We start from the raw sequence: 114,522 nt of genomic DNA, 5'->3' as shown, positions 1-114,522 counted from the left end.
GGACGCTTTCCGCGAAAGCGGCAGCGAGCTGGCGCTCAACGTCGACCGCGTCAGTGAAAATAACGCCAGCGGTATTGCCAATGTGAGTATCGCATTTCATTCGCAAAACGGCGGCGGCTGGCGCTTCACGCCGGCGATAAATATCGGCTATGAACACAGTTTCAGCGGCCCTTCGGTACGCACTCAGGGACAGGTTTATCACTATGAGGTCGTACAGAACGCGGCCTTCGATAGCCGTGACATGGTCAACGCTGGCGCCAGTTTGAGCATCACGCGCGGTGCGCTGAGCCTGAACCTTGGCGGCCAGGCTGACGTCGCCAGCGGCGGCGACAGCCACGGCTACAGCGGCAGCCTTAGCGTGGGCTACGCCTTTTAAACATCCCCAGCAGGCCGCCGCCGCGGGCGGCTTGCTCTTAGCCACGAAAATGCAAAGCGGTTAAACATACACCGCCGAGGATCGGCGCATTTTTCGCCGCCATGGGCAAAACGAAACGCTGGCAGGAAAGGTAAAACAGAAATTATGTTTCAATCCGCTACTGGCAGCGGCAATCATCAATCTGACGCATGATTGTCCTTACCATAAAAAGTAGTTGATCTGGTATCGACAAGCTCTTATTTTGCTTCTCAGTTTTTAAACGAGATGAAACTGATGCCTACTATTACAGCCAGTAGTATGAAAGAAGCAAAAGAGTTAATGAATTGTGGGAAGTACAAAGAAATCGTTCTCAATTTCGATATTGATGCTGACGATTTTTTCACCCTCGCAACATCCCAGTCAGGAACAAAAGTCACCATCACAGACAGAAATAATCGCTCATCGGTCAAAGCAGAAAAATAATAAAAACCCCTGAGGCTCTTCTTATGCTGTTAGCTATTGGTACCGTCGCTGTTGCTTTTCTTTCCACGTTGATGCTGATCTGGCTTGACGATCGCATTACCGACCAGGATTAACGACCGGGGCCGGCGATAAGCCGCAAAACCGCCCGCCTCTGTGTTTCTCTCGCCCGTAGCCATCGGCTGCGGGCGATTCAAAAAACCCGCCAATCCCGTTTTCACATTACGCACTGATGATTTTCGCCCGCCGGCAGATCATGCATTCGCATAAAAACAGGGGCTTAAAGAAGAAAACGAGAAGGGAGCCCCGCGCCGCCGACGGCGCGGAGCACGGCGATTACAGCGACTTCGCCAGGCGCTCGACGGCGGTCATCAGACCCTCTGTCGACACCGTCGAGTAGGACAGGCGCAGCGTGCGGGTATCCGGGTTATCGTTATAGAACGCTTCTCCTGGTACGTAGACCACGCCATTTTCCAGCGTTTTCTTCATCCATTCCATGGTATCGAACGGATAACGGAAGCGAGCCCACAGGAACATACCGCCTTTAGGACGGCTGAACGCCAGATGCTCGCCAAGCTGCGATTCCAGCGCGTCGGCCAGCGCCACGCACTTCTTGCGGTAATCTTCGCGGATCAGGGCAATCTGGCTTTCCAGACGGTTCATGCTCAGGTATTCCGCGGTGATGACCTGCGAGAGCATATTAGTGTGCAGATCCGCCGCCTGTTTAACGATCACCGTCTGCTGCGCCAGCCAGTCCGGCATCACGATCCAGCCAATACGCATCCCCGGCGCGAGGATTTTGGAGAAGGTGGAGGTATAAACCACCTGATCTTCACAGCCCAGCTCAACCGCATACTGATACAGCGGGCGGCGTACTTCATCAGTGAAGCTGATTTCACCGTACGGATCGTCTTCGATAATGACGAAGTCGTGCTTTTTCGCCAGCTCAACCAGGCGGCGACGACGAGCTTCGCTCAGGGTTTTCCCGCCAGGGTTGCCAAACGTCGGCACCAGGTAAACGGCTTTCACACGCGTGGTTTCCAGCAGATCGGCCAGCTGTTCCACCAGCATGCCGTCATCGTCGGTATCCACGCTGAGAATATTGGCCTGCGCCAGCTGGAAGACCTGCAGCGCCGCCAGATAGGTCGGACGCTCAACGACAATCGCATCACCCGGATCGAGCAGGGTGCGGGCGACGATATCCAGCGACTGCTGCGAACCGGAAGTGATATAGACATGACTTGCCGAACAGGCCACGCCGCGCGCCTGACACAGTTCGCTAACGGCCTGACGCAGCGGCGGATAACCTTCGGTCAAACCGTACTGGAACGCATCGTTAAAGCGCCCGTTCATCACCTGTTGCACCGCCAGGTTCAGGCCTTCGGTATCAAAAAGCTCCGGGGCCGGAATACCGCCGCCCAGAGAGATAACGCCGGGCAGCTTACTGTGCTTGAGGAGTTCGCGGACGGCGGAGGGCTTAAGTTCACCCGCGCGGGCGGCGAGTCGCCGATCGTGCATACTATTTTCCTTTTCTGTCTTGTTGTTGTGATGTTTTATCTATTTTTACCGTTCATTCCCCCGGCCGAACTATGCTCACTGGGGCTACGGGTTCGTATGTTCGGTAGCCCGGACAGATGCGCAGCATCGCCTCCGGGTTATTCTTCAGCAACCTGCGGCCTTCCCCCGGGGGCGGCGCGATGCGCCTTGCCCGGGCTACAAATGCCGCAGGTGACGAGAACCGCAGCCCGGATAAGGCGCTCACCGCCGCAATCCGGGGCCAAACTTAACGGCTATCTGTGTCTTTTAGCACGATTAACGGCTCAATATCGCTCTCTTTTTTAACTACCAGAGAATCATCTCCGCGCAGGCAGGTCCCGCCGTAGTTACCGCCGACGGTGAAGGTGCAAACCTGGATGTATTTGCCATCCACTTTTGGCAGGCACCACAGCTGCTGGTAGATATTTTTGCGGTCGAAAAACTGGCCGCTGGTTTTATCCAGCACTTCGTCCTGCGGGCCTATCAGGTCGATATTGTTGCCGCAGCGGCCCGAGATAGGCTTAACCGCATAGCCGCTTTCCGCCAGCTGCTCGTTGACCACAAAATCGGTATCCAGAAGATAGCGATGATTGGGGAACAGCGACCAAAGCACCGGCAAAATCGCCTTGTTGCCGGGGATAACCGTCCACAGCGGCTCGAAGACTAACACTTCCGGGCGCAGCAGGACGTCAATCAGGCGCACTTCATTATTCGGGTGTCCGGTACGTATCGGCACCGCCGCGTACTCATCGGCGCTGACTTCCCGCACCTGCTCAATGGCGGTCTCCCATGCCCAGGTTTTCCAGACGCAGTTGACCAGACGACCGTCGGCATCAATCAGCTGCCCGGCGGCATCCCAGCGCAGTTCATCCAGGCCAAACAGAATTTTGCTCTCGAAGCCGGCCTGGGTCAGCGAACGCTGGATAAACTGCGCGTGGTAGTTCTCCTCCAGATCCTTATCCTGCATGATGTGCACGAAAGGACGCGCCCGGCTGTGCTTCCACGCTCCGGCCAGCTCATCCAGCAGATTTTCCGCCGGGTTGTGACCGGTGCCGTAGTAGCCCTGCTTCAGCCACTGCTCGAGGATCAGCCCGCCTTCGGTATGGCAGGACGCGGAATCGGCGTTGTACTCATACACCTTGAGCCCGCGCTCATCCATACAGAAATCCATGCGGCCGGTAATCATATGATGGCGACGGCGCTGCCACGAGAGGCGCAGACGCGGCCAGAGAATTTTCGGAATATCGAACAGCGCCAGCAGGCTGTCATCCTTCATCACCTTGTCGGTGGCGTGCAGGTACATCAGATGCAGCTCATTGGTGGCTTTGATAAGCTCCTGCTCGGCGCTTTCGGTGATGGTGAAATACTGGTAAGGGTCTTTATTGATGACGTGGCCGTTGGCTTCCACGTAGGCTTTTTGCAGTGAATCTTTCTCGTTGAGCCAGTTGCCGCGGTATTGGCCTTTATTCGGCAGACGCGCGCCTTTGATGGCCATCGCCTCACCCGGCAGCACCGGCTGCGGCAGGCTGTGCTCGGTATCGGCGGTTTGGATCATCCAGCCGAGGATTTCGGTATCGGCAAAGGTGTCTTTAATCGTGTAGAGGCCGTTTTTCACTTCCAGCGTCAGCTCGCGGGTCCACTGCTGGCCCTGCGGCAGCGGCGAGTGAATGACGTTCTGTTCGGCGATCCTGACCTTATTCCCTATCAGTTGCGTAATCACCGCCACGTGGCCCGTGTGCTTAAACTCGCCGCCTTTCTGCCAGATCAGCAGTGAGCCGGCGAGAGGCGGACGGCGGGAGCCGTTGGCGAACGCCTGCAGCGGCAGAATATTGTCGTTGACCACCTCGCGGAGAAAACGCAGGGAGAAGATTTCGTAGGCCATGCCGACATCGGTGAAAACAAAACCGTAGGTGAGGAACAGAAAGCGGCGCGCGAACTCCACGCACTGCCATTTGTGCCCCATATACTCATTACCGATATAGCTGCGGAACGTGGCGTCATCCGGATAATCTTGCGGATTTAAGCTACTGTAATTAGAAGAATAAATCGCCACGCCGCCCGGTGCGTAGCCTAATAGTGTACCAAACGGGGCGTCACTGCTTGTGGAACCTTTGCTCATTTAGCCTGACCTCAAATTAATGCAGCCCGGGCAGTTGGCGAAACAAAACTCCCTCTTCTTATCCTGCCGCAGGCACTTACCAGACAGAGGTGGAATGATGATACCACTCATTCGATTCGCTAATCGTGCCCTTAAGGAAAATAAGCCTGCGCCCCCGGGCAAAAGTGATATCGTTATTTGAGATAAAAAAACAATCAGGAGTCGACAATGAGCACACCATCGCATCTGACCGCCCAACCGCTGGTCTGGGGGCATGGCCCCCGCACCTTTGAGGTGTTCCTCGAACCCACCTGTCCTTTCTCCGTGCGGGCATTTAATAAGCTTGATGACCTGCTGGATGAAGTTGGCGCGGATAACGTGACGATCAAAATTCGTCTGCAGTCTCAACCGTGGCATCTGTTTTCCGGCGTCATCGTCCGCTGCATTCTCGCAGCCTCCACCCTGCCGCACGGCCGCGAGCAGGCGCATAAGGTGCTTAAAGCCGTCGCCGACCACCGCGAAGAGTTTGAGTTTACCGACCACTGCAGCGGGCCGAACATGAACGCCACGCCGCAGCAGATTATTGAGCGTATCGAACGCTATAGCCACGTCTCGCTGGCCGCGGCGTTTGCCCGCCCGGAGCTGCAAAACGAGATCAAATGGCATAGCAAGTACGCGCGCCAGAACGGCATCCACGTGTCGCCGACCTTTATGGTTAACGGCCTGGTGCAGGCGGATCTCGGCAGCGGCGACGACGTCAGCGTATGGGCCGCGCGGATTCTGGCTTAGTACGACTCTCCCGCGCCGGCGCGGTAGCGCCAGCGACACGACATCAACACCTCACTAAAAAGGCAGATCAGCATGTCAGAGAATAACTACCAGCCACCTAAAGTGTGGGAATGGAAGCAAAACAACGGCGGCGCATTCGCCAATATCAACCGTCCCGTCTCCGGCGCAACGCACGATCGGGAGCTGCCGGTGGGCGCGCATCCGCTTCAGCTCTATTCGCTGGGGACGCCCAACGGCCAGAAAGTGACCATTATGCTGGAAGAGCTGCTGGCGTTAGGCGTCAGCGGCGCGGAGTACGACGCCTGGCTGATTCGCATCGGCGAAGGCGATCAGTTCTCCAGCGGCTTTGTCGAGGTTAATCCGAACTCAAAAATCCCCGCGCTCCGCGACCACTCCACCACTCCGCCGACCCGCGTTTTTGAATCCGGCAGCATCCTGCTCTATCTGGCGGAAAAGTTCGGCTTCTTCCTGCCCAAAGATCCGGCAGGCCGCGCCGAAACCCTCAACTGGCTGTTCTGGCTGCAGGGCTCGGCTCCGTTCCTCGGCGGCGGCTTTGGCCACTTCTTCAGCTATGCGCCGGTGAAAATCGAATACGCGATCGACCGCTTTACGATGGAAGCCAAGCGCCAGCTTGACGTGCTGGACAAGCAGCTTGCCCGCGGCCGTTTTGTGGCAGGAGAGGAGTACACCATCGCCGACATGGCCATCTGGCCGTGGTACGGCAACGTGGTGCTGGGGAATGTTTACAACGCCGCCGAGTTCCTGGATGCCGGTAGCTATAAAAACGTGCTGCGCTGGGCGCAGGATGTGGGTAAGCGCCCCGCCGTTCAGCGCGGGAGGATGGTTAACCGCACCTCAGGCCCGCTCAACGAGCAGCTTCACGAGCGCCATGACGCCAGCGACTTCGACACGCAAACCGAAGATAAACGCCAGGCGTAGCGCCCATGCCCGCCGGAGGCTTCCGCCTCCGGTTTTTAGCGCAAATACCTCTCAAACCACGCCAGCGTGCGTTGCCAGGCCAGGTCAGCCGCGGCCCGGTCGTAGCGCGGCGTGGAGTCATTATGAAAGCCGTGGTTAACACCCTGATAAATATAGGCCTCGTAGACTTTATTATGCGCCTTCAGCGCCTTTTCATAGGCGGGCCAGCCTTCATTAATGCCGCTATCGAGTCCGGCATAATGCAGCAGCAGCGGCGCTTTAATTTTATCGACCTCATTCAGCGGCGGCTGGCGGCCGTAAAACGGCACCGCGCAGGCCAGCTCAGGGATCGCCACCGCCGCCGCGTTGCTGACGCCGCCGCCGTAGCAGAACCCGGTGATACCGACCTTCCCCGTCGCCTGCGGATGCTTCGCCATAAACGCGACCGCCGCAAAGAAATCATTCATCAGCTTCACGGGATCGACTTTCTGCTGTAGCGCGCGGCCTTCATCATCATTACCGGGATAGCCGCCGACGGAGCTCAGGCCATCCGGAGCCAGCGCGATATAGCCCGCTTTCGCCACCCGCCGGGCAACGTCTTCAATATAGGGATTCAGGCCGCGATTCTCATGAACCACCACCACGGCGGGCGCTTTGTCGGCTATTTTCACCGGCGTCACCTGATAAGCCCGCACTTCGCCGTGGCCGTCAGGAGAAGGGTAATGAATATACTCCGGACGGATATCCGGGTCGGTAAACGCCACCTGCTCCGCCAGAGCATAGTCGGGCTTCAGCAGGTTAAACAGCGCCAGCGCGGTCATCCCGCCGACGGTATACTTCCCCGCCAGTTGGAGAAACTCGCGTTTGCTGATTTTGCCGTGGGCGTAGTAGTCATAGTATTCGAGCAGCTGCTGCGGAAAATCTTTGGCCGTTAGTCGCGTCATCACCCTGCCTCCGTTATTAAGCGCCCTTTAAGCAAAGCAGAAGCCCGGACATACGCCAGCGGAGAAAAGCAGAAACGGGGAGTAAAAAGCCCAGCGGCCAACACCGCCGGGAGAGGAGGGATCAGTGTTTCACTTTGGTCAGACGATCGAGGTAGCCCATCACAAAGGCCGACAGCACAAAGGTCAGGTGGATGATGACGTACCACATCAGCTTATTGTCCGGGACGTTTTTCGCATCCATAAACACCCGCAGCAGATGAATGGAAGAGATCGCCACGATGGAGGCGGCAACCTTATTTTTCAGCGAAGTGGCGTCCATTTTGCCCAGCCAGCTGAGCTTCTCCTTGCCCTCGTTGATATCCAGCTGGGAAACAAAATTTTCATAGCCGGAGAACATCACCATCACCAGCAGACCGCCCACCAGGGTCATATCCACCAGCGACAGCAGGGTCAGAATCATATCCGACTCACTGACGCTGAAAATATGCGGCAGTATGTGGAAGATCTCCTGAAAAAATTTGATCGTCAGCGCAATCAAACCGAGCGAAAGGCCAAAATAAACCGGCGCCAGCAGCCAGCGCGAGGCGTACATAGCATTTTCCAGAAAGCGTTCCATAAGATCCTGTCAGTTAACATAAACGGCCGCCATTATACCGCAACAGGGCAACGTTATAGCAACAGGCGTCCAACAAGAGAGCGATTCGAGGAGATAAAAAAGGCTGGCGCAAGGCCAGCCTGAGAAGATGGGTGGAGAGAGGTTACTTCGCTTTGACGGTTTCTTCGCCCACCAGGCCAATCTTCAGATAGCCCGCCTGGTGCAGGGTATCCATAACCTTCATCATCGTCTCGTAGTCCACGGTTTTATCCGCGCGGAAGAAGACGGTGGTGTCTTTCTTGCCTTCGGTCAGCGCATCCAGCGAGGCGATCATGCTCTCGTCGGTAATGGGGTCATTGCCGAGGAACATGGTTTTATCCGCCTTCACCGACAGATAGATCGGCTTTTCCGGACGCGGCTGCGGCTGGCTGGAGGAAGCAGGCAGATTCACCTTCACGTCGACGGTAGCCAGCGGCGCCGCCACCATAAAGATGATTAACAGCACCAGCATGACGTCGATAAACGGCGTCACGTTGATGTCGTGCATTTCGCCGTTATCATCGAGGTTTTCGTTAAAATGCATCGCCATAAAGCATTAACCTACGCGTAGTTTCTGGGCAGTACGTACCGGCTTAACGCCGCTGGCGCTCAGGTCCAGGTCGCGGCTTTGCAGCAGCAGAACCTGGGCGGCGACATCGCCAAGGGACGCTTTATAGCTGGCGATCATGCGGGCAAAAATGTTGTAGATGACCACCGCCGGAATCGCAGCGAACAGGCCAATTGCCGTGGCCAGCAGCGCTTCCGCGATACCCGGAGCAACCACCGCCAGGTTAGTGGTCTGGGTCTGGGCAATCCCGATAAAGCTGTTCATGATGCCCCAGACGGTACCAAACAGGCCGACGAACGGGGAAATCGCGCCGATGGTCGCCAGATAACCGTTGCCGCGTCCCATGTAACGACCTACCGCCGCCACACGACGCTCCAGTCGGAAACCGGTACGCTCTTTAATGCCTTCGTTATCTTCAGAACCCGCGGAAAGCTCAAGCTCATTTTGCGCTTCGTTGATCAGCTGCGAGGTCAGGCTTTTCGCATCGAAACCGTTAGCGATATCGCTGGCCTGGTCGAGAGAGCGTGCTTCAGCAACCAGCTGCTGTTCGCGCTTGAGGCGGCGCTTGCTGGCCAGGATCTCTGCGCCTTTGCCGAAAAAGATAGCCCATGTGACTACCGACGCCAGAATCAGGCCGATCATCACTACCTTAACGACAATATCGGCATGATGATACATACCCCAAACGGAGAGATCCGCCTGCATCAAATTATTACCCACACTGTATCTCCAGGACGTAAATCACAAAATCTGCGCACAATAATATCAAAACGACATCGAATTGATAGTGGTTCTCATTAGTATTTACACTGTGCAGCAAATCACGTTTATTTTCCTTGCGCTTACGCAGTAAAAAAGTTGCTGACCCCGCCGTTGATAAAATTTTTACCTGTATCCGCCGCGACCCGGTACATCAACGGGCATTCATGTTAGTTTAGACGTCCAGACGTATAAAAACAGGTTATCTGAACATGGCTGATAAACATCTTGATACTGCGCTGGTTCACGCCGGGCGCAGCAAAAAATACACCCTGGGCTCGGTAAACAGCGTCATTCAGCGCGCCTCATCGCTGGTTTTCGACACCGTCGAAGCGAAAAAGCACGCGACGCGCAACCGCGCCAAAGGCGAGCTGTTCTACGGGCGTCGCGGGACGCTGACCCATTTCTCCCTGCAGGAAGCGATGTGCGAGCTGGAAGGCGGCGCCGGCTGCGCCCTCTTCCCCTGCGGCGCGGCGGCGGTCGCGAATACCATTCTGGCGTTCGTCGAGCAGGGCGACCATATTCTGGTGACCAACACCGCCTATGAGCCTACCCAGGATTTCTGTACGAAAATTCTCGCCAAACTCGGCGTCACCACCGGCTGGTTCGACCCGCTCATCGGCGGCGATATCGCCCGTCTGGTGCAGCCGAACACCCGCGTGGTGTTCCTCGAATCCCCCGGCTCCATCACCATGGAAGTCCATGATGTTCCGGCGATCGTCGCGGCGGTACGTCGCGTCGCTCCCGAAGCCATCATTATGATCGACAACACCTGGGCGGCGGGCGTGCTGTTTAAAGCGCTGGAGTTTGGTATCGATATCTCCATTCAGGCCGGCACCAAATATCTGATCGGCCATTCCGACGCGATGGTGGGTACCGCCGTGTCCAATGAGCGCTGCTGGGCGCAGCTGCGCGAAAACGCCTATCTGATGGGGCAAATGGTGGATGCCGATACCGCCTATATGACCAGCCGCGGCCTGCGCACCTTAGCGGTACGCCTGCGTCAGCACCATGAAAGCAGCCTGCAGATTGCCGAATGGCTGGCGCAGCATCCGCAGGTGGCGCGCGTGAATCATCCCGCCCTGCCCGGCAGCAAAGGCCATGAGTACTGGAAGCGCGACTTCACCGGCAGCAGCGGTCTGTTCTCTTTCGTGCTCAATAAACGCCTGACCGACGCCGAACTCTCCGCTTATCTGGACCACTTCAGCTTGTTCAGCATGGCCTACTCCTGGGGCGGCTTTGAATCGCTGATTTTAGCCAACCAGCCGGAACACATTGCCGCAATCCGTCCTGATGCTGAAGTTGATTTCAGCGGCACGCTGATTCGCCTTCATATCGGGTTAGAAAATGTTACCGATCTGCTGGATGATTTAGCGGCGGGCTTCGCGCGTATCGTGTAAAGTGACGGTCAGTGGCAACAATAGCGGACGTTTTTTAGAAAAACGGCCGCTTTAGTTGCGCCCGGGATCAAGGTGCCCGAGCCTCTTCAGGAGTACACTAGACAAAAAACACGGTACCACTTAGGAAAGTCCATGGTTGTCATTCAAGAAATTGTCGCCGCGCTGTGGCAGCATGATTTTGCCGCGTTGGCAAACCCCCACGTTGTGGGCGTTGTATATCTGGTCATGTTCGCAACCCTGTTTCTGGAAAACGGTCTGCTGCCCGCCTCATTTTTACCGGGCGATAGCCTGCTGCTGCTCGCCGGGGCGCTCATCGCCAAAGGCGTAATGGACTTTGTACCTACGGTCGCCATTTTAACCGCCGCGGCCAGCCTCGGCTGCTGGCTGAGCTATATCCAGGGGCGCTGGCTGGGTAACACCGTTACGGTTAAGCGCTGGCTTGGGCATCTGCCGCATAAGTACCATCAGCGGGCAACCTGCATGTTTGACAAACACGGCCTGCTGGCGCTGCTGGCCGGGCGTTTCCTGGCGTTTGTTCGCACCCTGCTGCCCACCATGGCGGGCATTTCCGGGCTGCCAAACCGCCGCTTCCAGTTCTTCAACTGGCTGAGCGCGCTGCTGTGGGTTGGCGTAGTCACCGGTCTGGGCTATGCGCTGAGCATGATTCCCTTCGTTAAGCGCCATGAAGATCAGGTTATGACCTGCCTGATGATTCTGCCTATCGCGCTGCTGATCGCCGGGCTGCTCGGTACGGTTATCGTGGTGATTAAAAAGAAATACTGTAACGCCTGATCGTTTACCGGGGCGGCGCGAATTCGCCGCCCTTACATCGTTCGTCACATCCCCTGAATCGTTCTGATACGCGCCGCATCCTCCCCCGGCGTCATGCCGAAATAACGCTTAAACTCGCGGCTGAACTGCGACGCGCTTTCATACCCCACCCGCATCGCCGCCGCGCTGGCCTTCATACCATCGTGGATCATCAGCATGCGCGCTTTATGCAGGCGATAGGTTTTCAGGTACTGCAGCGGGGAGGTGCTGGTGACTGATTTAAAGTTATGGTGGAACGCCGAGACGCTCATATTCGCTTCCGCCGCCAGCTGATCGACGCTGAGGTTCTCTGTGTACTGGCTTTCAATGCGCTTCAATACGCGGCTAATCAGGCTGAAGTGGGTCTGACGACTGACCAGCGCCAGCAGCGCCCCCCCGCACGGCCCGGTCAGCACGTGATAGAGAATTTCGCGGATAATCTGTTTGCCAAGAATGCGCGCGTCCAGCGGGCGCTCCATGACATCCAGCAGGCGCTCCGCCGCGCACAATATCTCTTCGGACAGTACCGCAGAGTTGATCCCGCTCGACGCCATGGACGGCTGAAACTGCTCATCTTCCCCGATATCCATCAGCAGTTCTTGCAGTTGAAGAATATCGACGTTCAGCCGTATTCCCGCCAGCGGGACTTCCGGAGTGGCGAAGGTTTCGCATTCAAACGGCAGCGGTACCGTCAGCAACAGATACTCATTGGTGTCATAGCGAAAGGTACGCTCGTTAATGTAGCCAATTTTATGCCCGGAAAAGAGAAAAACGATCCCCGGCTGATACATAACCGGCGTGCGCGTCCCCGGCTGGGTACCGTACAGCAGGCGAATATCCGGCAGCAGAGCATTAAGCATTTCTTCTTTATCTTTCAGCTGATTAACCTTATGCGTTAATAGCTGGCATATCTCAGCGCGGTTCATTTATCGTGCTTCTCCGAACGTTTTTATACCTTCGCATTGTGCGCACTTCCGGCGAATTTCTCCAGCCCCAAGGAGAAATGGGCAAGACAACGGCAGGAATGTGCATTGAGGGGAACGGCCCGCGGGAACACAATGTCCGTCATCTGGCAGAGGTATTGTCTCTGTTGGCGGTTTTATCTATTTGAGGGCACCAGCCATGAATAATTTCGACCTACATACCCCAACCCGCATTCTGTTCGGTAAAGGCGCGATTGAAAATCTGCGCGATCAAATCCCGGCGGATGCACGCGTGCTTGTCACCTACGGCGGCGGTAGCGTGAAGAAAACCGGCGTGCTTGATCAGGTTCTGAGCGCGCTGAACGGCATTGACGTTCGGGAATTTGGCGGCATCGAGCCAAACCCGTCCTACGAAACGCTGATGAACGCGGTGAAAATCGCGCGTGATGAAAAGATCACTTTCCTGTTGGCGGTGGGCGGCGGCTCCGTTCTCGACGGCACCAAATTCATCGCCGCGGCGGCCCACTATGCGGCCGATAGCGATCCGTGGGAAATCCTCGAAACCTACGGCAGCAAAGTGGCCAGCGCTATCCCGATGGGCTCCGTGCTGACGCTGCCGGCGACCGGTTCCGAATCCAATAAAGGCGCGGTGATCTCGCGTAAAACCACCGGCGACAAACGCGCGTTTATGTCCACCCACGTCCAGCCGGTGTTCGCTATTCTGGATCCGGTTTACACTTACACCCTGCCGCCGCGCCAGGTGGCTAACGGCGTCGTTGACGCATTTGTCCATACCGTTGAGCAGTACGTCACCTATCCGGTCGACGGCAAAATCCAGGACCGCTTTGCCGAAGGTATTCTGCTGACCCTGGTGGAAGACGGCCCGAAAGCGCTGAAAGAGCCGGAAAACTACGACGTTCGCGCCAATATTATGTGGGCGGCCACCCAGGCGCTGAACGGCCTGATTGGCGCAGGCGTGCCGCAGGACTGGGCGACCCATATGCTCGGCCACGAGCTGACCGCCATGCACGGTCTCGATCACGCCCAGACGCTGGCTATCGTTCTGCCGGCCCTGTGGAATGAAAAACGCGATGCTAAACGCGCCAAGCTGCTGCAGTACGGCGCCCGCGTCTGGAACATCACCGAAGGTTCCGAGGAAGAGCGCATTGACGCCGCCATCGCCGCAACGCGTGATTTCTTCGAACAGATGGGCGTCCCGACGCGCCTTTCCGCCTACGGTCTGGATGGCAGCTCCATCCCGGCGCTGCTGGCGAAACTGGAAGAGCACGGCATGACCCAGCTCGGTGAAAATCAGGATATTACGCTGGACGTCAGCCGCCGTATTTACGAGGCTGCGCGCTAATCAACGCCCTCTCCGACGCGTAAACTCGCGCAAAGGAGAGGAGTTTAACTACCGTTTTTAGCTATTTCGTCCAGACTTAATGCTACCCCTCGGCGGAATTTATTCCGCTGAGTTCATTAACAGGAGGAAGGCATGACACATCCAACCGTTATAAAACTACACGACGGCAACCTGATGCCGCAGCTGGGGCTCGGCGTGTGGAAAGCAGGCAACGAGGAAGTCGTCTCCGCCATTCATAAGGCGCTGGAAGTCGGTTATCGCTCGTTTGACACCGCCGCCGTGTACCAGAATGAAACCGGCGTCGGCAATGCGTTAAGCAGCGCAGGCGTCGCCCGCGATGAGCTGTTCGTCACCACGAAACTGTGGAATGACGATCAAAAGCAGCCCAAAGAAGCGCTGCAGGAAAGCCTTAAAAAACTGAAGCTCGACTACGTCGACTTATACCTCATTCACTGGCCGGTTCCGGCAACTAACCATTACGTCGACGCCTGGAAAAGCTTAATTGAGCTACAGCGGCAGGGGCTGGCAAAAAGCATCGGCGTCTGTAATTTCCAGGTTCATCATCTGCAAAAAATCATCGATGAAACCGGCGTCGCTCCGGTGATAAACCAGATTGAACTTCACCCGCTGATGCAGCAGCGCCAGCTTCACGCCTGGAATGCGACGCATAAGATCCAGACCGAGTCCTGGAGCCCGCTTGCGCAGGGCGGCGAAGGGGTATTCGATCAGAAAATTATTCGTCAACTGGCGGATAAATACGGTAAAACCCCGGCGCAGATCGTTATCCGCTGGCATCTCGACAGCGGCCTGGTGGTGATCCCGAAATCGGTGACGCCATCGCGCATTGCCGAGAATTTTAACGTCTGGGACTTCCGTCTTGATAAAGATGAATTGAGTGAAATCACTAAACTGGACCAGAACAAACGCCTGGGGCCAGACCCGGATCAGTTCGGCGGTTAACCTTTCCCGCTCCGTCGGCTTCCGGCGGAGCATCGCTTTGCTATCCGGCTAAAACCACGTACATTCAGGGTTTATTGCAATCAAATGGATGCGTGCTGATGAGCTGTATTTTCTGCCAAATTGTTGAGGGGAAAGCCCCCTGCCATAAGGTGTGGGAAGATGAACACCACCTCGCCTTTCTCTCTATTTTCCCTAATACCGACGGTTTTACGGTCGTGATCCCGAAGAAGCACTACCCCAGCTATGCGTTTGATATGCCGCCGCAGGCATTGGCCGATCTGGTGCTGGCGACGCAGAAGGTGGCGAAGCTTCTGGATAAAGCCTTTGATGACGTGGGCCGTACGGGGATGTTTTTTGAAGGCTATGGCGTTGATCATGTCCACAGCAAACTCAGCCCGATGCACGGCACCGGGGATATGACCCAATGGCGGCCTATCGAGTCGCGTCAGACTAAGTTTTTTGCGCAATATGAAGGCTATCTCTCCTCCCACGATCATGAGCGGGCGGATGATGAAAAGCTGGCGGCGCTGGCGGCCAGAATCAGAGAAGCCTAGCCATAGAATTTGCTTTGCCGTTTGGCAAGCGGCTGCCCGGGCCCGGAATTATCAGGCCCGGTCAGCGAAGCGCCAGCGGGCAATGCAGCCGAATTAACGACCGGCGACCTTACCGCGTTTTACGGGCTTCTTCGCCGTCGCCCCGCCGTTCGAGCGCTGGTGCACAATCGGCGTATGCTTGGTCAGCGCCGGACGGGTATGGCGGTTCTGGCGACGCGCTTCGCGCATTTCGTCGATCGTCGGCGCCGGTACCAGGCAATCGCGACGGCTGCCGATCAGGTGCTTTTTACCCATGGTTTCCAGCGCCTGGCGGATCAGCGGCCAGTTGGCCGGATCGTGATAGCGCAGCAGCGCCTTGTGCAGGCGGCGCTGTTTGTCACCCTTCGGCACCACCACATCCTCACTCTTATAGCCAATCTTACCCAGCGGGTTCTTGCCGGTGTAATACATGGTGGTCGAGTTCGCCAGCGGCGACGGATAGAAGTTCTGCACCTGATCCAGGCGGAAACGATGCTGTTTGAGCCACAGCGCCAGATTCACCATATCTTCATCCCGCGTGCCGGGGTGGGCGGAAATAAAGTATGGGATCAGATACTGCTCTTTACCGGCCTGCTTCGAATAGGTATCAAACAGCTGCTTAAAGCGATCGTAGCTGCCCATACCCGGCTTCATCATTTTCGACAGCGGTCCCTCTTCCGTATGCTCCGGGGCAATCTTCAGATAGCCGCCAACGTGGTGGGTAGCCAGCTCTTTGATATAGCGCGGGTCTTCAACGGCGATGTCGTAACGTACGCCGGAAGCGATGAGGATCTTTTTGATGCCTTTCAGGTCACGGGCGCGGCGATAGAGATTAATCGTCGGCTCATGGTTAGTGTCCATATGCGGGCAGATATCCGGATAAACGCATGACAGGCGGCGGCAGGTCTGCTCGGCGCGCGGCGACTTGCAGCGCAGCATATACATGTTGGCCGTTGGGCCGCCAAGATCGGAAATAATGCCGGTAAAACCGGGAACCGTGTCGCGAATCGCTTCGATTTCATTGATGATCGAATCTTCGGAACGGCTCTGAATAATACGCCCCTCATGCTCGGTAATTGAGCAGAAGGAACAGCCGCCAAAACAGCCGCGCATAATGTTAATCGAGAAGCGGATCATCTCGTAGGCCGGAATGCGGGCATCGCCGTATGAGGGATGCGGAACGCGCTTATACGGCAGGGCAAACACGCTATCCATCTCTTCGGTGGAGAGCGGGATTGCGGGCGGATTAACCCAGATATAGCGCTCGCCGTGCTTCTGCATCAGCGCGCGGGCGCAGCCGGGGTTGGTTTCATGGTGCAGAATACGCGACGCGTGCGCGTAGAGAACCTTGTCGCCTTTCACCTTCTCAAAGGAAGGCAGCAGGACGTAGGTCTTCTCCCACGGCTTCGGACGCGGGGGCTGCACGGTAACGCGCTTCGCTTCCTGTTTTGGCGGCGCGACGGTTTTGTTATCCGCGCACGGCAAATCTTCACCGTACGGATGCGGAATCGGGTCGATTTTCCCCGGCGTATCCAGACGCGTGGAATCCACTCCGCTCCAGCCCGGCAGCGCCTCTTTCACCATGATGGCGGTGTTGCGTACGTCACGAATTTGCCCGATGGGCTCACCGGCGGCCAGACGGTGCGCCACTTCCACCAGCGGACGCTCGCCGTTGCCGAACATCAGCATATCGGCTTTGGAGTCCACCAGAACCGAGCGACGCACGGTATCAGACCAGTAGTCATAGTGCGCGGTACGGCGCAGGCTGGCTTCGATACCGCCGAGGATCACCGGGACATCTTTCCAGGCTTCTTTACAGCGCTGGGTATAGACCAGCGTGGCGCGATCCGGGCGTTTACCGGCAACGTTACCCGCCGTGTAGGCATCGTCATGACGCAGCTTGCGGTCGGCGGTGTAGCGGTTGATCATCGAATCCATGTTGCCGGCGGTGACGCCGAAGAACAGATTCGGTTTACCCAGGCGCATAAAATCGTTTTTATTATTCCAGTCCGGCTGGGAAATAATCCCCACGCGAAACCCCTGCGCTTCCAGCATGCGTCCGCAAATCGCCATGCCGAAGCTCGGGTGATCGACATAGGCATCGCCGGTAACCAGAATGATGTCGCAGCTATCCCAGCCAAGTTGATCCATCTCTTCTCGCGACATCGGCAAGAACGGCGCGGGGCCAAAGCAGGCGGCCCAGTACTGCGGCCAGGAGAAAAGGTCACGATCCGGTTGGATCAGGGATATTGCGCTCATATTGCTTCCGGGGAAATGATAAAAAAATAATCAAAAAGGGCGGCGATTATAAGCCGGAACGATGGAAGAAATGAAGGAGGTTTTTCCAATCCCGGCCGCATGGAACCGGGACAGAATAAATTACGGCGCCGGATTCACCAGAATCTGGCCAATGGAACCCCGGTCGGCAAGCTCCAGCGTCTGGCTTAAATACTGGAACGGGAAGTGCGGCCAGGAGGGCTGATTGTAATAGACCAACAGTTCAACCTGGCCGTCGATCCAGACGGTATCCTTCCAGCCGCGATCTTCCGGGAACGGCGCGGAGCCGTTGACGTTACGCACCTGGAACATGACGCCTTCAATATGGAACGACTGCGGCCGGTCGGCGCGCACAATCCAGCGCTCCCAGGTGCCCTGCTGCGCCGTAATATCGATACGCTGCGGATCCCACAGCTGACCGTTGATCCCCGGATCGTCGCCAAGGGTGATCTCACGGCTGCGAATCGCCGCGCCGGCCAGAATTTCCGTCGGCAGCAAACGCACGGGCAGACTATCGGTCACCAGCGGCAGCAGGCCCGTCGGGCGCAATGTCAGAATCAGCGTGGAGATCAGAATGCTCGACGGCTCGAAGAAGCCGCGAATACGATCGACGATGCTTGCCGCTTCCCCGCAGGTGATCGACACTTCATCGCCGTTGGTCATATCGACCAGAATTTCTCGACGCTCGCCCGGCGCCAGCGACAGCTGCTTCAGCGAAACCGGCGCGGGCAGGAGCCCCTGGTCACCGGAAATCACGTGCAGCAATCGGCCATCGCTCATCTGCAGCTGATAGCGACGGGAGTTGGACGCATTCAGCAGGCGCAGGCGCACCCAGCCGCGCGACACCTCAACGAAAGGCCCCTGTACGCCGTTCACCAGCAGCGTATCGCCCACGAAACCACCGCTACCGGGCTCGCTGTATTCAGGCGTACCGAAGTTATCCAGACGCTTGTCCTGAATAATCACCGGAAAATCATCCACGCCGTAGTGATTGGGGATCGGCAGATTCTTACTGACATCATCTTCCACCAGCCACATGCCGGCCAGGCCGTTATAGACCTGTTTTGCCATATGGTTTGGGGTGTTGGCCTGATACCACAGGGTCGCCGCGCTTTGGCGGATTGGCAATACCGGCGCCCAGTCGGCGTTAGCGGACATCATGCGCGCGGCGCCGCCGATCAGCGGACCGGGGACCTGCAGACCACGGATGGTCATCGCCACGTTTTCCGTCAGGCGGTTGCTGTAGATCAGCTTGACATCGTCGCCGTTCCAGACGCGAATGGTTGGCCCCATATAGCGACCGTTAATCCCCCACACCGAGGCGCGGGTACCGGGCGTAAACGACCAGTGCGCGCGCTGTAGCGTCAAGAATAGCGGCTGCCCGCGGCGGGACTCCAGCAGAGGGGGGATCGGCAGCGCAGGCTGCTGGCCAGCGGCCTGTGCCTTCAGCGGCGCGGCGCCCGCGCACAGCGCTACGCCTGAAGCCTTAATGAACTGACGCCGACTGAGTGACATATTAACTCCATGAAATACTGACTAATTAATAAGGGAATTCGTTTCCCGCCAGCAATCCGCGCGCTGTTTGCGGCGTTTCCTGTGTTATTTCTTTGCGGCCGCTTCGCGTTCGGCAACTTCTTTATCCAGCTCAGCGATTTTCGCGGACATCAGCTCGCGGCAGTGCGTGGCCAGCGCGCGAACGCCCTCTTTTCCATACTGGCTGGTATCTACCGGCGGCAGCATTTCTACAATCACCAGACCGTTATTCAGGCGATTGAGATTAATTTTATTCGATGTATTAGACACGCACACCGGAATAATGGGCACGCCAGCCGCGACAGCAGCATGAAAAGCGCCGGTTTTAAAAGGCAGCAAACCGCGGCCGCGGCTGCGGGTCCCTTCCGGAAACATCCAAAAAGAGATATTGCGCTTTTTAAATGCGTTCACGACTTCGGCAATAGTGCCATGCGCCTTTGCCCGGTTATTGCGATCGATCAGCAGGTTCCCCGTCAGCCAGTAGAGCTGGCCGAAAAAGGGGATCCACGCCAGGCTCTTTTTACCCACGGTCACGGTCGGCGGCTGCACGATATTTGATGCCGTCACCATATCATAGTTATTCTGGTGGTTAGCGATATAGATAGCGTTGCCGTAGCTTTCCGCGTCGGCTGGCTTGCGCAGCTCGACTTTCAGGCCGAAGACCGGCGACAGTTTGCCAAACAGGTGGCCGAAGGTGGCGACGTGCTTAGGGTTACGCGGGCTGAACAGACAATAAATACAGCCGAAGATGCAGACCAGAATACAATAGATGACAACGATAATTAGTCGAAAAATAAATAGCATAGCTACCTCTGAAACCCAAACCGCTTAGAATTATACTCGCTGTTTCGCAGATTGCAGGCATCGGGCATCATTGCAAAGCGCGTTGCGCATCTCGAATGACGCTGGCGGATATTGTTCATCGCAATGCCTGAATAAACAACGATTTTGCGGTAAATATTAACCTCCCCCGCCGAACCGAGGGGGAGGATGCTCCTACTCTTCGCTATCGCCCGCGGAGGCGCGACGCGGTGAATCAATCTCCACCCGGTCAATTTTCTGTAATCCGCGCATCAGAGAGCCGCGGCGGCCGCGCTCGCCGGTGACTTTTTGCAGCTCTTCCGGGCGTAGTTTGATTTTCCGTTTGCCGACGTGAATCGTCAGCGTACTTTGCGGCGGCAGAACGAACAGGTGCGCCAGGCCATCCTGGCCCGCAGCCGCTTCCGCCGACGGAATACTGATGATCTTGTTACCTTTGCCTTTCGACAGCTGCGGCAGGTCGCTCACCGGGAACATCAGCATGCGGCCGGCTGCGGTAATGGCCAGCAGCATATCGGACTCATCCTCAATCACCAGCGGCGGCATTACGTGCGCGTTATCCGGAAGGCTAATCAACGTCTTACCGGCACGATTGCGCGCGACCAGATCGTTGAAAGTACAAATAAACCCGTATCCTGCGTCGGAAGCCAGCAGCAGTTTTTGGTCATCGGCCTCCATCAGCATATGTTCTACCGTCGCCCCCGGCGGCAAGGTCAGCTTACCGGTGAGCGGCTCGCCCTGTCCGCGTGCGGACGGCAGGGTGATCGGGTCAATCGCGTAGCTACGCCCGGTGGTGTCAATAAAGACCACCGGCTGATTGCTCTTCCCTTTCACTGCGGCTTTAAAACTGTCGCCCGCTTTATAGTTCAGCCCCGGCGCGTCGATATCGTGGCCTTTGGCGCTGCGCACCCAGCCGCTCTGCGACAGAACGATGGTGACCGGCTCGGACGGCAGCATATCGTGCTCGCTCATCGCCTTCGCTTCTTCACGCTCGCGCAGCGGCGAACGGCGATCGTCGCCAAAGGCGTCGGCGTCGGCCTGCAGCTCTTTCTTCAGCAGGTTATTCATTTTGCGTTCAGAAGCCAGAATGGCCTGCAGATGGTCGCGCTCTTTTTCCAGCTCGTTCTGCTCACCGCGAATCTTCATCTCTTCCAGCCGGGCGAGATGGCGCAGTTTTAACTCCAGAATCGCTTCCGCCTGAGTTTCGCTGATGCCAAAGCGCGACATCAGGGCCGGCTTCGGCTCATCTTCGTGACGGATAATTTCGATAACTTCATCGATATTCAGAAACGCCACCAGCAAACCTTCCAGGATATGCAGGCGCTTGAGGACTTTTTCCAGACGGTAGCTGAGACGACGGCGCACGGTATCGCGGCGGAAAGTCAGCCATTCCGAGAGGATTTCCAGCAGATTTTTTACCGCCGGACGGTTATCGAGCCCGATCATATTCAGGTTGATACGATAGCTCTTTTCCAGATCGGTCGTCGCGAACAGGTGGTTCATCACCTGCTCCATATCCACGCGGTTAGAGCGCGGGACGATCACCAGGCGAGTCGGGTTTTCGTGATCCGATTCGTCGCGCAGGTCATCCACCATCGGCAGTTTTTTGTTGCGCATCTGGGCGGCGATCTGCTCGAGCACGCGGGCGCCGGAAACCTGATGCGGCAGCGCGCTGATCACCACCGCGCCGTCTTCTTTCGCCCACACCGCGCGCATCCGCACCGAACCGCGGCCATTCTGGTAGATTTTGCGGATCTCGGCGCGGGGGGTGATGATTTCCGCTTCGGTCGGGTAATCCGGCCCCTGTACGATATCCAGCAGATCGTCCAGCGAGGTCTGCGGTTTTTCAATCAGGGTAATGGCCGCCTGAGCGACTTCACGCAGGTTGTGCGGCGGAATATCCGTCGCCATGCCGACGGCAATGCCGGTAGTGCCGTTGAGCAGAATATTAGGCAAGCGCGCAGGCAGCATCTTCGGCTCCTGCAAAGTGCCGTCGAAGTTCGGTACCCAGTCAACGGTGCCCTGCCCCAGTTCACTCAGCAGCAGTTCAGCATACTTCGACAAACGGGATTCGGTATAACGCATCGCGGCGAAGGATTTAGGATCGTCCGGTGCCCCCCAGTTCCCCTGACCGTCAACCAGCGGATAGCGGTAAGAGAAGGGTTGCGCCATCAGCACCATGGCTTCATAGCAGGCGCTATCGCCGTGCGGATGGTATTTACCCAGCACGTCGCCGACGGTGCGGGCGGACTTTTTGAACTTGGCGCTGGCGTTGAGACCCAGCTCAGACATCGCATAGACGATGCGACGCTGGACCGGCTTCAGGCCATCGCCAATAAACGGCAGCGCCCTGTCCATGATGACGTACATGGAGTAGTTCAGGTAGGCGTTTTCCGTAAATTCATGCAGCGCAAGGCGCTCTGCCATATCGCTCATTAATCGTGAATCCTCAATCTGCGTACCGGCCGTTCGGACGGCAAAACTACCGGCGATAATACCCTATCTGACGCCCTGAGTCACAGGGCGTTAGGCTGGTTGAGGAATTCAGTGGACATCCTTCATTTCAGCGGAAGATAAACGTCCGTCTGCAGCTCATGCTCACCGACTTCATGCACGAAAGTGAGGTAGCGAAAGAAAACAGGGAAATCGCGCAGCGACTCTCCCGATGCGGGCAGCCAGTCGCGATAAAGAAACCAGATGCTCTGCGCGAGCGTGTCCAGAGAGCCGTGATGACGCACCACTGCGCAACGTCCGCCGGGGATCTCGCCATTCACCACGCCGAAGCTGTTTTCCGGCACCGGCTGGCTGACCGTACCGCCAATATCGAAACGAAAATCGTCAGCCGGGGTGGCCGCGGGGTCGTCCCAGGAGATTCCCCAGGTTGCGCAGCTGGCGACCGGGGACAGACCGCTCACCTTGCGCCAGGCGATAAACTTCGCGGCGGTCTCATTGACTAAATCAGGGTTGCCGCGATGCCGCAGCCTCGCGATCTGAGTGGTAGGTAGCTGGATTATTTTAACATCCATCGGGTGTTGCTCCTGTAGCGTATGTTTCGGCACACGTCGATGCCATTCCAGCCAGTCCGGCTGTTGACGGAACTGGCTGGGGCTTTGCGCGAAAGCGCTGCGGAAGGCACGGCTGAACGACTCAGGATTCTGGAACCCCGCATCAAGGGCAATATCGATAATCTTTTCCTGTGGATTAAACGCCAGTCGCCAACAGGCGCGACGCAGACGTAGCCACTGGATATAGCGATAGAGCGGTACCCCGCTATAGGCGCTGAATTGCCGGTGAAAATGATACGGCGAGCTGTGGGCTATCGCACTAAGCGTCTCCAGCGACAGCGGCGTGTCCAGATGGCGTTCAATGTACAAGCACACTTGCTGAAAACGCCCGGCAAAGGCCGGGCTTACCTGAGTATCGTTCATCGCATCCTCCCGGAAACATACTCTGACAGAGCGAGGAGTGCGGTTCCTGACCGATCTTGCTTAAGATGATAAGAAAATTATGGCGTGATTTTACGAATCTGCTTTACGTCGATTTCCACTGAGTTCCAGTCTTTATCCACTTCACCCTGAATCTCTACCGTATCCTGCGGGGTCACGGTCACGCCGTTCCAGCGCTTGTGATCGATATCGACGTTCACGGTGCCGGAGCTGTCCTGGAATTTATACAGGTCGTCGGAAATACGCTCCACGATTTTACCGCGCAGGGTCACCCAGGTATCGTCACGCAGGCTTTTCGCATTCGCAACCGTCGTTACGCTCCCGTTCGGGCCAATGAACCCGCCGTTTTGCGTGGTCGTCTGGCTGGTTTGCGTCGAGCCGGGTCCGGAAAATCCGCCCTGCCCGGCGGCCAGTACCTGCATGGAAACTAAGGCGATGATAGCGGTCATTGCGGCGATTTTCTTCATGATGTGTTCTCCCTTTGTGTTTATATCGTCACCATTACACCGGGCAAAACTTAACGACTTCTTAAGCGGAAAAAATAAATTTTATTCCTGTACAGCGCGCGCCGCAACGCGCTTTACTGCGGGAATATCCGAGGGACACAGGAGCAGAAAATGCGCATTTTACTGGTGGAAGACGACAAACTGATCGGTGACGGCCTCAAAACCGGACTGACCAAGCTGGGCTTCAGCGTCGACTGGTTTACCCGCGGCGAAGAGGGCAAAGCTGCGCTGTACCACGCCCCTTACGACGCCATTATTCTGGACCTGACCCTGCCCGGCATCGATGGGCTGGATATTCTGCGCGAATGGCGCGACAAAGGCCGCCACGAACCGGTACTGATCCTCACCGCCCGCGACGCGCTCAGCCAGCGCGTTGAAGGGTTACGTCTTGGCGCCGATGACTACCTCTGCAAACCTTTCGCACTGGTTGAAGTCGCCGCGCGTCTGGAGGCGCTGATGCGTCGCGCCCACGGCCACAGCAGCAGCGAGCTGCGGCACGGCAATGTTGTTCTCGATCCAGGCCGACTCACGACCACGCTAAACGGCGAGAGCCTGCCGCTCAAGCCAAAGGAGTTTGCTCTGCTGGAACTCCTGATGCGCAACGCCGGACGCGTGCTGCCGCGTAAGCTGATTGAGGAAAAGCTCTATAGCTGGGATGACGATGTCTCCAGTAACGCGGTAGAAGTGCACGTCCATCATCTGCGCCGTAAGCTCGGCAGCGGCTTCATTCGCACCGTGCACGGCATCGGCTATACCCTGGGGGATGCATGAAACGACTGGGTAGACTGAGCCTGCGCGTCCGCCTGACGCTGCTTTTTCTGCTGCTGACCAGCGCCGCCTGGGGCATTGCCAGCCTTGTGGCCTGGCAACAAACCGCCGACAAACTGGATAAACTGTTCGATACCCAGCAGCTGCTGTTCGCCCGCCGCCTGAGCGCGATGAATGTTGACGAACTCCATACCCTCGCTCCGCAGGTACGGGAGCAGAAAAAGGTCAAACATGGCCATCTCGATGACGATGCGCTGGCTTTCGCTATCTTTACCGCCGATGGCAAAATGGTGCTTAACGATGGCGAAAATGGCCAGGATATCCAGTGGGGTAACCATCGGGAGGGGTTCAGCGATGGCTACCTGCGCGGCGACGATGACGAGTGGCGCTTCCTGTGGCTTACCACCCGCGACGGTCGCCATCGTATCGCCGTCGGTCAGGAGTGGGATTACCGCCGCGAGATGGCGCTGGATATCGTCACCTCCCAGCTTACGCCCTGGCTGGTTGCGCTGCCGCTGATGTTTTTGCTGCTCATCGTGCTGTTGAGCCGGGAGCTGGCGCCGCTGAAAAAGCTGGCCACCACGCTGCGCGCCCGGGCGCCGGACTCCGCCGAAACGCTAAATAGCGAGAACGTGCCCAGCGAAGTTCGCCCGCTGGTCGACGCGCTAAATCAGCTCTTTACCCGGACGCATGACACCATGATCCGCGAGCGTCGCTTCACGTCCGATGCCGCCCACGAGCTGCGCAGCCCGCTGGCGGCGCTGAAGGTGCAGACCGAAGTGGCTCAGCTCTCAACGGACGATCCGCAAGGGCTGGATAAAGCGCTGGCGCAGCTTCACCAGGGGATCGATCGCGCCACTCGCCTGGTCGACCAGCTGCTCACCCTGTCGCGTCTGGATTCGCTGGCGCAGCTGGACGATCTCCAGACTATCGCCCTTGATGAACTGCTGCAGTCGGCGGTCATGGAGATGTACCACCCTGCGCAGCAGGCCGGCGTTGAGCTACGCCTGCACCTGAACGCGAAAAACATCACGCGCACCGGCCAGCCGCTGCTGCTGAGCCTGCTGGTGCGCAATCTTCTGGATAACGCCGTGCGCTATAGCGCCGCCGGACGCCAGGTCGACATCATCCTTGATGCGGGTGAATTTCGCGTACGCGATAACGGCCCGGGCATCAGCGCCGAGGCCCTGACGCGCATCGGCGAGCGCTTTTATCGCCCTCCCGGCCAGGAACAACCCGGCAGCGGCCTTGGGCTCTCCATCGTCAAACGCATCGCCGCGCTGCACGGGATGACGGCCAGCTTCGACAACGCCCGGGACGGCGGATTCGAGGCGCGCATTCGCTGGTAGCGGCATTATTGCTAAAAAAGCAAAAGACTTTGCACATTTTGCTCATTTTACCGCTTTGCCCTGCGGGGTAAAATTAGCCTCAAAATTGAAAAGTTGAGGATAAAAAATGAGCAACATCCTGATTATTAACGGTGCGAAAAAATTCGCCCACTCTAACGGCCAGCTGAACGACACCCTGACCGAGGTCGCGGATGGTTATCTGCGCGACGCCGGGCATGATGTTAAGGTCGTCCGCGCCGAGAGCGACTACGACATCAAAGAAGAAGTGCAGAATTTTCTCTGGGCAGACGTGGTTATCTGGCAGATGCCGGGCTGGTGGATGGGCGCACCGTGGACGGTGAAAAAGTACATTGATGATGTCTTTACCGAAGGTCACGGCGCGCTGTATGCCAGCGATGGCCGCACCCGCTCCGACGCCAGTAAGAAATATGGTTCCGGCGGCCTGATTCAGGGGAAAAAATATATGCTGTCCCTGACCTGGAACGCGCCGATGGAAGCGTTCACCGAGAAAGATCAGTTCTTCCACGGCGTTGGCGTCGACGGGGTGTACCTGCCATTCCATAAGGCCAACCAGTTCCTTGGGATGAGCGCCCTGCCCACCTTCATCGCCAACGATGTGATCAAAATGCCCGATGTTCCGCGTTATACGGCAGAATATCGCAAGCATCTGGCGGAAATTTTTGGTTAACTGTAGTGAGTTATGAAAAGACGACAAGCGCGGCTCATTTTAGCGGCGGCTTGAAGTATGATGAGAATATACAGAAGGAGTTGAGTTAACCATGTTGACAGTGATCGCTGAAATTCGCACTCGTCCGGGCCAACACCATCGTCAGGCGGTGCTGGATCAGTTCGCAAAAATTACCCCGACCGTTCTCCAGGAAGAAGGCTGCCACGGCTATGCGCCGCTGGTGGATCACGCCGCTGGCGTCAGTTTTCAGACTACTTCACCGGATTCCATCGTGATGGTCGAGCAGTGGGAAAGCGTCGCGCATCTTGAAGCGCACCTGCAGACGCCGCACATGAAAGCCTACGGCGAAGCCGTGAAAGGCGACGTACTGGAAATGAATATTCGTATTCTTGAAGCGGGTATTTAAGCAAGCAAACGACATCGGCCGGTTTCCCGGCCGATTTTTTATTATCCGTCCAGCTCCGCCAGATCGCCCTTCTCCTGCAGCCAGTTACGCCGATCTTCAGAACGCTTCTTCGCTAACAGCATATCCATCATGGCGGTCGTCTGCTGCTCGTCTTCATCGTTGATAATCAGCTGTACCAGACGGCGGGTATTCGGATCCAGCGTGGTCTCGCGCAGCTGCATCGGGTTCATCTCACCCAGCCCTTTAAAGCGCTGCACGTTCGGCTTGCCTTTCTTGCGCTTAAGCTGCTCCAGCACGCCGGTTTTCTCTTCTTCTGTAAGCGCGTAATACACCTCTTTGCCGAGGTCGATACGGTACAGGGGCGGCAGCGCCACGTAGACGTGACCCTGCTTAACCAGCGTGCGGAAGTGCCTGACAAACAGCGCGCACAGCAGCGTCGCGATGTGCAGGCCGTCGGAGTCGGCATCCGCCAGAATACAAATCTTGCCGTAGCGCAGCTGGCTCAGGTCGTCGCTATCCGGATCGATACCGATGGCGACGGAAATATCATGCACTTCCTGGGAAGCCAGCACCTCATCGGAAGAGACTTCCCAGGTGTTCAGGATTTTACCTTTCAGCGGCATGATCGCCTGATACTCGCGATCGCGCGCCTGCTTGGCCGATCCGCCCGCCGAATCCCCTTCCACAAGGAACAGTTCGGTTCGGTTCAAATCCTGGGCGGTACAGTCCGCCAGCTTGCCGGGCAGCGCCGGACCGCTGGTCAGCTTTTTACGCACCACTTTCTTCGCCGCGCGCAGGCGACGCTGGGCGCTGGAGATCGCCATTTCCGCCAGCAGCTCTGCCGACTGAACGTTCTGGTTCAGCCACAGGCTGAAGGCATCTTTGACCACCCCGGAAACAAACGCGGCGCACTGACGTGAAGAGAGGCGCTCTTTCGTTTGCCCGGCAAACTGCGGGTCCTGCATCTTCACGGACAGGACGTAGGCGCAGCGCTCCCAGATATCTTCCGCCGACAGCTTCACGCCGCGCGGCAGAATATTGCGGTATTCGCAGAACTCGCGCATGGCGTCCAGCAGCCCCTGGCGCAGGCCGTTAACGTGGGTACCGCCCTGCATCGTCGGGATCAGGTTGACGTAGCTTTCGGTCAGCAGTTCACCGCCTTCCGGCAGCCACAGCAGCGCCCAGTCAACCGCTTCGGTATCGCCGGAGAAGGTGCCGACGAACGGTTTTTCCGGCAGCAGCGGCAGGCCGTTAACCGCTTCGCTAAGATAGTCGGTCAGACCATCGGCGTAGCACCAGCGCTGTTCGCTGTCGTTAACCAGATCGCGGAAAACAATCTCTACGCCCGGGCAGAGAACGGCCTTGGCCTTTAATAAATGAGAAAGGCGCGAGACGGAAAAACGCGGGCTATCGAAAAAGCTTTCGTCCGGCCAGAAGTGCACGCTGGTACCGGTATTGCGCTTACCGCAGGTACCGGTCACGTGCAGATCTTCTACTTTATCGCCGTTTTCAAACGCGATGCTGTAGACCTGGCCGTCGCGGCGCACGTTCACCTCAACGCGTTTCGATAAGGCGTTGACCACCGAAATCCCTACGCCGTGCAGGCCGCCGGAGAACTGGTAGTTCTTATTGGAGAACTTCCCCCCGGCGTGCAGGCGGCAAAGAATCAGTTCAACTGCCGGAACCCCCTCTTCAGGGTGGATATCCACCGGCATTCCGCGTCCATCGTCGATGACTTCCAGCGACTGATCGGCGTGGAGAATCACCTCCACGCGTTTCGCGTGACCGGCCAGGGCCTCATCCACGCTGTTATCAATAACTTCCTGACCAAGATGGTTTGGACGTGTGGTATCAGTGTACATTCCCGGACGGCGGCGAACCGGCTCTAGCCCGGTGAGTACCTCAATGGCATCAGCGTTATATGAAGATTGCGTCATGGTGTGTATTCGTAGGTCGTTCCGAACCGCTCAGCGCAGGCCCAGAAAATCGATAATCTGAGTGAAATGATCTTCAAAGCCAACAAATGCGTGATTACCGCCCTCCTCTACCGTTTGTCGGCAGGAGGCGAAATAATCCACGGCCTGGCGGTAATCAAGCACTTCATCACCCGTTTGCTGCAATAACCAGATTAAATCCGGCGCTTCCAGCGGGTCAATTTGCATGACCTTGAGATCGTAAATATGGCGAGACTCTAGCACATATTGCTGCCCCGTGTATGGATTCTCATTGGGGCCAAGGAAATTGTTCAACAGCTCAAACGGGCGCACCGCGGGGTTCACTACCACGGCGGGCAGCATAAAGCACTGCGATAGCCAGGTCGCGTAATATCCCCCCAGCGACGACCCGACAACGCCCAGCGGTTCACCGCCATGCTCCAGCACGATAGACTCCAGATGCTCAGCCGCCTGCGCGGGATAAACCGGGAGCTCCGGTATCACCATCGAGATGTCAGGATAGGTCTGCGCCAGCCACGCTTTCAGCGCAGTCGCTTTTGCCGACCGAGGCGAGCTGTTAAAACCATGCAGATAGAGAAGCGTAGACATCAGTATCCTTCTGAAGCGATATCCGGGTGAAATTTCACGCCTTCGAGGCGGCAAACTTCAGTGGTCAATGTGCCGTCAGGATGCAGTTCCAGCCAGCGCCAGCCTGGGGAGACGGTATCGAGCGTGAAGTTCGCGCAGTGCGGTTTAAACTGCACGCAGGTAGATGGCGTGGCCATCATGCGCCGTCCGTTCCAGTCAAGATCCAGCTCCTGGTGAATATGGCCGCAGAGCAGATGCTTAACGCGAGGAAAAGCGGCCAGCGCGCAATCAAGCGCCCCGGCATTGCGCAGGCTATGCTGATCCAGCCAGCTACAGCCTGACGGCATGGGATGATGGTGCAACAGCAGCAGCGTATACCGCTGCGGAACTTCGGTCAGCTTCTGCTCAAGCCATTCCAGCTGGAAATCGCTCAGCTCGCCGTGCGGCACGCCGAACACCTGGCTATCCATCAGCAATACTTGCCAGTGGTCGCCCAGCAATACGCGTTTAGCGGGAGAGATGCCGGATTCCTGCAGCGTGCTGTACATTGCCGGTTGAAAATCATGATTACCCGGTAGCCAGACGCAGGGTGCAGTAAAACTCGCGATGCCTTCAGCAAAATGCTGGTAGGCCGCGGCAGAGTGATCTTGCGCCAAATCGCCTGTAGCAACGATCAAGTCGCACTCTCGCTGTGAGGCGTGGATCGCATCCAGTACGGCCTGATAGCTTTCCCAGGTATTGATACCTAACAGCGTTTCATGTTTTTCAGCAAACAGGTGAGTATCGGTAATTTGTAATATCCTGACTCTGGCCTCACCAGCCAAAGGTAGGTTTAACAGGCTTTCCAAATGGTGTCCTTAGGTTTCACGACGCTAACAAACCGGAATCGCCATCGCTCCATGTGCAAAACAGTATCGCAGCCAATCGGCCAGAAACTGATTAATTTGATGCTTTTCGTCGCGTTGATGCAACTTTTTATTAGGATAATCATACCGCGCTTTAAAGCGAAAGATCTGCTGACTTGAACACACTTCAGCGACCATTGCATCGTGATAGAGCCGTACCGTCATTGACGGCAGACTCCAGTAGCTCACCGACGGCGCCGTCTGTTCAATCGCCACTAACGTAGTGTAGCGGGTCGATTCGACGATGGTTAATCGGTATTGCGCGTTGCCCACCTGGTAACTCACCTTTTCTCCCGCTGCATCCGTTCGCGGCAACAGGCGGCGCAGCTGGGCAAAGTTGGTTTCACACAGGCGCATCATTTCAGGAAAGTCAGGCGTATAACGCTTCATTTTGTCCACTCGTTTCGTAAATTGTGATAATGCAGTTGCAGCCATTGCAGCGCGATGACAGAGGCTGCGTTGTCGATTTTCCCCTCTTCCACCCATCTGTAAGCCTGTTCCCGGCTCACCACATGAACGCGAATATCCTCGTTTTCGTCGGCCAGTCCATGAATTCCTTTTGCCGTCGTTGCATCGACTTCACCCACCATAATAGACAGCCTTTCGCTGGTGCCGCCGGGGCTGGCCAGGTAGCTCAGGACCGGTTTAACCCGGCCAACAATAAGCCCGGCCTCTTCCACCGCTTCACGACGGGCGACATCTTCAGGAGATTCGCCTTCTTCTATCATACCGGCGACCATTTCGAGCAGCCACGGGCTCGCGCTGGTATCATACGCCGCAATACGGATCTGCTCGACGAGCACAACTTCATCGCGTACCGGGTCAAAGGGTAGCAAGACTGCGGCGTGGCCGCGCTCAAAAATTTCGCGGGTCACTTCGCCGCTCATCCCGCCGTTAAACAGGCGATGGCGAAAACGATATAAATCGAGCGAAAAAAAACCGCGATAAAGCGTTTCGCGTGCAATAATTTCTACATCGTTTTTAGAGAAGGTAATCCCCTGCTGATTGACGTCGCTCATTTCGATATCCTGTAGAACATGAAGTTATGAATTTATAGGCGGTGTGGCTACCGTTTTACGGCTCGTATGCTAGATTGGTGCAAATTACCGCCCCATGGCACATAACGCCAACTTTTTACGGTAACAGACTCTATACAATCAGTGATTATTTTTAGAATTTGAGTAGCGCTAAATGCTTCACAACAAGGAATGCAAATGAAGAAACTCTTTCCCATCCTTATCGGCCTGGGCCTGACTGGCTTCAGCGCCATGAGCCAGGCTGAAAACCTGCTGCAGGTTTATCAGCAGGCGCGTGTCAGCAACCCTGATCTGCGTAAATCAGCAGCCGATCGTGATGCCGCATTCGAGAAGATCAACGAAGCGCGTAGCCCGTTATTGCCACAGCTCGGTCTGGGTGCAGATTATACCTATACCAGCGGCTTCCGTGATGCTAAAGACCAGAATTCCGACGTCACCAGCGGATCGCTGCAGCTCACGCAGGTTCTGTTTGATATGTCGAAATGGCGTGCGCTGACGCTGCAGGAAAAGAACGCCGGCATTCAGGACGTCACCTATCAGACGGATCAGCAAACGCTGATTCTGAACACCGCGACGGCCTATTTTAAAGTGCTGGCCGCGATCGATACGCTCTCCTATACCGAAGCGCAGAAACAGGCTATTTACCGCCAGTTAGATCAGACCACCCAGCGCTTTAACGTTGGCCTGGTGGCGATTACTGACGTACAGAACGCCCGTTCGCAGTACGATGCCGTGCTGGCGAATGAAGTCACCGCGCGCAACGACCTCGATAACGCCGTAGAAGGGCTGCGTCAGGTGACCGGCAACTACTATCCGGAGCTGGCCTCGCTGAACGTTGATGGTTTTAAAACCACTAAACCATCGGCGGTGAACGCGCTGTTGAAAGAAGCGGAAAACCGCAACCTGTCGCTGCTGCAGGCCCGACTCAGCCAGGACCTGGCGCGCGAGCAAATTCGCCAGGCGCAGGATGGGCATCTGCCGACCCTGAATTTAAACGCGTCCAGTAGCGTATCTAATAACAGCTACAGTGGTTCTAAAAACACCACGCAGGACAGAGATATCGGGCAGAACCAAATCGGCCTGAACTTCTCCCTGCCGCTGTATCAGGGCGGGATGGTGAACTCCCAGGTTAAACAGGCGCAGTACAACTTTGTCGGCGCCAGCGAGCAGCTGGAAAGCGCGCATCGTAGCGTGGTGCAGACCGTTCGTTCCTCTTTTAACAACGTGAACGCGTCCATCAGCAGCATCAATGCCTACAAACAGGCCGTGGTGTCTGCCCAAAGTTCACTGGATGCCATGGAAGCCGGTTATTCAGTGGGTACGCGTACCATCGTCGATGTCCTGGACGCGACCACCACGCTGTATAACGCAAAACAGCAGCTGTCCAACGCGCGTTATAACTACCTGATTAACGAGCTGAACATCAAGTCCGCGCTCGGTACGCTGAACGAGCAGGACCTGGTTGCGCTGAACAACACGCTGGGTAAAGCGATTCCGACCTCGCCGGACAGCGTGGCGCCGGAAAATCCGCAGCAGGATGCCAGCGCTGACGGCTACAGCAACACCGTCGCGGCAAAACCGGCGTCCGCACGCAGCACCAGCGGCAGCAATCCGTTCCGCCAGTAATTAAGCTTGCGCACTCCACGCTTCGCTTACCCCGCAGGTAAGCGAAGCGTTAAACGTAAGGCAACGTAAAGATCCCCCGCTTTCCGCCCCTATTCGCTTCATTTTCCACCACTCATCCTCTATCCTGAGCGTTAACAAAACGCATACCACTGGGTCCAGGAAGACAAACATGAAACGGACAAAAAATATTAAACACGCCTCCTTCCGCAAAAGCTGGAGCGCTCGTCATTTAACTCCCGTTGCGCTCGCCGTGACGGCGGTATTTATGCTCGCCGGCTGTGAACAAAGCGATGAAACGGTTTCTCTGTATCAAAACGCCGATGACTGCTCTGCCGCTAACCCGAGCAAATCCGCAGAGTGCACCACCGCTTACAACAACGCACTCAAAGAAGCAGAACGTACCGCGCCGAAATACGCCTCTCGTGAAGATTGCGTCGCCGAGTTCGGTGAAGGTCAGTGCCAGCAGGCGCCGGCTCAGGCAGGCATGGCTCCGGAAAACCAGGCCCAGGCGCAAAGCAGCGGCAGCTTCTGGATGCCGCTGATGGCGGGCTACATGATGGGCCGGATGATGGGCGGCGGAATGGGCGCTCAGCAGCCGCTGTTCAGCTCAAAAAACCCGGCCAGCCCGGCCTATGGTAAATACACCGACGCGGGCGGTAAGAGCTACGGCGCAGCGCAGCCGGGCCGTACCATGACCGTGCCGAAAACCGCGATGGCGCCAAAACCAGCCACCACCAGCACCGTAACGCGCGGCGGGTTTGGCGACTCGGTCGCTAAGCAATCAACCATGCAGCGTAGTTCAGCAAGCTCCTCTTCTTCACGCTCGATGGGCGGCTAAGCGACATGGAAAGAATCAGCATTACCGAGCGCCCGGACTGGCGCGAAAAGGCGACAGAATATGGCTTTAACTTTCACACCATGTACGGCGAGCCGTACTGGAGCGAAGAAGCCTATTACAAACTGACGCTGGCGCAGGTTGAGAAGCTTGAAGAGGTCACCGCTGAGCTGCATCAGATGTGTCTGCAGGCGGTGGAAAAAGTCATCGCCAGCGATGAGTTAATGGCCAAATTTCGCATCCCCAAACACACCTGGGGCTTCGTACGCCAGTCGTGGAAAACCCATCAGCCCTCGCTGTATTCGCGTCTCGATCTCGTGTGGGACGGCGTGGGTGAGCCGAAGCTGCTGGAGAACAACGCCGATACGCCGACGTCTCTCTATGAAGCGGCATTCTTCCAGTGGATCTGGATGGAAGATCAGCTGAACGCCGGTCAGCTGCCGGCAGGCAGCGATCAGTTCAACAGCCTGCAGGAGAAGCTGATCGATCGCTTTGGCGAGCTGCGCGAGCAGTTCGGCTTCCAGCTGCTGCATATGGCCTGCTGTCGCGATACCGTTGAAGACCGCGGTACCGTGCAATATTTACAGGACTGCGCCGCAGAAGCGGGCGTGGCGACCGAGTTCCTCTACATCGAAGATATTGGTCTCGGCGAAAAAGGCCAGTTTACCGACCTGCAGGATCAGGTGATTGGTAATCTGTTCAAGCTCTATCCATGGGAGTACATGCTGCGCGAGGTGTTCTCCACCAAGCTGGAAGATGCCGGCGTGCGCTGGCTGGAGCCGGCGTGGAAGAGCATTATCTCCAACAAAGCGCTGCTGCCGCTGCTGTGGGAGATGTTCCCCAACCATCCGAACCTGCTGGCCGCTTATTTCAGCGAAGATGCGCATCCGGAGCTGGAGAAGTACGTTATCAAACCGATCTTCTCCCGCGAAGGCGCTAACGTCTCTATCGTGGAGAATGGCAAAGTGCTGGAGGCGGTAGAAGGGCCGTACGGTGAAGAGGGCACCATCGTCCAGGCGTTCTATCCGTTGCCGAAGTTTGGCGACAGCTACACGCTCATCGGCAGCTGGCTGATTAACGACCAGCCTGCCGGAATTGGCATTCGCGAAGACCGGGCGCTGATCACTCAGGATCTGTCGCGCTTTTATCCGCACATTTTCGTCGAGTAACAGCAAACCCCGGCGGCATTGTTTACTGCCGGGGTTTATCTATTTTCAGGCGCCAATGACTACCGACAGCATGCTCAGGGAGCCCATTTCCATTCCTTCAACCGGGATCGTAATCGGCTCTTCACCGTCCCAGGCGCCCAGCACATACAACAGCGGCAGAAAGTGATCGGCCGTCGGGTTCGATAACGATCCGCCTTCATGCGCCAGGTAATTCACCAGCGGATGTTCCGCTACGGGACCTTTCCAGTCCAGGTTCGCCTTCACGTAGTCATTAAACGACGCCGCCCAGGGATAAGGTGTATTTTCGCCGTGCCAGCGTGCGGTACGCAGGTTATGCACCACGTTGCCGCTTGCCACCAGCATAATGCCCTCATCGCGCAGCTGAGCCAGCTTACGCCCCATTTCGAAATGCCATGCCGCGGGCTTCGTACTATCAATACTCAGCTGTACCATCGGAATATCGGCATCGGGATACATTTTAATCAACACGCCCCAGGAACCATGGTCAAAGCCCCAGGCTTCTTTATCCAGCGTCACCGGCACCGGCGCCAGCAGCTCGACCAGACGCTGGGCCAGCTCAGGCGAACCCGGCGCCGGATAATGCGTATCGTAGAGCGCCTGGGGAAAACCGCCAAAATCATGAATCGTTTTCGGCGCCTCCATCGCGGTCACTCCTGTACCGCGAGTGAACCAGTGCGCGGAGATCACCACAATGGCTTTAGGCCGCGCCAGCGTCTCGCCCAGATGCCGCCAGGCGCGAGTATAGATGTTATCTTCCAGCACGTTCATCGGGCTACCGTGACCTAAAAACAGCGCGGGCATGCGGGTACGGGACATAGTGATATCCTTTATTAAGAAAGTTGATGTATTTACATTACGCTCTTTCTATGGAGGATAAACTCAGATAAGCATGATGATGATCGTCAGAAAATTTGAATGTAAGCGGCGGTAAAGAGTGAATCCGCGCGCTCGCGATCGTCAATGGATCACGATACTCTTAATAAGAATCATTTTCATAAGGAGGTGAATGTTGTCCTCACCCGTCATTTTGACCCTGCTGGCAGGGAGCGCTACCTTTATTGGCGCCATTTTCGGCGTTATCGGGCAGAAACCCTCGAATCGCTTACTGGGGTTCTCGCTGGGATTCGCCGCCGGGATCATGCTGCTGATTTCGTTGATGGAGATGCTGCCCGCCGCGCTGGCTACCGAAGGCATGTCCCCCCTGCTCGGCTACGGCATGTTTATTATCGGCCTTCTGGGCTACTTTGCGCTTGACCGCATGCTGCCTCACGCCCACCCGCAGGATCTGATGTCTCCCGGCATTTCCCGCCCGCGCAACCTGCGCCGTACGGCGATTTTGCTGACCTTAGGCATCAGCCTGCATAACTTCCCCGAGGGCATTGCGACCTTCGTGACGGCCAGCAATAATCTCGAGCTGGGCATGGGGGTCGCGTTAGCCGTTGCACTACACAACATCCCGGAAGGACTGGCGGTAGCCGGACCGGTATATGCCGCCACGGGCTCCAGAAGTAAAGCGGTGTTCTGGGCGGGTCTTTCCGGCATGGCGGAAATCTTCGGCGGCGTGCTGGCCTGGCTGGTGCTGGGCAGCGCGATATCCCCGGTGATGATGGGCGCCGTTATGGCCGCGGTTGCCGGTATCATGATTGCGCTGTCGGTTGATGAGCTTATGCCGCTGGCGAAAGAGCTCGATCCACAAAGCAACCCGAGCTATGGCGTGCTGTGCGGGATGTCAGTGATGGGATTAAGCCTGGTGGTTTTGCAAACGGTGGGCATTGGCTGAGTCAATGCCCCATTATTTCACTTGTCAATTCATTACATGAATTCATCATTAATGATGAATTGAGAACAGGTATTAAATTTAACCTTTAGTCAATTAAGACCATGCGTAAATAGCCTTTTCACAGCATTCGCCCTCATTGCTTTGGCATTAATTTGACGTTAATTCTGCGGGTATCAAACGAAATTTATTCACATCAACAATAAATACACATAAAACCACCATCAAAAGAGATATTACATTGCGAAAAATCCTAAAAAAAGCACATTAAAATACATACATTAAGGAAAACCGTGAATTACCTTTAATTACAATTAACATGCGTAACAGTGAGCAGCATGATAGTTTTTACGCGTTGAATTAATATTAATTCAAGCAAACCCAATCCCATACCAGTTGTCGTATACCTCATATTTAATATTGATCATCTATAAAGGACTATATTCCATGTTTAAAAAAACGCTGCTCGCTGTTGTCACTACCGCTGTTTTTTCTGCGACTGCTTTTAATGCCAGCGCTGAAGATCAGGGCCACGGTATTGTCACCTTCTCCGGTACCGTTATTACCGCCCCTTGCTCTGTGACACCGGAAAGCTCTCAGATTGATGTCGATCTCGGCCAGGTTGCCGATAGCGTACTGAACGGCGGCCAGTACTCTCAGCCTGCAGATTTCTCTATCAAACTGCGCGACTGTATTCTGAGCACAACGGATGATAAAGGCGTGAAAACGACAACGGATAAAGTGAACGTGACCTTCACTTCTGCCAACGTCGACAGCAATGACGCCAGCCTGATGGTAAATACCAAAGAAAGTAACTACGGCGGCGCTACCGGCGTTGGCGTACGTATTATGGACGCAGGTTACAACACCGTAACCCTGGGATCCGCAGTGCCGGTAGTGTTTACCGATACCAACCCGACTCAGAACCTGGACTTCCACGCCCGCATGGAATCTAAAGGTAAAAATGCAACCGAGGGTGATGTTTACGCTCAGGCAAACTACGTCCTGGCTTATAAATAATTATCGCTTTCGCTTAATTTTTATCGATTCAAGCCGGTGATGGATTCACCGGCTTTCCTGGTCTATTTTATTAAAAGAAACGGATTTTATGCGCACTATTATTCATAGCGGTTTAATGCCAGGAAAGTTATTCCTTTTAATAAAGCATACCCTTTGCTCAGTATGTTTTACCGCATCACTATCAATGCCGCTTTATGCAATAGAATTCAATACCGATATGATTGATGCTGAGGACAGGAAAAACATCGATCTCTCGCAATTTGAAAAAAAAGGCTATATTCCTGTCGGCACCTATGTAGCACGCGTACAGATCAACAAAAATACCTTACCAAAAGCCTATCACCTGGAGTGGATAAAAGCTGATAACGAAAGCGGATCTCAGCTTTGCCTCACTAAAGAGCGCCTGGCAGAGTTCGGCTTTGCCGATGCGTTTATTGAACCGCTACAAATGTGGAATCAAAAAGGCTGTCTCGATCTCAGCCATCAGCCAGAGCTGATTATTCGTCTGGATAAAGCGAACATGGTACTGACGTTAACCGTACCCCAGGCATGGATGAAATATCAGGCTAAAAACTGGACGCCGCCGGAGTACTGGGACGACGGTATCGCGGGGCTTATGCTGGATTATAACCTTTACGCCAGCCAGTACACGCCGAGCCACGGCGACAGCAACCAGAGCGTCAACTCATATGGCACACTGGGTTTCAACCTCGGTGCATGGCGCTTACGTAGCGATTATCAGTACGATCAATCGTTTACTGAGCGGAAATCAACGGGTACCAGCAGCAGCCTGCCGCGTACCTATTTATTCCGCCCGATTCCGTCCCTGGCGTCAAAATTCACGATGGGCCAGTACGACCTGAGCTCAGGCCTCTACGATACTTTTCACTTTACCGGCGCCTCTCTGGAAAGTGATGAACAAATGCTGCCGCCGGATTTACGCGGCTATGCGCCGCAAATAAGCGGCATCGCGCAGACCAACGCTAAAGTCACCGTTACGCAAAACAGCCGCACGCTCTATCAAACGACCGTCTCCCCCGGGCCATTCACCATCGCCGATCTGGGCACAACCTTGCAGGGGCAGCTGGATGTAACGATCGAGGAAGAAGACGGACGCAAAAGTACGTTCCAGGTTGGTTCCGCCTCTATCCCTTACCTGACGCGTAAAGGGCAGGTACGTTATAAAAGTTCAGTGGGTAAACCCACATCAACGACCCACAATGATGTGAATAACCCCCTTTTCTGGACCGGGGAGGCTTCCTGGGGCTGGTTGAGTGATGTTTCTCTCTACGGCGGCGCTATCGTCACCGCCGATGACTATCAGGCGGCAACCGGTGGGGTTGGCTTTAACCTTAACCGTTTTGGCTCATTCTCCCTTGATATTACCCGCGCCGAGGCTAATCTACGTAATGACGATCAAGGTAAACAGCGCGGCTTCAGCTATCGCGCTAACTATGCCAAACGTTTTGAAGAAACAAACAGTCAGGTAACCTTCGCGGGTTACCGGTTCTCAGATAAAGAGTACGTCACGATGAGCGAATATATCAGCTCGCGCGATGGCTCCGACTCCAGCTCCAATGAGAAAGAGAGCTATGTGCTCTCCTTTAATCAGTTCGTTGCGCCGCTGGAGCTAAATACCTATCTGAGTGTCACACGTAATACCTACTGGAACAGTGAAACCAATACGAACTACTCGTTTTCTCTGAGCCGGAGCTTTGATATTGGTGCGTTTAAAAATATTTCAGCTTCATTGGCGATGAGCCGCGTGCGCTGGAATGATGATGAAGAGAATCAATATTACTTTTCACTCACCCTGCCGCTGGAAAATAATCGCAATATTATGTACAGCCTGCAGCGCTATGGCGACGACGCAACGACGCAAACGGCAACCTGGTACGATGGTTCAGATCGTAATAACCCGTGGAATATGTCCGTTTCAGGCACAGATAAAGAGTTTGGCGATGGCGAAGCGGCCATGCGCGGATACTATCAGCACTATTCACCCTATGGCCGGTTGAATGTAAACGGTAGCGTGAAGCCAAGCAGCTATCGCTCGCTCAGCGCTGGCTGGAACGGCTCGTTCACGGCAACCCGTTACGGTGCGGCATTACATGATTACAACACTGGCAACAGTTCTCGCGTCATGGTGGATGCGGATGGAATAGCCGGTGTTGAGGTAAACAATCATCGTAGTATGACCAATATGTTTGGTATTTCCGTGGTTCCGTCAGTGGGTAACTACACAACGGCGATGGTGATGGTGAACAACAACAACCTGCCGGATGGCGTGGATGTAACCAACTCGGTAATCCGCACCACGCTGACCGAAGGCGCTATTGGCTATATGCCCCTGAGCGCGACCAAAGGCTATCAGATCATCGGCGTCATCCGCCTGGAAGACGGACGCTATCCACCGCTGGGCGTGACCGTAACAGACAAAGCAACAGGTCGCGATATAGGTTTAGTCGCTGATGACGGCTTTGTATACCTGAGCGGAATACAGGAAAACAGCATCCTGACGCTAAAATGGAACGACAACGTGTGTGATTTGACACCGCCTAACCATAGCAATCTCGATGGTCAGGCCATTATTTTACCATGTAAGCCCGCACATTAATTCAGGATGAATGATGATGAAAATTAAGACATTTGCGAAAGGACTATTCTGTTTGTTGAGTACCAGCTTTGCGGTAAATGCCGCCGTGTCGCCCGACAGAACCCGCATTATTCTTAACCAGTCGGATAAGAGCGTCTCCGTGCGCTTGACCAACCAGAGCACAACGGCCCCTTTCCTTGCCCAATCATGGATTGAGGATAAGGATAATAAAAAATCCCGAAACTATATTACTGCTGTTCCGCCAATGGTGCGCCTCGAGGCGGGTGAGCAAGTACAGGTTCGCCTGATTCCTCAGCCAACGTTGACGCAGCTTCCGGCGGACAGGGAATCGCTGTTTTATTTCAACGTGCGCGAAATTCCGCCGCGCTCGGAACAGAAAAACGTCATGCAAATTGCCATGCAGAGCCGCATTAAAATTTTCTGGCGACCAAAGGCAGTCGAAGTGAAGAACGGGCAGGTGAATCTGACCGGTAAATTCGATATTAGCCGAACGGCCAGCGGGTTAACGTTAAAGAACAACTCCCCCTACTTTATCACCGTGGGTTATATCGGCACGAATGGCAAAACGCTGCTGCCAAAAACATCCAGCATGATGGCTGAACCGTTTGGCCTGGCGTCGCAGGAGATTAAAGACCTGCCGGCTAATTTCCAGGTGGGCTTTATTGGTGATTACGGCGGGCTGAATATGTTTAAAGTCAGCTGTAATTCGGTACAAATGGTATGTCAGTCTGAACCGGCGAAAAGGGGCTAATGATGAAAAAAACATTTATTTTTTTTACTTTGCTGATTTGCCTTTTTTCATCATCATCCTGGGCAATCGATTGTTATCAAAATAACAACGGTGGACAACATCTGGTTACTACAACACTGCCTTCATTTACCGTACCTGCAGACGCACCTGTTGGCAAAAAAATCTGGGAAAGCGGAGATATGACCGTAACCGTTTATTGTGATGAAGCCACCCACAACAACAAAGATCCCAAATCGTCCTGGTCAGAAAACGTTTATGCTTATATTCTCGACAGTTTCCATAACACCGATAGCCTGATTATCAATAATCCTTATCTGGCATTTGGTGTAACCTATAATGGCGTGGATTACGATATACCGAATACAAAAATCAATACCGGAGCATGCCTTGATCAAATGAATGACTTCGATTATTCATATACGCATAAAGCATGTAATGGTCATACAATCCAGAAAAACACGACATTTTCCGCTCGTTTTCGCTTATACGTTAAGCTAAAAGCGATTCCACCTTCACAGATAGAGTATACTTTCCCTGCGGTCACCGTATTAGCCTTCGATGGTTCTGGAGGAATCAACCAGCTGGCGACTGCAAAAAACTTGCACTATGATATTAATGGGCTTTCAAATATTCATTTTTTAGATTGTAGCGTTGATATTAAAATTTACCCCGAATCACAAATTATCGACTTCGGTCAAATATCTGACAATGTTATATTAAAAGAACCAGCCAGGAAGCCATTTAGCATATCCACTATTAAAAATGAAGCGTTGGGATGCACCGAGAAATTTGATGTCAAAACCAGCTTTTATACTAATGATACGCTATACGATAATACTCATCTGGATATGGGAAATGGTCTTCTGATGCGCATTAACGACAAAACAATTAGCAGCGATATCGTGTATAATCAATATCAAAATTTTGCAACCTATAGTCCAGGTAGCGCTACGACGGTAACCCATGACTACATTGCAGAGTTGACGAAGCATCCAACAAAAAGCCTTGTGGAAGGGCCTTTCAGCAAAGATGTCATTATAAAGATTAACTATCAGTAGCTTTCTTCAGGAGCTACTCAACAATAAAGCCGGGATACCCCGGCCTTATCATTTTTTTAGCGCAACGACTGCAATCAGCTGGCTTTACGCTCGTGTTCGCGACGGTAGGCCACTAAATCTTCAATCGTGACCACTTCCATATTGTGCTGCTGAGCAAACTCGATGCACTGCGGCGCACGCGCCATAGAGCCGTCGTCGTTGGTCAGTTCACACAGTACGCCCGCCGGTTTGAGGCCAGCCAGCGTGACCAGATCGATGGTTGCTTCAGTATGGCCGCCGCGGGTCAGAACCCCGCCAGGCTGCGCGCGCAGCGGGAAAACGTGTCCAGGGCGGTTCAGGTCGGACGGCTTCGCGCCATCGGCAATTGCCGCGCGCACGGTGGTCACGCGGTCAGCGGCGGAAACGCCGGTGGTCACGCCTTCAGCGGCTTCGATGGTCACGGTAAAACCGGTACCGTAGGCGCTGGTGTTGTTCTCAACCATCATTGGCAGGTCGAGCTGTTTACGGCGATCTTCCGTCAGGCACAGGCAGACAATGCCGCTACCGTGGCGAATGGTCAGCGCCATCTGCTCAACGGTCATGGTTTCAGCGGCGAAAATCATATCGCCTTCGTTTTCACGGTCTTCATCGTCAAGCACCATCACACCGCGGCCTTCGCGCAGTGCATCCAGAGCACGTTCTACACGTTCAAAAGCGGTACCAAAAGAGGAAAGTAGCGTCTGATTCATGGTAAAAAAACCTCATTAATTGTATGGTTACCAGAATCAGGGCAGTCTTAGGAGCGCCGGTTTAGCGGCAAAAGTCAACGCAAGCGGGTACAAACCCGGCTGAGCCGTTACTCTCTCCCATCCGGACTCTAACCGTCGGCCCCGGAATTACACCGGATCTGCTGACCTTTCTGCATTCGCAGAAAGCGCTCGCGGGCTTTCAACGCTATGGTTGATTTACCGCCGGTGGGGAATTTCGCCCCGCCCTGAGAATAAGCAAAGCAACTATAACGCTATTGACTATCGTCGGCAATGCATAAGCTTCAAACATTTATGGTTTATAGGCGCCGACGATCGCACTACAATGAGCGGATAACCGACCAGAGCAGGAAACCACCATGATTGACCCGAAAAAAATTGAACAAATCGCCCGTCAGGTTCATGAATCAATGCCGAAGGGGCTCCGCGATCTGGGGGAAGACGTGGAGAAAAAAATCCGTCAGGTGCTCCAGTCGCAGTTAACTCGCCTGGACCTGGTAAGCCGCGAAGAGTTCGACGTGCAGACGCAGGTGCTGTTGCGCACGCGTGAAAAGCTGGCGCTTCTGGAGCAGCGTCTTAACGATCTGGAAAACCGTTCGCCGAGCGCGCCGGCAGCGCCGGACGTCGAAGAGAAACCGTAAAACAAGCAACGGGCCGTCAGGCCCGTTGTCGTATCTGTACTGCGGTAAGTAGATTAGTGCTCCAGCTCCGCTTCTGGCGTCATGGTTTTATTCGCCTGGCGGCAGTAAAGTTCATAGCGTTGACAAAACCATTCGCGATGCGCTTCATCCATATTACCAACAATGGCCTGAAGATCGACGGGCTGACCTTGTGCGTTCATTCTGGCGAAGCTCTGGGCCAGAAAATCAAAATTCTTCATTAAATACATATCGTTTTTCTTCATACGCATACTCCTTCAGCCGTTGGTGTTCTGATTGGTCATATGCTTTTTACTGACTTCAGTATTTATCCTTACCTTAGCTTTTTTTGTACGAAAAATGCGCCTCAAATGGCGATTTGTTGAGCCAAATCATTTATGCCGTCATTAAATAAAAAGAGGCCCGCGATTAGGCGATCGCGGGCCTCTTTTGTCCTGTTTCGCAGCGTTATCGCCGGTTACGCCTCGGTTAGCGCGATAATTCCGGACATACCGCCGCTACGGTGCGAAGAGAAAACATTACTGTTTGTTATCTTTCTGGATCTTCTTGATGATGTTGGTCGTCGAGCAGCCATCTTCAAAGTTGAGCACCAGCACCTCGCCGCCGTTTGCCCAGACTTCTTCGCTACCGGCGATCTGTTCCGGCTTATAGTCGCCGCCTTTCACCAGCAGATCCGGCAGAATTCCGGCAATCAGACGCTGCGGGGTATCCTCTTCAAAAGAGACCACCCAATCGACGGCTTCCAGCGCGCCCAGCACGATCATCCGCTGATCCAGCGGGTTGACCGGGCGAGAGTCGCCTTTCAGACGCCGGGTTGACGCGTCGCTGTTCACCGCAACGATCAGCCGATCGCCCAGCTTGCGCGCGTTAGCCAGGTAGGAAACATGGCCCGCGTGTAAAATGTCGAACACGCCGTTGGTCATCACCACTTTCTCGCCGCGCTTGCGCGCCGCGGCAACCGCCAGCTTCAGCTCTTCTTCGCTCATCACGCCAAAACCGGTCTCGGAGCGCCCGCGCACCGCGTTCTCCAGTTCGATAGGCGAAACGGTAGAGGTACCGAGTTTACCGACCACGACGCCCGCCGCCGCGTTGGCAAAGTAGCAGGCCTCTTCCAGAGTATTGCCGGAGGCCAGCGTCGCCGCCAGCACGCCGATGACCGTATCACCCGCACCGGTAACATCATAGACTTCCTGGGCCTGAGTGGGCATATGCAGCGGCGGTCGCCCCGGCTGCAGCAGCGTCATCCCCTGCTCGGAACGGGTCACCAGCAGCGCCGAGAGGTCAAAATCGGCGATGATTTTCATCCCACGCTCAACGATCTCTTCTTCATCCTTACATTTACCCGCGACCGCCTCAAACTCTGAGAGATTAGGCGTCAGCAGGGTGGCGCCGCGATAGCGTTCAAAATCCGTACCCTTCGGGTCGATAAGCACCGGGACGCCCGCGTCGCGAGCCAGCTTAATCATGGTCTGGACGCTGGTCAGCGCGCCTTTGGCGTAATCAGACAGCACCAGCGCGCCAATGGAGCTCAGCGCCTGCTGAATACGCTCGTGCATCGGCTGCGGATCGACGCCGGAGAAACCCTCTTCAAAATCGAGACGAATCAGCTGCTGGTTGCGCGACAGCACGCGCAGTTTGGTAATCGTCGGATGGGTCGGGACGGACACAAAGTCGCACTTCACGTTGACGTCCGCCAGCGCCTTGCTTAACGCGCGGGCGGCATCGTCAATCCCGGTCAGGCCAACCAGACGAGAGGTCGCGCCGAGCGACGCAATGTTCATCGCCACGTTTGCCGCGCCGCCAGGACGTTCTTCGATATTTTCCACCTTCACCACCGGCACCGGCGCTTCCGGCGAAATACGGCTGGTGGGACCATACCAGTAGCGGTCCAGCATCACATCGCCAACCACCAACACTCCTGCACGTTCAAACTCTGGCAGCGTTACTTTCATTCCTCTCTCCTGCGAGACGCAAACTTTGCGCGCGATAATAGCACACCCGGTTTTTTAGTTAAGCCATCAACCACTTCTGCCAGCTGGCGCTGACCTGTTCACGCTCCTGGCTAAACGCTTCTGGCGCCACGTTCCCCGGCTGCTCCTGCAGCGCCAGGTGATGGAGCGCATCGCGCAGCGTGGTGTAAGCGTGAGTTAACGCCCTCGCCTCTGCCTCGTCCATAATGTCGTTCTGCGCCAGCAGTTCCAGAATACGGACGTTATCGGACCAGCGCGTGAGCTTCGGTTTATCACTGGCATAGCGTAGGACCAGATACTGGGTAATAAATTCAATATCCGTGATACCCCCGGCATCGGCTTTAATATCAAAGCGATCGTGATGCTTATTCCCCAGGTGAGCGCGCATTTTTTCGCGCATTTCCCGCACTTCGGTCTGCAGTTTTTCGCCTTCTCGCGGGGTCGTAAGAATATCCCGACGAATGGCGTCAAAGCGCGCCTGTAGCTCAGGATCGCCATACACTACGCGGGCGCGAACCAGCGCCTGATGCTCCCAGGTCCATGCCTCATTTTGTTGATAATCAGCAAAGGCATCGGCGGTGGTCACCAGCATGCCCGCCGCACCAGAAGGACGTAAGCGAGCGTCCACTTCGTACAGAATGCCCGACGAGGTGCGAGTGCTGAAAAGATGCATGATGCGCTGCGCCAGCCGCAGATAAAACTGACGACCGTCGATTTCGCGCTCGCCGTCGGTCATCACCTCCATCGGACAATCGTGGAGGAACACCAGATCGAGATCGGAACTGTAGCCCAGCTCCCAGCCCCCCAGCTTACCGTAGCCAACCACCGCAAAACCGCGCCCCTGGCGATCGTGCAGGTGCGTCGGCTGCCCGTAGCGGGCCACCATCTGCAGCCAGGCCTGCTGGACCACCGCGTCAATCATCGCCTCCGCCAGCCAGGTTAAGTGATCGCTCACTTTCATCACCGGCAGGGTTCCGGCGATATCGGCCGCGGCGATATGCAGCAGCTGCGCCTGCTTAAACTGGCGCAGCGCCTCCAGCTGCTGCTCTTCATCATCTTCCGGTACGCGCAGCAGATACTGGCGCAGTTCATCGCGATAGGCATCGGTGGCCGTTGGCTGATAAAGCGTATTCGGGTCCAGCAGCTCGTCCAGCAGCAGCGGATGGCGAGCCAGCTGGCTGGCGACCATCGGCGACGCCGCGCACAGGCTAATCAGGTGCTTTAACGCGCCGGGGAATTCGCTCAGCAGCTCCAGATAGGTTGTGCGGGTGACAATCCCGGTGAGCAGCGGCGTAATGCGCGCCAGCGGCACCGGGGCATCCGCGCGCGAGCAGATTTCGCTGAGCAGATGCGGCATGAGCTGGTCGAGTACCTGACGGCCGCGCGGGCCAATCGTGCGCCGGTCCAGCTCTTTACGAAAATCGGCGATCAGCGCCAGCACGCTGCGGCGATCGCTGTCGGCGAGATGCGCCAGCGCCGGGCTGGTATCATCCTCCTGCAGCGCGTCCTGCCACAGTTCGCGCCAGTACTCTTCAAGCTGTTCATCCGGCGACTGGGTTTCATCGTCGCCGATCAATTCATTAAACACGCGCCGCACGTTGGCCATCTGCTCCGCCAGCCGCGCGCTGAGCGTATCCCAGTCGGCAGCCCCCATCCCCCAGGCCAGCCGTGCGCGATTAAGTTCATCCTGCGGCAGGGTTTGCGTCTGCTCGTCGTTGATGCTTTGCAGCAGGTTTTCCAGGCGACGCAAAAACAGATAGGCTTCGCGCAGCCTCTGCGCATCCCCTTCCGGCAGCAGGTGCAGCTCTTCGATGGCGGCCAGCGTCGGCAGCAAAGCCCGCTGTTGCAGCATCGGTTCGCGTCCGCCGCGAATCAGTTGGAAGACCTGGACGATAAACTCCACTTCGCGGATGCCGCCCGCGCCGAGCTTGATATTGTCCTTCAGTCCCCGACGGCGCACCTCACGGGCGATCATTCCCTTCATGTTACGCAGAGACTGAATCACGCTGAAATCAATATAGCGGCGGAAGACAAACGGCCGCAGCATGGCGCGCAGCTCGCTGGCGTAAACGCCATCGTTATCGCCCATGATTCGCGCTTTCACCATCGCGTAGCGCTCCCAGTCGCGCCCCTGCTCCTGGTAATAATCCTCCAGCGCGGCAAAGCTCAGCACCAGCGGGCCGCTGTCGCCAAACGGGCGCAGGCGCATATCCACGCGGTAGACAAAGCCATCCTGGGTGGGCTGATCCAGCACCTTAATCAGGCGCTGCCCGAGGCGGGTAAAAAACTGGGCGTTGTCCAGCTCGCGACGGCCGCCGCGCGTGGCGCCATGCTCCGGCCAGGCGAAAATCAGATCGATGTCGGAGGAGAAATTCAGCTCGCCGCCGCCGAGCTTGCCCATCCCGAGGATCAGCAGCGGCTGCGGCGTACCTTCAGCATTACACGGAGTGCCCCATTCACGGCAGCAGGCGGCGTATAGCCAGTCGCGCGCGGCGACGATTAAGGTCTCCGCCAGCGCGCTTAGCTGCTGCAGGCTGCTCTCTTCGCTGACCAGCGATAGCGCCTGGGCCCAGGCGATACGCACCATGATCCGACGGCGAAACTGGCGCAGCTCGCGCATCAGCGCGGCTTCATCATTAACCTCGGCCAGGCGAACCTGCAGCCATTCGGCATAGTGATGCCACTCCTGCGCCTCGGGGGGCGCACTTTCAAGCTCCGCCAGCCACTGCGGCTGCGCGATCAGACTCTGTTCGACGAAATCGCTAAAGGCCATGACCGATTGCGCCCGATCGCTCAACGTCGATACGGGAAAATCCGCTGGTAGCCGGTCTGCGACCGTCTGCCAGTGCTGCTGTAATTGCGAAGAAAGCGGCATCTTAGGGGCTCCCTGGCCTGAAAATTATCGTTTTCCACTATGCAGCCAGAACGGCTCCGCGGCCAGCGCCTGGCGACGAAAATATTCGATGACGCTGCTGTCGTTATGCGCAATCGCCCGGCGGGTTTCTTGCCAGTTTTCCAGCCACGGCGCGGCAGCGTCGATATAAGCTCCGGATAGCAGCTGAACGGTGTCAATTTCACGGGTCAGGCGCGGAAGCTGATCGACATAACCGTCAGCGGACGGCTGGCGGAAGGCGTTTTTCAGCTCCGCCGCCGCTCTGGAGAGCTGAATATCCGCGAAGCGTTTAAACGAACCGGCAATTTTCTGCTCTCCGGCTGCGTTCAGGAAGGGACGCCAGCCGCGGTTTATCAGCAGATCGGTGAGCGTCAGCTTGGCTCTGACGGTCGCCACGCTGAAAAGCGCCGCCTGGGCGGTTTCGGCCTCCGCCAGCGCCGCCTCAGCTTCGCTCAGACGCTCACGCAGCAGCGTGGTGGCCTTGCGCGGGACAATACCGCCAAACAGCACCAGCGCGTGCCGCACGCGGGCGATAGCGTGCAAAATCTCCGCTTTCGCTTTTGCATTGCCGCGATTGAGGAGTTCATCATGATACAGCCAGTGCGCCAGCGCGCTTTCCAGCGCCGCTTCCAGACCCTGCTCGACGCAGGCCTTCGGCGCGACGCGAAGGATCGTTAACGCGGTCAGCGGACGTTCTTCATTGCCCTGCGCCAGATGATAACCGCGCGCCGCCTTGCTCAGGCTGCCCTGACGCAGTACGCCGGTATCCAGCAGGCGACGGGCAAGGGTCAGAATGTCCTGCGTAGTACCGGACAGCAGTTCCAGCTCCAGTTCACAAATCGGTTCCTGATGCTCGCCGGCTTTAACTTCGCCGCGGTCAAGCGCGATTTCAATTTCGCTGTCGCCTTCTTTGACCACCCATCTTTCACGCTCAAAATCGGTGCTGAAAAGCGGCTGTACGTTCTGTGCGAGCGCCGCCGGCAGTTCCCTCTGCGGCCAGACCTCAGCCGGCAGTTTCTCCAGCGCCAGCTCCGGGGTGTCCAGCGGAATGTTGTATTCCGGACGCTGATGCAGGCCGCCGACGACGCGCCCGGCGATTTTCAGCGTCATTTCATAGCGCCCCTGGTCGCCGCGAATGCGCAGCCCCATGTCGTGGCGGCGCAGCCAGTTATCCGCCGTTTCATAGTAAATATTCAGCAATTGACCCGCTGGCGTATGCTTTGCCTCCAGCGCGTTGAGGTGCTGACGCAGCGCGTCAACGCCATCCTGAGCGACGATAAACTTTAATTCGATTTCTTGAGCCATGACTGAATTCTTCCGCTTATATGCTGTGCCGGGAAATTGCGGCGAACTAACAACGATATTTCTTGTCAGTAAATAGTATTTTGCGGCGAATCGCCATGCAATGCGCATTTTGCCGGGCCACCTCCTGGATGATTCCGATTGTGGCGGAAAACTTTGCGTCGCTTCGGCGATGCCACTACTATCGTTCAACTTTTTATGACCAAACGATGACCTGATGCCAAAATTACGCCTTATTACATTGACTTTGCTGGCGCTGAGCGCCGCCACGGCGGTTCACGCGGAAGAAAAACGTTACGTTTCAGATGAACTGAATACCTGGGTGCGCAGCGGTCCGGGCGATAACTATCGTCTCGTGGGCACCATCAACGCCGGTGAAGAAGTCGCGGTGCTGCAAACCAACGACAGCACGAACTACGCTCAGGTACGCGACAACAGCGGCCGTACCGCCTGGATCCCCTTGAAAGAGCTGAGCAACGAGCCCAGCCTGCGCACCCGCGTGCCGGATCTGGAAAACCAGGTCAAAACCCTGACCGACAAACTCAACAACATCGACACCACCTGGAATCAGCGCACGGCGGACATGCAGAAGAAAGTCGCCGGTAGCGACGCCGTGATAAACGGTCTGAAAGAAGAGAACCAAAAGCTGAAAAATGAGCTGGTTGTCGCGCAGAAAAAGGTAAACGCCGCAAATCTGCAGCTTGATGACAAACAGCGCACCATTATCATGCAGTGGTTTATGTACGGCGGCGGCGTGCTGGGCGTCGGCCTGATCCTCGGACTGGTGTTGCCGCACCTGGTACCGAGCCGCAAACGCAAAGACCGCTGGATGAACTAATTCGTCTTCTCTGCCAGACTTACGTATCATCGTAAGAAAATAAAGACGGGAGAGTGAGGCGTGAAGGTTTATCTGGTCGGTGGTGCAGTACGAGATGCGTTATTAAGGCTACCGGTTAAAGACAAAGATTGGGTCGTGGTTGGCGCCACGCCTCAGCAACTTCTCGACGCGGGCTACCAGCAGGTAGGCCGTGATTTTCCCGTGTTCCTGCATCCGCAAAGCCGCGAAGAGTATGCGCTGGCGCGCACCGAGCGCAAGTCCGGCTCCGGCTACACCGGCTTTACCTGCTATGCCGCCGCTGACGTCACCCTTGAGCAAGACCTGCTGCGCCGCGATCTGACGATCAACGCGCTGGCCCAGGACGTCGACGGCCAGATTATCGATCCCTACGGCGGCCAGGCTGATTTACGCCAGCGCCTGCTGCGTCACGTCTCGCCCGCCTTTAGCGAGGACCCGCTACGCGTCCTGCGCGTGGCGCGTTTTGCCGCCCGCTATGCGCATCTGGGGTTCCGCATCGCCGATGAAACCATGGCGCTGATGCGCGCGATGGCCGAGGCCGGCGAACTGGCGCACCTCACGCCTGAGCGGGTATGGAAAGAGACGGAAAGCGCCCTCTCTACCCGCAATCCGCAGGTCTTCTTCCAGACATTACGCGACTGCCGCGCGCTCAAGGTGCTGTTCCCGGAAGTCGACGCTCTTTATGGCGTACCGGCCCCGGCTAAATGGCACCCGGAAATCGACACTGGCCTGCATACGCTGATGACCGTCACCATGGCGGCGATGCTCTCGCCCGAAGTGGATGTCCGTTTTGCCACCCTATGCCACGACCTCGGGAAAGGGCTGACGCCGAAAGCGCTCTGGCCGCGCCATCATGGTCACGGTCCGGCTGGCGTTAAGCTGGTCGAGCAGCTCTGCGCCCGTTTGCGGGTGCCAAACGAGCTGCGCGACCTGGCAAAACTGGTCGCCGAATTTCACGATCTGATTCATACCCTGCCCATCCTGCAGCCGAAAACGCTGGTCAAGCTGTTCGATAATATCGACGCCTGGCGCAAGCCGCATCGTGTCAGGCAAATCGCGTTAACCAGCGAGGCCGACGTGCGCGGGCGCACCGGCTTTGAAGCCTGCGATTATCCGCAGGGTCGCCTGCTGCTGGAAGCCTGGGACGTTGCCCGGTCGGTTTCAACTAAAGAGGTGGTGACGGAAGGTTTTCAGGGCGTTGAAATTCGTGAAGAGCTGACGCGTCGGCGGATTCAGGCCGTCGCCCGCTGGAAAGAAAAGCGTTGCCCTCAGCCGCGGGACTGAGGGCGGGCGCTTAGAAGAAGACCACGTAGACCGCTGCCGCAACGATAAAACGGTAGATGGCGAACGGGATAAACGAAATACGTTTAATCAGCTGCAGGAAGGTTTTAATCGCAATCAGCGCGACGATAAACGCCGTGATAAAACCGACGGCAAACATCGGAATATCGCCGGCGTTCAGGAAGCCAATGCTCTTGTACATATCCAGTACGGTTGCGCCCATCATCATCGGCACCGCCAGCAGGAACGAGAACTCAGAGGCCGCATAGCGGCTGACGCCCATCAGCATCCCGCCGGAAATCGTCGCCCCGGAACGCGAGAAGCCCGGCCACAGCGCCAGACACTGGAAGCAGCCGATGACGAACGCCTGACGATAGGTCATATCATCAATGCCCACCGCGCGCGGCTGTTTCGGCTTCAGCACCTCCGCCGCGATCAGCAGCACGCCGCCCACAATCAGCGCATACATCACGTTTATCGGGTTAAACAGCGACTTGATGGTATCGTGGAAAATCAGCCCCAGCACCACCGCCGGGATCATCCCCAAAAGAATATGGATAAGCGACAGGCGACCGCTGCCCTGGCCTTCATGTTCGGGTTTTTTGCCAAAATGAATGCCGATAAGACCAAACAGGCGGCGCCAGAACATCACCACAACGGCCAGAATGGAACCAAGCTGAATGACGACTTCAAACGTATTCGCGGTATCGCCTTCAAAACCCAGCAGATGACCGACAATAATCATATGACCAGTACTGGAGACAGGTAAAAATTCTGTCAAACCCTCAACCACACCCAATATTGCCGCTATCAGCAGCGAGTGTATATCGCTCATCCAATTAAACCCTTTAAAAAGTAAAATGAAAAAAACCAGGAACGAAGAACCGAGCTATCAGGCGTGCTTATTTGGCCACAGACAGCGCGCAGAAAAGTGAGCGTACAGGTTGTACGCAAGGATTTCGAGCGCTGTCACAGGGCAAAACGGCAAAGAAAATAGCCTGATGGCCGGATTCTATGACCGGTATAAACGCAATTTGTTTAACGAGTATGACCTGAAAAGTTTTGTTTCAGATTAAGGCCACGTTCAATAATGACGCCGACGTTAGCCGCCCGGGCTACCGCCCCAGGTTTGCTGACTTTAATACGTACCCATGGAGATTGAAACTTTTCCAGCAGCAGGTCGGCAATTTCTTCCGCCACGCGTTCCACCAGCGCAAAACGCCCGCCTTCGACGTGGCTGATTACCAGCTCGCTGATATCAGCATAGCTGAGACAATCGCTGACATCATCGCTGACCGCCGCTTTGCGGTTATCCCACGCCATTTCGATATCGAACACCAGCTTCTGTTCGATGGTCTGTTCCCAGTCGTAAACACCAATTGTGGTGATTACCGAAAGTTGCTCTATAAATACAATATCCATCACGACCTGCCTGCTTTTTGGCTAAACCGGATACCACTTCCGGCCAATTATGCGTATTATCCACAGATGCAAAGACATCCCCTAAATAATTTGCGTTGCAGAAAGACAGCGACGCGGCAAGGCTCCAGGAGCATAGCGTGGCTATGGGTCCCGGCGAGCCAATGCGCGGAAAACGCGCAGTGCGCAGGGGATAAAACGACACTTTCAAAATGGAACAGCTGATGAGTGCAATCGCGCCTGGACTGGTTATCCTCGCCTACCTCTGCGGCTCAATCTCCAGCGCCATTCTCGTTTGCCGCCTCGCTGGCCTTCCCGACCCTCGCGACAGCGGCTCCGGCAATCCAGGGGCGACGAACGTCCTGCGAATTGGCGGCAAGGGCGCAGCCGTAGCGGTGCTTATTTTTGACGTACTGAAAGGCATGCTGCCGGTCTGGGGCGCGTGGGCGTTAGGCCTGACGCCGTTCTGGCTCGGTCTGGTGGCGATCGCCGCCTGCGTGGGCCATATCTGGCCGGTATTTTTTAACTTTCGCGGCGGTAAAGGCGTGGCCACCGCTTTCGGCGCCATTGCTCCTATCGGCTGGGATCTCACCGGCGTGATGGCCGGAACCTGGCTGCTGACGATTCTGCTCAGCGGCTACTCCTCGCTGGGGGCTATCGTGAGCGCGCTGATTGCGCCGTTCTATGTCTGGTGGTTCAAACCGCAGTACACTTTCCCGGTTTCGATGCTGTCATGCCTGATTCTGCTGCGCCATCACGACAACATACAGCGTCTGTGGCGTCGTCAGGAAACCCGCATCTGGACCCGGCTCAAAAAGAAGAAAAAAACGCCGGAGCAGAAATAACCTTTGCTGCGCCGCAACTTCGCGGCAAGTAAGCCCCAGGTGATTAAGGTGAACCAACGCGGCCGCGGCTCGAAGCATGACGGGCATAAGCTTTTCATATGACCGGGATGATTGGCCCCCGATCAATACTCTTCGCTGCTGTTTTATCTTGATTTTGCAGGGGCGCGACATTGCACGGCACCGTGTTACCACAGAATAAAAAAGGCTGGCAGGCCTCGCTGGACCTCCAGTTTCAATTTCTCGGCGGGAAAACCACGCTCGCCTCCCGTCGTCATGTCGGTCCCCTCACCGTTCAGCGCCCGTTTTATCCCGAAGAAGAGACCTGTCACCTCTATCTGCTTCATCCGCCCGGCGGTATCGTCGGCGGCGATGAGCTCACCATTAGCGCGACGATGGATCCCGGGTGCCACACGCTGATCACCATGCCCGGCGCCAGCAAGTTCTATCGCAGCAGCGGCGCGCAGGCGCGTCTTCAGCAAACCCTGACGCTGGCCGAAAACTCAACGCTCGAGTGGCTGCCGCAGGACGCGATCTTCTTTCCCGGCGCCAACGCCGCTTTGTCTACCGCCTTTCATCTCGCCGCCTCCAGCACGCTGCTGGCGTGGGACCTGCTGTGCCTTGGCCGGCCGGTCATCGGCGAAGCCTTTAGCCACGGCGCGCTCGCCAATCGCCTGGAGGTGTGGGTCGGCGGCTCTCCGCTGCTGATTGAGCGCCTGAGCCTGGCCGATGGACAGCTGGCCTGCGTCGCGCAGCAGCCGTGGGTGGGAACGATGCTGTTCTACCCGGCGAACGAAACGCTGCTCGAAGGCGTACGCGAAAAACTTACGCCGCTGGCAAACTACGCCGGCGCGACGCTCACCGACGGTCTGCTGACGGTACGCTTTCTAAGTGACGATAATCTGCTTTGCCAGCGGGCGATGCGCGATATCTGGCAATTTATGCGCCCGCACCTGACCGGCAAATCTCCGGTACTCCCCCGAATCTGGCTGACTTAAGAGAACGCTATGGAACTGACACCCAGAGAAAAAGACAAGCTGTTGCTGTTTACCGCCGCGCTGGTGGCGGAGCGTCGCCTGGCCCGCGGTCTGAAGCTCAACTATCCCGAATCCGTGGCCCTGATTAGCGCCTTTATTATGGAAGGCGCGCGCGACGGCAGAAGCGTCGCGGCGCTGATGGAAGAAGGACGCCACGTCCTGAGCCGCGACCAGGTCATGGAAGGCGTGCCGGAAATGATCCCCGATATCCAGGTCGAAGCCACCTTCCCGGACGGCTCGAAGCTGGTTACCGTCCATAACCCGATAATCTGAGGTAGCGCGATGATCCCAGGAGAATATCAGGTAAAACCCGGCCAGATAGCGATTAACGTCGGCCGCGCCACCTGCTGCATTATCGTTGAAAATCACGGCGACCGGCCGATTCAGGTCGGCTCGCATTACCACTTCGCCGAGGTCAACCCGGCGCTGAAGTTCGATCGCCAGCAGGCGACCGGCTATCGCCTGAATATCGCCGCCGGCACCGCAGTGCGCTTCGAACCTGGCCAAAAGCGCGAGGTGGAGCTGGTGGCGCTGGCCGGAACCCGCGCGGTGTACGGTTTCCGCGGAGACGTTATGGGCGCGCTGGAGGCAAACGATGAGTGACATTTCACGTCAGGCCTATGCCGACATGTTCGGCCCCACCACCGGCGATAAAGTTCGCCTGGCGGACACCGAGCTGTGGATCGAGGTCGAAGATGATTTGACCACCTACGGCGAAGAGGTCAAATTCGGCGGTGGCAAAGTGATCCGCGACGGTATGGGCCAGGGACAGATGCTTTCCGCCGGATGTGTGGATCTGGTGCTGACAAATGCCCTGATCGTCGATTACTGGGGGATCGTCAAAGCCGACATCGGCGTCAAAGACGGGCGGATCTTCGCGATCGGCAAAGCCGGTAACCCGGATATTCAGCCCAACGTCACGATCCCGATCGGCGCGGCCACGGAAATTATTGCGGCGGAAGGCAAGATCGTCACCGCCGGCGGCGTCGATACGCATATTCACTGGATCTGTCCGCAGCAGGCGGAAGAGGCGCTGGTCTCCGGCGTCACCACCATGATCGGCGGCGGGACCGGCCCGGCGGCGGGCACCAACGCCACGACCTGCACGCCCGGGCCGTGGTACATCTCGCGGATGCTGCAGGCCGCGGACAGCCTGCCGGTCAATATTGGCCTGCTGGGTAAAGGCAATGGTTCGAATCCGGATGCGCTGCGTGAGCAGGTCGCGGCCGGGGTTATCGGCCTGAAAATTCACGAAGACTGGGGCGCGACCCCGGCGGCAATCGACTGCGCGCTGACGGTGGCCGACGAAATGGACGTGCAGGTCGCGCTGCACAGCGACACCCTCAATGAGTCCGGATTCGTTGAGGATACCCTGGCGGCCATCGGCGGGCGCACTATCCATACTTTCCATACCGAAGGGGCGGGCGGCGGCCATGCGCCGGATATTATTACCGCCTGCGCGCACCCCAATATTCTGCCCTCGTCAACCAACCCGACGCTGCCCTATACCGTCAACACCATTGACGAACATCTGGATATGCTGATGGTTTGCCATCATCTCGACCCGGATATCGCCGAGGACGTGGCGTTTGCCGAATCGCGCATTCGGCGGGAAACCATTGCCGCGGAAGACGTCCTGCACGATCTGGGCGCCTTCTCCCTCACCTCGTCTGATTCACAGGCGATGGGGCGCGTCGGCGAAGTGGTGTTGCGCACCTGGCAGGTGGCGCACCGGATGAAGGTCCAGCGCGGCCCGCTGGCGGAAGAGAGCGGCGATAACGACAACTTCCGCGTGAAGCGCTATATCGCCAAATACACCATTAATCCGGCGTTAACCCACGGTATCGCCCATGAAGTCGGTTCGATTGAAGTGGGGAAACTGGCGGATCTGGTGCTGTGGTCCCCGGCGTTCTTCGGCGTGAAGCCGGCGACGATCGTCAAAGGCGGTATGATCGCGATGGCGCCGATGGGCGACATCAACGCCTCTATCCCGACGCCGCAGCCGGTGCACTATCGCCCGATGTTCGGCGCGCTGGGCAGCGCTCGCCACCGCTGCCGTTTGACCTTTCTGTCGCAGGCGGCGGCGGAAAACGGCGTCGCTGAACGGCTGAACCTGCGCAGCGCGACGGCGGTGGTTAAAGGCTGCCGCACGGTACAAAAAGGCGATATGCACCACAACGGCCTGCTGCCCACTATTACCGTGGATTCGCAAACCTACGAGGTGCGCATCGACGGCGAACTGATAACCAGCGAACCGGCGGACGTGTTACCGATGGCGCAACGTTATTTCCTGTTTTAAGGAGCGCAAATGCTTTATTTGACCCAACGGGTGGAGACCCCGGCGCAGGCCACGGCCAGCGTTACCCTGCCGATTGACGTGCGGGTAAAAAGCCGCATTAAAGTCACGCTTAACGATGGCCGTCAGGCGGGCCTGCTGCTGCCGCGCGGTCTGCTGCTGCGCGGCGGCGACATTCTCAGTAACGAAAACGGTAGCGAATTCATTGAAGTGATCGCCGCTGATGAAGCCGTTTCGGTCGTACGCTGCGATGACCCCTTTATGCTGGCGAAGGCCTGCTATCACCTTGGCAATCGCCACGTGCCGCTACAGATTATGCCCGGCGAGCTGCGCTATCATCACGATCACGTCCTGGACGATATGCTGCGCCAGTTTGGCCTGGCCGTGGATTTCGCGCATCTGCCGTTTGAACCGGAAGCCGGCGCCTACGCCAGCGAATCGCACGGCCATCACCACCACCATCACGATCGTGAGCACAGCCACTAAATGCCGACGCCGGAAAAACGTCTGCGCTTGATGCAGCTTGCCAGCAGCAGCCTCCCGGTTGGCGGCTACAGCTGGTCCCAGGGGCTGGAGTGGGCGGTGGAAGCGGGCTGGGTAGCGGATACCGCCGCCTTTGAGCGCTGGCAGCTGCGCCAAATGGAGCAGAGCTTTTTTACCGTCGACCTGCCGCTGTTTGCCCGCCTCTACCGGGCCTGCGAAGCGGGCGATCTGGCCTGCGCCCGGCGCTGGACCGCTTATCTGCTCGCCTGCCGGGAAACCCGCGAGCTGCGCGATGAAGAGCGCAACCGCGGCGCGGCCTTCACCCGGCTGCTGGCCGACTGGCAGCCGGACTGCCCGCCCGAGTGGCGCAAGCTGTGCCAGCAAAGTCAGCTAACCGGCATGGCGTGGCTCGGCGTACTCTGGCAAATCGCCATTCCTGACCTGGCCCTGAGCCTTGGCTATAGCTGGATTGAAAGCGCGGTGATGGCGGGCGTCAAGCTGGTGCCCTTTGGCCAGCAGGCGGCCCAGCAGTTGATTCTCCGCCTGTGCGACCGCTACGCGGCGGACATGGACAGCGCCCTGGCGACCCCGGACGACGCCATCGGTTCGGCGACGCCGCTTGCGGCTATCGCTTCCGCCCGGCACGAAACCCAGTATTCTCGATTATTCCGTTCTTAGGAGAAGGTATGAACATGATTAAGCAACCGCTGCGCGTCGGCGTCGGCGGCCCGGTCGGCTCCGGAAAAACCGCGCTGCTGGAAGCCCTCTGCAAAGCCATGCGCGACACCTGGCAGCTGGCGGTGGTGACCAACGATATCTACACCAAAGAAGATCAGCGCATTCTCACCGAGGCTGGCGCCCTGGAGCCTGAACGAATTGTCGGCGTCGAAACCGGCGGCTGCCCGCATACCGCTATTCGGGAAGATGCGTCGATGAACCTTGCCGCGGTGGAAGCGCTGAGCGAGAAATTCGGCAATCTCGATCTCATCTTTGTAGAAAGCGGCGGCGATAATCTGAGCGCCACCTTCAGCCCGGAGCTGGCGGATCTCACCATCTACGTCATCGACGTGGCGGAAGGGGAAAAAATCCCGCGCAAAGGCGGACCGGGGATCACCAAATCCGACTTCCTGGTGATCAACAAAACCGATCTTGCACCGTACGTGGGCGCGTCTCTGGAAGTGATGGAGCGCGATACCCTGCGCATGCGCGGCGAACGCCCGTGGAGCTTCACCAACCTGAAAAGCGGCGACGGCCTGCAAAATATCATCGCCTTTATCGAAGACAAAGGCATGCTCGGCAAGTAACCCCTGCACCATCCCGGCGCAGAGGTGTCGGGATGGTGCATACCCTGCCCTCTCTTTAGCCATCCCCTTCATGAAGCCCTGATAGCGCCTGCCCTGCGATGTGGCATAAGGTTTGCTAATTCCAGTCATGCCTAACCATTAAGGAATGACTATGTCATCACTGGATATAAAAACTGATTTACCTGCGCAAACCAGTGCCTCCGGCTCCAAAGAAACGCTGGAAGATTATACCCTTCGCTATGCTCCGCTGAGCTTTCGCCGCTGGGGACCGGGGGTTGTCGCGGTGACCGCATTGGGCGGCATCGCCTATCTGGCTGACTTTTCTATCGGCGCCAGCATCGGCATGGCCTGGGGCACCACCAATGCGATTTACGCGATCCTGCTGGCGGCGCTGGTTATTTTTCTTACCGGTATTCCGCTGGCGATTACCGCCGCGCGCTATAATATCGACCTCGACCTGATCACCCGCAGCGCCGGTTTCGGCTACTTTGGTTCGGTGATCACCAGCATTATCTTCGCCGGATTTACCTTTATCTTCTTCGCGCTTGAAGGCTCGATCATGGCGCAGGGGCTGCTGGTGGGCCTGGGGATCCCGCTGTGGATGGGCTACCTCATCGCCACGCTGATGGTCTTGCCGCTGGTGGTCTACGGCATGAAGGCGCTGACTCGCCTTCAGGTCTGGACGACACCGCTGTGGCTGGTCCTGATGGTGGTTCCGGTGGCGTGGCTTATCGCCAAAGACCCGGATCTGGTGGACGGCTTTATGAACTTCGCCGGTAAAAACAACGCCTCAACGGTAGATTTAACCGCCATTATGCTCGGCGCGGGGGTCTGCCTGTCGCTGATCATGCAGATTGGCGAGCAGATCGACTATCTGCGCTTTATGCCGCCGAAGACCGCGGAAAACAGCAAAAGCTGGTGGCTGGCGGTGTTCTCCGCCGGCCCGGGCTGGGTCGTATTAGGCGCGATTAAACAGATTATCGGCGCTTTCCTCGGCTTCTATCTGCTGACCCGCTTCCCGGCGGTGCACAACACCGAACCGGTGCAACAGTTCGTCAGCGTCTTCGATAACCTGGTTCCCGGCTGGCTGGCGCTCACCCTCGCGGTGGTGCTGGTGGTTATCTCGCAGATTAAAATTAACGTCACCAACGCCTATTCCGGCTCGCTGGCGTGGACCAGCGCCTGGACGCGTACCACCAAACGTTATCCGGGGCGGATTATTTTCGTCATCGTCAACCTGACGATTGCCCTTGCCCTGATGGAAGGCGACATGTTTAGCGCTCTGGCGTGGATCCTCGGCTTCTATTCTAACTTTGCCATCGCCTGGGTGGTGGTGGTCGCCACCGACATCACCGTCAACAAAGGGGTGCTGAAGCTGGCGCCGGCGCAGCCGGAGTATCGCCGCGGGATGATCTACAACGTCAACCCGGTAGGCGTGGTCTCTTTTGCCCTCGCGGCAGGCCTTTCGATTAGCGCCTTCTTCGGCCTGCTGGGCGAAACGCTGGCGCCGTTCTCGCCGCTGATTGCGCTGGCGGTGGCTTTCGTGATGACGCCGGTCATGGGGATCGCCACCCGCGGGCGCTATTACATTAAACAGCACGATGATGGTATCGCCGAGCCGCGCTACGATGCGCAGGGTAACGCGTCGATCACCGTTTACCGCTGCCTGAGCTGCCGGGAAGAGTACGAACGTCCTGACGTGATGCATTCGCACAAGCACCAGGGGGCGATTTGCTCGCTGTGTAAGAGTATGGAATAAGTCGCGAAGGCAGGCCGACAGGACGTCGGCCTGTGAAATATCAGACGTTATGCCGCCGGAAGCTCGGCCAGCGGCCAGCGCGGACGAACGGTGACGCCGAGCTCCGCTTTAGCGCCGGAGCGCAGACGGACCATCCCCGCATAGGCAATCATCGCGCCGTTATCGGTACAGAATTCAGGACGAGCGTAGAAGACTTCACCGCCGCGCTTTTTCATCATTTCCGCCAGCTTTGCGCGCAGCGTACGGTTCGCGCTGACGCCCCCCGCCATCACCAGCCGTTTAAAGCCGGTTTGATCCAGCGCGCGGCGGCACTTAATCATCAGCGTATCCACGACCGCATCTTCGAAAGCGCGGGCGATATCGGCGCGGGTTTGATCGTCATCGCCGTTGCTGCGAATGGTGTTCGCGGCAAAGGTCTTGAGGCCAGAAAAGCTGAAATCCAGCCCGGGGCGGTCGGTCATCGGGCGCGGGAAGACAAAGCGCCCTTCGGTGCCCTGGGAGGCCATCTTCGACAGCATCGGGCCGCCGGGATAATCCAGCCCCAGCAGTTTCGCTGTCTTATCGAAGGCTTCGCCCGCCGCGTCGTCAATCGATTCGCCCAGCAGTTCATACTGGCCAATGCCGGTGACGCTGATCAGCTGGGTATGGCCGCCGGAAACCAGCAGCGCGACAAAAGGATACTGCGGCGGATTATCTTCCAGCATCGGGGCCAGCAGGTGCCCTTCCATATGGTGTACCGGGATCGCCGGCACGTTCCAGGCGAACGCCAGCGAACGGCCAACCGTTGCGCCGACCAACAGCGCGCCCACCAGGCCGGGGCCCGCCGTATACGCAACGGCATCGATATCCTTTGCCGTCAGCCCGGCTTCCTTGAGCGCCGCCTGAATCAGGGGGACGGTTTTACGTACGTGGTCGCGCGAGGCCAGCTCGGGCACCACGCCGCCGTAGTCAGCGTGCAATTTCACCTGACTATACAGCTGGTTGGCTAACAGACCTTTTTCGTCGTCATAAATGGCGATGCCGGTTTCATCGCAGGATGTTTCAATTCCCAGTACACGCATGGCTAGTTTTACCTCGTTTCAATACCGCGCAGTGTAGGACCAATGCGGGTTGATGTATACCCTAAGAATTTCAGGTCGCGGGAAGGCGGCGACGCAGCGCATCCCCCGGAGCGTACGGAAAGTACGTGACTGGGGTAAGCGAGAAAAGCCAACGCTCCTGCGGGCTGAAAGACGACGGGTATAAAACTTTCCTCACCCCTGGCGTTCACTTCGTGTATACTCCCTGTCCTTATAAAAGTCCCTTTCAAAAATCGCGTCGGTGCTTTACAAAGCAGCAGCAATTGCAGTAAAATTCCGCACCATTTTGAAATAAGCTGGCGCTGATGCCAGCGGCAAACCGAATTTATCAAAGGTGAGAGTTACATGCCGGTAATTAAAGTACGTGAAAACGAGCCGTTCGACGTAGCGCTGCGTCGCTTCAAACGTTCATGCGAAAAAGCAGGTGTTCTGGCGGAAGTTCGTCGTCGTGAGTTCTATGAAAAACCGACTACCGAACGTAAACGCGCTAAAGCTTCCGCAGTGAAACGTCACGCGAAGAAACTGGCTCGCGAAAACGCACGCCGCACTCGTCTGTACTAATCTGTTGGGAGCCACGCTCTCAATTCAGACCGAGTTGTAGTTGTAAGGCCGTGCTTCCGAAAGGAATGCGCGGCTTATTTTCGTTTATGCATTAGCATATACACTCAATCATTCAAGATGCATCAAGGCGGCAAGGGAGTGAGTCCCCGGAGCTTACCGAAGTAAGTGACAGGGTGAACGAGCGAAGCCAACGCAGAGGCAGCTTGAAGGGTAACGTGTATAAAACGGGGCATATGGCTGGACGAATTCCACGAGTATTTATCAATGACCTGCTGGCGCGCACCGATATCGTCGATCTGATCGATGCCCGGGTAAAGCTGAAAAAGCAGGGCAAAAATTTTCACGCGTGCTGTCCGTTCCATAACGAAAAAACCCCCTCTTTCACCGTCAACGGTGAAAAACAGTTTTACCACTGCTTCGGCTGCGGTGCGCACGGCAACGCTATCGACTTCCTGATGAACTACGACAAGCTCGAGTTCGTGGAAACCGTCGAAGAGCTGGCTGCCATGCATAATTTAGACGTGCCGTATGAAGCAGGTAGCGGACCCAGCCAGATTGAGCGCCATCAGCGGCAAAATCTCTATCAGCTGATGGATGGTCTGAACACGTTTTATCAACAGTCTCTGATGCAACCCGCCGCCGGCCCCGCGCGCCAGTATCTGGAAAAACGCGGCTTAAGCAGCGAGGTGATTACGCGCTTCGCGATTGGCTACGCCCCTCCCGGTTGGGACAACGTTTTAAAACGTTTTGGCGGTAATCAAGAAAACCGCCAGTCGCTGATTGATGCGGGCATGCTGGTCACTAACGATCAGGGACGCAGTTACGACCGCTTCCGCGAACGGGTGATGTTCCCCATCCGCGATAAGCGAGGCCGGGTGATTGGTTTTGGTGGTCGCGTGCTGGGTGACGCCATGCCGAAGTATCTGAACTCCCCGGAGACCGATATTTTCCATAAAGGCCGCCAGCTGTACGGTCTTTATGAAGCGCAGCAGGATAACGCTGAACCGCCCCGCCTGCTGGTGGTCGAAGGTTATATGGACGTGGTGGCCCTGGCGCAGTTCGGCATTAACTATGCCGTTGCATCGCTGGGGACGTCGACGACCGCTGACCATATTCAGCTGTTGTTCCGGGTCACCAATCAGGTGGTTTGCTGCTACGACGGCGACCGGGCCGGCCGCGATGCCGCCTGGCGCGCGCTGGAAACGGCGCTGCCGTATATGACCGACGGGCGCCAGCTGCGCTTTATGTTTCTGCCGGATGGCGAAGACCCGGATACGCTGGTGCGCAAAGAAGGGAAAGCCGCATTTGAAGCGCGGATGGAGCAGGCTCAACCGCTCTCCACGTTTTTGTTCAACAGCCTGCTACCGCAGGTGGATTTGAGCACCCCGGACGGCCGCGCGCAGCTGAGTACCTTAGCGCTGCCGCTGATAACGCAGGTGCCGGGTGAAACGCTGCGCATTTACCTGCGCCAGGAGTTAGGCAATAAGCTGGGGATTTTAGATGATGCGCAGCTTGAACGTTTAATGCCAAAACAGTCTGAAAATGGCATCCAGCGCCCTGCTCCGCAGCTAAAACGCACGACCATGCGTATACTGATAGGGTTACTGGTACAAAACCCGGATCTGGCGCCGCTGGTACCGCCCCTGGAAGGGCTGGACCCGCGTAAAATGCCGGGGCTTGGGTTGTTCAACGAACTGGTTAAAACCTGTTTGGCACAGCCGGGCCTGACCACCGGGCTGCTGTTAGAGCAGTATCGCGGCACAAATGAGGCCGCAACCCTTGAAAAACTGTCGATGTGGGACGATATAGCAGATAAGGATATTGCTGAAAAAACCTTCACCGACTCGCTCAACCATATGTTTGATTCACTGCTGGAGCTGCGGCAAGAAGAGTTGATAGCTCGCGACCGCACGCACGGCTTAAGCAGTGAAGAGCGCCGGGAACTCTGGACCATCAGCCAGGAACTGGCCAAAAAATAAACGAAAGACAAACTCATTCAAGTTGTATCAAGGCAGCAAGAGAACGAATCCCCGGGAGTGCGCACAAGCACATGACCAGGATGAGAGAACGTAGCTAACGCAGAGACAACTTGAAAGATAACGCATTGAACGGCTTAAGTGCCGAATATCGTTCGGGAAGACCCCGACAGCCGCTCGAGGCGCAGCGGCAATAATATAAGTACGCCCTCGCTTTAAATGTTGGCAGTTCGCCTGCTTACACCAATCAAACGAATTAAGTGTGGATACCGTCTTATGGAGCAAAACCCGCAGTCACAGCTGAAGCTTCTTGTCCAACGTGGTAAGGAGCAAGGCTATCTGACCTATGCCGAGGTCAATGACCATCTGCCGGAAGATATCGTCGACTCCGACCAGATCGAAGACATCATCCAAATGATCAACGACATGGGCATTCAGGTGATGGAAGAAGCACCGGATGCCGATGATCTTTTGCTTGCTGAAACGAACAACAATACTGACGAAGATGCGGAAGAAGCTGCGGCGCAGGTTCTCTCCAGCGTTGAGTCTGAAATCGGACGCACAACCGACCCGGTGCGCATGTACATGCGTGAAATGGGTACCGTCGAACTGCTGACGCGCGAAGGCGAAATCGACATCGCTAAACGTATCGAAGACGGCATTAACCAGGTTCAGTGCTCGGTGGCTGAATACCCTGAAGCGATCACCTATCTGCTGGAGCAGTACGATCGCGTTGAAGCGGAAGAAGCGCGTCTGTCCGATCTGATCACCGGTTTTGTCGACCCGAACGCCGAAGAAGATATGGCGCCAACGGCGACGCACGTCGGTTCTGAACTCTCTCAGGAAGAGATGGATGACGACGAAGACGAAGATGAAGAAGAAGACGACGACAGCAGCGATGACGACAACAGCATCGACCCCGAGCTGGCGCGCGAGAAATTCGCCGAGCTGCGTACGCAGTACGAACTGACCCGCGACACCATCAAAGCGAAAGGTCGTAGCCACGCCGCAGCGCAGGAAGAGATCCTCAAGCTGTCCGAAGTGTTCAAACAGTTCCGTCTGGTACCGAAGCAGTTCGATTACCTGGTTAACAGCATGCGTATCATGATGGATCGCGTTCGTACTCAAGAACGTATCATCATGAAGCTGTGCGTTGAGCAGTGCAAAATGCCGAAGAAAAACTTCATCACTCTGTTCACCGGCAACGAAACCAGCGAAACCTGGTTCAATGCGGCCATCGCCATGAACAAGCCGTGGTCAGAGAAGCTGCTTGACGTGAAAGAAGACGTTCAGCGCGGCCTGATGAAACTGCAGCAGATTGAACAAGAGACCGGCCTGACCATCGAGCAGGTAAAAGATATCAACCGTCGTATGTCCATCGGTGAAGCGAAAGCGCGCCGTGCGAAGAAAGAGATGGTTGAAGCGAACCTGCGTCTGGTTATCTCGATCGCCAAGAAATACACCAACCGCGGTCTGCAGTTCCTCGATCTGATCCAGGAAGGCAACATCGGTCTGATGAAGGCGGTTGATAAGTTTGAATACCGCCGCGGCTACAAGTTCTCCACCTACGCAACCTGGTGGATCCGTCAGGCGATCACCCGCTCTATCGCAGACCAGGCGCGCACCATCCGTATTCCGGTGCATATGATTGAGACTATCAACAAGCTCAACCGTATTTCCCGCCAGATGCTGCAGGAGATGGGTCGCGAGCCGACGCCGGAAGAACTGGCAGAACGCATGCTGATGCCGGAAGACAAAATTCGTAAGGTGCTGAAAATCGCCAAAGAGCCTATCTCCATGGAAACGCCGATTGGCGACGATGAAGATTCGCATCTGGGAGATTTTATCGAGGATAACACCCTCGAGCTGCCGCTGGACTCTGCCACCACCGAGAGCCTGCGCGCCGCCACCCACGACGTTCTGGCTGGCCTGACCGCCCGTGAAGCGAAAGTCCTGCGTATGCGCTTTGGTATCGACATGAATACCGATCACACGCTGGAAGAAGTGGGTAAACAGTTTGACGTAACCCGCGAACGTATTCGTCAGATCGAAGCGAAGGCGCTGCGTAAACTGCGCCATCCGAGCCGTTCTGAAGTGCTGCGTAGCTTCCTCGACGATTAATTATCGCCGCGTCCCCTGAAAAGCCAGTCACATGACTGGCTTTTTTTATGTCTAAGCAGAAACTATTTATTTAATAAATATTAAAACCCCAATATAAAACCCATCAATATATATCCAGGTCTTATTCTTATTATTTATTTATGTGCCATTAAACCGCTGGACTCATAGTTTTACAATTGTACTATTGGTTGGTTGATGGGGCGTATTTACGCCTAAAACCGCAGGCAAATCATAGGGAAATGAAATGAATAGCAAGCGTAAAATTCAGCTGGCTGATTTTAATAGAACGGTTATTTTAACCACCGCTAATACATTATTTCTAAGCCGTGGAATAGAAAGTACCACCATGGATGAGATCGCACATGAAGCCGGTTTTAGTAAAACCACGCTTTATACCTATTTCGACAATAAAAAGGATATTCTGGATCATCTTATCCTGGAGGTAATGGCGCGTTTCTATCAGGAGCTCATACCAATCGCCAATCGGCAAAATTCATTTCGCGAATTTTATCGCGAGCTGTGCCATGCGCTGATGGCTCTCCACGAAACAAGCCTTGCCTACTTTTCCGCGATAGCCGGGAAGATCGCCTGTTCTGAAAAAATCACTAAAAACAATAAGGCGTTGAAAAATATCGCAATGACTGGAGAACAGATCCACCAGATTATCGCAAAGCGAATCACAGACGCCGCCGAAAAAAAAGAGATTGGATTAAATGCTCCCGTCGCAGACGTCATGATGCTGTTCTGGCTCTGCCTGACCGGGCTAGTGGAAAAGTCCTCGTACAGAGAAGAATGTCTTTTACGTCACCTTGAGAAAGACCGTAAAACCTTTCTCGACTTCGCTTTTGACGCCCTCTTATTCATGATAGAAAAAGGGAATATTAGCGATTGCGAAAAAGCTGACTAAAGCCGCAGGCTTAAGCCAGCCGCCGATGACCGGGGTGAAAGCCGTAACCCCATTGTCGTCGGAAATGCATTAAAGCCCTCGCGTGGCCAGCGCCTCGTCAAGCTCCCGGTAGGCCTCCACCAGTTTATCCAGCGTCGCCCGGTTGAGGCCGCTGGGATTCGGCAGCACCCACACTTCCGTCGCCCCAATGGTCACCTGCTGCTTGCCCCATTTTACGCCGCGCACCTGAAACGCTTTCTCGAAGGCCTGTTTACCCAGGATCGCCAGCGCGCGCGGCTGATACTCTTCCATTTTTCTGACCAGTTCACGACCACCGTCGCGGAGCTCCAGCAGCTCAACCTCGCTGGCCTGCACCGTCGGGCGTTCGACTAGCATCGTGATCCCGCAGCGGGTATCCAGCAGCTGGAGTTCCTCCTCGGGTTTCAGAAGACGGTCGGTAAAGCCGGCCTGGTGAATCACTTTCCAGAAGCGATTGCCCGGATGGGCGAAATGAAAACCGGTATGGGCGGAAGACTTCCCCGGATTGATACCGCAAAAGACCACCCGCAGGTCCGGCGCCAGAATATCGTTAATCATGTTTTCCCCAGCTCAATGCCTAAAAGGTAATTATAAAGGATTGAAAATGCGTTGTTTATAAAAACAGCAGGCGTGATTTTTAGGCTGGATTGCGGGGAACAGTTACTTTATAATCCCTCGCCACGGCCCCTTAGCTCAGTGGTTAGAGCAGGCGACTCATAATCGCTTGGTCGCTGGTTCAAGTCCAGCAGGGGCCACCAGATACAGCAAGGGCTGACGAAAAATCGTCGGCCCTTTTGCATTGTGCGGCCCCCTCGGGGCGCCGCAGCTTAACGTGAGGTTCGCGACAGGCGGCTTACACCAGCGCCTGCAGCTGTTCGCGCATATAGACGGTGAAGAATTCCGGGTTTTTAATGACGATCCGGTTACCGGAGGCAATTTTTTCCGCCCAGCCGGCCACTTTTTCCGTGAACCCGGCATCCCATCCCTCCTTTTCACCCCGGGCCATGACGTCGGCAGGATTTGCCGGTACGCCTAGTTCATGCAAATACTTCAAAATTCCCTTAGCGGTACTTTCATCCATAGTATTCGGCACCGACAACGATGTGTTCATACCACCAATAAAATCCAGGGCTTTATCGATTGCTGTTGGCATACTCTTATCCTTAAAATTAACCACGTAATGAACATGATGACACTATGGACCCATCTTCGCCGGGATATCAAAGAGATCGTTGCCTTTCTTTGATTCAGACCGCAGCTAAACGCTTGCGTGGTGCTTTTCTGCTCGACTATTCCGTACTACTCCCCACAGGAAACTACTCCATACGTCCGCGCTTAAACTGGCCGGCATCGATATCGTACTGTTTCATTTTTCGCCACAGCGTGGTGCGGCCAATATTCAGCAGCTGCGCCATCTCCTGCACACGCCCGCTGGTCACGCGGGCGGCATGGATAATCGCTTCTTTCTCAATGGCGCTAAAGGTCAGGCTGGCGGGCAGCAGCGAGGAGCCCGCGTCGGCGCCGGGCCGCTCGGCAAACAGATATTCCGGCAAATTACTCAGCCGGATATGGCCGTTATCGCTGCTAATGGCGATATTTTCAATCACGCTGTTCAGCTCAAAATCGTTGCCCGGCCAGGAGTAGGCCACCAGCTGCGCCAGCGCATCTTCATCCATTTTCAGCCGCGAGGAAAAGCGCTTTTCCAGGCTCTTAAGGCGATTGTGCACCAGCGAAGGAATACTGTTACGCCGTGCGCGCAGCGGTGGGATAACGATTTCAAAGGAGTGCAGCGCGTAGTAAAGCTGGCGGCTAAAGCGGTTTTGCTCCACCAGATTGGCCAGATCGACGGTGGTGGTGGCGATCACTTTAACGTCTACCGGAATCAAGCGGCGGGCATCCAGACGGGTTAAAACCCCCTGCTTGATCACCTGCAGCAGCGCGGACTGCAGCTCCGGCGCCAGGTATTCGATTTTTTCCAGAAACAGCGTCCCGCCGTTGGCAAGCTCAAGACGGCTAAGGCGGCCGTTTTCATCGTCCGTCGGCGCGCTGCCCATAAAATCCTGGCCCAGGACGCTGTCGGCATACAGCTGACAGTTGACCGCGATATACGGCCCGCCGCCCCGCTCGCTCTCATTGTGAATCGCCTGGCTGAGCAGCTCCTTACCCACTCCCTCTTCACCGCACAGCAGCACCGGAAAAGTGCCGCGCGCCGCCTGGCGGCCAAAGTGAATCAGCCGCCGGGTTTCCGGGTCGTCCGCCGACATCTGTTCAAAGGTATGGCTCACTTTGCCAAGCTGGCTGGTCATCAGCTGGCGCATCTGCTCGACGGGATGCAGCAGCAGAATGAAACTGTTGCCCTGCTCTTCAACGATTGGCTTGAGCGTAATGACGGCGTCGACAAACTGATGCTGGCTTTCGAAGGTGACCTCCACATGGTTCAGCCCGCGCGCGTGCTTAATGGCCCGACGCAGCAGGGCCGGCAGCGTCACCAGCTCATTGATATTTTTCCCCTGGCTGGCCTGGGCATCAAGATGCAGCAGCGTCGCCGCCTGCACGTTAAGAAACTGCAAAATCCCCTGCTCGTTCCACGCCATCACCCCGTCATCCATGCTCTCCAGCAGACCGTACATCTGGTTAAGATGGCGATTCGACTCGGCCAGCAGGCTATCAGTGAGCAGCGAGTTGCCGACTTCCCGGGCGATAGCCAGGGTCAGGGAGAGGTCAGACGAAGCCTGTTCTTCCGTCAGGCAGCACAGGGAAATGGAACCGAACAGACGCCCGTGGTTATCAAACACCGGCGTGGAGCTAAACGACCATCCGTGCAGCGCATGTTTAAAATGCTCCTCGCCCGTCGTTTTGACCGGCTGCCCGAGCATGGAGGCCAGCGAAAGCGCGCAGCTGCCGATAATGCTTTCCGCACAGTAGCTGCCGTCACGAAATCCCAGCGCCGCCAGCTGGTCGAGGGTCTGCGGATCGCCGCAGCGGCTAAGAATACAGGCGGACTCATCGAGGATGAACAGCGCGCAGGGGCGGTTATCCATAAACTCCCAGGCATCCTCCAGCGCCGCCTGACCAATCGTCAACAGCGCGGTCTTGCGCCGGCAAATCGATTCAAACGTCAGCCCCTGCGCCTGATGCGGCGTCTGCCAGGTTTCCCGCTGCATAAACTTGCTGCAGCGATGCCACGACTGGGTTATCACCAAAGGAAAGCTCTGAGTCTGCGCAGTCATATCCCTATCCGCTGTTTCATAAACGACAACCCCTCCGGCGGCTACCGCCAGAGGGGGAGAAAACGTCTCATCGCTTAAATGAGACGGGGCAGGTCGACGCTAAATTAGCGCGCCAGCCACTGCTGTCCGAGCAGGTCGGCGGTCAGAATCGCCGCATGCACGCTCTGCGCGCTGACCGGGAACGGCATGTTATGAATGGTTTCACCTTCCGCGCAGGTCGCTTTGGCGACTGCCTGAATTTTCTCATCGATGCCCTCTTTAACGCCCATTTGCGCCAGCGTAACCGGCAGCCCGACGGTATGGCAGAAGTTCAGCACCGTTTCGATCTCTTCCATCGGGCTATTTTGCAGCACCAGCTGCGCCAGGGTACCAAACGCCACTTTCTCACCATGGTACAGATGGTGGCACTCTTCGAGGATGGTGAAACCGTTGTGAATGGCGTGCGCGGCGGCCAGACCGCTACTTTCAAAGCCGATACCGCTGAGGTAGGTATTCGCTTCAACGATGCGTTCCAGCGCATCGGTCACCACGCCGGCCTGGGCGGCGAGGCGGGCTTTTTCGCCTTCCGCCAGCAGCGTATCATAGCACAGGCGCGCCAGGCTCAGCGCCGCTGCCGTCGACTGACCGCCCGCCATGCTGGTGGCTCTGGCGTCATAGCAGGCCCTGGCTTCAAACCAGGTTGAAAGCGCATCCCCCATCCCGGCCACCAGCAGGCGCACCGGCGCTTTAGCGATAATCGCCGTATCCATCACCACCATGTCCGGGTTTTTCGGGTAGATCAGATACTCTTCAAACTCGCCGGCTTCGGTGTAGATAACTGACAGCGCGCTGGTTGGCGCATCGGTGGAGGCGATCGTCGGGATCACCACCACCGGTAGCTTCTGGTAGTAGCCAATGGCTTTCGCCGTATCGAGCGTCTTGCCGCCGCCGATGCCCACCACGCCGCGGCAGCCGTGCTGTTTCAGAATGGCGATCAGGCGATTGATCTCAACGTGGCTGCATTCGCCGTTGAAGCGCTCCGCATGGCAGCTGATGTTGTGGCTGTGCAAACCTTCCAGCACTTTCTCTCCCGCCAGCTTCATCACGAAGTCATCGGCAATCACGAAAAAGCTGTCCGCCAGGTTTTTGGCGTATTGCCCAAACAGCGTGGATGCATCTGGTCCCTGGAGATATTTGGCTGGAGATTGAATAACTTTTAGCATTCCGTTCACCCTCAAATAAGTGCATGTTTTGACATGATGAGCCCCGGTGTTTCTCCGTCCGGCCTTACATCAAAGGCGGGGACGAAAGCGCTACCTGAGCGATGCCATCACTGTAGGGCGAGCCGCGGGCAAAAAAATCTTTCCCCTTTTTGTCCCGATATGAAACAGGACATAAATTATATTGTTTCATATTGAAACATGAATTCATGTGAAACGATGGGATTGCGATCTCGATCCGCCCCTTTGGCGCAAAAGAAGGTCACCAACCGGACGATCGTCGACGTTTTTCACCACCACGGGCGGCAAGAAGGGGCAAAATTATTTCTCTGAGCGGGCTTTCCACGCTGATGAAGCGAGGTGAAAGAGGCGCCTTACTTCGCATTTTTCCCTTTCCTTGCGCAAAAATGTTTCATTAAGGAACAAAAATTAATAATTACGTTTCGTAATGAAACTCATTTTATGGCGATTTTTTTTCCCGCCAACTCAGCCAGAATCAATACATCGCCCGATATCGCATATCGTCAGGCGGTACCCCTACACGATGATCGCCTCCGTCAGCAGAGAGGCCGCATCGAAACTCCGACGGAGCATAAACAATGAAAAAACTGATTAACCGTGTCGAAGATGTCCTGAGTGAACAACTGGCTGGCCTTGCAAAAGCCCACCCTGAACTGACGCTGCACCAGGATCCGGTCTACGTCACCCGCGCCGATGCGCCGGTGGCCGGGAAAGTGGCGCTGCTCTCCGGCGGCGGCAGCGGCCACGAGCCGATGCACTGCGGCTATATTGGCCAGGGCATGCTTTCCGGGGCCTGCCCGGGAGAAATTTTCACCTCCCCGACGCCGGATAAAATGTTTGAGTGCGCCATGACCATCGACGGCGGCGAAGGCGTGCTGCTGATTATCAAAAACTACACCGGCGATATTCTTAACTTCGAAACCGCCACCGAGCTGCTGCACGAAAGCGGCGTCAAGGTTACCACCGTGGTAGTCGATGACGACGTGGCGGTGAAAGACAGCCTCTATACCGCCGGGCGGCGCGGCGTGGCGAATACCGTGCTGATTGAAAAACTGGTGGGCGCGGCCGCCGAACGCGGCGACTCGCTGGAAGCCTGCGCCGAACTGGGGCGCAAGCTCAACAACCTGGGCCACTCTATCGGCATCGCGCTCGGCGCCTGCACCGTTCCGGCCGCCGGGCAACCCTCATTCGAACTGCAGGACGATGAGATGGAGTTCGGCGTCGGCATTCACGGCGAACCGGGCATCGACCGCCGCCGCTTCACCTCTCTCGATCGCACCGTTGACGAAATGTTCGATACCCTGCTGGAAAACGGCGCCTATAGCCGCACGCTGCGCCACTGGGACAACGTGAAAGGCGCGTGGCAGGAGGTAACGCAGACCAAGCAGGCGCTGCAAAAAGGCGATCGGGTTATCGCGCTGGTCAACAACCTCGGCGCCACGCCGCTGTCCGAACTCTACGGCGTCTATAACCGTCTGACGCAGCGCTGCGAGGAGGCCGGTATCGTTATCGCGCGCAACCTTATCGGCAGCTACTGTACCTCTCTGGATATGGTGGGCTTTTCCATCACCCTGCTAAAGGCCGATGAAGAGACGCTGGCATTATGGGACGCCCCGGTCCACACCCCGGCGCTGAACTGGGGCAAATAAGGAGCAACGACATGTCATTAAGCAGAACGCAAATCGTAGACTGGCTCTATCGCTGCGGCGATATCTTCACCAAAGAGAGCGATTTTTTGACCGGTCTGGACCGGGAAATCGGCGATGCCGACCACGGCCTGAATATGCATCGTGGTTTTAGCAAGGTGGTGGAAAAGCTGCCGTCGATTGCCGATAAAGACATTGGTTTTATTCTTAAAAATACCGGTATGACGCTGCTCTCCAACGTCGGCGGGGCCAGCGGCCCGCTGTTCGGCACCTTCTTTATTCGCGCCGCTCAGGTGACCCAGGCCCACCAGAGCCTGACCCTGGAGGAGCTCTATCAGGCCTTTCGCGAAGGCGCGGAAGGGGTGGTGAATCGCGGCAAAGCCGAGCCGGGCGATAAAACCATGTGCGACGTCTGGCTGCCGGTGGTGGAATCGTTGCGCCAGTCCAGCGAACAGCACCTGTCGATACCAGGCGCCCTTGATGCTGCCTGCGAACAGGCGCAAGCCGCCGTCCACGCCACGATCGCCATGCAGGCTCGCAAAGGGCGGGCCAGCTACCTGGGCGAACGCAGCATCGGGCACCAGGATCCGGGCGCGACCTCGGTGATGTTGATGGTTCAGATGCTGGCCGCAGCGGCCAAAGAGTAAGGAAAACGCGATGGTAAACCTGGTTATTGTTTCTCATAGCGCCCGTCTGGGCGAAGGTGTCGGAGAACTGGCCCGGCAGATGTTAATGAACGATGGCTGTAAGCTGGCGATCGCCGCCGGAATTGACGATCCCGCCAGTCCGATCGGCACCGATCCCATTAAGGTTATGGAAGCCATCGAGTCCGTCGCCGACGCCGATCATATCCTGGTGATGATGGATATCGGCAGCGCCCTGCTGAGCGCCGAAACCGCGCTGGATCTCCTCGATCCGGCCATTGCGGCGAAGGTTCGCCTGTGCGCGGCGCCGCTGGTGGAAGGGACTCTGGCGGCGACGGTGAGCGCCGCCGCCGGAGCCGGCATCGACAAGGTGATCGAAGACGCCATGAACGCGCTGGAGGCAAAACGCGTACAGCTGGGGTTACCATCGCAACCGCAACACGCTTCGCTGGCCGCCGCGCCGGTCGACGACCGCGACGCGCGCTCGGTTTCCGTGGTGATTCAAAACCACAACGGCCTGCACGTTCGTCCGGCGTCAAAGCTGGTCGCCGCGCTGGCGGGATTCAATGCCGACCTGGTGCTGGAGAAAGGGGGTAAATGCGTCACGCCGGACAGCCTCAACCAAATCGCCCTGCTTCAGGTGCGCCGGAACGATACCTTAAGGCTGCTTGCCCGCGGCCCGGACGCCGACGCCGCGCTGGCGGCGTTCCAGGCGCTGGCGGCGGAGAACTTCGGCGAGCCAACCGAGGCGGCGCCCGCGCGTCGGCCCGCCAGCGCCGACCGCGTTGAGGGTAAGGTCGTGCTTTATCCCCAGCCGCAGGACAGGATCTCGCGGGAAACGAGCGCCGCCATCGGCCAGCAGCAGCTGCGGCTGAAACGGGCCATCGACCGGACGCTGGAAGACCTTAGCGCGCTGACGACTCTGGCAGAGGCGACGTTTTCCGCCGACATCGCGGCGATCTTCTCCGGGCATCATACCCTGCTCGATGACCCTGATTTATACGCAGCGGCGTGCGACATCATACGCGACGAGCAGTGCAGCGCGGCGTGGGCCTGGCAACAGGTGCTGAGCGATTTAAGCCAACAATATCGCCATCTCGACGATGCTTACCTGCAGGCGCGCTATATTGATATTGAAGATATTTTGCACCGCACGCTGCGTCACCTTAACGAGCGCGATGAAGCGCTGCCGCAGTTTAGCGCGCCTTCGATCCTCGTTGCCGACGATATCTTCCCTTCAACCGTCCTGCAGCTTAACGCAGAGCAGGTGAAGGGGATCTGCCTGCAGGCCGGCAGCGAGCTCTCTCACGGCGCCATTATCGCCCGCCAGGCGGGTATCGCGATGCTGTGCCAGCAGAGCGGTGCCCTGACGCTGCAAGATGGCGAGAACGTCATCCTTGATATTCCCGGCAAACGCGTGATTCGCGGCTAACCTGCCCTAACCTTTCCGCCCCGGAGGCTGTCCCCTCCGGGAACTCGCTTAACTTTCAGGATCCGTTATGTCTCAATTCTTTTTTAATCAGCGCGCCAACCTCGTCAACGAAGTGATTGAAGGGACCATTATCGCCAGCCCGTGGAATAACCTGGCGCGGCTGGAGAGCGATCCCGCCATTCGCGTGGTGGTGCGTCGCGATCTCGACAAAAACAACGTGGCGGTAATCTCCGGCGGCGGTTCCGGTCACGAACCGGCCCACGCGGGCTTTGTCGGTAAAGGCATGCTGACCGCCGCCGTCTGCGGCGATCTGTTTGCCTCGCCGAGCGTCGATGCGGTGCTGACCGCCATCCAGGCCGTGACCGGCGATGCCGGATGCCTGCTGATCGTCAAGAACTACACCGGCGATCGTCTGAACTTCGGCCTCGCCGCGGAGAAAGCGCGCCGTATGGGCTATAACGTCGAAATGCTGATCGTCGGCGATGATATTTCGCTGCCGGATAACAAACATCCGCGCGGTATTGCCGGGACGATTCTGGTGCATAAAGTGGCCGGCTACTTCGCCGAACGCGGCCACAATCTGGCAACCGTGCTGCGCGAGGCGCAGTATGCCGCCAGACACACCTTCAGCCTCGGTCTGGCCCTTTCCAGCTGTCATCTGCCGCAGGATGCGGAAACGACTCCGCGCCATCATCCGGATCAGGCCGAGCTGGGGATGGGGATCCACGGCGAACCGGGCGCTTCGGTTATCGCCACGCAGAACAGCGCGGAAATCGTTACGCTGATGGTAGAGAAGCTCAGCGCCGCCCTGCCGGAAACCGGCCGCCTGGCGGTGATGATCAATAATCTCGGCGGCGTGTCGATTGCCGAAATGGCGATTTTGACCCGCGAGCTGGCCAATACTCCGCTGCATCAGCGTATCGACTGGCTGATAGGCCCGGCGTCGCTGGTCACCGCGCTGGATATGAAAGGTTTCTCCCTCACCGCCATCGTGCTGGAAGAGAGCATTGAGAAGGCGCTGCTTTCCGCGGTAGAAACCGCCGGCTGGCAGACGCCGGTACAGCCGCGCGCGGTCAGCGTGATGCCATCATCGCTGCGCAGTACGCGGGTGGAGTTTGCGCCTTCGGAGAACAGCGAAGTTGCGGGCTACGTGGAACGTGTGACCGGCACGCTGTGCGGGCTGGAAGCAGACCTTAACGCGCTGGATGCGAAAGTCGGCGACGGCGATACCGGCTCCACCTTCGCCGCCGGCGCGCACGACATCGCCGACTTACTTCAGCGTCGTCAGCTGCCGCTGGCTAACCTCGCCACGCTGTTTGCCCTGATTGGCGAGCGTCTGACGGTTGTGATGGGCGGCTCCAGCGGCGTGCTGATGTCGATTTTCTTTACCGCCGCCGGGCAGAAGCTGGAACAGGGGGCAAGCGTCGCCGAAGCATTAAACGCCGGTCTGGCGCAGATGAAGTTTTACGGCGGTGCGGATGAAGGCGACCGGACCATGATTGACGCCCTGCAGCCGGCGCTAACGGCGCTGCTGGCCGAACCGGATAACCTGCAGGCGGCTTTCGCCGCGGCGCAGGCGGGCGCGGATCGTACGCTTCACGCCAGCAAAGCGGGCGCCGGGCGCGCATCGTATCTGAACAGCGATAGCCTGCGCGGCAATATGGACCCCGGCGCCCACGCGGTGGCCATGGTATTTAAAGCGCTGGCGCAGAAATAGTCCCCCCTGCTCGCGCTGCGCTTAGCAGGGCTACAGTTTCACCACCGTCTACGGGCCGGTCACCCGGACAGATGCGCAGCATCGCCTCCGGGAAATTCTGCCACTCTGCGCTCTGCTCCCGGGGGCGGCGCTTAACGCGCCTTGCCCGGGCTACGGGTTAACCGCCGTCTACGGGCCGGTAGGGCCAGTAGCCCGGGTAAGGCGCCAGCCGCAACCCGGGGTTTCTCCGCGCTTATTTGCTGTGCCAGTAGGCCTGCGAACGCACCAGCTGCGGATCAATCCCCGGGCCTTCAAAGCGCGCCAGCAGCGATTTCACCACCGCGCCTTCCCCGGTCAGCCAGATAAAATAGTCCTCAGCCGGCACCGCTATTCGCGCCAGGCGCTCGGCCACGGCAGAGGAGTGATGTCCCACCACCCACTCGATATGAAAACCATCGAGATCGGCCAGGTAATCTTGATAAGACTCATCGCCAATGGTGACGAGCGCCGTGACCTGCGGGCGCGTCGGAAGCTGCTGCAATCCCAGCAGACGGCGGCGCAGCGCGGGCATGCCTGACTCATCGGTCACATACAGCTGCCAGGCGTAATCTTCCGGCACCACCAGCGAACCGCGCGGCCCGCCGACCACCAGCTTATCGCCCGTTTTCGCCGCCAGCGCCCAGCTGCTGGCAATACCGCCATCGTGAATAAAAAAGTCGTACGCCAGCTCATGACGCCCGGCGTCGTACAGCGGCGTATAGTCGCGGGTCGCCGGACGCACGCCATCGCCCCAGTTAATGCCTTCATCCGTCACCTCCGGCGGCGTGAACGCAGCGCCCGCGGCCGGGAAAAAGAGCTTGGTGTGGTCGTCAAAACCCTGGGAAACAAAGCCTTCCAGCGCCTCTCCGCCCAGCACGACACGCTGGAATGCGCTGCCGATACGCTCGACGCGCAATACGGTTAACTCACGGAAGCGCAGTTCATTACGTACGCGCTGCGGGTATTTGGGGTGCCTGGTCGTTGTCATCTTTCATCGCCTTCGTGAACGGAATAGATATATCTAAAAATCTTACAAATGATAATGATTGCCATTAAAAAAGAATGCAAGCGTTTTTTGATATAGTCATAGAAAAACGCCACAAAAGCCAAAATCAAAAATTAAAACGTTAAATATCAATTAAATAAAAAATACATTCACTACTTTGTTGCTACTTTATTATTTTTAGATATAAATTAGATATATCAAATAATCACAGGAGAAAAACATGAGACACCATCACGAAGAAGGCCGTGGCCCACGCGGACGCCACGGGGAACATAGCGAACACGGCGAGCACGGTCGCAGAGGCGGCGGACGCCGGCAGCGCTTCTTTGGTCACGGCGAGCTGCGCCTGGTGATTCTGGACATCCTCACCCGCAATGCCAGCCACGGTTACGAACTGATTAAAGAGATCGAAACCCTGACCCAGGGCAACTACAGCCCGAGCCCCGGCGTCATCTACCCGACGCTCGATTTACTTCAGGATCAGGGATTAATCAGCGTGGCTGACGAAAACGGCCGCAAAAAAATCGCCATTACCGCCGAAGGCAGTCAGCTGCACGCGGAGAACCTGGAGCAGTTGGAGCATATTCAGACCAGGCTGCAGGCGCGCATGGTGGGCTGTGAACTGCGTAAAAATCCGCAGATGAAGCGCGCGCTGGAGAATTTTAAGGCGGTACTGGATTTAAGGGTTAACCAGCAGGAAATAACCGAAGCTCAGCTAAAGCAGATCGTCGGCGTCATTGACCGCGCGGCAATGGAAATCTCCCAGCTCGACTAGCCCTCTGCCCCATCGCCGGGCAGCCTGCACCGCCGCGAAGCACGCGGCGGGACCCCTTCTGCGCATGGTTTCACGCCTTCAGGAGTAAAACATGCCAATAATTTCGCGATAAGATTAAATTTTGCTCAACCGCAATTTCACGTTGCGTTTATCCCGATTTTCCTGGCCCGCGCCGAAGTGGCGTAATCCCTGCAATACTTAATTCAGTATCATGTGATACGCCCCGCCCAGGAGCATATTTTGAACAGGTTACCTTCCAGCGCATCGGCTCTGGCCTGCAGCGCACACGCACTGAATCTCATTGAGAAGCGAACGCTCGATCATGAGGAGATGAAATCACTTAACCAGGAGGTCAGGGAATACTTTAAAGAGCATGTGAACCCGGGGTTTTTAGCGTATCGAAAATCGGTCACTGCTGGCGGGGATTACGGAGCCGTAGAGTGGCAAGCGGGAGGGTTAAATACGCTTGTCGACACTCAGGGACAGGAGTTTATCGACTGCCTGGGTGGGTTTGGGATTTTTAATGTAGGGCACCGTAATCCAGTTGTCGTTTCCGCCGTCGAAAATCAGCTCGCTAAACAACCCCTTCATAGTCAGGAGCTGCTGGACCCGCTGCGGGCCATGCTGGCTAAAACCCTGGCGGCCTTAACGCCGGGCAAACTGAAATACAGCTTCTTTAGCAACAGCGGTACCGAATCGGTCGAAGCGGCGTTAAAGCTGGCGAAGGCTTATCAGTCTCCGCGCGGCAAGTTTACCTTCGTCGCCACCAGCGGCGCGTTTCACGGTAAGTCGCTGGGCGCGCTTTCGGCCACCGCGAAATCGACTTTCCGTAAGCCTTTTATGCCGCTGCTGCCGGGATTCCGTCACGTGCCTTTTGGCGATATCAACGCGATGCGCACGCTGCTGAGCGAGTGCAAAAAGACCGGCGATGACGTCGCGGCGGTGATCCTTGAGCCTATTCAGGGCGAAGGCGGGGTGATTCTGCCGCCGCCGGGCTATCTGCCCGCGGTGCGCAAGCTGTGCGACGAGTTTGGCGCGCTGCTGATCCTCGATGAAGTGCAAACCGGCATGGGGCGCACCGGCAAGATGTTCGCCTGCGAGCATGAAAACGTCCAGCCGGACATTCTGTGCCTTGCCAAAGCGCTGGGCGGCGGCGTCATGCCGATTGGCGCAACGGTCGCCACCGAAGAGGTATTCTCGGTGCTGTTCGATAACCCGTTCCTGCATACCACCACGTTCGGCGGCAACCCGCTGGCCTGCGCGGCGGCGCTGGCGACCATCAACGTGCTGCTGACGCAAAACCTGCCCGCGCAGGCGGAGCAGAAAGGCGACATGCTGCTGGACGGCTTCCGCCAGCTGGCCCGCGAATATCCGGATCTGGTGAATGACGTGCGCGGCAAAGGTATGCTGATGGCCATTGAGTTTGTCGATAACGAAATCGGCTATGACTTTGCCAGCGAGATGTTCCGCCAGCGCGTACTGGTGGCAGGAACGCTCAACAACGCAAGAACGATCCGCATTGAACCGCCGCTGACGCTGACCCCTGAGCAGTGTGAACAGGTGCTAAAAGCGGCCCGCCTGGCGCTGGCGGCGCTGCGGGTTTCGGTGGAAGAGGCGTAGTGACCTGCCCTCTCCCTAACAGGGAGAGGGCATTGCGTTATACCACCCGCACGCCAGCAGGCATCGCCCTTTCCGGCGTAAGCAGTACGCTTTCGCTGCCATCGTCGGTTTCGGCGCAAAGCAGCATGCACTCCGAGGTTTCACCGCGCATTTTGGCTTTCGCCAGATTACACAGGACCACGACCGTTTTTCCCAGCAGTTCTTCTTCGCTGTAGTACGGCACGAGGCTGGTTACCGTCTGCAGCGTGCGATCGCCAACATCAATCCGGGCAATATAGAGCTTGTCGGCATTCTCATGTCGTTTTATCGCCACAATTTTTCCCGTACGCATTTCCAGTCTGGCAAAATCAGCATAAAGCACCGTTTCCATCTTGCACCCCTCAAGTAAAATTTTAGTAAAAGATAACAAATGTCGGCGAGGTTTCCGCATAATAGTGCGAAGAATGTTAGATTCATCACTCTTTTGCGCGGTGGAAACGCTGCGGCGGGGATGAATAATACGGCGGAAATTTACTGAAAAGAGATGCAGCTGCCCGCGCTTGCTTTACAATGGTTTGCGTCGATGGGGCAACGTCAGATAAGGAAAACAATGGCCACACTAAAAGATATCGCGACCGAAGCAGGCGTTTCACTGGCGACGGTTTCCCGCGTTTTAAACGACGACCCCACTCTGAACGTGAAAGAAGAGACAAAACATCGCATTCTTGAGGTGGCGGAAAAGCTGGAATATAAAAGTACCAGCTCGCGTAAGGCTCAGGTTCACACCGTCGGCCACCACCATATTCTGGCCATCTACAGCTACCAGCAGGATCTGGAAATCAACGATCCTTACTATCTGGCAATCCGCCACGGCATCGAAACGCAATGCGAAAAGCTCGGTATCGAGTTGACCAACTGCTACTTTAACAACGCGCTACCCGAGCTGAAAAAAGTGACCGGCGTTCTGATTGTCGGCCAGCCTTCGCGGGCGATTCGCGACGCCGCCACGGCGTTAACCGACAACGTCTGCTTTATTGATTTCCATGAACCCGGCAGCAGCTATGACGCCGTCGACATCGATCTGGTGCGCATCGCCAAAGAAGTTATCGACTTTTTTATCGCCCAGGGCGCGCGGCGCATCGGCTTTATTGGTGGCCAGGATGAGCCGGGTAAAGCCGACATCCGCGAAGTGGCCTTCGTCGAATATGGCCGCCTGAAGGGAGTGGTTTCGGAAGAAGATATCTGGCGCGGCGGGTTTTCCAGCTCCTCCGGCTATGAGCTGGCAAAAACGATGCTGGCAAAGGCGGATTTCCCCACCGCGCTGTTCGTCGCGTCAGACTCTATCGCCATCGGCGTGCTGCGCGCCATTCATGAACGCGGTCTCTCGATCCCGGAAGATATTTCGCTCATTAGCGTTAACGATATCCCCACCGCGCGTTTTACCTTTCCGCCGCTCTCCACGGTGCGCATTCATTCAGAAATGATGGGCAGCCAGGGCGTCAACCTGCTGGTTGAGAAAGCCCGCGATGGCCGCGCGCTGCCGCTAAACGTCTTTGTCCCCAGCGTGCTGAAGCTGCGCGGCACCACCCGCTAATCCCGTTTCTGACGCTAAATCCTCTGCGCCCGGCTCCCCAGGGCGGCGCTTGACGCGCCTTGCCCGGGCTACGGGTTCACCGCCGTCTGCAAAACAAGCCCGGACAGATGCGCCAGCATCGCCTCCGGGAAACTCCACCTCTCTGCGCTCTGCTCCCGGGGGCGGCGCTTATCGCGCCTTGCCCGGGCTACGGATTCACCGCCGCCTGCCAAACGGTAGCCCGAACAGATGCGCAGCATCGCCTTCGGGAATGTCCCCTTCCCGACGCCAACCTCAGGCGCCCGGTCACACTCATTTTGTGATCGAGTTAAAGTAAATCGCTCCCGGCGGTTTTATTTAGTAAAAGTTTTACTAAAATAAACTCCATCCGTTTAGTCCGTTCAGGGAGGCGATATGAATCGCTGGGAAAATCTTCAACTCACTCATGAAAACCGGCTGCCTCCGCGCGCCTATTTCTTCTCTTACGATTCGCAGGCCCAGGCGCGAACCTTCGCCCGTGAAACCAGCAGCCGCTTTTTGTCCCTTAGCGGACAGTGGAACTTCTGCTTTTTTAACAACCCGCTGCAGGTGCCGGAAGCGTTCACTTCGCAATACATGAGCGACTGGGGGCCGATTACCGTACCGGGAATGTGGCAGATGGAAGGCCACGGCCAGCTACAGTACACCGACGAGGGCTTTCCTTTCCCGATTGACGTTCCCTACGTGCCGACCGACAACCCTACCGGCGCCTATCAGCGCATCTTCACCCTCAGCGAGGGCTGGCAGGGCCAGCAGACCCTGATTAAATTTGATGGCGTCGAAACCTATTTTGAAGTGTACGTTAACGGTCAGTACATCGGTTTCAGCAAAGGCAGCCGCCTGACGGCGGAGTTTGATATTAGTCACGCGGTAAAAACCGGCGACAACCTGCTTTGCGTGCGCGTCATGCAGTGGGCGGACTCCACCTATATAGAAGATCAGGATATGTGGTGGTCGGCGGGTATCTTCCGCGACGTGTATCTGATGGGCAAAAACCCGCTTCACGTCCAGGACTTCACTCTGCGCACCGATTTTAACGATGACTATGTCGACGCCACGCTCTCCTGCCAGCTGGTGCTGGAAAATCTCGCCGCGCAGCCGGACGCAGCGACGCTGGAATACGCGCTGTTCGACGGCGAAAAGGTGCTGTATGAAGGCGCAACGCCGCGCCTGAGCGTCAGCCAGCTGCTGAACGTCGACTTTGCGATCGACGTGAAGGCGCCGCAGCAGTGGTCGGCGGAAAATCCCTGGCTCTATCACCTGGTGATGACGCTGAAAAACGCCGCCGGGGAGATTATCGAAGTTATCCCGCAGCGCGTCGGTTTTCGCGATATCAAAGTGCGCAACGGCCTGTTCTATATCAATAACCGCTACGTGATGCTCCACGGCGTTAACCGTCACGACAACGACCATCTGAAGGGCCGCGCCGTAGGGATGGATCGCGTTGAGAAAGATCTGCTGCTGATGAAGCAGCACAATATCAACTCGGTTCGTACCGCCCACTACCCCAATGACCCGCGTTTCTATGAGATGTGCGACATTTACGGCCTGTTCGTGATGGCGGAAACCGATGTCGAATCCCACGGCTTCGCCAACGTCGGCAACCTTAGCGCCATCACCGATGACCCGGCATGGGAGCATATTTACGTTGAGCGGATCGTGCGCCACGTCCACGCGCAGAAAAACCATCCGTCGATCGTCATCTGGTCGCTGGGCAACGAGTCCGGCTACGGCTGCAACATTCGCGCGATGTATCACGCCGTTAAGGCGATCGATGATACCCGGCTGGTGCATTACGAAGAGGATCGCGACGCGGAGGTGGTAGATATCATCTCCACCATGTATACCCGCGTGCCGCTGATGAACGAATTTGGGGAATATCCGCATGCCAAGCCGCGGATTATCTGCGAATACGCCCATGCGATGGGCAACGGTCCCGGCGGACTGAGCGAATACCAGAACGTGTTCTATCAGCATGACAGTATTCAGGGCCACTACGTATGGGAGTGGTGCGATCACGGAATCCAGGCCACCGACGACAGCGGCGCGGTATGGTACAAATTCGGCGGCGACTACGGCGACTATCCCAATAACTACAACTTCTGCCTCGACGGGCTGATTTTCTCCGACCAGACGCCTGGACCCGGGCTCAGAGAGTACAAGCAGGTTATCGCCCCGGTAAAAGTTCAGGCGACGGACATCGCCCGCGGCGAACTGCGCATCGATAATAAGCTCTGGTTCTCGACGCTGGATGACTACACCCTGCGCGTGGAAGTGCGCGCCGAAGGGACTACGCTTGCCAGCCAGCAGCTTAAGGTACGCGATCTTGCGCCAAACAGCGGCCGCGATATCACTATCGACCTGCCGGAGCTGGACGATCGCGAAACCTTCGTCAACATCATGGTAACCAAAGATTCCCGTACGCCGTACAGCGAGGCCAACCATCCGATCGCCGTTTACCAGTTCCGGCTAAAAGAACAGACGGCAACGAAATCGCCGCTGATAAATGCCAGCGCAACCCCGCTACGGATAGTTGATGAACGACTGAGCTACAGCATCACCGGGCATAACTTCCGCGTGGTCTTCTCTAAAATCAGCGGCAAACTGAGCGAATGGCAGGTGAACGGCGTAGACCAGGTGACCCGTGAGCCGAAGATTAACTTCTTCAAGCCGATGATTGATAACCACAAGCAGGAATACGAGGGGCTGTGGCAACCCAATCATCTGCAAATCATGCAGGAGCATCTGCGCGAATTCAGCGCCGAGCAGCGCGGCGATACGGTGATTATCACCGCCCGCAGCATCATCGCGCCGCCGGTTTTCGATTTCGGCATGCGCTGCACCTATCGCTGGCAGATTACCCCGCAGGGCCATATTAACGTTGAGCTTGCGGGCGAACGTTACGGCGACTATCCGCACATCGTGCCGTGCATCGGTTTTATGCTGGGCATTAACGGCCAGTTTGAACAGGTGGATTACTACGGTCGCGGTCCCGGCGAAAACTACGCCGACAGCCAGCAGAGCAACATCATTGACCTCTGGCGCACCACCGTGGACGACATGTTCGTGAACTATCCGTTCCCGCAGAACAACGGCAACCGCCAGCACGTCCGCTGGGCCGCGTTTACCGACCGTCACGGCAGCGGTCTGATGGTGGTCCCGCGCGATCCGCTCAACATCAGCGCCTGGCACTATACGGCGGAGAATCTGCACGCCGCGCAGCACTGTAACGAACTGCGTCGCAGCGATGACATCACCCTGAATATCGACGCCCAACTGCTCGGCCTGGGCTCTAACTCCTGGGGGAGCGAGGTGCTGGATAGCTGGCGGGTGTGGCTCAAACCGTTCAACTATGGCTTTACGCTGCTGCCGCTGGAAGGCGGGAGCGCTTCCTCGCAGACGCTGGCGAATCATAGCTTTGGCGCCGGTTTCTTTTCCTCCGATTCACACAGCGAGGCTGAAAAATGAGAATTCTCGATAACTTAGAACAGTTTAAGCAAATTTATCACAGTGGGCGTAAATGGCAGCGCTGCGTAGAAGCGATTAATAACATCGACAATATTCGGCCCGGGGTGGCCCACTCTATCGGCGATTCGCTCTCCTATCGCGTGGCAAGCGACAGCACCACGGATGCGCTGTTCGTTGGCAACCGCCGCTATTTCGAGGTGCATTACTACCTTCAGGGTCAGCAAAAAATTGAGTTTGCCGCCAAAGAGCAGCTGCAGACCGTAGCCTGCTATCGCGATGAAACCGACCGTGAATATTTGAAAGGCATTGGTGAAACCGTGCAGGTTCACGAAGGACAAATGGTGATTTGCGACACCCATGAAGCCTATCGCTTTATCTGCGACTCGCCGGTCAAAAAGGTGGTGCTCAGAGTAACTATCGAAGACGGCTACTTCATGAATAAGTAAGCCCGCGTGAAGCAAGATGAGGCCAGCGGATCGACTCGCTGGCCTTCCCGGCCCTAACCCTCAATGCGGGCCAGATAATTTTTCGGAGGACTTATGTCCGAATCAGTTCGTGCCAAAATAGGTAAATTCGCCCTGCTGTCGATGGCGTTTGCCGCCGTATTTAACGTACGAAATATTGTTAATAACAACATCGAGTTAGGGCTCAGCTCCGCCCCTATCTTTCTGTTTGCGACGGTGGTCTATTTTATTCCGTTTGTGTTTATCATCGCCGAATTCGTGTCAGCGAATAAGAATTCCGAATCAGGTATGTACGCCTGGCTGAAGCAGCCTTTAGGTACCCGCGCGGCCTATCTCGGCTCGTTCCTGTACTGGTTTGTGAACCTGTTCTTTTTCCTGTCGCTGCTGCCGAACGTGGTGGCCTACGCCTCGTACGCCATTATGGGTTACGCCATTCCTTTCTCGCCGATGGTCACGTCGCTAATCTCTATCGTCCTGTTCGCCATGGCCACCCACATTTCCACTAAAGGTGCGACCTGGCTGGGGAAAATCTCCGAATGCGTGGCGTATGGCGTCTTCGCGCTCTTTGCGATTTACGTGGTCGGCGCTTTTACCGCGCTGGGCGCGGGCCATGTCCCCGCGCAGCCGATTACGCTGCACGCCATGGCGCCTACCATCAACTGGGCGACGCTGGGGATCATGTGCTGGATTTTCCAGGCGGCAGGCGGGGCTGAAACCGTCGCCGCGTACCTGAACGACACCAAAGGTGGGCAGAAATCGTTTATTAAAGTCATCATCACCGCCGGGATCCTGATTGGCGGCATGTACGCGCTGGGCTCTTTGCTGGTCAACGTCTTTGTGGCACGTGAAGATCTGACCTATGCGGCCGGCATGGTGGAAATCTTCACCGGCCTCGGCGCCTATTTCCATATTTCAGAAGCGCTGATGGGCCGCTTCGTCGGCATCATTCTGTTTATCGCCATTTTCGGCAGCATGATGATGTGGACCGCCGCACCGGTAAAAATTCACTTCTCTGAAATTCCTGCCGGCATCTATGGCAAAAAAACCACCGAGCTGAACGTCCACGGCGTGCCGGTGCGCGCCGCCTGGTGGCAATTTGTCTTCGTCTTTCTGATGCTCATCGTGAACGGTTTCGGCTCCGCCAGCGTTCAGCAAATGATGAACACCGCTATCAACCTGACCGCGGGTACCGCGATGCTACCGCCGCTGTTTATCATGGCCGCCTACTTTGTTTTCCGCTGGAAACACGACGACACGCCGCGCGACTTCCGCATGGGGTCACGAAAGGTTGGGATGGCCGTGGTGTCGATGCTGATGGTGATTTTCCTGGTCAGCATGACCGCCTCGGCTTTCCCACCGGGGGTCGATCTGGTGAATGCCTTCTTCATTAACGTCTTTATGACCGCAGTCTTCTCCGGACTCGCGTGGTGGTGGATAACCCGCTTTGAGAAAAAACAGCGCAAGAGCCAACCATCGGTGCTGAAATCAGCGGTAAATCCGGTGAAATAAGCGACCGTTCCTCCCGCCAGCGTTAAATCGCCCGGCGGGATTTTTTTACCCGCCAGCCGGGATCTTGCGCTCAACCATTTTCGTGATCGAGTTAAAGCAATTCATTTTTACCGCTTTTATTTACTAAAATTTTTACTAAAATTAACCGCAATACTTAACTACCTCTACCCTACAAACAACACAATCCCCTTCGGCCATGCTCTGAAGGACAATGTGTGGAGATGTGTTATGTCTGATATCAAACGTAATACCATCGGCAAGTTCGGCCTGCTGTCGCTCACCTTCGCCGCCGTCTTCAGTTTTAACAACGTGATCAATAACAATATTGAGCTGGGGCTGGCGTCGGCACCGATGTTCTTCCTCGCGACTCTGCTCTACTTCGTTCCTTTCTGCCTGATCATCGCGGAATTCGTTTCGCTGAATAAAAACTCCGAAGCGGGGGTTTATGCGTGGGTAAAAAGCTCCCTCGGCGGGCGCTGGGCCTTTATTACCGCCTACACCTACTGGTTCGTGAATCTGTTTTTTTTCACCTCGCTGCTGCCGAGAGTCATCGCGTATGCCTCCTACGCCTTCCTCGGCTACGAGTACATTCTGACGCCCGTGGCCACCACGATGTTGAGCATGGCGCTGTTCGCCCTGTCGACCTGGGTGTCCACCAACGGCGCAAAAATGCTGGGTCCTATTACCTCGGTGACCTCGTCGTTAATGCTGCTGCTGACGCTCTCCTACATTCTGCTTTCCGGCAGCGCGCTGGTGGGCGGTATTCAGCCAGCGGATCCGATTACCGTGGATGCAATGATCCCGAACTTTAACTGGGCGTTCCTCGGCATCACCACCTGGATCTTTATGGCGGCCGGCGGCGCGGAGTCCGTCGCGGTGTACGTCAATGACGTGAAAGGCGGATCGAAATCATTCGTTAAGGTCATTATCCTCGCCGGGATCGTGATTGGCGTGCTGTACTCCATTTCTTCGGTGCTGATTAACGTGTTTATCAGCAGTAAAGAGCTGAAATATACCGGCGGATCGGTACAGGTCTTCCACGGCATGGCGGTCTGGTTTGGCCTGCCGGAAATCGTGGTCAACCGTTTTGTCGGCCTGGTCTCCTTTACCGCCATGTTTGGTTCGTTATTAATGTGGACCGCGACGCCGGTCAAAATCTTTTTCTCCGAAATCCCGGCCGGCATATTTGGTAAAAAAACCGTCGAGCTCAATCAAAACGGCGTACCGGCGCGCGCGGCGTGGATCCAGTTCCTGATTGTGATTCCGCTGATGATTATCCCGATGATGGGCTCCAGTACCGTGCAGGATTTAATGAACACCATCATCAATATGACCGCCGCCGCCTCGATGCTGCCGCCGCTGTTTATCATGCTGGCGTATCTCAACCTGCGCCGCAGGCTCGATCATCTGCCGCGCGATTTTAAAATGGGCTCACGCACCACCGGCATTACGGTGGTCTCGATGCTGATTGTTATTTTCGCTATCGGCTTCGTCGCCTCCACCTTTCCCACCGGCGGCAATATTCTGACCATTATTTTCTATAACGTCGGCGGCATTGTTATCTTCCTCGGATTTGCGTGGTGGAAATACAGCAAATACGTGAAGGGATTAACGGTAGAAGAAAAAAGAATTGAAGCGGCGCCGGCTTCCGACGCGTCATAAGCCATTTTCCCTAAAATAATAAATTACAATATCTCTTAATAATGCGATGAAAAAGAATAACTTGATTTACGGGGCGCTTGCCGCCCTGGCCTTCTGCACACCTGCCGTAGCGGCTGATGTTGCTCACCCGGCGGAACATGATGATATGAAAACGCCTCAACTGAGCGCCACTTCCTATCGTTTTTACGGTGAACTGGGGGTCGGCGGATATATGGATTTAGAAGGCGAGGATAAACATAAATATAGCGATGGCACCTATATTGAAGGCGGGCTGGAAATAAAGCACGGCAGCTGGTTTGGCTTAATTTATGGCGAAGGCTGGACGGTCCAGGCCGATCGTCAGGGGAATGCCTGGGTACCGGATCACGGCTGGGGCGGATTCGAAGGTGGAATAAACCGCCTCTACGGCGGATATAAAACCGATAGCAGCACCGAGATTATGCTCAGCCTGCGCCAGGATTCATCGCTCGACGATCTGCAGTGGTGGGGCGATTTCACACCCGACCTCGGCTACGTGATCCCCAATACGCGCGATATTATGTACGCGCTCAAGGTGCAGAACCTGGCGGGAGATTTTCGCTACAGCGTGACCGCCACGCCCGCCGGGCACCACGATGAAAGCAAAGCGTGGCTCCATTTCGGCAAATACGACCGCTACGACGATAAATATACCTACCCGGCGATGATCAACGGCTACGTCCAGTACGATATTGCCGAAAAGGTCACCTGGATGAACGGTCTTGAGCTGACCGACGGTACCGGTCAGCTCTTGTTAACCGGTATTCTCACCCCCAACCTCGCCGCCCGCGCCTGGCACCATACCGGGCGCGCCAGGGGGCAAAACGTGCCGGGAACGGAGACCGGCTTTATGGCCAGCGCCATGTATGAAGCGCTCAAGGGCGTGTATCTCTCTACCGCCTATAGCTACGCCAAACACCGCCCGGATCGCGCCGCCGAGGAAACCACCTCGTTTATGCAGTTCGGCATCTGGTACGAATACGGCGGCGGACGGTTCGCGACCGCCGCGGACAGCCGCTTCTACATGAAAAATGCCTCCGGAGACCCGAGCGACCAGGTTTTCCTGATGCAATATTTCTATTGGTAAAAGGAATACAGATACCGTGAAGATTACCACTACTCTTACGCCGCTGGCCTGCGCCCTACTGCTAAGCTTTTCCGCCCACGCGCTGACCGCGGATGACTTTAAAAATGTTATCAACCGCAGCGGCGCGCCGCAGGCGATGCAGGATTTTGATAACGATGACCACCAGCGCTTCAACCCGTTTTTCGATTTGGGCGCATGGCATGGGCATCTGCTGCCGGACGGTCCGGCCACCATGGGCGGATTTCCCGGACCCGCGCTGCTCACTGAGGAGTACATCAACTTTATGGCGACCCATTTCGATCGCCTGACGGTATACCAGAACGGCAAAAAAGTCGCCTTCACCCTGCAGGCCTGGAGCCTGCCCGGCGCGCTGGTGCAAAAGCTCTCCGCTGCCGGGGTACAGATCGAGATGACCCTACGCTTTGCCAGCGCGCACACGTCTTTACTGGAGACTAAAATCACCAGCAGCGGTCCGCTTAAGCTGGTCTGGGACGGCGAGCTGCTGGAGACGCTCTCCGCCAAAGAGGGGAAACCGCAGTCAACGCAAACCATCGACCAGGCCTTCCCGGACTATCAGCGCCGCCTGAGCGCGACCCACGACGGACTGACGGTCAGCTTCGGTAAAGTCCGTTCCGCATCGGATTTAATGACCTCCGGCGAATCGCAGTATCAGATCCATCGCTCCCTGCCGACGGTCACCCAAATCGACGGCCATCGATTCACCAGCAGCGCGCAAATCAACGGCTCGACCACGCTCTATACCACCTACTCGCACCTGCTGAACGCCGAGCAGGTGCGCCTTGAGAAAGCGCAAATCCGCGATATTCTGGCGCGACCGGCGCACTATCTGCGCGCTTCCGAGGCGCGCTGGAACGGCTATCTGCAAAAGGGGCTGACCAATCCTGATGCCACGGCGCAGCAAACCCGGGTGGCGGTGAAAGCGATCGAAACCCTTAACGGCAACTGGCGCGCGCCGGGCGGCGCCGTTAAGCACAACACCGTCACGCCGTCGGTAACCGGGCGCTGGTTCTCCGGCAACCAGACCTGGCCGTGGGATACCTGGAAGCAGGCCTACGCCATGGCCCACTTCAACCCGGAGATCGCGAAAGAGAACATCCGCGCCGTCTTCTCCTGGCAGATTGCCGCCGACGATAAAGTGCGGCCGCAGGATGCCGGGTTCATTCCGGATCTGATCGCCTGGAACCTGAGCCCGGAGCGCGGCGGCGACGGCAGCAACTGGAACGAGCGAAATACCAAACCGAGCCTGGCGGCCTGGTCGGTGATGGAAGTCTATAACGTCACGAAAGATAAAGCCTGGCTGGCGGAAATGTACCCGAAGCTGGTGGCCTACCATGACTGGTGGCTGCGCAATCGCGACCACAACGGCAACGGCGTGCCGGAGTACGGCGCGACCCGCGATAAAGCGCACAACACCGCCGATGGCGCGATGCTGTTTACCGTGAAAAAGGGCGATAAAGAACGGACGCTTTCCGGCCTGAAAACCTACGAGCAGGTGACGGCGAAGGGCGATTACGACAGCCTGGAGATCCCGGCACAGGTGGCAGCCTCCTGGGAGTCGGGGCGCGACGACGCGGCGGTCTTCGGCTTTATCGATAAAGATCAGCTGGATAAATACATCGCCGACGGCGGCAAACGCAGCGACTGGACGGTGAAATTTGCTGAAAACCGGGATAAAAGCGGCAATCTGCTCGGCTATTCGCTGCTGCAGGAGTCGGTCGATCAGGCCAGCTACATGTACAGCGACAACCACTATCTGGCGGAGATGGCGACCCTACTCGGTAAGCCGGAGGAGGCAAAACGCTACCGGGCGCTGGCGCAAAAGCTCGCCGACTATATCAACACCTGCATGTTCGACCCGCAGAGCAAATTCTATTACGACATTCGCATTGAAGCGCAGCCGCTGGCAAACGGCTGTGCCGGTAAGCCGATCGTCGAGCGCGGCAAAGGGCCGGAGGGCTGGTCGCCGCTGTTCAACGGCGCGGCCACTCAGGCGCATGCCGATGACGTCATTTCGGTGATGCTGGACAACAAAGAGTTCAATACTTTCGTACCGCTGGGTACCGCCGCATTAACGAATCCGGCGTTTGGCGCGGATATTTACTGGCGCGGCCGCGTGTGGGTGGACCAGTTCTGGTTCGGCCTGAAAGGGAAGGAGCGCTACGGCCACCGCGAAGAGGCGCTGCAGCTGGCGGACGCCTTCTTCAGGCACGCCCGGGGGTTAACCTCCGATGGCCCGATTCAGGAGAATTACAATCCGCTCACCGGCGCTCAGCAGGGCGCACCGAACTTCTCATGGAGCGCGGCGCATCTGTACATGCTGTATAACGAGTTTTTCCGTAAGTAGCTACGATGTCCCCTCACCCCGCCGGGGTGAGGGCTCGTCTTACACCTCCGGCAGCAGGCCGATAAAGCTGCGCTTCTGCCGCGGCTGCGACATCAGCGCCTCCAGCTTCGCCACGCAGGCCAGATAGTGCGGGGTTTTCTTGTGCGCCAGCACCGCGTCATCGTCGATATAGGCTTCATAGATAAAAAAGCGCGTCTTCACCTCCGGGTCCTGCAGGACGTCAAAGCGCAGATTGCCCGGCTCCTGCAGCGCTCCTTCGTGGTTGGCGCGGAACACCTCAAGAAACTCGTCGACCCGTTCCGGTTTGATATTGATTTCCACCAGCGTTACGTTCATTGCAGCTCTCCCTGTTTTTCCTCCTGCCAGAACTGATACGCCTCGCGGGCGCTCAGGTTCTCATGCACCACTTTTTTCACCGCCTTCAGCATCGCGCGCGGCGCGCTGGACTGGAAGATATTCCGCCCCATATCCACGCCGGAAGCCCCCTGGTCGATCGCCCGCCAGCACATCTCCAGCGCCTCCTGCTCCGGCAGCTTTTTGCCCCCGGCGATGACGATCGGCACCGGGCAGCTGGCGGTGACTTTCTCAAAGCCTTCCTCAACAAAGTAGGTTTTCACGAACTGCGCCCCCATTTCGGCGGCAATGCGGCTGGCCAGCGAGAAGTAGCGGGCGTCGCGGGTCATCTCTTTGCCCACGCCGGTTACCGCCAGCACCGGCATACCGTAGCGGTTGCCGGCGTCCACCAGCTTGATAATGTTGTTGATCGACTGATGCTCATGCTCGCTGCCGATATAGACCTGCGCCGCCACCGCGCAGACGTTCAGGCGCAGCGCGTCCTCCATCGCCACCGCCACGCACTCGTTGGAAAGTTCGCTGAGGATCGAGTTGCCGCCGGAAGCGCGCAGCACCACCGGTTTGTTGGTCGCCGCCGGCACCTGACTGCGCAGCACGCCGCGGGTGCACATCAGCACGTCGGTCTCTTCGAACAACGGCGCAATAGAGAGATCGATACGCTCCAGCCCGGTGGTCGGCCCCTGAAAATAGCCGTGGTCGAACGCCAGCATCACCGTACGGTTGCTCTGCGGGTTGAAGATACGCGCCAGCCGCGACTGCATCCCCCACTCCAGCGACCCGCAGCCCTTCAGCGTATACAGCGTATTCTGCTGCGGACGGTCTAAGCCGAAGTTTTTTCCCTCTTTGATATCGTCTAAATCAGCCATCTCATTCTCCATCAGAAATCGTAGTTATTGATATTCTCTTTGGTGAACACCACCCGCTCCGGCAGCAGCACGATGCCGTTGCCTTTCGCTTCATACTGATAGCCCTGCACGCTATTGGGCTCGACTTTCAGGGCGCCGAGATCTTTCACATCAACGCTGTCGCCGACGTTAAGATCGCCCTTTTTCAGCAGACGATCGGCGACGTTAACCGCGATCTTGCCCTGCTGCACCACGTCCCACAGGCCGAAGGCTTTTACCGTGCCGCGCTCCACGTAGGGGCGCATCACGTTCGGGGTACTAAAGCCGACAATCGCCACGCCCTGGCGCTTGAGGTTCTCTGCCGCCTGGGCGGCCGCCGGAAGCGCGTTGGCGTCCGGGGCGATAATGGCGTCGAGATCCGGGTACGCTTTTAAGATCCCCTCGGCGGTTTGCAGCGATTTAGTGGCGTCGTTATAGCCAAACTGCGTGGTCACCACTTCCCACTGCGGATGCGCTTTTTCGATTTTGGCCTTCGCCTCTTTTACCCACTGGTTCTGGTCGGTCACCGTCGGGCTGGAGTAGAAAAACGCCACTTTGGCGCCAGGCTTCGTCACCTGCTTTTCCGCCATCTCCACCAGCAGGCCGCCGAGCTGCTGCGGCGTCCCCTGGTTGATATAAATGCTGCGGCACTCTGGTTTGGTATCGGAGTCCCAGGTCAGGACCTTCACCCCGCGCTGCATCGCCCGCTTCAGCGCCGGGCACAGCCCGTCCGGCGATACGGCGGAGACGATAATCGCGTTGTAGCCCTGGTTGACGAAGTTGTTGATCAGCTGCACCTGGCCGGAGACGCTCGGTTCGGTCGGGCCGTCGTAGGTGACGTCCACGCCGAGCGCTTTGCCCGCCTCTTTCGCGCCGTTACCGCCGCTGGTAAAGAAGCCGACGCCAACCAGCTTAGGAATAAAGGCGATACGGTCCGCCGCCTGGGCCGATGCCATACCCAGCGCCATCGCCAGCACGATCAGTTTTGTTTTCATTTTATGCTCCGATTGTTTTACGCGAGAAAAGACGCCGCCAGCTCATCCGCACCCATTCACGGTGCAGGCTCAGCGAACGCCCCATCACCACCACAACCAACAGCGCCCCTGACAGCGCGCTCGACACCTGGTTGGGGATGCCGACCATTTGCAAACCTTGTTGTAAATAGCCCACCAGCAGCGCGGCCAGCGCCGTGCCGACGATCGAGCCGGAACCGCCGTAGATATTGGCCCCGCCGAGCACCGCGGCGGTCAGCGCCGGCATCAGCAGGTCGCGGCCTAAGTCCGAGCGCGCCGAGCCGAAATAGGAGACCATCACCAGCGCCGCTACCGCCGACGCCACGCCCACCAGGCCATACAGCGCGTAGGGCATCCCGTTAACGGAAAGCGCGGCGTAGCGCGCGGCGCGCGGGTTCTGCCCGAGCAGAAAAAGGTGCCGCCCAAAGCGCCCGCGGTGGGCCAGCAGCCAGAAGAAAAAGGTGATAACGGCGAACAGCACCAGCGGTATCGGCAGGCCGAACAGGGTCAGGTTGGCGAAGGCGGTAAAGCTATCCGGGAATCCGCCGATGCCTTCGTAGCCGGTTGCCCCGGCCATGCCAGAAAGCAGCAGCGCGCCGCCGCCGTAGAGGTAAAGGGTGCCAAGCGTAATCACCAGCGGGCTAATGCCGGTGTAATGAATCAGCGCCGCGTTCAGCAACCCGCACAGCAGGCCGAGCAGCAGCGTCAGGGGGATCGCGAGACTCATGGGCCAGCCTGCCTGCATCATCACCCCCAGCGCGATGGCGCACAGGCCGATGGTGGAACCGAGCGAAATATCAATCCCGCCGCTGATAATTACCAGCGTCAGCGGCAGCGCCACGATGCCAATGCAGATAAAGTCGCTGGTGCTGAACAGCAGCATATTGAGATCCAGCATGCGCGGATTCAGGGCGCCAAACAGCAGGATCTCCAGCACCAGTAGCGCCAGCAGCGCGCTTTCCCAGTTGAGCTTCATTTACGCCACCTCTTTGTTTTTGCGTTCGGGAAACGGGGCCACGCGCTTGCCCCCTTTATTACCGGGCTGAAAGCGGCTGTACTTCAGCGCCCGCTGATGGCGGGCCAGCGCCTGGCGCAGCCGCCCGTCGAGCACCAGTACGCCGAGCAGCACCAGGCCGGCGATGAAGTCGTTCCACCACGCCGGGAGACGGAACAGCACCAGCACGGTGTCAATTTGGGTGAGGAAGAAGGCGCCGAGAAAAGCGCCCAGCAGCGTGCCGGTACCGCCAAGCAGCGAGATCCCGCCGAGCACGCAGGCGGCGATGGCCTTCATCTCCAGGCCGCTGCCGGTCTGATTGGGCACAAAGCCAATCTGCGCGGCGAACACAATCCCGGCGCAGGCCGCCAGCATGCCGTTAAGGGTAAATGCCAGCATCCGCGTGCGGTTCACCGCCACCCCGAGCTGGCGGGCCGCGGCGAGGTTATCGCCGACGGCGTAAAAATCACGGCCAAAGGCGGTGCGCGACAGTATCCAGCCGCCCGCCAGCAGCAGCGCCAGCACCAGCCAGCCCAGCGGCGAAATACCGATGAACGCCGGTTCCGACAGCGCCTTCAGGCTGTTCGGCAAGCCTTCAATCCACTTACCGCCGGTCCACAGCAGCATCACCCCGCGATAAAGCCCGAGGGTGCCGAGGGTGGCGACAATCGCCGGGATGCGCAGCCCCACCACCAGCAGGCCGTTAAAGGCGCCGGCCAGCGCGCCGATCGCCAGCGCGAAGGCGATGGCGGTCATCAGGCCATACCCGCTATTCAGCGCCACGCCTGTCGCGATAGCGCTCAGGCCGACGGTGGAGCCTACCGAAACGTCGATATTGCGAGTGAGCATCACCAGCGTTGCCCCCAGCGCCAGCAGGCAAAGGATTTGCGCGCTGGCAAAGATCATGGCCAGGGTTTGCAAACTGAAATAAGCCGGGTTGAGCGCCACCAGCCCGGCAAACAGCACCACGATGGCGAGAAAGGCGCTCAGTTCACGATTCTTTAATAACGTTTTCATGCCTGTCCTCCGAAGGCCAGGGTCATCATCCGGTCAACGCTGACCGCCTGCTGCGCCAGCTCGCCGCTCTGCCTGCCCTGATGCATCACCAGCACCCGATCGGCCAGGCCAACGAACTCGTCGAGATCGCTGGAGATCATCAATACCGCCACGTTCTGCGCGGCGACGCTTTTCAACAGCTGATAGATGTCGGCGCGGGCGGAAACGTCCACGCCGCGGGTCGGCTCATCGACGATCAGCAGCAGCGGGTTAGCCTCCAGGCAGCGCGCCAGCAGTACCTTCTGCTGGTTACCGCCGGAGAGCGTGCGCACCGGGCGATCGCCATCGGCCATTTTGATCCCCAGCGCCCGGTGATAGCGCTCCACCAGCGCCGCTTCGCGCCTGTTCTGCTGCCACAGCGACGGCTGGTTAAACATCACCGTGTTCCAGCGCACCGGCGCATCGAGAAACAGCCCGGAAACCTGCCTGTCCTCCGGCAGATAGACCAGCCCGCAGGCCAGCCTGGCGCGCGTACTGTCGCGGCAGATATCGCGGTTTTCCAGCCATACCCGCCCGGCGCGCGCCGGCCGCAGACCGTAGAGCGTTTCGGCAAATTCGGTGCGCCCGGATCCGACCAGCCCGGCGAGGCCGACGATCTCCCCGGCGCGGATCTCCAGGTTGAGATCGATAAAACCTTCTCCGGTCAGATCTTCTACTCTAAGGACCGGGAAATCCTGCGCCTGAGTGCGGCGATTGCCCGGCAGCGCCAGCCACAGCTTTTGCGTGTCGCTCAGCGCACGATCGCGGCTGACGGGCGTCATTGCGCCGATCAGCTGGTTGTCGCCGTAGTGCGCGGTTTCCCCGCTCAGCACCACCGCGCCGTCGCGCATCACCGAGACGTGGCTGGCGACCTGGCGGATCTCCGGCAGCTTGTGCGAGATAAACACGATCCCGACGCCGAGCGCCTGCAAAGAGCGGATCTGGCGAAACAGGCGCTCGGTTTCCCCCGGCGTCAATGAGGCGGTGGGTTCATCAAGGATCAGGATCTGCGCGTCGCGCATCAGCCCGCGCAGGATCTCCACCATTTGTTGGTCGGCGACTTCCAGAGTGCTTGCCGCCGCCTCAAGGTTAAGCTGGCAGCTAAGCTGCTGAAGCTTTTCCTGCAGGCGGGCCTCGGTATCCGCCCGCTTTGGCAGACGAAAAAGAATATTTTCCCGCACCGTCAGATTGGGGAATAACATCGGTTCCTGCGGCACCAGATACACGCCCTGCTGATGGGCCTGGGCGGGAGTAAGGCGCGCAAATGTACGTTCGCCGAGGATGAGCTCACCGCTGTCGGGGGTCTCTACCCCGGCGATAATCTTCATCAGCGTCGATTTTCCGGCGCCGTTACCGCCCATCAGCGCGTGCACCTGGCCGGAAAGCAGCGTGAAATCAATCTGCTTCAGCACGGTGACGCCGGAGAACTGTTTGCCGATTTGGCGAGCTTCAAGCAGGGGCTTCATCATCGCGCCTCATTTTGAACAAAAGATTTTTTAAATTAATAATGTTCAAAAGCGTAGACGGTGAACTATATTTACAACCGTGCAACGATCACAGTTTTATGCTTTCGATCGTTTTAAGAAAACCAGCGGACAACGAAAGATCCGTTTTGCCAGTCGGCTCACATTTTCCGACCGCGCAATAACGAACATATGATCTAAATTTTTATAAGAGTTCACTTTATGAGCGAAAAACGCATTACGGAAGAGAGCCGCTACGCCGGGCTGGCGTTAGCCGAGGAGGAGCTGGTGGCGCGGGTGGCGTGGTGTTACTACCACGACGGCCTGACGCAGAACGACATCGGCGAGCGTTTAGGGCTGCCGCGGTTAAAGATCTCCCGCCTGCTGGAGAAGGGCCGCCAGTCGGGGGTGATCCGCGTCCAGATTAATTCGCGTTATGAGGGCTGCCTGGCGCTGGAAACCGAACTTCAGCAGCGCTTCGGTCTGAAAATTGCCCGCGTGCTGCCGGCGCTGAATACCCCGCCGATGAACACCCGTCTGGGGATTGGCGCGGCGCAATCGTTAATGGGCGTGCTGGAGCCGGGACAGCTGCTGGCGGTGGGCTTTGGCGAAGCCACCATGAGCTGCCTGCAGCATCTGAGCGGGTTTATCGGCTCCCAGCAGGTTCGGCTGGTGACGCTTTCCGGCGGCGTGGGCCCGTATATGACCGGCATTGGCCAGCTGGATGCCGCCTGTAGCGTCAGTATGATCCCCGCGCCGCTGAGGGTGTCATCGGCGGATGTGGCGGAGATCCTGCGCCGGGAATCGAGCGTCCGCGACGTGATCCTCGCCGCGACGGCGGCGGATGCGGCGGTGGTAGGTATCGGCGCCATTGACCAGCGCCGGGACGCCACCATCCTGCGCTCCGGCTATATCAGCGAAGGCGAACAGCTGATGTACGCCCGCAAAGGCGCGGTCGGCGACATTTTAGGTTATTTCCTGCAGGCCGACGGCAAACCGGTTGAAGGGCTGGAGATCCATCGGGAACTGCTCGGCGTCACCCTTGATGAGCTGGCGCAGCTGCCGACCATCGTGGGCGTCGCCGGGGGCACAGAAAAAGCGCAGGCGATTTACGCGGCCCTTATCGGCAAGCGGATTAATGGCCTGGTAACGGAAGAGACAACAGCACGCGCGGTGCTGACGCTGGCCTCATAACGGCCCTGCGCCGCGCAACACGAGCGAGGCGCATGTCATGAGTTACCTGTTAGCGTTAGATGCCGGGACCGGCAGCATTCGGGCGGTCGTATTCGATCTCCAGGGCCGCCAGATAGCGGTCGGCCAGGCCGAATGGAAGCACCTGAGCGTGGACAATGTCCCCGGCTCGATGGAGTTCGACCTTGGCACCAACTGGCAGCTGGCCTGCCAGTGTATCCGTCAGGCGCTGGCCGCCGCCCATCTCTCTGCGGCGGATATTCAGTCCGTGGCCTGCTGCTCGATGCGTGAAGGCATCGTGCTTTACGACCGCAACGGCGAGGCCATCTGGGCCTGCGCCAACGTTGACGCCCGCGCCAGCCGCGAGGTGGCGGAGCTCAAAGAGATCCACGACGACCGTTTTGAATCCGAAGTGTACGGCGTGTCCGGGCAGACCCTGGCACTGAGCGCCATGCCGCGCCTGCTGTGGCTGGCCCATCATCGCCCGGATATCTACCGCAAAGCGGCGACCATCACCATGATCAGCGACTGGCTGGCGGCAAAGCTTTCCGGCGAACTGGCGGTTGACCCTTCTAACGCCGGAACGACCGGCATGCTCGATCTCTTCAGCCGCGACTGGCGCCCGGCGCTGCTGGATATGGCCGGGCTGCGGGCCGATATTCTCTCGCCGGTCAAAGAGACCGGCAGCGTACTGGGAGCGGTGACCGACGCGGCGGCGGCGCAAAGCGGGCTGCGCGCGGGTACGCCGGTGGTGATGGGCGGCGGCGACGTCCAGCTCGGCTGCCTGGGCCTCGGCGTGGTGCGCGCCGGGCAGACGGCGGTGCTCGGCGGCACTTTCTGGCAGCAGGTGGTTAATCTGCCGGAAGTCCGAACTGACCCGGAGATGAATATTCGCGTTAACCCGCACGTCATTCCCGGCATGGCGCAGGCGGAGTCCATCAGCTTCTTCACCGGCCTGACCATGCGCTGGTTCCGCGACGCGTTCTGCGCGGAGGAGAAGCTGATTGCCGGGCGCCTCGGCGTCGACGCCTACAGCCTGCTCGAAGAGATGGCCAGCCGCGTGCCGGCGGGTTCCCACGGGGTGATGCCGATCTTCTCTGACGCCATGCACTTTAAGCAGTGGTACCACGCCGCGCCGTCGTTTATTAACCTCTCCATCGACCCGGAAAAATGCAATAAGGCCACCCTCTTCCGCGCGCTGGAAGAGAACGCGGCGATTGTCTCTGCCTGTAATCTGGCGCAAATTTCGCAGTTTTCCGGCGTGCAGTTTGACAGCCTGGTCTTTGCGGGCGGGGGCTCAAAAGGCGCGCTGTGGAGCCAGATCCTCAGCGATGTCACCGGCCTCCCGGTGCGGGTGCCGGAGGTCCGCGAGGCGACGGCGCTGGGCTGCGCGATCGCCGCCGGCACCGGCGCCGGGCTGTACGGCGATATGGCGGCGACGGGCGAGAAGCTGGTGAGCTGGCACCGGGAATTTACGCCCAATCCGGCGCATCGCGAGCTGTATCACGAGATGATGATCAAATGGCAGTCGGTGTACGCCGAGCAGCTCGGTCTGGTGGACAGCGGATTAACGACCTCGATGTGGCAGGCGCCGGGGCTGACGCGCCGTGCCCCTGTTGCCCCCTCACCCTAAGCCTCTCCCCTACAGGAGAAGAAACCGTCCGGGCATAACTGGCCCCAGCGCCATTCCGCCCTTCTCCCTCTCCCGGAGGGAGAGGGCCGGGGTAAGGGAGAACCTTCCGCCGTTCTTTGAATCCCATCACAATCGCCGCACTCCCCTTTTCCCTTTTCGCCCGCGGCGGCTAAATTAGTAACTCATCCGACCACATAACAATAATTTTACACTGGAAGAGATTATGAGCCGCTACCCGTCGCTTTTCGCCCCGCTTGACCTGGGGTTCACAACGCTCAAAAACCGCGTGTTGATGGGCTCGATGCACACTGGCCTGGAGGAGCTGCCGGACGGCGCACAGCGGCTGGCGGCGTTTTACGCCGAGCGCGCCCGCCACGGGGTGGCGCTGATCGTCACCGGCGGGATTGCCCCGGCGCCTTCCGGCGTCACCATGGCGGGTGGCGCGGTGCTTAACGACGCCAGCCATCTCGCTCATCACCGCCATATCACCGATGCGGTACACGAGGAGGGCGGCAAAATCGCGCTGCAGATCCTGCATACCGGGCGCTACAGCTACCAGCCGCAGCTGGTGGCCCCTTCCGCGCTGCAGGCGCCGATCAACCCCTTTACGCCTCACGAACTGAGCCACGAAGAGATCTTACAGCTGATCGATGATTTTGCCCGCTGCGCCCAGCTGGCGCGGGAAGCCGGGTACGACGGCGTCGAAGTGATGGGCTCGGAAGGCTATCTGATTAACGAATTTCTTGCCGCGCGCACCAACCTGCGCGACGACCAGTGGGGCGCCGACTACGCCCGACGCATGCGTTTTGCCGTAGAGGTGGTCAGAGCCGTGCGGGAGCGCGCGGGCAGCGATTTTATTATTGTCTACCGCCTGTCGATGCTCGACCTGGTCAGCGGCGGCAGCACCCTGGCGGAGGTCACCGCGCTGGCGAAAGCGATTGAGGCCGCCGGGGCCACGATTATCAATACCGGCATCGGCTGGCACGAGGCGCGCATTCCCACCATCGCCACTCCGGTACCGCGCGGCGCGTTTAGCTGGGTCACCCGCAAGCTGAAAGGCGCGGTGTCGATCCCGCTGGTCACCACCAACCGGATTAACGATCCCGCCGTGGCGGAGGCGATCCTGGCCCGCGGAGACGCCGACATGGTATCGATGGCCCGCCCTTTCCTCGCCGACAGCGAATTTCTCTCCAAAGCACAGAGCGGGCGGGCGGATGAGATCAATACCTGTATTGGCTGCAACCAGGCCTGCCTCGATCGGATCTTCGCCGGTAAAGTCACCTCGTGTCTGGTCAACCCGCGCGCCTGCCATGAAACCCTGATGCCGATAGCGCCCGCGACCGCACCGAAGCGGCTGGCGGTAGTCGGCGCCGGTCCTGCCGGCCTGGCCTTTGCCGTTAACGCCGCCTCGCGCGGGCATCAGGTGACGCTCTTTGACGGGCACCATGAGATTGGCGGCCAGTTTACTATCGCCAAACAGATCCCCGGCAAAGAGGAGTTCCATGAAACTCTGCGTTATTACCGCCGGATGCTGGATCTTACCGGCGTCGCGCTGCGGCTTGAAACCCGGGTGACGGCCGACGATCTGCGGGCATTTGATGAGATTATCCTCGCCACCGGGATCGCCCCGCGGATGCCGGATATCGCCGGGATCGATCATCCGAAGGTGCTGAGCTACCTCGATGTCCTGCGTGATAAAGTGCCGGTCGGCGAGAAGGTGGCGATTATCGGCTGCGGCGGGATCGGCTTTGATACCGCCATGTACCTCAGCCAGTCCGGCGTCGCCACCAGCCAGAATATCGACGAGTTCTGTGCGGAATGGGGGATCGATACCAGCCTGCAGAGCGCGGGCGGATTACGCCCGGAGGGGATGCAGCTGGCTAAAAGCCCGCGCCAGATCGTGATGCTGCAGCGCAAAACCAGCAAGCCCGGCGACGGGCTGGGGAAAACCACCGGCTGGATCCACCGCGCCACCCTGCTGGCCCGCGGCGTCAAAATGATCCCCGGCGTCAGCTATCAACGGATCGATGATGCCGGCCTACATGTGACGATCGGCGGCGAATCTCAGGTGCTTAACGTTGATCATGTGATTATCTGCGCCGGTCAGGATCCCCGCCGCGAGCTGGCCGATCCGCTGCAGGCGGCGGGTAAAACGGTGCATTTGATTGGCGGCTGCGACGTGGCGATGGAGCTGGACGCCCGGCGGGCAATCGCTCAGGGCACCCGGCTGGCGCTGTCGATTTAGGGAAAGGAAACCCGGCCGGTAGCCGGGGAAACCGGGAAAGCCGATAACGCTCAGCGCTGTTTGCGCACCTTTGTCGCTTTCAACACCACAAATTTATTATTGGTGGCGATCGTCGCGCAGTTACCGAACGCGCGTTTCAGCTTGCGGAAATAATCGAGATGGCGGTTGCCGACGACATACAGCTCGCCGCCGTACTTCAGACTGCGGCGGGCGTCGTTAAACATCTGCCAGGCAATATGATCGGTGATCGCATGCTGCTGATGAAACGGCGGGTTGCAGAGGATGGCGGCGAAGCGGTCCGGCTCAATATCGGACAGCGCGTTATTCACCACAAACTCGCAGCGCTCGAGGTCATCCGGCATATTGGTTTCGACGTTCAGCCGGCTGGAAGCGACCGCCATATAGGATTCATCGGTAAACATCACCCGGGCGTCCGGGTTTAAAGCCAGCGCTTTCAGGCCAATCACGCCGTTGCCGCAGCCAAGATCGGCGATCTCGCCTTCAATATTTGCCGGCAGATGCTCCAGGAAGAAGCGCGCGCCAATATCCAGGCCGCTGCGGGCGAACACGTTGGCGTGGTTGTGAATCGTCCACGGCGTACCGTCCAGCGGCCAGCTGTAGGTTTGCGGCGCATCGGCCACCTCAGGCGCGGTAAAGGTACAGAAAATCAGCCGCGCCTTTTTCCATGCCAGCGATGTGGTGGTGGTGCCGAGGATCTTCTCAAACAGCGCCAGGGTGGAATTGTGGACATCCCGCGCTTTCGCGGCGGCGATGATGCGGGTTTCCGGCGTGACAACCTCGCGCAGCGCGCGCAGCTGCTGCTCCAGCAGCGCCAGCTGCTTCGGAACCTTAATGAGCACCAGCGCCGGCGCGGCAGGCAGTTCGCTCAGGGGATCCTGAAAACGTACGCTCTCTTCATCAATGCCGTTCATCCGCAGGTTGTAGCGGGTCGCCAGCTCAGATACGTAGGAATCGTTGATGCTGACCGGGTTGCGTTCCGCCAGCGCGCAGCCCAACGCGCCAAAGCTGTCATTGAAAATGAGCGTCAGGCCGTCGACGTCATTCACCTGTTGCAGCAGATATTCATCCGCCGCTTCCCACGCCTGAAGCGCTTCCTCTTCAGCATTCGGCGGGAACCGCTCTAATGTGAATAACTCACCGTTTAACTCTACCTGGCTCATCGCCTTTGTGCCTCCGGAACACTAAAACCCGCGAGTTTATACGCAAACTTCGCCCAGTAGAATAGAGATGCGCCGATTATCTCCATCTGCCAGGCGACAGTCCGTTACGCCGGGAGGTCGTCCTGCGCCAGGCGCGACAGGCGTTTATCGTCCAGGCTGTACTTGCTCATGATAACAATCAGCAGCGCCACCAGCACCCCGGGGAAGACGGTGAACAGCAGCTTGATCATCTGCAGCGCGGAGTCGGTTTGCTGCGCTGCGCCGCCAACGTAGTCGCCCCATGCCAGCATATAGCCCACCAGCGCGCCGCCGATGGCGATCCCCAGCTTGATGGCAAACAGGTTCGTTGAAAAAACGATCCCGCTGAGCTTTTTACCGCTGCGTTTCTCTTCCGCATCGATAATATCGGACAGCATGCTCCACTGCAGCGGCGTGGCGGCCAGCTGAATAATATTGATGATAATCACCAGCGCAAAGATAGCGGCCACGTTCCCCGCCGGGACGAAGTACATGCCTATCAGCAGCGCCGCCTCAATGGCCATCGAGATTTTAAACCCTTTCACTTTATCAATATTTTTAAAGATAAACGGGGAGAGCATCGCCCCCAGCACGCCGGAAGCCAGGGTGGTGGTCAGCAGCAGACTGCCCAGATCCGCCCGCCCCATAATGTTGTTGACGTAATAGAGCGTGGTCCCGCCTTTAAACAGCACCGCAATCAGGTTAACGACGTTGAGCGCGAAGAGAATGCGCCAGTCCTTGTTGGCGAGCAGGGTTTTCAGATCATCAAGAATGCTGCTTTGATTGTTGACCGCGATATCCGTGGTGTAGCGCTCTTTCGTCAGGCCGAAGCAGATAAAGAACAGAATGATGCTCAGGCACCCCATCACAATCATGGTGTAAAAATAGCCGTTTTGCACATTACCCTGACCCAGCCAGGCCACCAGCGGCAGCGCGGTCAGCGAGACAATCAGACCGCCGAGCGTACTGAGCGCAAAGCGCCAGGACTGAAGCGAAACGCGCTCGCGGGAATCGTTAGAGATATTATTGATCATCGCGCAATACGGAACGTTAATCGCCGTATAGACCAGCGATAATAAGGTATAAGAAACATAGGCGTAAATCAGCTTGCCGGTATAGCCGAAATCCGGCGTATAAAACGTTAAGCAGCAAAGTACGCCAAAAGGAATCGCGAACCATAAAATATAAGGGCGGAATTGCCCATATTTAGTCCGGGTACGATCCGCCACCGCCCCCATTAATACATCGGTGACCGCGTCTAATACCCTGACTGCGAGAAACATGGTCCCCATATGCGCCGGACTTAAACCAAATACGTCGGTATAAAACCAGGCCATAAACAGCATCACCGTCTGCCAGACTAAATTACAGCCGGTATCCCCTAACCCATAGCTAAATTTTTCTTTAATACTGATACGGGCAGTGTTCATCGCGCCTCCGCCAGAAAGATCGTTAATATTTGTCCTCTGTACGTTATTGCTTAGGGCCTACCGATTATGTATAAATCATCCTGTTAAATATAAGAAGAGTGTACCCGATGAGTGATGAATCTCCCGTTTTCGAAAAGATCCCCGTGGGCGCCGGCGAGCTATTTACCCTCCGGGTAGATAACATAAACGATTTCAATGGCATAAACGTAGTCCCGCATTTTCATATGATGGACGAACTGATGTGGTTCCGAGAGTCGGAGGGCAGCTATTCGATTGGTGATGAGAAATTTACGATAAAAAACAATACCCTGATTTTCGTCCCCGCCTTACTGATCCATGAAATGACGCTCCCGGCCGCCGCCAGCCACAAGCGTTATCTTATGCAATTCGAAAAAGAGTGGCTCGAGGGATACGACCTGTCGCTCCCCGCCGCCCACTGCGGCGCGGTCGCTTACCTTTCCGGCGAGGAAGCCGAGCGCCTGGAGCTGCTGCTGAGCTGGTGCGGCGAGTTCAGCGACTTTACCGATTCGCTGTTTCGCTCCCTGATGCAGAGCGTACTGCTGCACGCCTTTAATAGCCTGAAAGATTCCGTCCCCATTACCGAACGCACCAACCATCGCTATCTGAGCGAGCTGATCGAACTTCTGCAATCTATTGATGAAAATGAAAATTTTGAGATGACAACCGAAGAAGCCGCCCGCCGCTGCCGGTGGTCGAAATCCTGGTTTTCCCGCACCTTTAAATCCGCCTTCGGCATCAGCTTCAAAAAATTTATGCTGCTGCGCAAACTGAATATCGCTATCAATCTACTGACCAACACCGACCTGAAGATTAGCGATATCTCGCAAAGCGCCGGCTTCACCGACAGTGCCTACTTCTGCCTCAAGTTTAAAGAGATGATGAACGACACCCCGCTGGCCTTCCGTCACAAAGTCAGAAGCACCGATGCCGTAGGGCGTCAGGCGGAGAAATAACGCGTTTTTGTGAGCCGCATCACCGGAGAAGTAGACGTTTATTATATAAATAGCCAGAGTCTATATATCCCCGTCGCCATCGCCTATTTACAATCATCGCTATATTTTGCGCATTAAGGGTAAATACGATGATTCAGAATCCTGTTTTTAAAGGTTTTAATCCTGACCCCAGTATCTGTCGGCGCGGCGATGATTATTATGTGGCGGTCTCTTCCTTTGAATGGTTTCCCGGTCTGCCAGTTTATCATTCGAGGGATTTAAAACATTGGCAATTACTTACCCACGTTCTTACCGATGATAATAATCCGGATTTAAAAAAGCTGCCCTCCGCCAAAGGCATTTGGGCACCGAGCCTGACCTGGTGTGAAGAGGAAAAGCTGTTCTACGTTATTTATGGCGTGATGAATTCCATGAATTCACGTTATTTCGATGTAGATAACTATCTAATTACCGCCAGTGAAATCACCGGCCCGTGGAGTGAGCCGGTTTATCTCCACTCTGCCGGGTTCGATGCCTCCATTTTGCACGACACCGACGGAAAAAAATGGATCGTTTCCCTGGAGTGGGAAACCCGCGAAGGTTACGAAAAACCGGGCGCCATTTGCCTGGTGGAGTATTCGCCGCAAACGCGAAGCGTTGTCGGCTATCCGCAGCGGATCTGGCGCGGCGGTACCGATCGCGGCTGTATTGAAGCACCGCATTTGACGCGCCGCGGCGACTATTACTACCTGATGGTCGCCGAAGGCGGCACCGGCTACGGCCATGCGGTCACCATGGCGCGCGCAACGCAGGTCGCCGGCCCCTATGAAGGCGATCCGCAAAACCCCATCGTCACCTCCTGGCCGGAGAACTTTAACGCGCGCCACGACGCAGACCATCTCAAACCACACTACTTCAATCCGCAAACCTATCTGCAAAAAGCCGGGCACGGCAGCTACGTCGAGACCCCGACGGGCGAAGTCTGGTTAACCCATCTTTGCAGCAGACCCTTCCGCCAGGCGCTGCGCTGCCCGCTGGGCCGCGAGACGGCGATACAAAAGATGGTATGGAGCGACGATGGCTGGCTGCGCATGGCGGACGGGGGGAACCTCGCTCAGCACCAGGTGGAAGAGTCTAATCTGCCTTCTCAGCCGTTTCCGGCTAAACCAGACAGGGATGATTTTGATGGGCAGACGCTGGATAACGCCTTCTATGCGCCGCGGATCCGCTTTCAGCGCTTTACCAGCCTTGAACGTAAAGCGGGCTACCTTGCCTTACGCGGCCAGGAGTCGCTGAGCTCGCTCAATAAAGTCAGTCTGCTGGCGAAAAAGCTCACCTCGGTATACGCCACCATCGTCACGAAGATGGATTTCAGCCCGGAGATTTATCAGCACAGCGCCGGCCTGACGCTCTATTACGACAACATGAACTATCTGTTTTTGCATAAAACCTGGGATGAAGCCTCCGGCGCAGCGCAGCTGGCCATCATTTATATGGATAACGGCGAGCGTCACGACGACCCGCAGAAAATCCGCCTTGCGGAGGGAGAAGTCTATCTGGCGATGGCGATTAACGGCCGGGAGATACAATGCTCGTGGTCCGCGGATGGCGAAAAATACCAAAACATCGGCGCGGTCTACGACACCTCGCATTTTTCCGATGAATACAGCCGCTACGGCGAGTTTACCGGCGCGTTTGTCGGCATGGCCTGCGTGGATAGCATGCTGCATCGTAAAGAGGCGCTGTTTGACTTCTTTAGCTACCGGACGGTAGAAGACGCGATAATCGAGTAACGCCGCCTTTCTGGCATCCTGCCCGCGCGGGGTGCTAGAATCCCCGGCAGTTGTCGCTGAATGACCCAAACAGGCTGCATGAGCACTTTAACCTATCTCCAGGGCTACCCTGAATCCCTGCTGGCGCAGGTCACCGCGTTAATCGAACAGAACCGTCTCGGCGAGGTGCTGAAAAAGCGCTATCCGCAGGGTCACGATATCAACAACGATAAAGCGCTGTACCAGTATACCCAGGATCTGAAGTCCCGCTATCTGCGCGGCGCGGCGCCGATCAATAAGGTGATGTACGACAACAAGATCCACGTGCTCAACAACGCGCTCGGCCTGCATACCGCCATCTCCCGCGTTCAGGGCGGCAAGCTGAAGGCCAAAGCCGAAATTCGCGTCGCCACCGTCTTTCGCGATGCGCCGGAGGATTTTCTGCGGATGATCGTGGTGCACGAGCTGGCGCACCTGAAGGAAAAAGAGCACAACAAAGCGTTCTATCAGCTGTGCTGCCATATGGAGCCGCAGTACCATCAGCTGGAGTTTGATACCCGCCTGTGGCTGACCCAGCTTTCGTTAGAGCGCCAATTGCCGTAACGCATCAGCAAGAACCACTACCGTAGCTTCGCCTGTCGCAGCCAGCACAGTGAGTTCTTCCAACCGGGTATCTTCATCAGCGATAAGATACCCATTGCGGGCCAGGAACGTCATGGTGATAAAAAAAGCAGTCCTCTTATTACCATCATTAAAAATGTGCCCACGCGCGATAGCGACCCAATAGGTTGCAGCCAGTTCAAAAATGTCGTTCACCCCTTCATAGTGAAAGCGGTTCTGTACACGATAAATTATGGCTTCCGCCCGACCAGGATCGGACATACCTTTAACGCCGGGGAGATGTTGTAAAATGCGATCATGAAAGGCAATGACTTCGCTTGCGCTCACCCATTTCATCGATCGGTCAACGCCTTAACTGTGCGGCCGTGTCGCTGCATAATAAAATCAAACTCCGCATCAAGTTTGGCATTCATAAACGTTTCATATTCCGCCTTACTGATCAAAACATTAGACGTTCCATCACGCCGTGTAATTTCAATCGGTTCTCCGCTGGCAGCGGCGTCCATGACGGCCGCAATATTCTGTCTGGCTTCAGATGTACTGTATGAGCGCATAAATTTCTCCCAGCTTGAATTGTACACATTAATTGTACGCTTTATGCGTACATCAGACAACACACCACTCTTCAAGCTTCTGCGCCATAGCGCACTGGTTTTGTCATGATGGCGTGCTACAGTGACGAAAGGTCCCTTTTACGGAGTTCGTCAACGTTTATGATACGTTTCGCAGTTGTTGGCACAAACTGGATAACCAAGCAGTTTGTCGATGCCGCCCATGAAACCGGCAAATATAAACTCACCGCCATCTACTCCCGCAGCCTTGAGCAAGCCCAGGCCTTCGCCAGCGACTATCCCGTCGAACATCTGTTCACTTCGCTGGAAGATTTAGCGCAAAGCCCTGACGTTGACGCGGTCTATATCGCCAGCCCAAACTCGCTGCACTTCCCGCAAACCCGCCTGTTCCTGCGCCATAAAAAGCACGTGATTTGCGAAAAACCGCTGGCCTCGAACCTGCAGGAAGTCGAAGCCGCGATCAAAACGGCGCGGGAAAATAACGTGGTGCTCTTCGAAGCGTTCAAAACCGCCAGCCTGCCAAACTTCCTGCTGCTTAAACAGTCGTTCGACAAGATCGGCAAGCTGCGCAAAGCCTTTATTAACTACTGCCAGTACTCTTCCCGCTATCAGCGCTATCTCGACGGCGAAAATCCCAACACCTTCAATCCGGCCTTCTCTAACGGTTCGATCATGGACATCGGCTTTTACTGTCTGGCCTCCGCGGTGGCGCTGTGGGGCGAGCCTCGCGCGGTGCACGCAACCGCCAGCCTGCTGGAGAGCGGCGTCGATGGCCAGGGCACAGTCGTTCTTAGCTACGGAGATTTCGATGTCACCCTGCACCACTCGAAGGTCAGCGATTCCGCCATCCCCAGCGAAATTCAGGGCGAAGCCGGCGCGCTGGTGATCGAAAAAATCTCCGAATGCCAGAAAGTGTGCTTCGTGCCGCGCGGCGGCAAGTCTCAGGATCTCACCCAGCCGCAGCATATCAATACGATGCTGTATGAAGCGGAGGAGTTCGCTCGTCTGGTCGAAGCCAACGAGGTGGCTCATCCGGGTCTGGAAGTGAGCCGCATCACGGCGAAGCTGCTGAGCGAAATTCGTCGCCAGACCGGCGTGGTCTTCCCGGCGGATAGTCAACCGGTGGCGTAAAGCTGTGTAAATGGTCCGTCGGCCTCCATTGACGCCATTTATAACCTGTAATACTTTGTTACGCGCAAAGGGGAGTAACTTCCTTGCCGGCCGATCGTCATTACGATGCGTGAAAAACCGCATCCGGTCGCCGGGCAACAGATTCTTGTTGTAAGTGAGACCTTGCCGGAAGGCGAGGTCTATGCATAAAAGCGCAGCGGCTGCCGTCTTCCGACGTCAGCCGTTTTGTTTTTATGTAAGGAATATCGTAATGAATACTGTCGGCACACCGTTGTTATGGGGCGGATTCGCAGTGGTCGTGGTCATCATGCTGGCTATCGATCTGCTGCTGCAGGGACGGCGTGGTGCGCATAGCATGACCATGAAGCAGGCCGCTGGCTGGTCCATCCTCTGGGTTACCCTCTCGCTGCTGTTTAACGCCGCTTTCTGGTGGTATCTGGTGCAGACCGAAGGTCGCGCCGTGGCCGACCCGCAAGCGCTGGCGTTCCTCACCGGCTACCTGATCGAGAAAGCGCTGGCCGTGGATAACGTCTTCGTCTGGCTGATGCTGTTCAGCTACTTTGCCGTTCCTCCTGCGCTACAGCGTAGAGTACTGGTTTACGGCGTACTGGGCGCGATCGTGCTGCGTACGATCATGATCTTCGCCGGCAGCTGGCTGATTTCTCAGTTTGAATGGCTGCTCTACGTCTTCGGCGCATTCCTGCTGTTTACCGGCGTGAAGATGGCGCTGGCGAAAGAGGACGATTCCGGGATCGGCGATAAACCGCTGGTGCGCTGGATCCGCAATCATCTGCGCATGACGGATAAAATCGAAGGTGAACGCTTCTTTACCCGCAAAAACGGCGTTATCTACGCCACGCCGCTGCTGCTGGTGCTGATTCTGGTCGAGCTGAGCGACGTTATCTTTGCCGTCGACAGCATTCCGGCCATCTTCGCCGTGACCACCGATCCGTTTATCGTGCTGACCTCAAACCTGTTCGCGATTCTCGGCCTGCGCGCGATGTATTTCCTGCTGGCGGGCGTCGCGGAGCGTTTCTCCATGCTGAAGTACGGCCTGTCGGTGATTCTGGTGTTTATCGGCATCAAGATGCTGATTGTCGATTTTTACCATATTCCCATCGGCATTTCGCTGGGCGTGGTCGGCGGTATTCTGGCGTTGACGCTGCTTATCAACGCCTGGGTCAATAAGCAGAACGATCGGAAAAAACAGCTGCAGTAAGACGTAAACGGCCGGGTGAAGACCCGTTTCACCCGGTCGGCAACGTTTGCCGCGCATTATTCTTACTCATGTCACAAAATAGTTAATACATAGTTAAAAAATAAGATCTCAGCGCAATAAACAGCATTTTACCCTTCCCCAGAAGCGTTCTTTCCGTATACTCAACCAGGCAAACATCTATTTACATCCGGACATAAACGTTACAAATAATACGTAGCCGGGACGGACAGCGACATCACTGGAAGGAATGAATTATGGCAACCCCATCACCCCGATCGCCCCTGCTACGGCGACTGGCTCAGGGCAGTCTGGTCAAACAAATTTTAATTGGTCTGGTACTCGGCGTGCTGCTGGCGACGGTCTCAAAACCGGCCGCCGTGGCGGTTGGACTGCTGGGTACGCTGTTCGTCGGCGCGCTGAAAGCGGTGGCGCCGGTGCTGGTACTGATGCTGGTCATGGCCTCTATCGCCAACCATCAGCAGGGGCAGAAAACCAGCATCCGCCCGATTCTGTTCCTCTATCTGCTGGGGACTTTTGCCGCCGCGTTAACCGCGGTGCTGTTCAGCTTCCTCTTTCCGTCAACGCTGCACCTGAACGCGGCGGCAGAGAGCATCACCCCACCGTCGGGTATCGTCGAAGTCCTGCGCGGGCTGCTGATGAGCATGGTTTCTAACCCCATTGACGCGCTGCTGAACGCCAACTATATCGGGATTCTGGTATGGGCCGTCGGTTTAGGATTCGCGCTGCGCCACGGCAATGAAACCACCAAAAATCTGATTAACGACATGTCCCACGCGGTTACCTTTATCGTTAAAGTGGTGATTCGCTTTGCGCCGCTGGGTATCTTCGGCCTGGTCGCTTCCACGCTGGCGACGACCGGTTTTGAAACCCTGTGGGGCTACGCCCAGCTGCTGCTGGTGCTGGTTGGCTGTATGCTGCTGGTGGCGCTGGTGATTAACCCGCTGCTGGTGTTCTGGAAAATCCGCCGCAACCCGTATCCGCTAGTGATGACCTGCCTGCGCGAAAGCGGCGTATACGCCTTCTTTACCCGCAGCTCCGCCGCCAACATTCCGGTGAATATGGCGCTGTGCGAAAAGCTGAATCTGGATCGCGATACCTATTCGGTCTCTATTCCGCTGGGCGCGACCATTAACATGGCCGGCGCGGCGATTACCATCACGGTTCTGACCCTGGCGGCCGTACACACGCTGAATGTTCCGGTCGATCTGCCGACCGCGCTGCTGCTGAGCGTGGTCGCCTCGCTGTGCGCCTGCGGCGCCTCCGGCGTGGCGGGCGGGTCGCTGCTGCTGATCCCGCTGGCCTGTAATATGTTTGGTATCCCGAACGATATCGCCATGCAGGTGGTCGCCGTGGGCTTCATCATCGGCGTTCTGCAGGACTCCTGCGAAACCGCGCTGAACTCCTCGACCGATGCGCTGTTCACCGCCGCCGCCTGTATCGCTGAAGACGAACAGCTGGCGAAAAACGCCCTGCGCAGTTAATCTCACCTCTCCCCTCCGCTAACGCGCGGAGGGGTTCTCTTTCTGCCCCGCCTTTTCCGCTTTAAACGGATCGATACCGCGCTTTTGCATC

The 114,522-nt window shown here is 57.0% G+C and carries 103 protein-coding genes, 1 tRNA gene, 2 pseudogenes and 1 riboswitch (2 of these 107 only partly in view); of the genes and pseudogenes, 60 read left to right on the top strand and 46 right to left on the bottom strand.

What is annotated here, in order from left to right:
- Positions 1-376, top strand: partial view of a tyrosine-protein phosphatase gene (locus tag ABLU87_RS07845; protein WP_064377965.1) — the final stretch only. 1,544 nt of this gene lie to the left of the window's left edge; the window shows 376 of its 1,920 coding nt (coding positions 1,545-1,920); the start codon falls outside the window, past its left edge; its stop codon occupies positions 374-376.
- A 273-nt stretch (positions 377-649) separates the two neighbouring features.
- Positions 650-838, top strand: a complete 189-nt coding sequence (locus ABLU87_RS07840; RefSeq protein ID WP_014226855.1) for a hypothetical protein — start codon at positions 650-652, stop codon at positions 836-838.
- A gap of 333 nt (positions 839-1,171) precedes the next feature.
- On the opposite strand, the gene ABLU87_RS07835 is transcribed toward ABLU87_RS07840, so the two are convergent.
- From ABLU87_RS07835 to ABLU87_RS07825, 3 genes are all read right to left on the bottom strand, one after another.
- Positions 1,172-2,353 carry a PLP-dependent aminotransferase family protein gene (locus tag ABLU87_RS07835; protein ID WP_014226856.1) on the bottom strand — a complete coding sequence of 394 codons (1,182 nt, stop codon included), beginning with the start codon at positions 2,351-2,353 and terminating at the stop codon, positions 1,172-1,174.
- 265 nt (positions 2,354-2,618) lie between these two features.
- On the bottom strand, positions 2,619-4,490 hold the full coding sequence (gss, locus tag ABLU87_RS07830; RefSeq protein ID WP_009654105.1) for a bifunctional glutathionylspermidine amidase/synthase: 1,872 nt from the start codon (positions 4,488-4,490) through the stop codon (positions 2,619-2,621).
- Between the two features lie 76 nt (positions 4,491-4,566).
- A complete protein-coding gene (locus tag ABLU87_RS07825) occupies positions 4,567-4,710 on the bottom strand; it encodes a hypothetical protein (protein ID WP_305955792.1) in 144 nt (47 codons plus the stop codon).
- Between ABLU87_RS07825 and ABLU87_RS07820 the strand changes: the two genes are divergently transcribed.
- The gene (locus tag ABLU87_RS07820; RefSeq protein ID WP_014839560.1) at positions 4,698-5,258 is read left to right on the top strand and encodes a thioredoxin domain-containing protein; all 561 of its coding nucleotides are present in this window, start codon (positions 4,698-4,700) and stop codon (positions 5,256-5,258) included. The two genes, ABLU87_RS07825 and ABLU87_RS07820, sit on opposite strands and share 13 nt — an antisense overlap.
- Positions 5,259-5,330: 72 nt before the next feature.
- Positions 5,331-6,197 (top strand): glutathione-dependent disulfide-bond oxidoreductase, encoded by an 867-nt coding sequence (yghU, locus tag ABLU87_RS07815; protein ID WP_014226859.1) that lies wholly within the window; start codon positions 5,331-5,333, stop codon positions 6,195-6,197.
- 35 nt (positions 6,198-6,232) lie between these two features.
- Here the strand turns inward: yghU and yghX are convergent, their stop codons facing one another.
- The 4 genes from yghX to exbB form a co-directional block, all read right to left on the bottom strand.
- On the bottom strand, positions 6,233-7,120 hold the full coding sequence (gene yghX / locus ABLU87_RS07810) for a YghX family hydrolase (RefSeq protein WP_116279849.1): 888 nt from the start codon (positions 7,118-7,120) through the stop codon (positions 6,233-6,235).
- Positions 7,121-7,241: 121 nt separating this feature from the next.
- A complete protein-coding gene (locus ABLU87_RS07805; protein WP_004105804.1) occupies positions 7,242-7,736 on the bottom strand; it encodes a TIGR00645 family protein in 495 nt (164 codons plus the stop codon).
- Positions 7,737-7,878: 142 nt separating this feature from the next.
- A complete protein-coding gene (gene exbD / locus ABLU87_RS07800; protein ID WP_014226862.1) occupies positions 7,879-8,304 on the bottom strand; it encodes a TonB system transport protein ExbD in 426 nt (141 codons plus the stop codon).
- 6 nt (positions 8,305-8,310) lie between these two features.
- A complete protein-coding gene (gene exbB / locus ABLU87_RS07795; RefSeq protein ID WP_004105812.1) occupies positions 8,311-9,042 on the bottom strand; it encodes a tol-pal system-associated acyl-CoA thioesterase in 732 nt (243 codons plus the stop codon).
- Between the two features lie 251 nt (positions 9,043-9,293).
- On the opposite strand from exbB, the gene metC reads away from it, so the two are divergent.
- Together metC and yghB are read left to right on the top strand one after the other, a co-directional pair.
- A complete protein-coding gene (metC, locus tag ABLU87_RS07790; protein ID WP_004854212.1) occupies positions 9,294-10,481 on the top strand; it encodes a cystathionine beta-lyase in 1,188 nt (395 codons plus the stop codon).
- A 132-nt stretch (positions 10,482-10,613) separates the two neighbouring features.
- Complete coding sequence (gene yghB, locus ABLU87_RS07785) at positions 10,614-11,273, top strand: DedA family general envelope maintenance protein YghB (protein ID WP_004125241.1); 660 nt, start codon at positions 10,614-10,616, stop codon at positions 11,271-11,273.
- Between the two features lie 44 nt (positions 11,274-11,317).
- On the opposite strand, the gene ABLU87_RS07780 is transcribed toward yghB, so the two are convergent.
- A complete protein-coding gene (locus ABLU87_RS07780) occupies positions 11,318-12,217 on the bottom strand; it encodes an AraC family transcriptional regulator (protein WP_014226863.1) in 900 nt (299 codons plus the stop codon).
- A 196-nt stretch (positions 12,218-12,413) separates the two neighbouring features.
- Here ABLU87_RS07780 and yqhD point away from each other — a divergent pair, with 196 nt between their 5' ends.
- The 3 genes from yqhD to ABLU87_RS07765 all read left to right on the top strand — a co-directional run bounded on the left by yqhD (position 12,414) and on the right by ABLU87_RS07765 (position 15,091).
- Positions 12,414-13,577: an alcohol dehydrogenase gene (gene yqhD, locus ABLU87_RS07775; protein ID WP_032692877.1), complete on the top strand. Its 1,164-nt coding sequence runs from the start codon at positions 12,414-12,416 to the stop codon at positions 13,575-13,577.
- A 132-nt stretch (positions 13,578-13,709) separates the two neighbouring features.
- Complete coding sequence (gene dkgA / locus ABLU87_RS07770) at positions 13,710-14,537, top strand: 2,5-didehydrogluconate reductase DkgA (protein ID WP_046877669.1); 828 nt, start codon at positions 13,710-13,712, stop codon at positions 14,535-14,537.
- Positions 14,538-14,635: 98 nt separating this feature from the next.
- Positions 14,636-15,091 carry an HIT family protein gene (locus ABLU87_RS07765; RefSeq protein ID WP_025105926.1) on the top strand — a complete coding sequence of 152 codons (456 nt, stop codon included), beginning with the start codon at positions 14,636-14,638 and terminating at the stop codon, positions 15,089-15,091.
- A 153-nt stretch (positions 15,092-15,244) separates the two neighbouring features.
- Here the strand turns inward: ABLU87_RS07765 and ABLU87_RS07760 are convergent.
- The 6 genes and pseudogenes from ABLU87_RS07760 to ABLU87_RS07735 form a co-directional block, all read right to left on the bottom strand.
- Positions 15,245-17,458 (bottom strand): annotated as a pseudogene (locus ABLU87_RS07760) (YgiQ family radical SAM protein); the annotation flags it as partial.
- A gap of 30 nt (positions 17,459-17,488) precedes the next feature.
- Positions 17,489-18,901, bottom strand: coding sequence for a cell division protein FtsP (ftsP, locus tag ABLU87_RS07755; protein ID WP_004854230.1), 1,413 nt, complete (start codon positions 18,899-18,901; stop codon positions 17,489-17,491).
- An 84-nt stretch (positions 18,902-18,985) separates the two neighbouring features.
- Positions 18,986-19,723, bottom strand: a complete 738-nt coding sequence (gene plsC, locus ABLU87_RS07750; RefSeq protein ID WP_004125254.1) for a 1-acylglycerol-3-phosphate O-acyltransferase — start codon at positions 19,721-19,723, stop codon at positions 18,986-18,988.
- A 192-nt stretch (positions 19,724-19,915) separates the two neighbouring features.
- The gene (parC, locus tag ABLU87_RS07745) at positions 19,916-22,174 is read right to left on the bottom strand and encodes a DNA topoisomerase IV subunit A (protein WP_014226868.1); all 2,259 of its coding nucleotides are present in this window, start codon (positions 22,172-22,174) and stop codon (positions 19,916-19,918) included.
- Between the two features lie 122 nt (positions 22,175-22,296).
- Positions 22,297-23,166 carry an AraC family transcriptional regulator gene (locus ABLU87_RS07740; protein ID WP_009651841.1) on the bottom strand — a complete coding sequence of 290 codons (870 nt, stop codon included), beginning with the start codon at positions 23,164-23,166 and terminating at the stop codon, positions 22,297-22,299.
- Between the two features lie 77 nt (positions 23,167-23,243).
- The gene (locus tag ABLU87_RS07735) at positions 23,244-23,651 is read right to left on the bottom strand and encodes a YgiW/YdeI family stress tolerance OB fold protein (protein ID WP_122117134.1); all 408 of its coding nucleotides are present in this window, start codon (positions 23,649-23,651) and stop codon (positions 23,244-23,246) included.
- Positions 23,652-23,801: 150 nt separating this feature from the next.
- On the opposite strand from ABLU87_RS07735, the gene qseB reads away from it, so the two are divergent.
- From qseB to ABLU87_RS07715, 4 genes are all read left to right on the top strand, one after another.
- Positions 23,802-24,461: a quorum sensing response regulator transcription factor QseB gene (qseB, locus tag ABLU87_RS07730; protein WP_014226870.1), complete on the top strand. Its 660-nt coding sequence runs from the start codon at positions 23,802-23,804 to the stop codon at positions 24,459-24,461.
- Positions 24,458-25,807: a quorum sensing histidine kinase QseC gene (gene qseC / locus ABLU87_RS07725; protein WP_032720253.1), complete on the top strand. Its 1,350-nt coding sequence runs from the start codon at positions 24,458-24,460 to the stop codon at positions 25,805-25,807. The genes qseB and qseC overlap by 4 nt, the downstream gene beginning before the upstream one ends.
- A 106-nt stretch (positions 25,808-25,913) precedes the next feature.
- A complete protein-coding gene (locus ABLU87_RS07720) occupies positions 25,914-26,495 on the top strand; it encodes an NAD(P)H-dependent oxidoreductase (RefSeq protein ID WP_014226872.1) in 582 nt (193 codons plus the stop codon).
- A 91-nt stretch (positions 26,496-26,586) separates the two neighbouring features.
- Positions 26,587-26,901 carry a putative quinol monooxygenase gene (locus tag ABLU87_RS07715; protein ID WP_004125281.1) on the top strand — a complete coding sequence of 105 codons (315 nt, stop codon included), beginning with the start codon at positions 26,587-26,589 and terminating at the stop codon, positions 26,899-26,901.
- 41 nt (positions 26,902-26,942) lie between these two features.
- Here ABLU87_RS07715 and parE read toward each other — a convergent pair whose 3' ends face one another.
- Genes parE through nudF form a run of 5 tightly spaced genes read right to left on the bottom strand, consistent with a single transcriptional unit; the run spans position 26,943 to position 31,347 of the window.
- Entirely contained in the window at positions 26,943-28,838 is a 1,896-nt protein-coding gene (parE, locus tag ABLU87_RS07710; protein ID WP_004854242.1) for a DNA topoisomerase IV subunit B, read from the bottom strand.
- 30 nt (positions 28,839-28,868) lie between these two features.
- Positions 28,869-29,444, bottom strand: coding sequence for an esterase YqiA (yqiA, locus tag ABLU87_RS07705; RefSeq protein ID WP_004854243.1), 576 nt, complete (start codon positions 29,442-29,444; stop codon positions 28,869-28,871).
- Positions 29,444-30,271, bottom strand: a complete 828-nt coding sequence (gene cpdA, locus ABLU87_RS07700) for a 3',5'-cyclic-AMP phosphodiesterase (protein ID WP_004854245.1) — start codon at positions 30,269-30,271, stop codon at positions 29,444-29,446. The genes yqiA and cpdA overlap by 1 nt, the downstream gene beginning before the upstream one ends.
- Before the next feature lie 24 nt (positions 30,272-30,295).
- Positions 30,296-30,718: a DUF1249 family protein gene (locus ABLU87_RS07695; protein WP_004854247.1), complete on the bottom strand. Its 423-nt coding sequence runs from the start codon at positions 30,716-30,718 to the stop codon at positions 30,296-30,298.
- Positions 30,715-31,347 carry an ADP-ribose diphosphatase gene (nudF, locus tag ABLU87_RS07690; protein ID WP_004854249.1) on the bottom strand — a complete coding sequence of 211 codons (633 nt, stop codon included), beginning with the start codon at positions 31,345-31,347 and terminating at the stop codon, positions 30,715-30,717. The genes ABLU87_RS07695 and nudF overlap by 4 nt, the downstream gene beginning before the upstream one ends.
- A 195-nt stretch (positions 31,348-31,542) precedes the next feature.
- On the opposite strand from nudF, the gene tolC reads away from it, so the two are divergent.
- The 3 genes from tolC (at position 31,543) to ABLU87_RS07675 (ending at position 34,995) form a co-directional block, all read left to right on the top strand.
- A complete protein-coding gene (gene tolC / locus ABLU87_RS07685) occupies positions 31,543-32,991 on the top strand; it encodes an outer membrane channel protein TolC (RefSeq protein WP_032692881.1) in 1,449 nt (482 codons plus the stop codon).
- Between the two features lie 169 nt (positions 32,992-33,160).
- Entirely contained in the window at positions 33,161-33,829 is a 669-nt protein-coding gene (locus ABLU87_RS07680; protein ID WP_004125303.1) for a DUF1190 family protein, read from the top strand.
- A 5-nt stretch (positions 33,830-33,834) separates the two neighbouring features.
- Positions 33,835-34,995: a glutathionylspermidine synthase family protein gene (locus ABLU87_RS07675; protein ID WP_196942089.1), complete on the top strand. Its 1,161-nt coding sequence runs from the start codon at positions 33,835-33,837 to the stop codon at positions 34,993-34,995.
- Between the two features lie 45 nt (positions 34,996-35,040).
- Here ABLU87_RS07675 and ygiD read toward each other — a convergent pair whose 3' ends face one another.
- Positions 35,041-35,832 carry a 4,5-DOPA dioxygenase extradiol gene (gene ygiD / locus ABLU87_RS07670; RefSeq protein WP_014226877.1) on the bottom strand — a complete coding sequence of 264 codons (792 nt, stop codon included), beginning with the start codon at positions 35,830-35,832 and terminating at the stop codon, positions 35,041-35,043.
- Between the two features lie 193 nt (positions 35,833-36,025).
- Between ygiD and zupT the strand changes: the two genes are divergently transcribed.
- From zupT to ABLU87_RS07645, 5 genes are all read left to right on the top strand, one after another.
- Positions 36,026-36,796, top strand: a complete 771-nt coding sequence (gene zupT, locus ABLU87_RS07665) for a zinc transporter ZupT (RefSeq protein WP_025105919.1) — start codon at positions 36,026-36,028, stop codon at positions 36,794-36,796.
- Between the two features lie 444 nt (positions 36,797-37,240).
- Positions 37,241-37,813 (top strand): fimbrial-like protein, encoded by a 573-nt coding sequence (locus ABLU87_RS07660; RefSeq protein ID WP_032751300.1) that lies wholly within the window; start codon positions 37,241-37,243, stop codon positions 37,811-37,813.
- Positions 37,814-37,997: 184 nt separating this feature from the next.
- Positions 37,998-40,430 carry a fimbria/pilus outer membrane usher protein gene (locus ABLU87_RS07655; protein ID WP_213221616.1) on the top strand — a complete coding sequence of 811 codons (2,433 nt, stop codon included), beginning with the start codon at positions 37,998-38,000 and terminating at the stop codon, positions 40,428-40,430.
- Between the two features lie 13 nt (positions 40,431-40,443).
- Positions 40,444-41,181, top strand: a complete 738-nt coding sequence (locus tag ABLU87_RS07650) for a molecular chaperone (RefSeq protein ID WP_122117805.1) — start codon at positions 40,444-40,446, stop codon at positions 41,179-41,181.
- Between the two features lie 2 nt (positions 41,182-41,183).
- Positions 41,184-42,239, top strand: a complete 1,056-nt coding sequence (locus ABLU87_RS07645; protein ID WP_122117806.1) for a pilus assembly protein — start codon at positions 41,184-41,186, stop codon at positions 42,237-42,239.
- 74 nt (positions 42,240-42,313) lie between these two features.
- Here ABLU87_RS07645 and ribB read toward each other — a convergent pair whose 3' ends face one another.
- Entirely contained in the window at positions 42,314-42,967 is a 654-nt protein-coding gene (gene ribB, locus ABLU87_RS07640) for a 3,4-dihydroxy-2-butanone-4-phosphate synthase (protein ID WP_004854262.1), read from the bottom strand.
- Between the two features lie 105 nt (positions 42,968-43,072).
- Positions 43,073-43,224, bottom strand: a riboswitch (FMN riboswitch).
- A gap of 120 nt (positions 43,225-43,344) precedes the next feature.
- Here ribB and ubiK point away from each other — a divergent pair.
- The gene (gene ubiK / locus ABLU87_RS07635; protein ID WP_004854265.1) at positions 43,345-43,626 is read left to right on the top strand and encodes a ubiquinone biosynthesis accessory factor UbiK; all 282 of its coding nucleotides are present in this window, start codon (positions 43,345-43,347) and stop codon (positions 43,624-43,626) included.
- 53 nt (positions 43,627-43,679) lie between these two features.
- Here the strand turns inward: ubiK and glgS are convergent, their stop codons facing one another.
- The 4 genes from glgS to ABLU87_RS07615 form a co-directional block, all read right to left on the bottom strand.
- Positions 43,680-43,889 carry a cell surface composition regulator GlgS gene (gene glgS / locus ABLU87_RS07630; RefSeq protein ID WP_004854266.1) on the bottom strand — a complete coding sequence of 70 codons (210 nt, stop codon included), beginning with the start codon at positions 43,887-43,889 and terminating at the stop codon, positions 43,680-43,682.
- Positions 43,890-44,162: 273 nt separating this feature from the next.
- A complete protein-coding gene (hldE, locus tag ABLU87_RS07625) occupies positions 44,163-45,596 on the bottom strand; it encodes a bifunctional D-glycero-beta-D-manno-heptose-7-phosphate kinase/D-glycero-beta-D-manno-heptose 1-phosphate adenylyltransferase HldE (protein ID WP_014226884.1) in 1,434 nt (477 codons plus the stop codon).
- A 58-nt stretch (positions 45,597-45,654) separates the two neighbouring features.
- The gene (glnE, locus tag ABLU87_RS07620; protein WP_048260455.1) at positions 45,655-48,489 is read right to left on the bottom strand and encodes a bifunctional [glutamate--ammonia ligase]-adenylyl-L-tyrosine phosphorylase/[glutamate--ammonia-ligase] adenylyltransferase; all 2,835 of its coding nucleotides are present in this window, start codon (positions 48,487-48,489) and stop codon (positions 45,655-45,657) included.
- 24 nt (positions 48,490-48,513) lie between these two features.
- Positions 48,514-49,812, bottom strand: a complete 1,299-nt coding sequence (locus ABLU87_RS07615) for an inorganic triphosphatase (protein ID WP_122117494.1) — start codon at positions 49,810-49,812, stop codon at positions 48,514-48,516.
- 214 nt (positions 49,813-50,026) lie between these two features.
- On the opposite strand from ABLU87_RS07615, the gene ABLU87_RS07610 reads away from it, so the two are divergent.
- Positions 50,027-50,647, top strand: coding sequence for a TIGR04211 family SH3 domain-containing protein (locus ABLU87_RS07610; RefSeq protein ID WP_014226886.1), 621 nt, complete (start codon positions 50,027-50,029; stop codon positions 50,645-50,647).
- Between the two features lie 60 nt (positions 50,648-50,707).
- Complete coding sequence (locus ABLU87_RS07605; RefSeq protein ID WP_122117493.1) at positions 50,708-51,949, top strand: multifunctional CCA addition/repair protein; 1,242 nt, start codon at positions 50,708-50,710, stop codon at positions 51,947-51,949.
- Positions 51,950-51,959: 10 nt separating this feature from the next.
- Here ABLU87_RS07605 and bacA read toward each other — a convergent pair whose 3' ends face one another.
- Positions 51,960-52,781 carry an undecaprenyl-diphosphate phosphatase gene (gene bacA / locus ABLU87_RS07600; protein ID WP_004854277.1) on the bottom strand — a complete coding sequence of 274 codons (822 nt, stop codon included), beginning with the start codon at positions 52,779-52,781 and terminating at the stop codon, positions 51,960-51,962.
- Between the two features lie 203 nt (positions 52,782-52,984).
- Complete coding sequence (folB, locus tag ABLU87_RS07595) at positions 52,985-53,368, bottom strand: bifunctional dihydroneopterin aldolase/7,8-dihydroneopterin epimerase (protein WP_049082839.1); 384 nt, start codon at positions 53,366-53,368, stop codon at positions 52,985-52,987.
- Between the two features lie 221 nt (positions 53,369-53,589).
- On the opposite strand from folB, the gene plsY reads away from it, so the two are divergent.
- Positions 53,590-54,210 (top strand): glycerol-3-phosphate 1-O-acyltransferase PlsY, encoded by a 621-nt coding sequence (gene plsY, locus ABLU87_RS07590; RefSeq protein ID WP_004854283.1) that lies wholly within the window; start codon positions 53,590-53,592, stop codon positions 54,208-54,210.
- 97 nt (positions 54,211-54,307) lie between these two features.
- Here the strand turns inward: plsY and ABLU87_RS07585 are convergent.
- Positions 54,308-54,391 (bottom strand): annotated as a pseudogene (locus tag ABLU87_RS07585) (short-chain dehydrogenase); the annotation flags it as partial.
- Here ABLU87_RS07585 and ABLU87_RS07580 point away from each other — a divergent pair.
- From ABLU87_RS07580 to ABLU87_RS07545, 8 genes are all read left to right on the top strand, one after another.
- The gene (locus ABLU87_RS07580) at positions 54,381-55,205 is read left to right on the top strand and encodes an urease accessory protein UreD (RefSeq protein WP_048260458.1); all 825 of its coding nucleotides are present in this window, start codon (positions 54,381-54,383) and stop codon (positions 55,203-55,205) included. The pseudogene ABLU87_RS07585 and the gene ABLU87_RS07580 sit on opposite strands and share 11 nt — an antisense overlap.
- A gap of 9 nt (positions 55,206-55,214) precedes the next feature.
- A complete protein-coding gene (locus ABLU87_RS07575; protein WP_025105909.1) occupies positions 55,215-55,517 on the top strand; it encodes an urease subunit gamma in 303 nt (100 codons plus the stop codon).
- A 9-nt stretch (positions 55,518-55,526) separates the two neighbouring features.
- Positions 55,527-55,847 carry an urease subunit beta gene (locus ABLU87_RS07570; protein WP_014226892.1) on the top strand — a complete coding sequence of 107 codons (321 nt, stop codon included), beginning with the start codon at positions 55,527-55,529 and terminating at the stop codon, positions 55,845-55,847.
- Complete coding sequence (gene ureC, locus ABLU87_RS07565; RefSeq protein ID WP_122117492.1) at positions 55,840-57,543, top strand: urease subunit alpha; 1,704 nt, start codon at positions 55,840-55,842, stop codon at positions 57,541-57,543. Before ABLU87_RS07570 ends, ureC begins: the two co-directional genes overlap by 8 nt.
- A 9-nt stretch (positions 57,544-57,552) precedes the next feature.
- Positions 57,553-58,026, top strand: a complete 474-nt coding sequence (gene ureE, locus ABLU87_RS07560) for an urease accessory protein UreE (RefSeq protein WP_032692886.1) — start codon at positions 57,553-57,555, stop codon at positions 58,024-58,026.
- Positions 58,027-58,701, top strand: a complete 675-nt coding sequence (locus ABLU87_RS07555) for an urease accessory protein UreF (RefSeq protein WP_122117491.1) — start codon at positions 58,027-58,029, stop codon at positions 58,699-58,701. It abuts the gene before it with no gap.
- A gap of 8 nt (positions 58,702-58,709) precedes the next feature.
- On the top strand, positions 58,710-59,327 hold the full coding sequence (ureG, locus tag ABLU87_RS07550) for an urease accessory protein UreG (RefSeq protein WP_004105899.1): 618 nt from the start codon (positions 58,710-58,712) through the stop codon (positions 59,325-59,327).
- Positions 59,328-59,478: 151 nt separating this feature from the next.
- The gene (locus ABLU87_RS07545; RefSeq protein WP_025105908.1) at positions 59,479-61,086 is read left to right on the top strand and encodes a cytosine permease; all 1,608 of its coding nucleotides are present in this window, start codon (positions 59,479-59,481) and stop codon (positions 61,084-61,086) included.
- Positions 61,087-61,133: 47 nt separating this feature from the next.
- Here the strand turns inward: ABLU87_RS07545 and tsaD are convergent, their stop codons facing one another.
- Positions 61,134-62,147, bottom strand: coding sequence for a tRNA (adenosine(37)-N6)-threonylcarbamoyltransferase complex transferase subunit TsaD (tsaD, locus tag ABLU87_RS07540; protein WP_025105907.1), 1,014 nt, complete (start codon positions 62,145-62,147; stop codon positions 61,134-61,136).
- 363 nt (positions 62,148-62,510) lie between these two features.
- On the opposite strand from tsaD, the gene rpsU reads away from it, so the two are divergent.
- The 4 genes from rpsU to ABLU87_RS07520 all read left to right on the top strand — a co-directional run bounded on the left by rpsU (position 62,511) and on the right by ABLU87_RS07520 (position 67,730).
- On the top strand, positions 62,511-62,726 hold the full coding sequence (gene rpsU, locus ABLU87_RS07535) for a 30S ribosomal protein S21 (protein ID WP_001144069.1): 216 nt from the start codon (positions 62,511-62,513) through the stop codon (positions 62,724-62,726).
- Positions 62,727-62,959: 233 nt separating this feature from the next.
- Positions 62,960-64,705, top strand: a complete 1,746-nt coding sequence (gene dnaG, locus ABLU87_RS07530; protein WP_014226898.1) for a DNA primase — start codon at positions 62,960-62,962, stop codon at positions 64,703-64,705.
- Between the two features lie 273 nt (positions 64,706-64,978).
- Positions 64,979-66,823, top strand: coding sequence for an RNA polymerase sigma factor RpoD (gene rpoD / locus ABLU87_RS07525; RefSeq protein WP_004105908.1), 1,845 nt, complete (start codon positions 64,979-64,981; stop codon positions 66,821-66,823).
- A gap of 244 nt (positions 66,824-67,067) precedes the next feature.
- A complete protein-coding gene (locus ABLU87_RS07520) occupies positions 67,068-67,730 on the top strand; it encodes a TetR/AcrR family transcriptional regulator (RefSeq protein WP_025105906.1) in 663 nt (220 codons plus the stop codon).
- Between the two features lie 69 nt (positions 67,731-67,799).
- On the opposite strand, the gene mug is transcribed toward ABLU87_RS07520, so the two are convergent.
- A complete protein-coding gene (gene mug, locus ABLU87_RS07515) occupies positions 67,800-68,306 on the bottom strand; it encodes a G/U mismatch-specific DNA glycosylase (RefSeq protein WP_009651862.1) in 507 nt (168 codons plus the stop codon).
- 124 nt (positions 68,307-68,430) lie between these two features.
- Between mug and ABLU87_RS07510 the strand changes: the two genes are divergently transcribed.
- Positions 68,431-68,506 (top strand) — tRNA-Ile (locus ABLU87_RS07510).
- A gap of 95 nt (positions 68,507-68,601) precedes the next feature.
- Here ABLU87_RS07510 and ABLU87_RS07505 read toward each other — a convergent pair.
- The 3 genes from ABLU87_RS07505 to ABLU87_RS07495 form a co-directional block, all read right to left on the bottom strand.
- A complete protein-coding gene (locus ABLU87_RS07505) occupies positions 68,602-68,925 on the bottom strand; it encodes a DUF1889 family protein (protein ID WP_071532228.1) in 324 nt (107 codons plus the stop codon).
- A 139-nt stretch (positions 68,926-69,064) separates the two neighbouring features.
- On the bottom strand, positions 69,065-70,978 hold the full coding sequence (dhaR, locus tag ABLU87_RS07500; protein ID WP_102803260.1) for a dihydroxyacetone kinase operon transcriptional regulator DhaR: 1,914 nt from the start codon (positions 70,976-70,978) through the stop codon (positions 69,065-69,067).
- Between the two features lie 104 nt (positions 70,979-71,082).
- Positions 71,083-72,180 carry a glycerol dehydrogenase gene (locus tag ABLU87_RS07495; protein WP_009651847.1) on the bottom strand — a complete coding sequence of 366 codons (1,098 nt, stop codon included), beginning with the start codon at positions 72,178-72,180 and terminating at the stop codon, positions 71,083-71,085.
- A 596-nt stretch (positions 72,181-72,776) separates the two neighbouring features.
- Here ABLU87_RS07495 and dhaK point away from each other — a divergent pair.
- The 4 genes from dhaK to ABLU87_RS07475 all read left to right on the top strand — a co-directional run bounded on the left by dhaK (position 72,777) and on the right by ABLU87_RS07475 (position 77,637).
- Entirely contained in the window at positions 72,777-73,847 is a 1,071-nt protein-coding gene (gene dhaK, locus ABLU87_RS07490; RefSeq protein WP_009651831.1) for a dihydroxyacetone kinase subunit DhaK, read from the top strand.
- An 11-nt stretch (positions 73,848-73,858) separates the two neighbouring features.
- Positions 73,859-74,491 carry a dihydroxyacetone kinase subunit DhaL gene (gene dhaL, locus ABLU87_RS07485; RefSeq protein ID WP_064358280.1) on the top strand — a complete coding sequence of 211 codons (633 nt, stop codon included), beginning with the start codon at positions 73,859-73,861 and terminating at the stop codon, positions 74,489-74,491.
- A gap of 10 nt (positions 74,492-74,501) precedes the next feature.
- The gene (gene dhaM / locus ABLU87_RS07480; RefSeq protein WP_064375095.1) at positions 74,502-75,920 is read left to right on the top strand and encodes a dihydroxyacetone kinase phosphoryl donor subunit DhaM; all 1,419 of its coding nucleotides are present in this window, start codon (positions 74,502-74,504) and stop codon (positions 75,918-75,920) included.
- A 67-nt stretch (positions 75,921-75,987) separates the two neighbouring features.
- Positions 75,988-77,637, top strand: coding sequence for a glycerone kinase (locus ABLU87_RS07475; protein WP_046876561.1), 1,650 nt, complete (start codon positions 75,988-75,990; stop codon positions 77,635-77,637).
- A 232-nt stretch (positions 77,638-77,869) separates the two neighbouring features.
- On the opposite strand, the gene ABLU87_RS07470 is transcribed toward ABLU87_RS07475, so the two are convergent.
- A complete protein-coding gene (locus ABLU87_RS07470; protein WP_025105901.1) occupies positions 77,870-78,643 on the bottom strand; it encodes a siderophore-interacting protein in 774 nt (257 codons plus the stop codon).
- Positions 78,644-78,881: 238 nt separating this feature from the next.
- On the opposite strand from ABLU87_RS07470, the gene ABLU87_RS07465 reads away from it, so the two are divergent.
- Positions 78,882-79,436, top strand: a complete 555-nt coding sequence (locus ABLU87_RS07465; RefSeq protein ID WP_004854392.1) for a PadR family transcriptional regulator — start codon at positions 78,882-78,884, stop codon at positions 79,434-79,436.
- Positions 79,437-79,676: 240 nt separating this feature from the next.
- Positions 79,677-81,056, top strand: coding sequence for a putrescine aminotransferase (gene ygjG / locus ABLU87_RS07460; protein ID WP_004854393.1), 1,380 nt, complete (start codon positions 79,677-79,679; stop codon positions 81,054-81,056).
- Between the two features lie 37 nt (positions 81,057-81,093).
- Here the strand turns inward: ygjG and ABLU87_RS07455 are convergent, their stop codons facing one another.
- The gene (locus ABLU87_RS07455; protein ID WP_014226909.1) at positions 81,094-81,426 is read right to left on the bottom strand and encodes a tRNA-binding protein; all 333 of its coding nucleotides are present in this window, start codon (positions 81,424-81,426) and stop codon (positions 81,094-81,096) included.
- 219 nt (positions 81,427-81,645) lie between these two features.
- Between ABLU87_RS07455 and ebgR the strand changes: the two genes are divergently transcribed.
- The 7 genes from ebgR (at position 81,646) to ygjK (ending at position 93,220) form a co-directional block, all read left to right on the top strand.
- Complete coding sequence (gene ebgR, locus ABLU87_RS07450; RefSeq protein WP_032720237.1) at positions 81,646-82,629, top strand: transcriptional regulator EbgR; 984 nt, start codon at positions 81,646-81,648, stop codon at positions 82,627-82,629.
- A gap of 393 nt (positions 82,630-83,022) precedes the next feature.
- Positions 83,023-86,115 carry a beta-galactosidase subunit alpha gene (gene ebgA / locus ABLU87_RS07445; protein WP_122116839.1) on the top strand — a complete coding sequence of 1,031 codons (3,093 nt, stop codon included), beginning with the start codon at positions 83,023-83,025 and terminating at the stop codon, positions 86,113-86,115.
- Positions 86,112-86,561 (top strand): beta-galactosidase subunit beta, encoded by a 450-nt coding sequence (locus ABLU87_RS07440; RefSeq protein ID WP_122116838.1) that lies wholly within the window; start codon positions 86,112-86,114, stop codon positions 86,559-86,561. The genes ebgA and ABLU87_RS07440 overlap by 4 nt, the downstream gene beginning before the upstream one ends.
- A gap of 93 nt (positions 86,562-86,654) precedes the next feature.
- On the top strand, positions 86,655-88,088 hold the full coding sequence (locus tag ABLU87_RS07435; protein WP_014226913.1) for an amino acid permease: 1,434 nt from the start codon (positions 86,655-86,657) through the stop codon (positions 88,086-88,088).
- Positions 88,089-88,316: 228 nt separating this feature from the next.
- Positions 88,317-89,750, top strand: coding sequence for an amino acid permease (locus ABLU87_RS07430; protein WP_004854403.1), 1,434 nt, complete (start codon positions 88,317-88,319; stop codon positions 89,748-89,750).
- A gap of 46 nt (positions 89,751-89,796) precedes the next feature.
- Positions 89,797-90,855, top strand: coding sequence for a protein YgjJ (ygjJ, locus tag ABLU87_RS07425; protein WP_064404288.1), 1,059 nt, complete (start codon positions 89,797-89,799; stop codon positions 90,853-90,855).
- A gap of 16 nt (positions 90,856-90,871) precedes the next feature.
- Positions 90,872-93,220, top strand: a complete 2,349-nt coding sequence (gene ygjK, locus ABLU87_RS07420) for an alpha-glucosidase (protein ID WP_196942090.1) — start codon at positions 90,872-90,874, stop codon at positions 93,218-93,220.
- A 39-nt stretch (positions 93,221-93,259) separates the two neighbouring features.
- Here the strand turns inward: ygjK and lsrG are convergent, their stop codons facing one another.
- Genes lsrG through lsrA form a run of 6 tightly spaced genes read right to left on the bottom strand, consistent with a single transcriptional unit; the run spans position 93,260 to position 98,966 of the window.
- A complete protein-coding gene (gene lsrG, locus ABLU87_RS07415; RefSeq protein ID WP_004854408.1) occupies positions 93,260-93,556 on the bottom strand; it encodes a (4S)-4-hydroxy-5-phosphonooxypentane-2,3-dione isomerase in 297 nt (98 codons plus the stop codon).
- The gene (lsrF, locus tag ABLU87_RS07410; protein ID WP_004125444.1) at positions 93,553-94,440 is read right to left on the bottom strand and encodes a 3-hydroxy-5-phosphonooxypentane-2,4-dione thiolase; all 888 of its coding nucleotides are present in this window, start codon (positions 94,438-94,440) and stop codon (positions 93,553-93,555) included. The genes lsrG and lsrF overlap by 4 nt, the downstream gene beginning before the upstream one ends.
- An 11-nt stretch (positions 94,441-94,451) precedes the next feature.
- Positions 94,452-95,453 (bottom strand): autoinducer 2 ABC transporter substrate-binding protein LsrB, encoded by a 1,002-nt coding sequence (gene lsrB, locus ABLU87_RS07405; protein WP_014839604.1) that lies wholly within the window; start codon positions 95,451-95,453, stop codon positions 94,452-94,454.
- A gap of 1 nt (position 95,454) precedes the next feature.
- Positions 95,455-96,447, bottom strand: coding sequence for an autoinducer 2 ABC transporter permease LsrD (gene lsrD, locus ABLU87_RS07400; protein WP_014226923.1), 993 nt, complete (start codon positions 96,445-96,447; stop codon positions 95,455-95,457).
- Complete coding sequence (gene lsrC, locus ABLU87_RS07395) at positions 96,448-97,482, bottom strand: autoinducer 2 ABC transporter permease LsrC (RefSeq protein ID WP_014226924.1); 1,035 nt, start codon at positions 97,480-97,482, stop codon at positions 96,448-96,450.
- Positions 97,479-98,966: an autoinducer 2 ABC transporter ATP-binding protein LsrA gene (gene lsrA, locus ABLU87_RS07390; protein ID WP_122116841.1), complete on the bottom strand. Its 1,488-nt coding sequence runs from the start codon at positions 98,964-98,966 to the stop codon at positions 97,479-97,481. The genes lsrC and lsrA overlap by 4 nt, the downstream gene beginning before the upstream one ends.
- A 219-nt stretch (positions 98,967-99,185) precedes the next feature.
- Between lsrA and lsrR the strand changes: the two genes are divergently transcribed.
- The 3 genes from lsrR (at position 99,186) to ABLU87_RS07375 (ending at position 104,032) form a co-directional block, all read left to right on the top strand.
- The gene (gene lsrR / locus ABLU87_RS07385; RefSeq protein ID WP_004105944.1) at positions 99,186-100,157 is read left to right on the top strand and encodes a transcriptional regulator LsrR; all 972 of its coding nucleotides are present in this window, start codon (positions 99,186-99,188) and stop codon (positions 100,155-100,157) included.
- 37 nt (positions 100,158-100,194) lie between these two features.
- The gene (gene lsrK / locus ABLU87_RS07380; RefSeq protein ID WP_064358289.1) at positions 100,195-101,787 is read left to right on the top strand and encodes an autoinducer-2 kinase; all 1,593 of its coding nucleotides are present in this window, start codon (positions 100,195-100,197) and stop codon (positions 101,785-101,787) included.
- A gap of 223 nt (positions 101,788-102,010) precedes the next feature.
- Positions 102,011-104,032, top strand: coding sequence for an NADPH-dependent 2,4-dienoyl-CoA reductase (locus ABLU87_RS07375; protein ID WP_122116836.1), 2,022 nt, complete (start codon positions 102,011-102,013; stop codon positions 104,030-104,032).
- Positions 104,033-104,082: 50 nt separating this feature from the next.
- Here ABLU87_RS07375 and rlmG read toward each other — a convergent pair whose 3' ends face one another.
- Entirely contained in the window at positions 104,083-105,213 is a 1,131-nt protein-coding gene (gene rlmG / locus ABLU87_RS07370) for a 23S rRNA (guanine(1835)-N(2))-methyltransferase RlmG (RefSeq protein WP_103814268.1), read from the bottom strand.
- A gap of 104 nt (positions 105,214-105,317) precedes the next feature.
- On the bottom strand, positions 105,318-106,661 hold the full coding sequence (locus ABLU87_RS07365) for a glycoside-pentoside-hexuronide (GPH):cation symporter (RefSeq protein WP_046878299.1): 1,344 nt from the start codon (positions 106,659-106,661) through the stop codon (positions 105,318-105,320).
- A 107-nt stretch (positions 106,662-106,768) separates the two neighbouring features.
- Between ABLU87_RS07365 and ABLU87_RS07360 the strand changes: the two genes are divergently transcribed.
- From ABLU87_RS07360 to ABLU87_RS07350, 3 genes are all read left to right on the top strand, one after another.
- Positions 106,769-107,635, top strand: a complete 867-nt coding sequence (locus ABLU87_RS07360; protein WP_014226929.1) for an AraC family transcriptional regulator — start codon at positions 106,769-106,771, stop codon at positions 107,633-107,635.
- 128 nt (positions 107,636-107,763) lie between these two features.
- Entirely contained in the window at positions 107,764-109,407 is a 1,644-nt protein-coding gene (locus ABLU87_RS07355; RefSeq protein WP_122116835.1) for a glycoside hydrolase family 43 protein, read from the top strand.
- A 78-nt stretch (positions 109,408-109,485) separates the two neighbouring features.
- Entirely contained in the window at positions 109,486-109,989 is a 504-nt protein-coding gene (locus tag ABLU87_RS07350) for a M48 family metallopeptidase (RefSeq protein ID WP_004105953.1), read from the top strand.
- On the opposite strand, the gene ABLU87_RS07345 is transcribed toward ABLU87_RS07350, so the two are convergent.
- A complete protein-coding gene (locus tag ABLU87_RS07345) occupies positions 109,969-110,343 on the bottom strand; it encodes a type II toxin-antitoxin system death-on-curing family toxin (protein WP_004105955.1) in 375 nt (124 codons plus the stop codon). The genes ABLU87_RS07350 and ABLU87_RS07345 overlap by 21 nt on opposite strands.
- Positions 110,340-110,561: a type II toxin-antitoxin system prevent-host-death family antitoxin gene (locus ABLU87_RS07340; protein ID WP_004105957.1), complete on the bottom strand. Its 222-nt coding sequence runs from the start codon at positions 110,559-110,561 to the stop codon at positions 110,340-110,342. The genes ABLU87_RS07345 and ABLU87_RS07340 overlap by 4 nt, the downstream gene beginning before the upstream one ends.
- 159 nt (positions 110,562-110,720) lie before the next feature.
- Between ABLU87_RS07340 and ABLU87_RS07335 the strand changes: the two genes are divergently transcribed.
- The 3 genes from ABLU87_RS07335 (at position 110,721) to sstT (ending at position 114,431) form a co-directional block, all read left to right on the top strand.
- Entirely contained in the window at positions 110,721-111,710 is a 990-nt protein-coding gene (locus tag ABLU87_RS07335) for a Gfo/Idh/MocA family oxidoreductase (RefSeq protein ID WP_032693240.1), read from the top strand.
- A 250-nt stretch (positions 111,711-111,960) separates the two neighbouring features.
- Positions 111,961-112,929, top strand: coding sequence for a TerC family protein (locus tag ABLU87_RS07330; RefSeq protein ID WP_048260487.1), 969 nt, complete (start codon positions 111,961-111,963; stop codon positions 112,927-112,929).
- A gap of 254 nt (positions 112,930-113,183) precedes the next feature.
- Positions 113,184-114,431: a serine/threonine transporter SstT gene (gene sstT / locus ABLU87_RS07325; protein WP_122116834.1), complete on the top strand. Its 1,248-nt coding sequence runs from the start codon at positions 113,184-113,186 to the stop codon at positions 114,429-114,431.
- Positions 114,432-114,449: 18 nt separating this feature from the next.
- Here sstT and ABLU87_RS07320 read toward each other — a convergent pair whose 3' ends face one another.
- On the bottom strand, positions 114,450-114,522 hold the final stretch of the coding sequence (locus ABLU87_RS07320; protein WP_122116833.1) for a YgjV family protein. Its footprint extends 482 nt past the window's final position; the window shows 73 of its 555 coding nt (coding positions 483-555); the start codon falls outside the window, past its right edge; its stop codon occupies positions 114,450-114,452.

Origin of the sequence: Klebsiella sp. CB_Kp196 (assembly GCF_040061575.1) — a bacterium.
In the GTDB taxonomy this organism is placed as follows: domain Bacteria; phylum Pseudomonadota; class Gammaproteobacteria; order Enterobacterales; family Enterobacteriaceae; genus Klebsiella; species Klebsiella michiganensis.
Note: the sequence above shows the minus strand (reverse complement) of the source record. Positions and strands in the feature narration are given on the sequence as shown.

Excerpts from the sequence above, each read along its gene's own strand:
- ABLU87_RS07840 (WP_014226855.1), top strand. The coding sequence starts at position 650 with ATGCCTACTATTACAGCCAGTAGTATGAAAGAAGCAAAAGAGTTAATG.
- ABLU87_RS07835 (WP_014226856.1), bottom strand. The coding sequence starts at position 2,353 with ATGCACGATCGGCGACTCGCCGCCCGCGCGGGTGAACTTAAGCCCTCC.
- gss (WP_009654105.1), bottom strand. The coding sequence starts at position 4,490 with ATGAGCAAAGGTTCCACAAGCAGTGACGCCCCGTTTGGTACACTATTA.
- ABLU87_RS07820 (WP_014839560.1), top strand. The coding sequence starts at position 4,698 with ATGAGCACACCATCGCATCTGACCGCCCAACCGCTGGTCTGGGGGCAT.
- ABLU87_RS07825 (WP_305955792.1), bottom strand. The coding sequence starts at position 4,710 with ATGGTGTGCTCATTGTCGACTCCTGATTGTTTTTTTATCTCAAATAAC.
- yghU (WP_014226859.1), top strand. The coding sequence starts at position 5,331 with ATGTCAGAGAATAACTACCAGCCACCTAAAGTGTGGGAATGGAAGCAA.
- yghX (WP_116279849.1), bottom strand. The coding sequence starts at position 7,120 with ATGACGCGACTAACGGCCAAAGATTTTCCGCAGCAGCTGCTCGAATAC.
- ABLU87_RS07805 (WP_004105804.1), bottom strand. The coding sequence starts at position 7,736 with ATGGAACGCTTTCTGGAAAATGCTATGTACGCCTCGCGCTGGCTGCTG.
- exbD (WP_014226862.1), bottom strand. The coding sequence starts at position 8,304 with ATGGCGATGCATTTTAACGAAAACCTCGATGATAACGGCGAAATGCAC.
- metC (WP_004854212.1), top strand. The coding sequence starts at position 9,294 with ATGGCTGATAAACATCTTGATACTGCGCTGGTTCACGCCGGGCGCAGC.
- yghB (WP_004125241.1), top strand. The coding sequence starts at position 10,614 with ATGGTTGTCATTCAAGAAATTGTCGCCGCGCTGTGGCAGCATGATTTT.
- ABLU87_RS07780 (WP_014226863.1), bottom strand. The coding sequence starts at position 12,217 with ATGAACCGCGCTGAGATATGCCAGCTATTAACGCATAAGGTTAATCAG.
- yqhD (WP_032692877.1), top strand. The coding sequence starts at position 12,414 with ATGAATAATTTCGACCTACATACCCCAACCCGCATTCTGTTCGGTAAA.
- dkgA (WP_046877669.1), top strand. The coding sequence starts at position 13,710 with ATGACACATCCAACCGTTATAAAACTACACGACGGCAACCTGATGCCG.
- ABLU87_RS07765 (WP_025105926.1), top strand. The coding sequence starts at position 14,636 with ATGAGCTGTATTTTCTGCCAAATTGTTGAGGGGAAAGCCCCCTGCCAT.
- ftsP (WP_004854230.1), bottom strand. The coding sequence starts at position 18,901 with ATGTCACTCAGTCGGCGTCAGTTCATTAAGGCTTCAGGCGTAGCGCTG.
- plsC (WP_004125254.1), bottom strand. The coding sequence starts at position 19,723 with ATGCTATTTATTTTTCGACTAATTATCGTTGTCATCTATTGTATTCTG.
- parC (WP_014226868.1), bottom strand. The coding sequence starts at position 22,174 with ATGAGCGATATGGCAGAGCGCCTTGCGCTGCATGAATTTACGGAAAAC.
- ABLU87_RS07740 (WP_009651841.1), bottom strand. The coding sequence starts at position 23,166 with ATGAACGATACTCAGGTAAGCCCGGCCTTTGCCGGGCGTTTTCAGCAA.
- ABLU87_RS07735 (WP_122117134.1), bottom strand. The coding sequence starts at position 23,651 with ATGAAGAAAATCGCCGCAATGACCGCTATCATCGCCTTAGTTTCCATG.
- qseB (WP_014226870.1), top strand. The coding sequence starts at position 23,802 with ATGCGCATTTTACTGGTGGAAGACGACAAACTGATCGGTGACGGCCTC.
- qseC (WP_032720253.1), top strand. The coding sequence starts at position 24,458 with ATGAAACGACTGGGTAGACTGAGCCTGCGCGTCCGCCTGACGCTGCTT.
- ABLU87_RS07720 (WP_014226872.1), top strand. The coding sequence starts at position 25,914 with ATGAGCAACATCCTGATTATTAACGGTGCGAAAAAATTCGCCCACTCT.
- ABLU87_RS07715 (WP_004125281.1), top strand. The coding sequence starts at position 26,587 with ATGTTGACAGTGATCGCTGAAATTCGCACTCGTCCGGGCCAACACCAT.
- parE (WP_004854242.1), bottom strand. The coding sequence starts at position 28,838 with ATGACGCAATCTTCATATAACGCTGATGCCATTGAGGTACTCACCGGG.
- yqiA (WP_004854243.1), bottom strand. The coding sequence starts at position 29,444 with ATGTCTACGCTTCTCTATCTGCATGGTTTTAACAGCTCGCCTCGGTCG.
- ABLU87_RS07695 (WP_004854247.1), bottom strand. The coding sequence starts at position 30,718 with ATGAAGCGTTATACGCCTGACTTTCCTGAAATGATGCGCCTGTGTGAA.
- nudF (WP_004854249.1), bottom strand. The coding sequence starts at position 31,347 with ATGAGCGACGTCAATCAGCAGGGGATTACCTTCTCTAAAAACGATGTA.
- tolC (WP_032692881.1), top strand. The coding sequence starts at position 31,543 with ATGAAGAAACTCTTTCCCATCCTTATCGGCCTGGGCCTGACTGGCTTC.
- ABLU87_RS07680 (WP_004125303.1), top strand. The coding sequence starts at position 33,161 with ATGAAACGGACAAAAAATATTAAACACGCCTCCTTCCGCAAAAGCTGG.
- ABLU87_RS07675 (WP_196942089.1), top strand. The coding sequence starts at position 33,835 with ATGGAAAGAATCAGCATTACCGAGCGCCCGGACTGGCGCGAAAAGGCG.
- ygiD (WP_014226877.1), bottom strand. The coding sequence starts at position 35,832 with ATGTCCCGTACCCGCATGCCCGCGCTGTTTTTAGGTCACGGTAGCCCG.
- ABLU87_RS07660 (WP_032751300.1), top strand. The coding sequence starts at position 37,241 with ATGTTTAAAAAAACGCTGCTCGCTGTTGTCACTACCGCTGTTTTTTCT.
- ABLU87_RS07655 (WP_213221616.1), top strand. The coding sequence starts at position 37,998 with ATGCCGCTTTATGCAATAGAATTCAATACCGATATGATTGATGCTGAG.
- ABLU87_RS07650 (WP_122117805.1), top strand. The coding sequence starts at position 40,444 with ATGATGAAAATTAAGACATTTGCGAAAGGACTATTCTGTTTGTTGAGT.
- ABLU87_RS07645 (WP_122117806.1), top strand. The coding sequence starts at position 41,184 with ATGAAAAAAACATTTATTTTTTTTACTTTGCTGATTTGCCTTTTTTCA.
- ribB (WP_004854262.1), bottom strand. The coding sequence starts at position 42,967 with ATGAATCAGACGCTACTTTCCTCTTTTGGTACCGCTTTTGAACGTGTA.
- ubiK (WP_004854265.1), top strand. The coding sequence starts at position 43,345 with ATGATTGACCCGAAAAAAATTGAACAAATCGCCCGTCAGGTTCATGAA.
- glgS (WP_004854266.1), bottom strand. The coding sequence starts at position 43,889 with ATGAAGAAAAACGATATGTATTTAATGAAGAATTTTGATTTTCTGGCC.
- hldE (WP_014226884.1), bottom strand. The coding sequence starts at position 45,596 with ATGAAAGTAACGCTGCCAGAGTTTGAACGTGCAGGAGTGTTGGTGGTT.
- glnE (WP_048260455.1), bottom strand. The coding sequence starts at position 48,489 with ATGCCGCTTTCTTCGCAATTACAGCAGCACTGGCAGACGGTCGCAGAC.
- ABLU87_RS07615 (WP_122117494.1), bottom strand. The coding sequence starts at position 49,812 with ATGGCTCAAGAAATCGAATTAAAGTTTATCGTCGCTCAGGATGGCGTT.
- ABLU87_RS07610 (WP_014226886.1), top strand. The coding sequence starts at position 50,027 with ATGCCAAAATTACGCCTTATTACATTGACTTTGCTGGCGCTGAGCGCC.
- bacA (WP_004854277.1), bottom strand. The coding sequence starts at position 52,781 with ATGAGCGATATACACTCGCTGCTGATAGCGGCAATATTGGGTGTGGTT.
- folB (WP_049082839.1), bottom strand. The coding sequence starts at position 53,368 with ATGGATATTGTATTTATAGAGCAACTTTCGGTAATCACCACAATTGGT.
- plsY (WP_004854283.1), top strand. The coding sequence starts at position 53,590 with ATGAGTGCAATCGCGCCTGGACTGGTTATCCTCGCCTACCTCTGCGGC.
- ABLU87_RS07575 (WP_025105909.1), top strand. The coding sequence starts at position 55,215 with ATGGAACTGACACCCAGAGAAAAAGACAAGCTGTTGCTGTTTACCGCC.
- ABLU87_RS07570 (WP_014226892.1), top strand. The coding sequence starts at position 55,527 with ATGATCCCAGGAGAATATCAGGTAAAACCCGGCCAGATAGCGATTAAC.
- ureC (WP_122117492.1), top strand. The coding sequence starts at position 55,840 with ATGAGTGACATTTCACGTCAGGCCTATGCCGACATGTTCGGCCCCACC.
- ureE (WP_032692886.1), top strand. The coding sequence starts at position 57,553 with ATGCTTTATTTGACCCAACGGGTGGAGACCCCGGCGCAGGCCACGGCC.
- ABLU87_RS07555 (WP_122117491.1), top strand. The coding sequence starts at position 58,027 with ATGCCGACGCCGGAAAAACGTCTGCGCTTGATGCAGCTTGCCAGCAGC.
- ureG (WP_004105899.1), top strand. The coding sequence starts at position 58,710 with ATGAACATGATTAAGCAACCGCTGCGCGTCGGCGTCGGCGGCCCGGTC.
- ABLU87_RS07545 (WP_025105908.1), top strand. The coding sequence starts at position 59,479 with ATGTCATCACTGGATATAAAAACTGATTTACCTGCGCAAACCAGTGCC.
- tsaD (WP_025105907.1), bottom strand. The coding sequence starts at position 62,147 with ATGCGTGTACTGGGAATTGAAACATCCTGCGATGAAACCGGCATCGCC.
- rpsU (WP_001144069.1), top strand. The coding sequence starts at position 62,511 with ATGCCGGTAATTAAAGTACGTGAAAACGAGCCGTTCGACGTAGCGCTG.
- dnaG (WP_014226898.1), top strand. The coding sequence starts at position 62,960 with ATGGCTGGACGAATTCCACGAGTATTTATCAATGACCTGCTGGCGCGC.
- rpoD (WP_004105908.1), top strand. The coding sequence starts at position 64,979 with ATGGAGCAAAACCCGCAGTCACAGCTGAAGCTTCTTGTCCAACGTGGT.
- ABLU87_RS07520 (WP_025105906.1), top strand. The coding sequence starts at position 67,068 with ATGAATAGCAAGCGTAAAATTCAGCTGGCTGATTTTAATAGAACGGTT.
- mug (WP_009651862.1), bottom strand. The coding sequence starts at position 68,306 with ATGATTAACGATATTCTGGCGCCGGACCTGCGGGTGGTCTTTTGCGGT.
- dhaR (WP_102803260.1), bottom strand. The coding sequence starts at position 70,978 with ATGACTGCGCAGACTCAGAGCTTTCCTTTGGTGATAACCCAGTCGTGG.
- ABLU87_RS07495 (WP_009651847.1), bottom strand. The coding sequence starts at position 72,180 with ATGCTAAAAGTTATTCAATCTCCAGCCAAATATCTCCAGGGACCAGAT.
- dhaK (WP_009651831.1), top strand. The coding sequence starts at position 72,777 with ATGAAAAAACTGATTAACCGTGTCGAAGATGTCCTGAGTGAACAACTG.
- dhaL (WP_064358280.1), top strand. The coding sequence starts at position 73,859 with ATGTCATTAAGCAGAACGCAAATCGTAGACTGGCTCTATCGCTGCGGC.
- dhaM (WP_064375095.1), top strand. The coding sequence starts at position 74,502 with ATGGTAAACCTGGTTATTGTTTCTCATAGCGCCCGTCTGGGCGAAGGT.
- ABLU87_RS07475 (WP_046876561.1), top strand. The coding sequence starts at position 75,988 with ATGTCTCAATTCTTTTTTAATCAGCGCGCCAACCTCGTCAACGAAGTG.
- ABLU87_RS07470 (WP_025105901.1), bottom strand. The coding sequence starts at position 78,643 with ATGACAACGACCAGGCACCCCAAATACCCGCAGCGCGTACGTAATGAA.
- ABLU87_RS07465 (WP_004854392.1), top strand. The coding sequence starts at position 78,882 with ATGAGACACCATCACGAAGAAGGCCGTGGCCCACGCGGACGCCACGGG.
- ABLU87_RS07455 (WP_014226909.1), bottom strand. The coding sequence starts at position 81,426 with ATGGAAACGGTGCTTTATGCTGATTTTGCCAGACTGGAAATGCGTACG.
- ebgR (WP_032720237.1), top strand. The coding sequence starts at position 81,646 with ATGGCCACACTAAAAGATATCGCGACCGAAGCAGGCGTTTCACTGGCG.
- ebgA (WP_122116839.1), top strand. The coding sequence starts at position 83,023 with ATGAATCGCTGGGAAAATCTTCAACTCACTCATGAAAACCGGCTGCCT.
- ABLU87_RS07440 (WP_122116838.1), top strand. The coding sequence starts at position 86,112 with ATGAGAATTCTCGATAACTTAGAACAGTTTAAGCAAATTTATCACAGT.
- ABLU87_RS07435 (WP_014226913.1), top strand. The coding sequence starts at position 86,655 with ATGTCCGAATCAGTTCGTGCCAAAATAGGTAAATTCGCCCTGCTGTCG.
- ABLU87_RS07430 (WP_004854403.1), top strand. The coding sequence starts at position 88,317 with ATGTCTGATATCAAACGTAATACCATCGGCAAGTTCGGCCTGCTGTCG.
- ygjJ (WP_064404288.1), top strand. The coding sequence starts at position 89,797 with ATGAAAAAGAATAACTTGATTTACGGGGCGCTTGCCGCCCTGGCCTTC.
- lsrG (WP_004854408.1), bottom strand. The coding sequence starts at position 93,556 with ATGAACGTAACGCTGGTGGAAATCAATATCAAACCGGAACGGGTCGAC.
- lsrF (WP_004125444.1), bottom strand. The coding sequence starts at position 94,440 with ATGGCTGATTTAGACGATATCAAAGAGGGAAAAAACTTCGGCTTAGAC.
- lsrB (WP_014839604.1), bottom strand. The coding sequence starts at position 95,453 with ATGAAAACAAAACTGATCGTGCTGGCGATGGCGCTGGGTATGGCATCG.
- lsrD (WP_014226923.1), bottom strand. The coding sequence starts at position 96,447 with ATGAAGCTCAACTGGGAAAGCGCGCTGCTGGCGCTACTGGTGCTGGAG.
- lsrC (WP_014226924.1), bottom strand. The coding sequence starts at position 97,482 with ATGAAAACGTTATTAAAGAATCGTGAACTGAGCGCCTTTCTCGCCATC.
- lsrA (WP_122116841.1), bottom strand. The coding sequence starts at position 98,966 with ATGAAGCCCCTGCTTGAAGCTCGCCAAATCGGCAAACAGTTCTCCGGC.
- lsrR (WP_004105944.1), top strand. The coding sequence starts at position 99,186 with ATGAGCGAAAAACGCATTACGGAAGAGAGCCGCTACGCCGGGCTGGCG.
- lsrK (WP_064358289.1), top strand. The coding sequence starts at position 100,195 with ATGAGTTACCTGTTAGCGTTAGATGCCGGGACCGGCAGCATTCGGGCG.
- ABLU87_RS07375 (WP_122116836.1), top strand. The coding sequence starts at position 102,011 with ATGAGCCGCTACCCGTCGCTTTTCGCCCCGCTTGACCTGGGGTTCACA.
- rlmG (WP_103814268.1), bottom strand. The coding sequence starts at position 105,213 with ATGAGCCAGGTAGAGTTAAACGGTGAGTTATTCACATTAGAGCGGTTC.
- ABLU87_RS07365 (WP_046878299.1), bottom strand. The coding sequence starts at position 106,661 with ATGAACACTGCCCGTATCAGTATTAAAGAAAAATTTAGCTATGGGTTA.
- ABLU87_RS07360 (WP_014226929.1), top strand. The coding sequence starts at position 106,769 with ATGAGTGATGAATCTCCCGTTTTCGAAAAGATCCCCGTGGGCGCCGGC.
- ABLU87_RS07355 (WP_122116835.1), top strand. The coding sequence starts at position 107,764 with ATGATTCAGAATCCTGTTTTTAAAGGTTTTAATCCTGACCCCAGTATC.
- ABLU87_RS07350 (WP_004105953.1), top strand. The coding sequence starts at position 109,486 with ATGAGCACTTTAACCTATCTCCAGGGCTACCCTGAATCCCTGCTGGCG.
- ABLU87_RS07345 (WP_004105955.1), bottom strand. The coding sequence starts at position 110,343 with ATGAAATGGGTGAGCGCAAGCGAAGTCATTGCCTTTCATGATCGCATT.
- ABLU87_RS07340 (WP_004105957.1), bottom strand. The coding sequence starts at position 110,561 with ATGCGCTCATACAGTACATCTGAAGCCAGACAGAATATTGCGGCCGTC.
- ABLU87_RS07335 (WP_032693240.1), top strand. The coding sequence starts at position 110,721 with ATGATACGTTTCGCAGTTGTTGGCACAAACTGGATAACCAAGCAGTTT.
- ABLU87_RS07330 (WP_048260487.1), top strand. The coding sequence starts at position 111,961 with ATGAATACTGTCGGCACACCGTTGTTATGGGGCGGATTCGCAGTGGTC.
- sstT (WP_122116834.1), top strand. The coding sequence starts at position 113,184 with ATGGCAACCCCATCACCCCGATCGCCCCTGCTACGGCGACTGGCTCAG.